Origin of the sequence: Frigoribacterium sp. PhB116 (assembly GCF_004364285.1) — a bacterium.
Classification (GTDB): Bacteria; Actinomycetota; Actinomycetes; order Actinomycetales; family Microbacteriaceae; genus Frigoribacterium.
This window is the reverse complement of sequence record NZ_SOBE01000001.1, coordinates 115344-229520: the sequence shown is the minus strand read 5'-3', so window position 1 is coordinate 229520 and position 114177 is coordinate 115344. Positions and strand designations below refer to the sequence as shown.

At 73.1% G+C, this 114177-nt stretch carries 105 protein-coding genes (2 of these 105 running past the window's edge); 31 read left to right on the top strand and 74 right to left on the bottom strand.

Annotated elements, in window-relative coordinates; genetic code table 11:
• From ctaD to EDF20_RS00975, 4 genes are all read right to left on the bottom strand, one after another.
• Positions 1-275 carry the 5' portion of a cytochrome c oxidase subunit I gene (gene ctaD / locus EDF20_RS00990; RefSeq protein ID WP_123545600.1) on the bottom strand. 1468 nt of this gene lie to the left of the window's left edge, so only the first 275 of its 1743 coding nucleotides appear in the window; it begins with the start codon at positions 273-275; its stop codon lies off the left edge, out of view.
• Between the two features lie 13 nt (positions 276-288).
• On the bottom strand, positions 289-1176 hold the full coding sequence (gene coxB, locus EDF20_RS00985; RefSeq protein ID WP_233568925.1) for a cytochrome c oxidase subunit II: 888 nt from the start codon (positions 1174-1176) through the stop codon (positions 289-291).
• A gap of 207 nt (positions 1177-1383) precedes the next feature.
• Positions 1384-1764 carry an iron-sulfur cluster insertion protein ErpA gene (erpA, locus tag EDF20_RS00980; protein WP_133737448.1) on the bottom strand — a complete coding sequence of 127 codons (381 nt, stop codon included), beginning with the start codon at positions 1762-1764 and terminating at the stop codon, positions 1384-1386.
• 131 nt (positions 1765-1895) lie between these two features.
• Positions 1896-3311, bottom strand: coding sequence for a dipeptidase (locus EDF20_RS00975; protein ID WP_133737447.1), 1416 nt, complete (start codon positions 3309-3311; stop codon positions 1896-1898).
• Positions 3312-3353: 42 nt separating this feature from the next.
• Here EDF20_RS00975 and EDF20_RS00970 point away from each other — a divergent pair, with 42 nt between their 5' ends.
• On the top strand, positions 3354-3929 hold the full coding sequence (locus EDF20_RS00970) for a DUF3043 domain-containing protein (RefSeq protein ID WP_133737446.1): 576 nt from the start codon (positions 3354-3356) through the stop codon (positions 3927-3929).
• Positions 3930-4011: 82 nt separating this feature from the next.
• Here the strand turns inward: EDF20_RS00970 and EDF20_RS00965 are convergent, their stop codons facing one another.
• The 3 genes from EDF20_RS00965 to hisD form a co-directional block, all read right to left on the bottom strand.
• A complete protein-coding gene (locus EDF20_RS00965; RefSeq protein ID WP_279586162.1) occupies positions 4012-5055 on the bottom strand; it encodes a quinone-dependent dihydroorotate dehydrogenase in 1044 nt (347 codons plus the stop codon).
• Positions 5052-5534: a transcriptional regulator NrdR gene (gene nrdR / locus EDF20_RS00960; RefSeq protein WP_133737445.1), complete on the bottom strand. Its 483-nt coding sequence runs from the start codon at positions 5532-5534 to the stop codon at positions 5052-5054. The genes EDF20_RS00965 and nrdR overlap by 4 nt, the downstream gene beginning before the upstream one ends.
• Before the next feature lie 99 nt (positions 5535-5633).
• Positions 5634-6944 (bottom strand): histidinol dehydrogenase, encoded by a 1311-nt coding sequence (gene hisD / locus EDF20_RS00955; protein WP_133737444.1) that lies wholly within the window; start codon positions 6942-6944, stop codon positions 5634-5636.
• Between the two features lie 101 nt (positions 6945-7045).
• Here hisD and EDF20_RS00950 point away from each other — a divergent pair, with 101 nt between their 5' ends.
• A complete protein-coding gene (locus tag EDF20_RS00950) occupies positions 7046-7576 on the top strand; it encodes a flavin reductase family protein (RefSeq protein ID WP_133737443.1) in 531 nt (176 codons plus the stop codon).
• 80 nt (positions 7577-7656) lie between these two features.
• Here the strand turns inward: EDF20_RS00950 and dnaE are convergent, their stop codons facing one another.
• The 21 genes from dnaE to EDF20_RS00845 form a co-directional block, all read right to left on the bottom strand.
• Positions 7657-11172, bottom strand: a complete 3516-nt coding sequence (dnaE, locus tag EDF20_RS00945) for a DNA polymerase III subunit alpha (RefSeq protein ID WP_123545589.1) — start codon at positions 11170-11172, stop codon at positions 7657-7659.
• An 84-nt stretch (positions 11173-11256) separates the two neighbouring features.
• Positions 11257-12180 carry an RluA family pseudouridine synthase gene (locus tag EDF20_RS00940; RefSeq protein WP_123545587.1) on the bottom strand — a complete coding sequence of 308 codons (924 nt, stop codon included), beginning with the start codon at positions 12178-12180 and terminating at the stop codon, positions 11257-11259.
• Positions 12177-12812, bottom strand: a complete 636-nt coding sequence (gene lspA / locus EDF20_RS00935) for a signal peptidase II (RefSeq protein WP_243833324.1) — start codon at positions 12810-12812, stop codon at positions 12177-12179. Before lspA ends, EDF20_RS00940 begins: the two co-directional genes overlap by 4 nt.
• A 4-nt stretch (positions 12813-12816) precedes the next feature.
• On the bottom strand, positions 12817-13650 hold the full coding sequence (locus EDF20_RS00930) for a DivIVA domain-containing protein (RefSeq protein WP_133737442.1): 834 nt from the start codon (positions 13648-13650) through the stop codon (positions 12817-12819).
• A 159-nt stretch (positions 13651-13809) separates the two neighbouring features.
• A complete protein-coding gene (locus EDF20_RS00925) occupies positions 13810-14106 on the bottom strand; it encodes a YggT family protein (RefSeq protein WP_123545583.1) in 297 nt (98 codons plus the stop codon).
• A gap of 74 nt (positions 14107-14180) precedes the next feature.
• Positions 14181-14735 (bottom strand): cell division protein SepF, encoded by a 555-nt coding sequence (gene sepF, locus EDF20_RS00920; RefSeq protein ID WP_123545581.1) that lies wholly within the window; start codon positions 14733-14735, stop codon positions 14181-14183.
• Between the two features lie 37 nt (positions 14736-14772).
• Positions 14773-15471, bottom strand: coding sequence for a YggS family pyridoxal phosphate-dependent enzyme (locus EDF20_RS00915; RefSeq protein WP_133737441.1), 699 nt, complete (start codon positions 15469-15471; stop codon positions 14773-14775).
• A gap of 3 nt (positions 15472-15474) precedes the next feature.
• Complete coding sequence (gene ftsZ, locus EDF20_RS00910) at positions 15475-16641, bottom strand: cell division protein FtsZ (protein WP_123545577.1); 1167 nt, start codon at positions 16639-16641, stop codon at positions 15475-15477.
• Between the two features lie 140 nt (positions 16642-16781).
• Positions 16782-17942, bottom strand: coding sequence for an FtsQ-type POTRA domain-containing protein (locus EDF20_RS00905; RefSeq protein WP_243833323.1), 1161 nt, complete (start codon positions 17940-17942; stop codon positions 16782-16784).
• A gap of 37 nt (positions 17943-17979) precedes the next feature.
• Positions 17980-19410, bottom strand: a complete 1431-nt coding sequence (gene murC / locus EDF20_RS00900) for a UDP-N-acetylmuramate--L-alanine ligase (RefSeq protein ID WP_133737440.1) — start codon at positions 19408-19410, stop codon at positions 17980-17982.
• Positions 19407-20603: a UDP-N-acetylglucosamine--N-acetylmuramyl-(pentapeptide) pyrophosphoryl-undecaprenol N-acetylglucosamine transferase gene (locus EDF20_RS00895; RefSeq protein WP_133737439.1), complete on the bottom strand. Its 1197-nt coding sequence runs from the start codon at positions 20601-20603 to the stop codon at positions 19407-19409. Before EDF20_RS00895 ends, murC begins: the two co-directional genes overlap by 4 nt.
• A complete protein-coding gene (gene ftsW / locus EDF20_RS00890; RefSeq protein WP_133737438.1) occupies positions 20600-21889 on the bottom strand; it encodes a putative lipid II flippase FtsW in 1290 nt (429 codons plus the stop codon). Before ftsW ends, EDF20_RS00895 begins: the two co-directional genes overlap by 4 nt.
• On the bottom strand, positions 21846-23414 hold the full coding sequence (murD, locus tag EDF20_RS00885) for a UDP-N-acetylmuramoyl-L-alanine--D-glutamate ligase (RefSeq protein ID WP_133737437.1): 1569 nt from the start codon (positions 23412-23414) through the stop codon (positions 21846-21848). Before murD ends, ftsW begins: the two co-directional genes overlap by 44 nt.
• Positions 23411-24514 (bottom strand): phospho-N-acetylmuramoyl-pentapeptide-transferase, encoded by a 1104-nt coding sequence (gene mraY, locus EDF20_RS00880; protein WP_123545568.1) that lies wholly within the window; start codon positions 24512-24514, stop codon positions 23411-23413. The genes murD and mraY overlap by 4 nt, the downstream gene beginning before the upstream one ends.
• Entirely contained in the window at positions 24511-25920 is a 1410-nt protein-coding gene (murF, locus tag EDF20_RS00875) for a UDP-N-acetylmuramoyl-tripeptide--D-alanyl-D-alanine ligase (RefSeq protein ID WP_123547188.1), read from the bottom strand. The genes mraY and murF overlap by 4 nt, the downstream gene beginning before the upstream one ends.
• Positions 25917-27467, bottom strand: a complete 1551-nt coding sequence (locus tag EDF20_RS00870; RefSeq protein WP_123545566.1) for a UDP-N-acetylmuramoyl-L-alanyl-D-glutamate--2,6-diaminopimelate ligase — start codon at positions 27465-27467, stop codon at positions 25917-25919. The genes murF and EDF20_RS00870 overlap by 4 nt, the downstream gene beginning before the upstream one ends.
• A 14-nt stretch (positions 27468-27481) precedes the next feature.
• Positions 27482-29272 carry a penicillin-binding protein 2 gene (locus EDF20_RS00865; RefSeq protein WP_233568921.1) on the bottom strand — a complete coding sequence of 597 codons (1791 nt, stop codon included), beginning with the start codon at positions 29270-29272 and terminating at the stop codon, positions 27482-27484.
• Positions 29273-29347: 75 nt separating this feature from the next.
• Positions 29348-29986, bottom strand: coding sequence for a hypothetical protein (locus EDF20_RS00860; RefSeq protein ID WP_133737436.1), 639 nt, complete (start codon positions 29984-29986; stop codon positions 29348-29350).
• Positions 29983-30933, bottom strand: a complete 951-nt coding sequence (gene rsmH / locus EDF20_RS00855; RefSeq protein WP_133737435.1) for a 16S rRNA (cytosine(1402)-N(4))-methyltransferase RsmH — start codon at positions 30931-30933, stop codon at positions 29983-29985. The genes EDF20_RS00860 and rsmH overlap by 4 nt, the downstream gene beginning before the upstream one ends.
• A 102-nt stretch (positions 30934-31035) precedes the next feature.
• Complete coding sequence (gene mraZ / locus EDF20_RS00850) at positions 31036-31467, bottom strand: division/cell wall cluster transcriptional repressor MraZ (protein WP_123545558.1); 432 nt, start codon at positions 31465-31467, stop codon at positions 31036-31038.
• Between the two features lie 307 nt (positions 31468-31774).
• Positions 31775-32188, bottom strand: coding sequence for a DUF3040 domain-containing protein (locus EDF20_RS00845; protein ID WP_133737434.1), 414 nt, complete (start codon positions 32186-32188; stop codon positions 31775-31777).
• Between the two features lie 98 nt (positions 32189-32286).
• Here EDF20_RS00845 and EDF20_RS00840 point away from each other — a divergent pair, with 98 nt between their 5' ends.
• On the top strand, positions 32287-33408 hold the full coding sequence (locus EDF20_RS00840; RefSeq protein ID WP_133737433.1) for a polyprenyl synthetase family protein: 1122 nt from the start codon (positions 32287-32289) through the stop codon (positions 33406-33408).
• A gap of 48 nt (positions 33409-33456) precedes the next feature.
• On the opposite strand, the gene EDF20_RS00835 is transcribed toward EDF20_RS00840, so the two are convergent.
• On the bottom strand, positions 33457-33813 hold the full coding sequence (locus tag EDF20_RS00835) for an Rv2175c family DNA-binding protein (RefSeq protein ID WP_347876479.1): 357 nt from the start codon (positions 33811-33813) through the stop codon (positions 33457-33459).
• 235 nt (positions 33814-34048) lie between these two features.
• Between EDF20_RS00835 and EDF20_RS00830 the strand changes: the two genes are divergently transcribed.
• Together EDF20_RS00830 and pknB are read left to right on the top strand one after the other, a co-directional pair.
• Positions 34049-35428 (top strand): LysM peptidoglycan-binding domain-containing protein, encoded by a 1380-nt coding sequence (locus EDF20_RS00830; RefSeq protein ID WP_233568920.1) that lies wholly within the window; start codon positions 34049-34051, stop codon positions 35426-35428.
• 102 nt (positions 35429-35530) lie between these two features.
• Positions 35531-37489 carry a Stk1 family PASTA domain-containing Ser/Thr kinase gene (gene pknB / locus EDF20_RS00825; RefSeq protein ID WP_133737432.1) on the top strand — a complete coding sequence of 653 codons (1959 nt, stop codon included), beginning with the start codon at positions 35531-35533 and terminating at the stop codon, positions 37487-37489.
• A 106-nt stretch (positions 37490-37595) separates the two neighbouring features.
• On the opposite strand, the gene EDF20_RS00820 is transcribed toward pknB, so the two are convergent.
• The 3 genes from EDF20_RS00820 to EDF20_RS00810 all read right to left on the bottom strand — a co-directional run bounded on the left by EDF20_RS00820 (position 37596) and on the right by EDF20_RS00810 (position 40706).
• Positions 37596-38924, bottom strand: a complete 1329-nt coding sequence (locus tag EDF20_RS00820) for a 3-deoxy-7-phosphoheptulonate synthase class II (RefSeq protein WP_123547185.1) — start codon at positions 38922-38924, stop codon at positions 37596-37598.
• Positions 38925-39035: 111 nt separating this feature from the next.
• A complete protein-coding gene (locus EDF20_RS00815; RefSeq protein ID WP_123545549.1) occupies positions 39036-39725 on the bottom strand; it encodes a lysophospholipid acyltransferase family protein in 690 nt (229 codons plus the stop codon).
• Between the two features lie 30 nt (positions 39726-39755).
• Entirely contained in the window at positions 39756-40706 is a 951-nt protein-coding gene (locus EDF20_RS00810) for an ROK family glucokinase (protein WP_133737431.1), read from the bottom strand.
• Between the two features lie 121 nt (positions 40707-40827).
• Between EDF20_RS00810 and EDF20_RS00805 the strand changes: the two genes are divergently transcribed.
• A complete protein-coding gene (locus tag EDF20_RS00805) occupies positions 40828-42681 on the top strand; it encodes an AMP-dependent synthetase/ligase (RefSeq protein ID WP_123545545.1) in 1854 nt (617 codons plus the stop codon).
• A 54-nt stretch (positions 42682-42735) separates the two neighbouring features.
• On the opposite strand, the gene def is transcribed toward EDF20_RS00805, so the two are convergent.
• Positions 42736-43233 carry a peptide deformylase gene (def, locus tag EDF20_RS00800; protein ID WP_133737430.1) on the bottom strand — a complete coding sequence of 166 codons (498 nt, stop codon included), beginning with the start codon at positions 43231-43233 and terminating at the stop codon, positions 42736-42738.
• Positions 43234-43364: 131 nt separating this feature from the next.
• Here def and EDF20_RS00795 point away from each other — a divergent pair, with 131 nt between their 5' ends.
• A complete protein-coding gene (locus EDF20_RS00795) occupies positions 43365-44177 on the top strand; it encodes a ParA family protein (RefSeq protein WP_123545543.1) in 813 nt (270 codons plus the stop codon).
• A gap of 218 nt (positions 44178-44395) precedes the next feature.
• On the opposite strand, the gene EDF20_RS00790 is transcribed toward EDF20_RS00795, so the two are convergent.
• The 3 genes from EDF20_RS00790 to EDF20_RS00780 form a co-directional block, all read right to left on the bottom strand.
• A complete protein-coding gene (locus EDF20_RS00790; RefSeq protein ID WP_123545541.1) occupies positions 44396-44944 on the bottom strand; it encodes a MerR family transcriptional regulator in 549 nt (182 codons plus the stop codon).
• Between the two features lie 154 nt (positions 44945-45098).
• On the bottom strand, positions 45099-45797 hold the full coding sequence (locus EDF20_RS00785; protein WP_133737429.1) for a MerR family transcriptional regulator: 699 nt from the start codon (positions 45795-45797) through the stop codon (positions 45099-45101).
• Positions 45797-46333 carry an FHA domain-containing protein gene (locus tag EDF20_RS00780; RefSeq protein ID WP_123545537.1) on the bottom strand — a complete coding sequence of 179 codons (537 nt, stop codon included), beginning with the start codon at positions 46331-46333 and terminating at the stop codon, positions 45797-45799. The genes EDF20_RS00785 and EDF20_RS00780 overlap by 1 nt, the downstream gene beginning before the upstream one ends.
• A 235-nt stretch (positions 46334-46568) precedes the next feature.
• Here EDF20_RS00780 and EDF20_RS00775 point away from each other — a divergent pair, with 235 nt between their 5' ends.
• Entirely contained in the window at positions 46569-48044 is a 1476-nt protein-coding gene (locus EDF20_RS00775; protein ID WP_123545535.1) for a trypsin-like peptidase domain-containing protein, read from the top strand.
• Between the two features lie 55 nt (positions 48045-48099).
• On the opposite strand, the gene EDF20_RS00770 is transcribed toward EDF20_RS00775, so the two are convergent.
• The 4 genes from EDF20_RS00770 to EDF20_RS00755 all read right to left on the bottom strand — a co-directional run bounded on the left by EDF20_RS00770 (position 48100) and on the right by EDF20_RS00755 (position 50836).
• Complete coding sequence (locus EDF20_RS00770; protein ID WP_123545533.1) at positions 48100-48996, bottom strand: NUDIX domain-containing protein; 897 nt, start codon at positions 48994-48996, stop codon at positions 48100-48102.
• Entirely contained in the window at positions 48993-49280 is a 288-nt protein-coding gene (locus EDF20_RS00765; RefSeq protein WP_123545531.1) for a hypothetical protein, read from the bottom strand. The genes EDF20_RS00770 and EDF20_RS00765 overlap by 4 nt, the downstream gene beginning before the upstream one ends.
• A gap of 171 nt (positions 49281-49451) precedes the next feature.
• Positions 49452-49799, bottom strand: coding sequence for a VOC family protein (locus EDF20_RS00760; protein WP_133737428.1), 348 nt, complete (start codon positions 49797-49799; stop codon positions 49452-49454).
• Positions 49800-49879: 80 nt separating this feature from the next.
• Positions 49880-50836, bottom strand: a complete 957-nt coding sequence (locus tag EDF20_RS00755; RefSeq protein WP_123545527.1) for a DnaJ domain-containing protein — start codon at positions 50834-50836, stop codon at positions 49880-49882.
• 126 nt (positions 50837-50962) lie between these two features.
• Here EDF20_RS00755 and EDF20_RS00750 point away from each other — a divergent pair, with 126 nt between their 5' ends.
• Positions 50963-52108, top strand: coding sequence for a glycerol dehydrogenase (locus EDF20_RS00750; RefSeq protein ID WP_133737427.1), 1146 nt, complete (start codon positions 50963-50965; stop codon positions 52106-52108).
• A 71-nt stretch (positions 52109-52179) separates the two neighbouring features.
• Here EDF20_RS00750 and EDF20_RS00745 read toward each other — a convergent pair whose 3' ends face one another.
• Positions 52180-52587, bottom strand: a complete 408-nt coding sequence (locus EDF20_RS00745) for a PGPGW domain-containing protein (RefSeq protein ID WP_123545524.1) — start codon at positions 52585-52587, stop codon at positions 52180-52182.
• A gap of 176 nt (positions 52588-52763) precedes the next feature.
• Between EDF20_RS00745 and EDF20_RS00740 the strand changes: the two genes are divergently transcribed.
• The gene (locus EDF20_RS00740) at positions 52764-53639 is read left to right on the top strand and encodes an aldo/keto reductase (RefSeq protein WP_133737426.1); all 876 of its coding nucleotides are present in this window, start codon (positions 52764-52766) and stop codon (positions 53637-53639) included.
• 45 nt (positions 53640-53684) lie between these two features.
• On the opposite strand, the gene EDF20_RS00735 is transcribed toward EDF20_RS00740, so the two are convergent.
• Positions 53685-54191 carry a hypothetical protein gene (locus EDF20_RS00735; RefSeq protein WP_123545520.1) on the bottom strand — a complete coding sequence of 169 codons (507 nt, stop codon included), beginning with the start codon at positions 54189-54191 and terminating at the stop codon, positions 53685-53687.
• A gap of 153 nt (positions 54192-54344) precedes the next feature.
• Here EDF20_RS00735 and EDF20_RS00730 point away from each other — a divergent pair, with 153 nt between their 5' ends.
• From EDF20_RS00730 to manD, 3 genes are read left to right on the top strand one after another with little or no spacing between them, the layout of a single operon-like run.
• Entirely contained in the window at positions 54345-55199 is an 855-nt protein-coding gene (locus tag EDF20_RS00730) for an aldo/keto reductase (RefSeq protein ID WP_133737425.1), read from the top strand.
• A gap of 1 nt (position 55200) precedes the next feature.
• Complete coding sequence (locus EDF20_RS00725) at positions 55201-56067, top strand: EI24 domain-containing protein (RefSeq protein ID WP_208292565.1); 867 nt, start codon at positions 55201-55203, stop codon at positions 56065-56067.
• Positions 56027-57265 (top strand): D-mannonate dehydratase ManD, encoded by a 1239-nt coding sequence (manD, locus tag EDF20_RS00720; protein WP_123545516.1) that lies wholly within the window; start codon positions 56027-56029, stop codon positions 57263-57265. The genes EDF20_RS00725 and manD overlap by 41 nt, the downstream gene beginning before the upstream one ends.
• A gap of 84 nt (positions 57266-57349) precedes the next feature.
• On the opposite strand, the gene EDF20_RS00715 is transcribed toward manD, so the two are convergent.
• The 7 genes from EDF20_RS00715 to EDF20_RS00685 form a co-directional block, all read right to left on the bottom strand.
• A complete protein-coding gene (locus EDF20_RS00715) occupies positions 57350-57832 on the bottom strand; it encodes a VOC family protein (protein WP_123545514.1) in 483 nt (160 codons plus the stop codon).
• Between the two features lie 85 nt (positions 57833-57917).
• A complete protein-coding gene (locus EDF20_RS00710) occupies positions 57918-59384 on the bottom strand; it encodes an NCS2 family permease (protein WP_123545512.1) in 1467 nt (488 codons plus the stop codon).
• A 59-nt stretch (positions 59385-59443) separates the two neighbouring features.
• A complete protein-coding gene (locus EDF20_RS00705; protein WP_166644731.1) occupies positions 59444-61060 on the bottom strand; it encodes a biotin carboxylase N-terminal domain-containing protein in 1617 nt (538 codons plus the stop codon).
• Positions 61057-62841 (bottom strand): 5-oxoprolinase subunit PxpB, encoded by a 1785-nt coding sequence (gene pxpB / locus EDF20_RS00700; RefSeq protein ID WP_133737423.1) that lies wholly within the window; start codon positions 62839-62841, stop codon positions 61057-61059. Before pxpB ends, EDF20_RS00705 begins: the two co-directional genes overlap by 4 nt.
• Entirely contained in the window at positions 62838-63686 is an 849-nt protein-coding gene (locus EDF20_RS00695; protein WP_133737422.1) for a 5-oxoprolinase subunit PxpA, read from the bottom strand. Before EDF20_RS00695 ends, pxpB begins: the two co-directional genes overlap by 4 nt.
• 154 nt (positions 63687-63840) lie before the next feature.
• Positions 63841-64248 (bottom strand): hypothetical protein, encoded by a 408-nt coding sequence (locus EDF20_RS00690; protein ID WP_166644730.1) that lies wholly within the window; start codon positions 64246-64248, stop codon positions 63841-63843.
• A 57-nt stretch (positions 64249-64305) separates the two neighbouring features.
• Entirely contained in the window at positions 64306-65163 is an 858-nt protein-coding gene (locus tag EDF20_RS00685; RefSeq protein WP_123545504.1) for a LysR substrate-binding domain-containing protein, read from the bottom strand.
• Between the two features lie 188 nt (positions 65164-65351).
• On the opposite strand from EDF20_RS00685, the gene EDF20_RS00680 reads away from it, so the two are divergent.
• Complete coding sequence (locus tag EDF20_RS00680) at positions 65352-66710, top strand: MFS transporter (RefSeq protein ID WP_123545502.1); 1359 nt, start codon at positions 65352-65354, stop codon at positions 66708-66710.
• Positions 66711-66723: 13 nt separating this feature from the next.
• On the opposite strand, the gene EDF20_RS00675 is transcribed toward EDF20_RS00680, so the two are convergent.
• Positions 66724-67125 (bottom strand): hypothetical protein, encoded by a 402-nt coding sequence (locus EDF20_RS00675; protein ID WP_123545499.1) that lies wholly within the window; start codon positions 67123-67125, stop codon positions 66724-66726.
• A gap of 225 nt (positions 67126-67350) precedes the next feature.
• Between EDF20_RS00675 and EDF20_RS00670 the strand changes: the two genes are divergently transcribed.
• Together EDF20_RS00670 and EDF20_RS00665 are read left to right on the top strand one after the other, a co-directional pair.
• Positions 67351-68403 carry an LLM class flavin-dependent oxidoreductase gene (locus EDF20_RS00670; RefSeq protein WP_133737420.1) on the top strand — a complete coding sequence of 351 codons (1053 nt, stop codon included), beginning with the start codon at positions 67351-67353 and terminating at the stop codon, positions 68401-68403.
• 55 nt (positions 68404-68458) lie between these two features.
• On the top strand, positions 68459-69433 hold the full coding sequence (locus EDF20_RS00665) for an acetylxylan esterase (RefSeq protein WP_133737419.1): 975 nt from the start codon (positions 68459-68461) through the stop codon (positions 69431-69433).
• A 40-nt stretch (positions 69434-69473) separates the two neighbouring features.
• Here EDF20_RS00665 and EDF20_RS00660 read toward each other — a convergent pair whose 3' ends face one another.
• From EDF20_RS00660 to EDF20_RS00640, 5 genes are all read right to left on the bottom strand, one after another.
• A complete protein-coding gene (locus EDF20_RS00660; protein WP_133737418.1) occupies positions 69474-70109 on the bottom strand; it encodes a DUF4166 domain-containing protein in 636 nt (211 codons plus the stop codon).
• Between the two features lie 115 nt (positions 70110-70224).
• Complete coding sequence (locus EDF20_RS00655; protein WP_133737417.1) at positions 70225-70869, bottom strand: SRPBCC family protein; 645 nt, start codon at positions 70867-70869, stop codon at positions 70225-70227.
• Positions 70870-70991: 122 nt separating this feature from the next.
• Entirely contained in the window at positions 70992-71864 is an 873-nt protein-coding gene (locus tag EDF20_RS00650; RefSeq protein ID WP_133737416.1) for a hypothetical protein, read from the bottom strand.
• A 91-nt stretch (positions 71865-71955) separates the two neighbouring features.
• Positions 71956-72621, bottom strand: a complete 666-nt coding sequence (locus tag EDF20_RS00645) for a response regulator transcription factor (protein ID WP_133737415.1) — start codon at positions 72619-72621, stop codon at positions 71956-71958.
• Positions 72618-74057: an ATP-binding protein gene (locus EDF20_RS00640; RefSeq protein ID WP_133737414.1), complete on the bottom strand. Its 1440-nt coding sequence runs from the start codon at positions 74055-74057 to the stop codon at positions 72618-72620. Before EDF20_RS00640 ends, EDF20_RS00645 begins: the two co-directional genes overlap by 4 nt.
• Positions 74058-74123: 66 nt before the next feature.
• Here EDF20_RS00640 and EDF20_RS00635 point away from each other — a divergent pair, with 66 nt between their 5' ends.
• The 3 genes from EDF20_RS00635 to EDF20_RS00625 all read left to right on the top strand — a co-directional run bounded on the left by EDF20_RS00635 (position 74124) and on the right by EDF20_RS00625 (position 77510).
• Positions 74124-75152: an NADPH:quinone reductase gene (locus tag EDF20_RS00635; protein WP_133737413.1), complete on the top strand. Its 1029-nt coding sequence runs from the start codon at positions 74124-74126 to the stop codon at positions 75150-75152.
• A gap of 33 nt (positions 75153-75185) precedes the next feature.
• A complete protein-coding gene (locus EDF20_RS00630; RefSeq protein ID WP_133737412.1) occupies positions 75186-76256 on the top strand; it encodes an MBL fold metallo-hydrolase in 1071 nt (356 codons plus the stop codon).
• Between the two features lie 156 nt (positions 76257-76412).
• Positions 76413-77510: an ATP-dependent DNA ligase gene (locus EDF20_RS00625; protein ID WP_255416164.1), complete on the top strand. Its 1098-nt coding sequence runs from the start codon at positions 76413-76415 to the stop codon at positions 77508-77510.
• 99 nt (positions 77511-77609) lie between these two features.
• On the opposite strand, the gene ligD is transcribed toward EDF20_RS00625, so the two are convergent.
• On the bottom strand, positions 77610-78620 hold the full coding sequence (gene ligD, locus EDF20_RS00620) for a non-homologous end-joining DNA ligase (RefSeq protein ID WP_133737411.1): 1011 nt from the start codon (positions 78618-78620) through the stop codon (positions 77610-77612).
• Positions 78621-78683: 63 nt separating this feature from the next.
• Here ligD and EDF20_RS00615 point away from each other — a divergent pair, with 63 nt between their 5' ends.
• From EDF20_RS00615 to EDF20_RS00595, 5 genes are all read left to right on the top strand, one after another.
• Positions 78684-79904 (top strand): glycosyltransferase, encoded by a 1221-nt coding sequence (locus tag EDF20_RS00615; protein ID WP_243833321.1) that lies wholly within the window; start codon positions 78684-78686, stop codon positions 79902-79904.
• Positions 79905-80013: 109 nt separating this feature from the next.
• Positions 80014-80493, top strand: coding sequence for a heme-degrading domain-containing protein (locus EDF20_RS00610; RefSeq protein WP_133737410.1), 480 nt, complete (start codon positions 80014-80016; stop codon positions 80491-80493).
• A 72-nt stretch (positions 80494-80565) separates the two neighbouring features.
• Positions 80566-81072: a hypothetical protein gene (locus tag EDF20_RS00605; protein ID WP_133737409.1), complete on the top strand. Its 507-nt coding sequence runs from the start codon at positions 80566-80568 to the stop codon at positions 81070-81072.
• A 306-nt stretch (positions 81073-81378) separates the two neighbouring features.
• Positions 81379-82821 (top strand): APC family permease, encoded by a 1443-nt coding sequence (locus EDF20_RS00600; RefSeq protein WP_243833394.1) that lies wholly within the window; start codon positions 81379-81381, stop codon positions 82819-82821.
• Positions 82822-82923: 102 nt separating this feature from the next.
• Positions 82924-83520, top strand: coding sequence for a hypothetical protein (locus EDF20_RS00595; protein ID WP_123545474.1), 597 nt, complete (start codon positions 82924-82926; stop codon positions 83518-83520).
• 91 nt (positions 83521-83611) lie between these two features.
• Here the strand turns inward: EDF20_RS00595 and EDF20_RS00590 are convergent, their stop codons facing one another.
• Positions 83612-84106, bottom strand: a complete 495-nt coding sequence (locus EDF20_RS00590; protein WP_133737407.1) for a DUF427 domain-containing protein — start codon at positions 84104-84106, stop codon at positions 83612-83614.
• A 121-nt stretch (positions 84107-84227) separates the two neighbouring features.
• Here EDF20_RS00590 and EDF20_RS00585 point away from each other — a divergent pair, with 121 nt between their 5' ends.
• Complete coding sequence (locus EDF20_RS00585) at positions 84228-84695, top strand: DIP1984 family protein (RefSeq protein ID WP_133737406.1); 468 nt, start codon at positions 84228-84230, stop codon at positions 84693-84695.
• Between the two features lie 406 nt (positions 84696-85101).
• Here EDF20_RS00585 and EDF20_RS00580 read toward each other — a convergent pair whose 3' ends face one another.
• From EDF20_RS00580 to EDF20_RS00570, 3 genes are all read right to left on the bottom strand, one after another.
• Positions 85102-86874 carry a hypothetical protein gene (locus EDF20_RS00580; RefSeq protein ID WP_133737405.1) on the bottom strand — a complete coding sequence of 591 codons (1773 nt, stop codon included), beginning with the start codon at positions 86872-86874 and terminating at the stop codon, positions 85102-85104.
• A complete protein-coding gene (locus EDF20_RS00575) occupies positions 86871-88073 on the bottom strand; it encodes an OmpA family protein (RefSeq protein WP_133737404.1) in 1203 nt (400 codons plus the stop codon). Before EDF20_RS00575 ends, EDF20_RS00580 begins: the two co-directional genes overlap by 4 nt.
• A 313-nt stretch (positions 88074-88386) precedes the next feature.
• Entirely contained in the window at positions 88387-89049 is a 663-nt protein-coding gene (locus tag EDF20_RS00570; protein WP_123545465.1) for a helix-turn-helix domain-containing protein, read from the bottom strand.
• A gap of 81 nt (positions 89050-89130) precedes the next feature.
• Here EDF20_RS00570 and EDF20_RS00565 point away from each other — a divergent pair, with 81 nt between their 5' ends.
• Entirely contained in the window at positions 89131-90288 is a 1158-nt protein-coding gene (locus EDF20_RS00565) for an NAD(P)/FAD-dependent oxidoreductase (RefSeq protein WP_133737403.1), read from the top strand.
• Complete coding sequence (locus EDF20_RS00560) at positions 90285-91004, top strand: class I SAM-dependent methyltransferase (protein ID WP_133737402.1); 720 nt, start codon at positions 90285-90287, stop codon at positions 91002-91004. Before EDF20_RS00565 ends, EDF20_RS00560 begins: the two co-directional genes overlap by 4 nt.
• Before the next feature lie 155 nt (positions 91005-91159).
• Here the strand turns inward: EDF20_RS00560 and EDF20_RS00555 are convergent, their stop codons facing one another.
• From EDF20_RS00555 to EDF20_RS00535, 5 genes are all read right to left on the bottom strand, one after another.
• Positions 91160-91609 carry a MauE/DoxX family redox-associated membrane protein gene (locus tag EDF20_RS00555; protein ID WP_123545459.1) on the bottom strand — a complete coding sequence of 150 codons (450 nt, stop codon included), beginning with the start codon at positions 91607-91609 and terminating at the stop codon, positions 91160-91162.
• A gap of 111 nt (positions 91610-91720) precedes the next feature.
• A complete protein-coding gene (locus EDF20_RS00550) occupies positions 91721-94978 on the bottom strand; it encodes a glycoside hydrolase family 2 TIM barrel-domain containing protein (protein WP_347876478.1) in 3258 nt (1085 codons plus the stop codon).
• Positions 94975-95970, bottom strand: coding sequence for a carbohydrate ABC transporter permease (locus EDF20_RS00545; RefSeq protein WP_133737401.1), 996 nt, complete (start codon positions 95968-95970; stop codon positions 94975-94977). The genes EDF20_RS00550 and EDF20_RS00545 overlap by 4 nt, the downstream gene beginning before the upstream one ends.
• The gene (locus EDF20_RS00540) at positions 95967-96959 is read right to left on the bottom strand and encodes a sugar ABC transporter permease (RefSeq protein ID WP_243833320.1); all 993 of its coding nucleotides are present in this window, start codon (positions 96957-96959) and stop codon (positions 95967-95969) included. Before EDF20_RS00540 ends, EDF20_RS00545 begins: the two co-directional genes overlap by 4 nt.
• A complete protein-coding gene (locus EDF20_RS00535; RefSeq protein WP_123545453.1) occupies positions 96956-98293 on the bottom strand; it encodes an extracellular solute-binding protein in 1338 nt (445 codons plus the stop codon). Before EDF20_RS00535 ends, EDF20_RS00540 begins: the two co-directional genes overlap by 4 nt.
• A gap of 120 nt (positions 98294-98413) precedes the next feature.
• Between EDF20_RS00535 and EDF20_RS00530 the strand changes: the two genes are divergently transcribed.
• Entirely contained in the window at positions 98414-99091 is a 678-nt protein-coding gene (locus tag EDF20_RS00530; protein WP_133737400.1) for a TetR/AcrR family transcriptional regulator, read from the top strand.
• 28 nt (positions 99092-99119) lie between these two features.
• On the opposite strand, the gene EDF20_RS00525 is transcribed toward EDF20_RS00530, so the two are convergent.
• The 6 genes from EDF20_RS00525 to gabT all read right to left on the bottom strand — a co-directional run bounded on the left by EDF20_RS00525 (position 99120) and on the right by gabT (position 107541).
• The gene (locus EDF20_RS00525) at positions 99120-100673 is read right to left on the bottom strand and encodes an APC family permease (RefSeq protein ID WP_133737399.1); all 1554 of its coding nucleotides are present in this window, start codon (positions 100671-100673) and stop codon (positions 99120-99122) included.
• Positions 100670-101614: a universal stress protein gene (locus EDF20_RS00520; protein ID WP_133737398.1), complete on the bottom strand. Its 945-nt coding sequence runs from the start codon at positions 101612-101614 to the stop codon at positions 100670-100672. Before EDF20_RS00520 ends, EDF20_RS00525 begins: the two co-directional genes overlap by 4 nt.
• Positions 101611-103044, bottom strand: coding sequence for an NAD(P)/FAD-dependent oxidoreductase (locus EDF20_RS00515; protein WP_133737397.1), 1434 nt, complete (start codon positions 103042-103044; stop codon positions 101611-101613). The genes EDF20_RS00520 and EDF20_RS00515 overlap by 4 nt, the downstream gene beginning before the upstream one ends.
• A 73-nt stretch (positions 103045-103117) precedes the next feature.
• Entirely contained in the window at positions 103118-104563 is a 1446-nt protein-coding gene (locus tag EDF20_RS00510; protein ID WP_243833392.1) for an aminobutyraldehyde dehydrogenase, read from the bottom strand.
• Positions 104564-104668: 105 nt separating this feature from the next.
• Positions 104669-106186, bottom strand: a complete 1518-nt coding sequence (locus EDF20_RS00505) for an NAD-dependent succinate-semialdehyde dehydrogenase (protein ID WP_133737395.1) — start codon at positions 106184-106186, stop codon at positions 104669-104671.
• On the bottom strand, positions 106186-107541 hold the full coding sequence (gabT, locus tag EDF20_RS00500; protein ID WP_123545439.1) for a 4-aminobutyrate--2-oxoglutarate transaminase: 1356 nt from the start codon (positions 107539-107541) through the stop codon (positions 106186-106188). The genes EDF20_RS00505 and gabT overlap by 1 nt, the downstream gene beginning before the upstream one ends.
• A gap of 121 nt (positions 107542-107662) precedes the next feature.
• On the opposite strand from gabT, the gene EDF20_RS00495 reads away from it, so the two are divergent.
• Positions 107663-109171: a PucR family transcriptional regulator ligand-binding domain-containing protein gene (locus EDF20_RS00495; protein WP_133737394.1), complete on the top strand. Its 1509-nt coding sequence runs from the start codon at positions 107663-107665 to the stop codon at positions 109169-109171.
• Positions 109172-109196: 25 nt separating this feature from the next.
• Positions 109197-111335, top strand: coding sequence for a RecQ family ATP-dependent DNA helicase (locus EDF20_RS00490; RefSeq protein WP_133737393.1), 2139 nt, complete (start codon positions 109197-109199; stop codon positions 111333-111335).
• Between the two features lie 70 nt (positions 111336-111405).
• Here the strand turns inward: EDF20_RS00490 and EDF20_RS00485 are convergent, their stop codons facing one another.
• Together EDF20_RS00485 and EDF20_RS00480 are read right to left on the bottom strand one after the other, a co-directional pair.
• On the bottom strand, positions 111406-113025 hold the full coding sequence (locus tag EDF20_RS00485; RefSeq protein WP_133737392.1) for a molybdopterin-dependent oxidoreductase: 1620 nt from the start codon (positions 113023-113025) through the stop codon (positions 111406-111408).
• Between the two features lie 108 nt (positions 113026-113133).
• Positions 113134-113418 carry a hypothetical protein gene (locus EDF20_RS00480; protein ID WP_123545431.1) on the bottom strand — a complete coding sequence of 95 codons (285 nt, stop codon included), beginning with the start codon at positions 113416-113418 and terminating at the stop codon, positions 113134-113136.
• Between the two features lie 48 nt (positions 113419-113466).
• Between EDF20_RS00480 and EDF20_RS00475 the strand changes: the two genes are divergently transcribed.
• Entirely contained in the window at positions 113467-113823 is a 357-nt protein-coding gene (locus EDF20_RS00475) for a hypothetical protein (protein WP_123545430.1), read from the top strand.
• 97 nt (positions 113824-113920) lie between these two features.
• Here the strand turns inward: EDF20_RS00475 and EDF20_RS00470 are convergent, their stop codons facing one another.
• On the bottom strand, positions 113921-114177 hold the end of the coding sequence (locus EDF20_RS00470; protein ID WP_133737391.1) for a glycosyl hydrolase family 65 protein. The gene runs 2251 nt beyond the window's last position; the window shows 257 of its 2508 coding nt (coding positions 2252-2508); its start codon lies beyond the right edge, outside the window — the gene reads right to left on this strand; it ends in the stop codon at positions 113921-113923.

Here is a 114177-nt window from a genome sequence, read left to right as displayed (position 1 = left end):
GTGCCGTGCATGGTGAAGAGCTGGTTGTACTGCTCTTTCGTCTGCACGATCTCGAGCCCGGGGGCGAAGAGCTGCGCGCGGATCAACAGCGCCATCACCCCGCCGAGGCAGAAGAAGAGGAACGACGCGATCAGGTACATGTACCCGATGGTCTTGTGGTCGGTCGACGTCAGCCAGGTGACGACGACGTTGCCCTTGCGCCCCACCTTGGAGGCGCCGAAGTTCTGACCTGAGGACGTACCGCCCGTGGAGGGGCGGGTGGCGGTGGCTGTCATCGAACCCGTGCCTTTACTTCTCGTCCGAACCGGCGGCGACGGGCGCCTCGTTGTTCGGCTGGTTGGTGTTGGTGTTGTACTGGTCGCCCAGGAGGCCGGTGTTGCCCTCGTCGGCGAGCGTGTCGAGGTAGTCCTCGTACTCGCCCTCGGAGACGACCTTGACGTTGAACAGCATCAGGGAGTGGTACTCGCCGCAGAGCTCGGCGCACTTGCCCGTGAACGTGCCCTCTTTCTCGGGCGTGAAGTACATGTAGTTGGTCTTGCCGGGGATCGTGTCCTTCTTGTAGAGGAAGTCGACGATCCAGAAGGAGTGGGCGACGTCGCGCGACTTGAGGTCGATCTGCACGGTCTTGCCCACGGGGAGGTACAGCACGGGGAGCTGGTCCTGGTCGACCTCGCCGCTCGGCAGCTCCTGGGCCTGGATGCCCTGGTAGTAGACGCTGTCGTCTTCCTGCTGCTGGTCGATGTAGTTGAAGTCCCAGGCCCAGCGCTTCGCGTAGACGTCGATCTTCACGTCGGGGTTCGCGGTCGGCTCCTCGATGGCGGCCTGGTCACGGGCGGTGAAGGCGAAGAAGCCCAGCACGAGGATGAGCGGCACGACCGTGTAGAAGATCTCGATCGGCATGTTGTAGCGCAGCTGCACGGGGAGACCGGTCTGGCCCTTGCGACGCCGGTAGGCGATGCAGGTCCAGATGATGAGGCCCCAGACGATGAGGCCGACGATCAGCAGGACGATCCACGACGTGACCCACAGGCCGATGATGCTGTCGACGTGGTTGGTGGTGCCCGCGGTGGTGGGGAGCCAGCCCTGGAGCTGCTCGGGCGTACATCCCGCGAGGACGAGGGCCATGACGGCGGCCACGGGGATGGCGGCCCAACGAAGACGGCGGTTAGAACGCACTGTTACCTCTCGGATGACACGACAGCTTGGGGTCTTCCCAGTCTAGGACGGGACTTCCCTAGCCTACTCGCAGGTTGACCGGGCCTCTGCACGCGGCCCCGCCGAGTCGTTCGAGCACGAGCCACCTGGACGCACGAGAGGGACCGCCTCTCGGCGGTCCCTCTCGTGTGGTGACCGTTCAGCATCGCCCGGGAGGCGCCTCCTGCGTCAGTGGAAGCTGTCGCCGCAGGCGCAGCTGCCCTGGGCGTTCGGGTTGTCGATGGTGAAGCCCTGCTTCTGGATCGTGTCCTCGAAGTCGATGGCAGCGCCGTCGAGGTAGGGGACGCTCATCGCGTCGACGACGACCTCGACGCCGTCGAAGTCGACCGTGGCGTCGTTCTCGAGGAGGCGCTCGTCGAAGTAGAGCTGGTAGATGAGGCCGGAGCAGCCACCGGGCTGGACGGCCACGCGGAGGCGGAGGTCGTCACGTCCCTCCTGCGTCAGGAGGCTCTTCACCTTGTCGGCGGCGGTCGCGGTGATCGTGACGCCGTGGGCGGTCGTCGTGTCGCCGGCGGCCGTCTCGACGGCGGGGGTCGCGGTGTCGGTCATGGAGCCTCCTCGGGTCGGTGCGCAGGGGCACTCGTCGTTGACCAGTGTAAGCAGCCCGTGCCGGGATTTGTTCCCGGCGACCAGGGCCGACGAGGCCGACGGTGCACGGGCACCGTCGACCCCGTCGTGCCTCAGCTCCGTGCGTCGAGGCGGGCGATCAGCACGGCCTCGCTGAGCACGGCACGGTGCAGCACGCCGAGGTGCTGCGACTCGTTCGGGCTGTGCGCGCGCGTGTCGGGGTCCTCCACGCCCGTGACGAGGATCTGGGCCTCGGGGAACGTCCGGACCAGGTCCGCGATGAACGGGATCGAGCCGCCGATGCCGATCTGCAGGGGCGCCTCCCCCCAGGCCTCCGTCATGGCCGCCGTGGCCTCGGCGAGGGCCCAGCCGCTGGTGTCGACGAGGAACGGGTCGCCCTGGTCGACGTCGTCGATCTCGACGTGCGCGCCGAAGGGGGCGTGCTCGCGGAGGTGCGCCTCGATGGCCGCGTAGGCCTCGGACGCGGCCTGCCCGGGAGCGATGCGCGCGCTGATCCGGACGGACACCTCGGGCGACAGCGTGTTCGACGCGTTCGCGACGCTCGGCGCGTCGATGCCCGTCACCGTGATCGACGGCTGCGACCACACGCGGCTGAGCAGCGGACCGGTGCCGATCGGCGTCACGCCCTCGAGCAGCCCGGCCTCCTCGCGCAGCTGCTGCTCGCTCTGCTCGGGGTGCTCGGCCTCGCGGCTGTGCAGCCCGGCGACGGCGACGCTCCCCGCGTCGTCGTGCAGCGTGGCGAGCAGCTTCACCATCGCGAGCATCGCGTCCGGGACCGCGCCGCCGACCATCCCCGAGTGGGACGCGTGCGCCAGGGTGCGGACGGTCAGCCGGAACGTCACGTTGCCGCGGAGCCCCACGGTGATGGCGGGGACGGTCGTGCTCCAGTTGCCCGAGTCGGCGACGACGATGACGTCGGCCGCGAGGTCGTCCCGGTGCTGGCGCAGGAAGTCGGCGAACGAGCGGGAGCCGAACTCCTCCTCCCCCTCGATGAACACCGCGACGCCGACGCCCAGGTCGTCGCCGAGCACCTCGCGGACGGCCCGCAGCGCCGCCACGTGGGTCATCACGCCGGCCTTGTCGTCGGAGGCGCCCCGCCCGTAGAGGCGATCGCCCTTGACGGTGGGCTCGAACGGAGGCGAGTCCCAGTCGGCGTCGTCGCCCTGGGGCTGCACGTCGTGGTGGGCGTAGAGGAGCACCGTCGGCTTTCCGTCGCGCGCGGGGCGCCGGGCGAGCACGGCCGGCTGGCCGAGGGCGCCGGTGTCGCCGATCGGCGCACGGCTCACCTGCACGGTCTCGAAGAGGCCCGTGCCCCGCACGAGCTCGGCGACGGCCTCGGCGCTGGCGGCCACGTGCGCGGGGTCGAAGGCGTCCCACGAGACGGACGGGATGCGGACCAGGCCGCCGAGGTCGGCGACTGCGGCGGGGAAGCCGCCCTGCACCGCCTCCGCGAGTTCGCTGACAGTACGAGGATCGGTCGGGGTCACGGGGTGCTGCGAGTCGGTCATGCAGGTAATCTTAGGAACTCGTTCAACCCCCGAGGACTCTCCGTGGCCAAGGCACCTGACAAGACCATCACGACGACCGTCGACGAGACCGAGTCGCCGACGACCGGCAAGGGACGGCCGACGCCGACCCGTCGCGAACGCGAGGCCGCCAACCAGCGCCCGCTCGTGGCCACCGGCAAGGAGGCGCAGAAGGCCCAGCGCGCCCGTCTCGCCGAGCAGCGCGAGCGCCAGCGCGTCGGACTCGCGAACGGCGAGGAGAAGTTCCTCCCCGAGCGCGACAAGGGCGTGCAGCGCAAGTTCATCCGCGACTACGTCGACGCTCGCTACAGCGTCGGCGAGGCGATGATCCCGGTCATGGTGCTCGTCATCGTCATGAGCATCGTCCAGAACGTCGCGGTCCAGACGACGACGCTGTTCGTCCTGTGGGGCTTCTTCATCCTCGCCGTCGCCGACTGCCTGCTCGCCGGCCAGCGGGTCTCGTCGCAGCTGCGCGCGAGGTTCGGCGACGACGGCCTCCAGAAGGGCAACCGCTGGTACACCGCGATGCGCGCCATGCAGATGAAGCCGATGCGGCTGCCGAAGCCGCAGGTCAAGCGCCGCGAGTTCCCCACGCTGTAGCCAGGCCGCACGGAGGAGCCCCCGACCACATGGTCGGGGGCTCCTTCGTGTCGGGCGCGCCTCTCGGGGCTGCCGAGACCGGTCACGCCGCTCGGCGGAGGGCGCGCAGCCCCCGGTTGACCTTCCGGGCCCAGAGCGGCCCCTCGTAGAGGAAGGCCGTATAGCCCTGCACGAGCGTCGCCCCGGCGTCGAGGCGCGACTGCACGTCGGCCGCGCTCGTCACGCCCCCGACGGACACGACGCACGTCTCGTCGGGCAGCACCGAGCGCAGCACCCGGAGGACCTCGAGCGACCGGGCCGCGAGCGGGGCGCCGGAGAGACCACCGGCCCCCGCGGACTCCACGACCGCGGGCGACGTCTGCAGCCCCGAACGGGACAGGGTCGTGTTCGTCGCGATCACTCCCCCGAGGCCGATCTCGGTGACGAGCTCGGCGATGTGGCGGATGCCGTCGTCGTCGAGGTCGGGGGCGATCTTGACGAGCACGGGGGTGTCGCCCGCGGCCGCGTGGACCGCGCGGAGCAGCGGCGACAGCTTGTCGAGCTCCTGCAGGCCGCGGAGACCGGGCGTGTTGGGCGAGCTGACGTTGACGGCCAGGTAGTCGGCCAGCGGGGCGAGCAGGCGCGTGCTCACGAGGTAGTCGTCGACCGCGTCGTCGACCTCGACCACACGGCTCTTGCCGATGTTGACCCCGATGACCGGTCGGACGGAGGCCCGCCGTGCGCGGGTGAGCTCGCCGGCTGCCTGCGCCGCGCCTCCGTTGTTGAAGCCCATGCGGTTGACGACCGCCAGGTCGGGCACCAGACGGAACAGCCTCGGTCGCTCGTTGCCCGGCTGGGCCCTGGCCGTGACGGTGCCGACCTCGACGTGGCCGAAGCCGAGGGCCCCGAGACCGGCGATGCCTGTCGCGTCCTTGTCGAAGCCCGCGGCGACGCCGAACGGCGAGTCGAAACGGAGGCCCAGGGCCTCGACGGCGAGTGAAGGGTGCGGCTCCGTGAACCGGCGCACGAGCGGCGCCAGGCCGATCCGAGGGACTGCCCGGATCACCCGGGACGCGAGGTGGTGCGCGTCTTCGGGGTCCATCTTCGAGAGCACCACGTCGAACAGGACCCGGTAGGGGGTCCTCACTCGTCGACCGATCGAGGCGTGCGCACGCGGTCACGGTGCTCGTCGCGGAGCTGCGTGATCGACGACTCGAAGTCCTCGAGGGAGTCGAAGGCCTGGTAGACGCTCGCGAAGCGCAGGTAGGCGACCTCGTCGAGCTCGCGCAGGGGCGGCAGGATCGCGAGGCCGATGTCGTTCGCCTCGATCTGCGACGTGCCCGACGCACGCACCGCCTCCTCGACCTTCTGCGCCAGGACGGCCAGGTCGCCGTCGGTGACGGGACGGCCCTGGCAGGCCTTGCGGACGCCGGAGATGATCTTCTCCCGGCTGAAGGGCTCGAGCACGCCGTTGCGCTTGACGACGTTCAGGCTGGCCGTCTCGGTCGTGCTGAAGCGACGACCGCAGTTCGGGCACTGGCGCCGCCGACGGATCGAGGTGCCGTCGTCGCTCGTGCGGGAGTCGACGACGCGGGAATCGGGGTGGCGACAGAAAGGACAGAACATGGTGCCCTCAGCGTACTGGGGCCCCGCACCCCGCCCCCTCGACGCCCCGGGCGGGACACGCTCGGCCGCGCCCCGCACGGACGCCGCCGGGACGACCGGTCAGGGCTTGTGGAGACGCGCCGCGACGGCCTCGCCGTGGGCGGGCAGCAGCTCCGCGCGCGACAGGGCGACCAACCTGTCGGCGACCTCGGCCAGGGCGTCGTGGTCGTAGCGCACGATCTGCTGCGGCCGGAGGAACGTGTACGCGCCGAGTCCCGACGAGAACCGCGACTGGCCGCCCGTGGGCAGGACGTGGTTCGAGCCGGCGAGGTAGTCGCCCAGGCTCACGGGGGTGCTCGGGCCCACGAAGACCGCACCGGCGCTCGTGACGCCCGCGAGGACCCCCTCGTCGTCGCGCGTCTGGATCTCGAGGTGCTCGGGCCCGTAGGCGTTGCTGAAGTCGACGGCGGCCGCCAGGTCGTCGACGAGCACGAGGGCCGACTGGCGGCCGTCGAGGGCGGTCTGCACGCGGGTCGCGCTCAGCGTCCGCGGGACGAGCCGCACGAGCTCGTCGCGGACCCGGTCGGCGAGCTCCGCCGAGGTGGTCACGAGGACGGCAGCGGCCTCCTCGTCGTGCTCGGCCTGGCTGATCAGGTCGACGGCGACGAGCGTGGGGTCGGCCGAGTCGTCGGCGATGACGAGGATCTCGGTGGCGCCCGCCACGGCGTCGATGCCGACGCGTCCGCGGACGAGCTGCTTCGCGGCGGCCACGTAGTTGTTGCCGGGGCCGGTGATGACCTGGACCGGCTCGAGCCCGATCTCGGGCACTCCGTAGGCGAGGGCCGCGATGGCGCCCGCCCCGCCCATGACGTAGACCTCGTCGATGCCGAGGAGCCCCGCCGCGCCGAGGATGACGGGGTGGACGGCGCCGCCGAAGTCGCGCTGCCCGGGTGAGACGAGCGCGACCGAGCCGACCCCGGCGACGAGGGCCGGCACGACGTTCATGACGACGCTCGACGGGTAGACGGCCTTGCCGCCGGGGACGTAGACGCCCGCCCGGGCGACCGGCTGCCAGCGCTGCTCGATGAGCGCCCCGGGGGCCGGGACGGTCACGGAGCCCTCGGGCACCTGGGCCCTGCTGGCCTCGGTGACGCGGGCGATCGACTCGATCAGCGCCTCCTTCACCAGGGGGTCGAGCTCGTCGACGGCTCGGGCGATGGCCGCCGCCTCGACGCGGAACACGTCGGTGCGGACGCCGTCGAAGCGCTCCGCCTGGTCGCGCAGGGCGTCCGCGCCGCGCTCGCGCACGGCCTGGACTATCTGGGCCGCGGAACCTGAGGCGGCGGCGACGTCGACGTGCGACCGGGGCACGAGGCCCAGCAGGTCGGCGTGGGTAGGCTTGAGGCCCCGGAGGTCTGTGGTCTGGATCATGGCCCGTCGAGCCTAGCCCGAGCGGGCCCCGCGCGAGCCGTCACGGTGCGGACGCGCCCGCCACTCCCCCGGCAGCAGAGCACAGGAGGCGCCCACCCGTCATGCCCGACACCACCGCACCAGCAGCCGCGGCTGCCCAGCCCGACCCCGCCGACCTCGCCGCGTTCAAGGCCGGCTTCCGCCGCCACGCCGCGGGCGTCGCCATCGTCACCGCCCGGGACTCGGGCGGCCGACCCGTCGGCTTCACCGCGACCTCGCTGGCCTCGCTCGCCGCCGTCCCGCCGCTCGCCACCTTCAACATGGCGCGCACCGCCAGCTCGTGGCGGGCCATCGAGGAGACCGAACACGTGGTGATCCACCTGCTCGGCCTCCGCAACCAGGGCCTCGCGCGCCGCATGGCCGGCCCGGCCGCCGAGCGGTTCGAGGGCGACCACTGGAGCGAGGGGCCGCACGGCCTCCCGTTGCTGCACGACGTCACCGCCTGGATGACCGGCCGCATCGTCGAGCGGCTGCACGTGCACGGCAACGCCGTCGTCGTCGTGCAGGTCGAGGACGGCGGCACGGGAGCCGACGACGACGCGTTGCTGTACCACGACCGCCGCTGGCTCCGGCCCGTGCACCTCGAGGCGTAGACGAAGCGGACGTCCACATGCCGAGGGCCCCGTGGACTCGAGTCCGCGGGGCCCTCGTGCGTCACCGGGACGCTCGGACGTCAGACGAGGCAGCCGGGCCCGAGGAGGCTCTTGAGCTCGCCGTACAGGTCGGCGGTCACGTCGACCGGCATCGGGATCTCGAACGAGCGGGCGACGTCGCCCTTGACGAGCCGGAGCCGCACCTCGGTGCCGCCGGTGTGCCGGCCGAGCACCGCGGCCAACTCGGTGACGGTGTCGGTCGTGGCGCGGTGCTCGGGGATCTGCAGCACCAACGGGCCCTGCGACGCACCGACGCCGAGGTCGGGCATGAACATGCTCGCGGCGTGCATGTTCATGCCGTCGTCGCGGACGCTGACGCGCCCCTTCAGCACGATGATCGAGTCGCCGACGAGGGACGGCCCGAACTCCTGGTAGGTCTTGCCCAGGAACATCGCCGAGATCTCGCCGCCGAAGTCCTCGACCGTGACGATGCCGTACGGGTTGCCCGAGTTGCGGGCTACCCGGTGCTGGACGCTCGTGATGAGGCCGGCGATCGTGACCGTCTCGCCGTCGATCGCGGTGGGCTCGCTCGACAGGATGTCGGTCACCGTCGTGCTCGCGTGCTTCGCGAGCGGCAGCTCGAGCCCGGCCAGCGGGTGGTCGCTGACGTAGAGGCCCAGCATGTCGCGCTCGAACGCCAGCTTGTCCCGCTTCGACCACTCGGGTCGCTCGGGCACGTGCTGGACGTCCTGTGGCTCGTCCCAGAGGGAGTCGAAGTCGAAGCCGACCTGGCCGTTGGCCTCGGCGCGCTTCTCGTTGACGGCGGCCTCGACCGCGGACTCGTGGATCTCGACCAGGGCCCGGCGGGTCGAGCCCAGGCTGTCGAACGCCCCGGCCTTCACCAGCGACTCGACCGTGCGCTTGTTCGCGACGGGGAGCGGGACCTTGCGCAGGAAGTCGTGGAAGGAGGCGAAGGCCCCCTCTTTCTGGCGGGCGGCGATCACGTGGTCGACGACGTTGAACCCCACGTTCCGGACCGCGCCCATGCCGAAGCGGATGTCGTCGCCGACGGCCGCGAAGAAGCCGATCGACTCGTTCACGTCCGGCGGGAGGACCGTGATGCCCATGCGTCGGCACTCGTTGAGGTAGAGCCCGAGCTTGTCCCGCGAGTCGCCGGTGCTCGTGAGCAACGCGGCCATGTACTCGGCCGGGTAGTGGGCCTTGAGGTAGGCGGTCCAGTAGGACACGACGCCGTAGGCGGCGGAGTGCGCCTTGTTGAACGCGTAGTCGGAGAAGGGCAGCAGGATGTCCCAGAGCATCTTGACGGCGTCCGGTGAGAAGCCGTTGTCGAACATGCCCTGCTCGAAGCCCGCGTACTGCTTGTCGAGCTCGGACTTCTTCTTCTTGCCCATGGCACGACGGAGGATGTCGGCCTGGCCGAGCGAGAACCCGGCGACCTTCTGCGCGATCGCCATCACCTGCTCCTGGTAGATGATCAGGCCGTAGCTCGTCGACAGGATCTCCTTCAGGGGCTCCTCGAGCTCGGGGTGGATCGGCGTGATCTCCTGGATGCCGTTCTTCCGCAGCGCGTAGTTCGTGTGGGAGTTCGCGCCCATGGGCCCGGGGCGGTACAGCGCGATGACGGCCGAGATGTCCTCGAAGTTGTCGGGCTTCATCAGCCGCAGGAGCCCGCGCATGGGCCCGCCGTCGAGCTGGAAGACGCCGAGCGTGTCACCGCGGCCTAGCAGCTCGTAGGCTGCCCGGTCGTCGAGCTCGAGGTCTTCGAGGACGAGGTCGAAGCCGCGGTTGGTGCGGATGTTGTCGAGGGCGTCGTTGATGATCGTCAGGTTGCGGAGACCCAGGAAGTCCATCTTGATCAGCCCGAGCGACTCGCAAGCGGGGTAGTCGAACTGCGTGACGATCTGGCCGTCCTGCTCGCGCTTCATGATCGGGATGATGTCGATCAGGGGGTCGCTCGACATGATGACGCCGGCCGCGTGCACGCCCCACTGGCGCTTGAGGCCCTCCAGGCCGAGGGCAGTGTCGAAGACCGTCCTCGCCTCGGGATCGGTCTCGACGACCGTCCGGATGTCGCCCGCCTCCTTGTAGCGCTCGTGGGCCTTGTCGAAGATGCCCGTGAGCGGGATGTCCTTGCCCATGACCGCGGGCGGCATGGCCTTCGTGAGCTTCTCGCCCATCCCGAAGGGGAAGCCGAGCACGCGCGAGCTGTCCTTCAGGGCCTGCTTGGCCTTGATGGTGCCGTAGGTGACGATCTGGGCGACGCGCTCGTCGCCGTACTTCTCGGTCACGTACTGGATGACCTCGCCGCGGCGACGGTCGTCGAAGTCGACGTCGAAGTCGGGCATCGAGACACGGTCGGGGTTGAGGAAGCGCTCGAAGATGAGGCCGTGGCGGAGCGGGTCGAGGTCGGTGATGCGCATCGCGTAGGCGGCCATGGACCCGGCGCCCGAGCCGCGTCCCGGACCGACGCGGATGCCGTTCTCCTTCGACCAGTTGATGAAGTCCGCGACGACGAGGAAGTAGCCGGGGAAGCCCATGCCGGTGATGACGCCGATCTCGTACTCGGCCTGCTTGCGGACGTCGGAGGGGATGCCGTCCGGGTACCGGTAGACCAGGCCCTTCTCCACCTCCTTGATGAACCAGGTCTCTTCCGTCTCGCCCTCGGGCACGGGGTAGCGCGGCATGTAGTTGGCCGAGGTGTTGAACTGGACGTCGCAGCGCTCGGCGATGAGCAGGGTGTTGTCGCAGGCCTCGGGGTGGTCGCGGAAGAGGTGCCGCATCTGCTGGGCGGACTTCAGGTAGAACTCGTCGGCGTCGAACTTGAACCGGTTCGGGTCGTTGAGGGTCGAGCCCGACTGGACGCAGAGCAGCGCCGCGTGGCTCGTGGCGTCGTGCTCGTGCGTGTAGTGCAGGTCGTTGGTGGCGACGAGGGGCAGACCGAGGTCTTTCGCGAGGCGGAGGAGGTCGCCCATGATCTGGCGCTCGATGCCGAGGCCGTGGTCCATGATCTCGGCGAAGTAGTTCTCGGCGCCGAAGATGTCGCGGAAGTCCGCCGCGGCCTTGACCGCCTCGTCGTACTGGCCCAGTCGGAGGCGCGTCTGCACCTCGCCGGACGGGCAGCCCGTCGTGGCGATGAGGCCGTCGGAGTACTGCGACAGCAGCTCGCGGTCCATGCGCGGCTTGAAGTAGTAGCCCTCGAGGGACGCGCGCGACGACAGCCGGAAGAGGTTGTGCATGCCCGCCGTGCTCTGCGAGAGCAACGTCATGTGCGTGTACGCACCGGCGCCGGAGACGTCGTCGCGGCCGCCGTCGCCCCAGCGGATGCGGGTCTTGTCGCCCCGGTGCGTGCCCGGCGTGATGTAGGCCTCGGTGCCGATGATGGGCTTGACCCCGGCGTCGGTCGCCGTCTTCCAGAAATCGTAGGCGCCGAACACGTTGCCGTGGTCGGTGACCGCGACGGCGGGCATGCCCTGGGCGGCGGCCTCCGCGATCAGCGGCTTGACCCGGGCCGCACCGTCGAGCATCGAGTACTCGCTGTGGACGTGCAGGTGGACGAAGGAATCTTTCGAGGCCACGCGGCTCCTCGTCTGTGGTTCGACGGTTCTGTGGTGGATCTGCAGTTCTGTGGTGGTGCGCCGGTTCAGCGGCAGGTGGACAGCCTAAGCCGCACGGAGGACATCGAGCGCGTGCTGCAGGTCGTCCGGGTAGGTCGACCGGTAGACGACCGGCTCGCCCGTCCCCGGGTGGCGGAAGCCGAGCTGGACGGCGTGCAGCCACTGCCGGCCGAGGCCGAGGGCCGCGGACAGGGTCGGGTCGGCCCCGTAGGTCGCGTCGCCCACGCAGGGGTGGCGCTGGGCGGCCATGTGGACGCGGATCTGGTGCGTGCGACCGGTCTCGAGGTGGATCTCGAGCAGCGAGGCCGAGCGGAACGCCTCGACGGTCTCGTAGTGCGTCACCGAGGGCTTGCCGTCCACGACCACGGCGAACTTCCAGTCCGACGACGGGTGACGGCCGATCGGGGCGTCGATCGTGCCGGTGAGCGGGTCGGGGTGGCCCTGCACGACCGCGTTGTAGATCTTCTCGACCGTCCGCTCGCGGAAGGCGTCCTTGAGCTGTGCGTAGGCACGCTCGGACTTCGCCACGACCATGAGGCCGCTGGTGCCGACGTCGAGGCGGTGCACGATGCCCGCGCGCTCGGCCGCCCCCGACGTGGCGACCTGGAACCCGGCCGCCGCGAGGCCGCCGAGCACCGTGGGCCCGGTCCAGCCGACCGAGGGGTGGGCGGCGACGCCGACGGGCTTGTCGACGACGACGATCTCGTCGTCGTCGTGCACGATGCCCAGGCCGGGGACGTCGAGCGGCACGACGGTCGGGGCTTCGCGCGGCGCCCAGGTGACCTCGAGCCAGGCGCCGGCCTCGAGTCGGTCGGACTTGCCCACGGGGCGACCGTCGACGGCCACTCCCCCGGAGGTCGCCACCTCGGCGGCGAAGGTGCGGCTGAAGCCGAGCAGCTTGGCCAACGCGGCGTCGACCCGCTCGCCGGCGAGTCCGTCGGGCACGGGCAGCTGGCGGGACTCGGTCACGGGCGCTCCGACGGTCGGGCCGCAGGAGGTGCGGCGTCGGCGTCCGTCACGGACCCCGCAGCGGTCGTCTCGTCGGCGGCCTGGTCGGTCGCCGCGTCCCGCGCCGCGCTCGCCTTCGTGGTCCGGGTGCCGTCGAGATTGACGCCGAGCAGGGTCAGCAGCAGCAGCAGCCCCATGCTCGACACGATGAAGATGTCGGCCACGTTGAAGATCGCCGGCAGCAGCGAGGGGAAGTAGAGGAAGTCCACGACGTGCCCCTGCCCGAAGGAGGGCTCACGGGTGAGACGGTCGGTCAGGTTCCCGAGCGTGCCGCCCAGGAGCATGCCCAGCATGACCGCCCAGGCCCGGGACCGGATGCGCCGGGCGAAGACGACGATGGCGACCACGACGGCCGAGGCGGCGATCGAGAAGACCCAGGTCGTGCCGCTGGCCAGGGAGAAGGCCGCACCGGGGTTCCGCACGAAGTGCAGCTGGAAGAACTCGCCCACGACGTCGACGCTCTCGCCCTCGACCAGACGGGTGGTCACGAGGTGCTTCGACACCTGGTCGAGCACATAGGCCGTGACAGCGACGAAGGCCAGCGCCGCGATGATGCGGACGCTGACCTTCGTCGGAGGAGTGCTCTGCGTCAAGACCTTAGTTGGAGCCGAAGCCCTGGGCGCTGGCGGGAGCGAAGCCGCTGGCGGGCTGCTGCTCGCCGGACTCGGCCTCGAGGTCGCGGAGCTGGCCCTCGATGTAGCCCTTGAGCTTCTGGCGGTAGTCGCGCTCGAACGTGCGCAGGTCGTCGATGCGACGCTCCAGGCCGGTGCGCTCGGTCGCGAGCTGCTCGAGCACCTCGCGGCGCTTGGTCTCGGCCTCGGCCACGACCTCGCGGGAGCGAGCCTCGGCCTCGGTGACGACGTCGCGCTGCTTGGCCTCGGCCTCGGCCACGAGACGAGCCGACGTCGACTGCCCCTCGGCGATCAGGGCGTCGCGCTTCTCGACGCCCTCGCGGACGTGCTCCTCGTGCAGGCGACGAGCGAGCTGCAGGAGGCTGTTGGTGCTCTCCGTGTCGTCCTGGCTGGGCCCGGCGTAGGCCGGCACCGGGGCGACCGCCGCGGCGGCGACCGGCTCGGGTGCTGCCTCAGGCTCGGGCGCGACCTCGACGGGAGCCGGGACCGACGCGGGCGCCGGCTCGGAGACCGGGGCGGGCTCGGACTCGGGTGCCGGGGCGGACGCCGGGGCCTGCGCCGAGGCAGGAGCCTGAGCCGATGCCGGGGCGCTGGCGGCGACCGGGGCGGGGACGGCGGAGCCGCCCGCCGACTCGGCGGAGGACAGCCGCTGACGCAGCTCGTCGTTCTCCTGGCCGAGTCGTCGCAGCTCTGCGACGACCTCGTCGAGGAAGTCGTCGACCTCGTCCTGGTCGTAGCCCTCGCGGAACTTCGTCGGCTGGAACCGCTTGTTGACTACGTCTTCAGGCGTCAAAGCCATTGCCGTCACCTCGTGCATCTGTGGGATCACGTGATCGTGATCGTGGTCTGTGTCGTTCGACTACACCGTAGCGAACACTGGCCCCGGAGGGCAGCGGGGGCGCGGTTGCCCTCGTAGCAGCCTACCCTCTCGCCGTGCGGAGAGAGGCCAGGCCGGACGTCATGCGAAGCGGAGCCCGCTGGCGACGCCCATGAGGATGACGACGGCGAGCATGATGATGCTCCACCCGAAGTCGAGGGCCACCGACCCCAGCCGCACGGGCGGGAGGACGCGCCGGATGGCCTTGATGGGCGGGTCGGTCACCGTGTAGGCGATCTCGGCCAGCACCAGGACGGGGCCCCGGGGACGCCACCCCCTGCTGAAGGACTGCGCCAGGTCGAGGACGAAGCGCCCCCACATCAGCAGGAAGAACAGGAGGAGCGCGTAGTACGCGATCGAGGCGATCAGGAACGTCATCGGGGTGTCATCAGCTCACACTGGTCGGCGTGGTCGAGCCACGGAGAGGAGTCGGGGCGTCGGGACGCCGCGGCTCAGGACTGCGCGAAGAAGGACGCCTCGATGTCGGACTCTACCTCGGCCTGCTCGCCGCTCACCGCGATGTGGGCCGGGGACAGGAGGAAGACCTTGTTCGTGACGCGCTCGATCTTGCCGAAGAGGCCCTGCGACAGGCCGCTGGCGAAGTCGACGAGGCGACGGGCGTCGGCCTCCGTCATCTGCGACAGGTTGATGATGACGGGGATGCCGTCCCGGAAGCTCTCGGCGATCGCCTGGGCGTCCTTGTACTCGCGGGGGTGGACGGTGAGGATCTCGTTCATGTCGTGGGGCACCGTGTTCTTCGAGGTGGAGGAGGTCGAGCTGCGACGCAGGGGCGTCACGGGGGCGCGTGTCGCGACGGGGGCAGGTGCCGGCGCGGGGACGGGGGCGACCGGGGAGGCGTGTGCCGCCGCGGAGGACTGACGAGCGGCCGGCTGAGCGGCCGGGGCAGGCTGCTGGCGCTGTTCCTGCCGCTGCTCCTGCTCGTCGTACTCGAGTTCTTCGTCGGCGAGGCCCAGGTAGACCATCGTCTTTCGCAGGGGGTTGGCCATGGGGTGTCCTCCGGGTCGTGGGGCGTTGTGTCCGAGGTTAACGAGCTTCGGGCCTCGAACCCGTGATTGCGGTGCCGATGCGGAGGTGTGTCGCTCCCTCGGCGATCGCGTCGGCGAAGTCGTGCGACATGCCGGCGGAGATCGCGTCGGCGCCGGGAGCTGTCCGACGGACCTCCTCGGAGACCCGGCGGAGGCGCGCGAACGCCGGCCGGGCCGGCTCGCCCAGCGGCGCCACGGCCATCACTCCCCTGAGGCGGACGCCGGGCAGGTGCAGCAGCCGCTCGACCAGGCGCTCGACCTCGGACGCGGGGACGCCGCCCCGCCCCTCCTGGCCGTCGAGGGACACCTGCACGAAGCCGTCGACGACGTGGCCGTCGTCGACCCCGAGGGCGTCCACGACGCTGTCCCGGTCGAGCGAGTGCACGGCCGAGACGTAGCGCCGCGCCTGCCGTGCCTTCTTCGACTGGAGCTGGCCCACGAAGTGCCACCGGAGGCCCTCGAGGTCGGCGGTGTCGGCCGACTTGGCCTGCGCCTCCTGGTGTCGGTTCTCCGCGACGTCGCGCACGCCCAGGGCGTGCAGCTCACGGACCAGCGACGCCGGGTGGAACTTCGTGACGACGATGGTCGTCACCTCGTCGGCCTGGCGTCCGGCGGCCCTGACCGCGTCGTCGACGCCGGAGGCGACCCGGGCGAGACGCTCGCCGAGGTCGCCTCCGAGGTCGAGACCGTCGGTCACGCGCTACTTGAGGAAGTCGGGCACGTCGAGGTCGTCGTCGCCGCCGTCGAAGGCAGGGTCGACGGCCTGCGTGGCCGCGTGGTCGTCGGGCCGGCGCCACGACGGGGTGTCGTGCGACGCACCGCTGTCGGCGATGGCCGAGACGCCCGGCGTCGACGCCGCGGCCGGGGCCGCGTCGGACTCGACGAAGCTCGAGCGCCGGTCCTTGGTCTTGGCCGTGGGCTCGCCGCCGTCGAAGCCGGCGGCGATGACGGTCACCCGCACCTCGTCGCCGAGGGTGTCGTCGATCACCGCGCCGAAGATGATGTTGGCCTCGGAGTGGACGGCCTCCTGCACCAGGCGCGCGGCGTCGTTGATCTCGAAGATGCCGAGGTTCGAGCCGCCCTGGATGGAGAGGAGGACGCCGTGGGCGCCGTCGATGCTCGCCTCGAGCAGCGGCGACGCGACGGCGAGCTCCGCGGCCTTGATGGCCCGGTCGGCGCCTCGCGACGAGCCGATCCCCATCAGGGCCGAGCCCGCGCCCTGCATGACCGACTTGACGTCGGCGAAGTCGAGGTTGATGAGGCCGGGGGTCGTGATCAGGTCGGTGATGCCCTGGACGCCGGCGAGGAGCACCTGGTCGGCGGTGCCGAAGGCCTCGACCATCGAGATGCCGCGCTCGGAGATCTCGAGGAGGCGGTCGTTGGGGACCACGATGAGGGTGTCGACCTCGTCCTTGAGCTGGGCCACGCCCGCCTCTGCCTGGGCCTGGCGGCGCTTGCCCTCGAAGCCGAAGGGCTTCGTGACGACGCCGATGGTCAGCGCGCCGATCGACTTCGCGATGCGGGCCACCACCGGCGCCCCGCCCGTGCCCGTGCCGCCGCCCTCGCCGGCGGTGACGAAGACCATGTCGGCGCCGGCCAGCGCCTCCTCGATCTCCTCCGCGTGGTCCTCGGCGGCGCGGCGGCCGACCTCGGGGTCGGCCCCGGCGCCGAGGCCGCGCGTCAGCTCACGGCCGACGTCGAGCTTGACGTCGGCGTCGCTGAGGAGCAGTGCCTGAGCGTCGGTGTTGATGGCGATGAACTCGACTCCGCGGAGACCGAGCTCGATCATGCGGTTGACGGCGTTGACGCCACCGCCGCCGACACCGACGACCTTGATCACGGCTAGGTAGTTATGGTTCGTTGTCACGTCCGGGCCTCCGCTGAAACCTTAACTCGGAAGTTGAAGGTTAAGGTTGTACATGGTATGTAAGTGCTGCAGTCACAAGGTAGGTGCCGCCGCGAGACGCACGGTCCAGCCGGGCAGGCGTGTCGCGAACGAACGGCGTGTCACCGGGTCCGGATGATGCCGTTGTCCGGTGCGGACACGTCGAACTCGACGGACGCGGCCGGGTCCCGCCTCGCCTGGTCGGCGACGAGCCCCGAGAGCACCTGTGCCTTCTCGGCCGAGTGGTCGGCGCTGCCCCAGACGACGCGCTCGCCCGTGGTGAGCGACAGCGTGACGTCGTCCGCGGTCGAGGCGGTCGCGGAGTCCACGGTCGCCCGGAGCGCCTGAGGGAGCGCGAGCAGGACCTCGGCGGTCGACCGGAAGGCCGTGTCGTCCAACGGGGCGCCGCCCACGTCGACGAGCGGGACGCCCTCCTGGCGAGCGTCGAGGTGCTGCACGACGATGCCGGCGGGGTCGACGAGGTCGAAGCCGTCGCCGGAGGGCACCGTCGCGATCGGCTGACGCTCGGTCACCCGGATCACGAGGGTGTGCGGCGGAGCCGTCTCGGTGACGTAGCTCGCGATGAGGGGGAACTGCTCGAGCTCGGTCGTGATCCGCGAGAAATCGATCCGGGCGAGGGGGGTGCCGAGCTGGCCCGAGACGGCGGCCTGCACCGACGCGGCGTCGACCCGGTCCGTCCCCTCGACCTCGATCTGCTCGAGCGAGAGGAGCGGTGAGAAGACGGCGATCCCCACCGAGGCCGCGAGCGAGAGGGCGACGGCCGCGGCGGTCACCCACGCGGCTCGGCGGTGGCGTGACCGCCTCGTGAACCGCCGGACCTCGGTCCGCTCCGTGCGCCGCCGCTCCCCCGACGCACGCCGTGCGGCACGGCGCGCCTCGGCGGCACGCCGACGAGCCTCGTCCGCGCCCCCCTCGGGCTCGATGCGCGGGGTCACGGCGCGCGGCGCCTCCTCGGTGTCCGGCGCGGACACGGCCCCCTCGGGCTGACCGGTCGACGACGCTCGCCGACGGGACACGACGTCCGACAGGCTCGACGCGAGGCGGGAGGCGACGCCGGACACGGGGCCCGGTCCCGTCGGCAGGGCCACCGGTCCCGTGGACGTGTCGTCCGGGGTCTCGGCCGCTCCGTCGGGCTCGGAGCGAGTCCGACGAGGCCGTGCCGCGGACAGCCGGTCGCGCAGGGACGACGGGCGTGCCGCCTCCTCGGGCTCGGACGCGCCGTCGGAGCCCTCGGACGGGTCGAAGCCCTCGGGCCGCCTCACGGGCGCCGCCCGCGGGCCGACGCGGGTCGACGCGTGGTCACTCTCCGGACTCCTCCGCGGTCGACGCGTCCGGCGCCGACGCGGCGTCGAGCGAGCCGAGCAGCTGGGGGACGATGCGGTAGACGTCACCGCAGCCGAGGGTGATCACGAAGTCGCCGTCGCGGGCGAGGGCCGCCGTGCGGTCGGCGGCGGCCTGCCAGTCCGCGACGAAGTCGACGCGCGACGCGTCGGCGAAGCGCTCGGACACGAGAGCGCCGGTGACCCCGGGCTCCGGGTCCTCGCGGGCGCCGTAGACGTCGAGCACGATGGTGTGGTCGGCGAGGCGCTCGTAGGTCTCGGCGAACTCCCCCGCCATCATCCGGGTCCGGCTGTAGAGGTGGGGCTGGTGCACCGCGATGAGGCGTCCGTCGCCGACGACGGACCGGGCGGCCTGCAGGGCGGCCGCGACCTCGGTGGGGTGGTGGGCGTAGTCGTCGTAGACGCTCACGCCGCGGACCGTGCCGTGCAGCTCGAACCGGCGCTCCGTCCCGCCGAAGGTCTCGAGGCCGGCGATCGCCGCCTCGGGCTCCACGCCGAGGCCGACGAGCACGGCGAAGGCGCCCGCGGCGTTGACGGCGTTGTGGTGCCCGGGCACGCGGAGCTGGACGGCCCAGCTCGAGCCCTCGTGGTGCAGGGTGAACGACACGGGGCCCGAGGAGGCGACGTCGGTCAGGCGGACGTCCGCGGACTCGTCCTCTCCGAACGTCACCACGAGCGGGTGCGTGAGCGCCTCCGTGACCCGGCGCGCGCCGGCGTCGTCGGACGACACCACGACGAGCTCGCGGGCCGCGGAGGCGAACTCGACGAAGGCGGCGTCGAAGGCCTCGTGCGAGCCGTAGTGGTCGAGGTGGTCGGCGTCGACGTTCGTGATGAGCGCGACCGACGTGTCGTAGAGCAGGAACGAGCCGTCCGACTCGTCCGCCTCGACGACGAACAGGTCGTCGGAGCCGCCCTGCGCGCTCACGCCGAGCGACTGGATGACGCCGCCGTTGACGAAGCTCGGGTCGTGGCCCGCCGCGAGCAGCGCGGTCACCAGCATGCCTGTCGAGGTCGTCTTGCCGTGGGCGCCGGCGACCGAGACGAGGCGGTGCTGCCCGATCAGCCAGGCCAGCGCCTGCGACCGGTGCAGCACGGGGAGGCCCCGCTCGAGGGCGAGCCGGTACTCGGGGTTGTCCTGCCAGAGGGCGCCCGTGACGACGAGCGTGTCGGCGTCGCCGACGTTCGCCGCGTCGTGGCCGATGGCGATCTCGGCGCCGAGCTCGCGGAGGGCGGCCACCCCGGCCGTCTCGCGGATGTCGGAGCCCGACACGATGTGGCCCGCGGCGAGGAACACGCGGGCGATGCCGCTCATCCCGGAGCCGCCGATGCCGACGAAGTGGACCCGGCCGAGCTCGGCGGGGATCTGCTGCTGGAGGTCGGGCTTGATCATGGGCGCTCGGGGCTCGCCTTCTCGGTCTGGGCGTCGGTGCGGTCGGTGCGGTCGGTGCGGCGGTCGCTGACGGTCCGGGACGAGGCGTGCCGCTGCGTGCGGGGCGGCGCGTCGCGATCGGCACGGGCGGGAGCCTCCCGGACCAGCTCGACCGTGCGGTCGGTCCCGTCCAGCACGCCGACGGTGCCGGCCCGGACGGCCATCTCGGCGATGGCCGCGCGGTCCTGCAGGAGGCCCACGAGCGTGGAGCGCACCCAGTCCGGCGTGAAGTCGGCGTCCGCGACGAGCAACGCTCCGCCGGCGGCCACGACGTCGGTGGCGTTGTGCCGCTGCTCGCCGTTGCCGACGGGGTAGGGCACGAGCACGGAGGGCAGGCCGAGGGCCGTCAGCTCGCTGACCGTCGCCGAGCCGGCGCGGGAGACGACGAGGTCGGCCGCGGAGAGCGCCAGGTCCATCCGGTCGCAGTAGGGCAGGAGGTGGTGGTCGGCGAGGTCGGTCGAGCGCAGCTCGGACTTCTGCCCCGTCACGTGCAGGATCTGCCAGCCGGCGCCGAGCACGCTCGTCGCGGACCGGGCGATGGTCTCGTTCAGGCGCCGGGCGCCCGACGAGCCCCCGGTGACCAGCAACGTCGGCTTGCGGGGGTCGAGGCCGAACTCGACCAGCGCCTCCTGCCGGCTCTCGCGGCGGTCGAGCTGCTCGATCTCGCGGCGGAGGGGCATGCCGACCTGACGGCCGTGCCGGAGCCGTGTCGACCGGTGGACCACGCCGACGTGCCGCGTGAACCACGAGCCCAGCACGTTAGCGATGCCGGGCTTGGCGTTCGCCTCGTGGACGACCAGCGGGACGTGCGAGCGCCAGGCCGCCACGTAGGCGGGCGCCGACGCGTAGCCGCCGAAGCCCACGACGACGTCGACGTCGTGCCGGGCGAGCAGCTCGCGGACGCCGGCGACGGCTCCGCGGAGTGCCGAGGGGAACCGGAGCGCGGCGCGGGAGGGGCGGCGCGGGAACGGCAGGCGGGGCACGGTGAGCAGCTCGTAGCCGCGCAGCGGGACGAGCCGGGCCTCGAGGCCCTCGGCCGTGCCGAGGACCAGGACGGTCGCGTCGGGCTCGGTCTCGCGGATCCGGTCGGCCACCGCGAGCAGGGGGTTCACGTGCCCGGCGGTGCCGCCGCCGGCGAGGAGGTACGTCGTCACCGGAGAGACCCTACCCGCTGGCGCGGTGCACCTCGGCCGCCCAGGGGCTCCTCCGGCTGACGGGCGAACGAGAGCACGACGCCGATCGCCACGAGGGTCACGATGAGAGCCGAGCCGCCCGCGGAGATCAGCGGCAGCGGCACCCCGAGCACCGGGAGCAGCCCGAGGACGACGGCGACGTTGATCAGCGCTTGACCGATGATCCAGGCGGTGACGGCACCGGTGACGACCCGGACGAACGGGTCGTTCGTGCGTCGGATGATCTTGACGAAGCCGACGGCGAGCACGACGAAGAGCGCCAGCACGACGATCGCGCCGATCAGCCCCAGCTCCTCGCCGATGATCGCGAAGATGAAGTCGTTGTCGGCCTCGGGCAGCCAGGACCACTTCGACTTGGAGTTGCCGAGGCCGACCCCGAAGAGGCCGCCGGAGGCGAGCGCCCAGGTGCCGTGCAGCGTCTGCCAGCAGGCGGCCTGGTAGTCGCTCGAGTCGGTGCAACCCGACATCCACGCCGCGATGCGCTCGTTGCGCGAGGCCGAGCCGGACGCGATCAGCGGGATGGCCGCGGCCAGGAAGAGGACGGGGACCGCGAGGTAGCGGAGGCGGACGCCCGCGAACCAGACGGCCGCGAAGACGAGAAGGAGCATCACCATCGTGGTGCCCAGGTCGCCGCCCAGCACGACGAGGCCCACGGCGACGCCGACGACGGGGACGAGCGGGATGGCGAGGTGCTTCCAGTCGTCGAGCAGGTCGCGCTTGACGCTGAGGATCATGCCCAACCAGATCGCCAGGGCGAGCTTCACCGCCTCGGAGGGCTGCGCGGTGAAGGACCCGAGGTCGATCCAGTTGCGGTTGCCGCCGATCTCGTAGCCGAGGGGGGTGAACACCAGCAGCTGGAGCACGACCGTGACGAGCAGGATCTGCCAGGCCCAGCGCTTCCAGAACGAGACGGGCACGCGGGAGGCGATCAGCATCAGCGGGACCCCGATGGCCGCGTAGATGCCCTGTCGCGCGAAGGCGCCGAAGAAGGACGTGTGCCGCGAGGCGATGTACTGCTCGACGGACGACGACGACAGGACCATCACGAGCCCCAGCACGACCATGAACAGCGTCGTGCCGAGGATCAAGAAGAACGAGCCTGTCTCGGCGGCGAAGAGCTTCTTGACCGCCACCACGGCCGCGGCCTGCCTGCCGTCGTGCGACGTGGCACGGGCGCCGTCGTCGTCCCGCGGGCGGGTCGACTCAGTCGGCCGGCGACGCGGGAGGCTGGTGGGCTTCGTGGCCATCAGCGTCACCTCCCAGGTGGTGTGCGACCGCGGCGGCGAATGCCCTGCCGCGCGCGGTGTAGTCGGTGAACTGGTCGAAGGACGCCGCCGCGGGGGCGAGGAGGACGGTGTCGCCCGGCCTCGCCGCGGCCGCCGCCAGGCGGACCGCCGTCGGCATCACCCGCTCAGTGTCGGTCTCGTCGACCTCGAAGACGGGCAGCTCGGGGGCGTGTCGCCGGAAGGCCTCCCGCAGGCCCTCCCGGTCGACGCCGATCAGCACGGCGGCGGCGAGGCCCTCGGCCGCGTCGCGGACGAGGGGCTCGGGGTCGACGCCCTTGAACGTGCCGCCCACGATCCACACGACGGAGGGGAACGAGCCGAGCGACGCGTGTGCCGCGTGGGGGTTCGTGGCCTTCGAGTCGTCGACCCAGACGACGCCGCCCGACTCGGCCACCACCTCCGTGCGGTGGTGGTCGACCCGGAACGCGAGGAGGGCCTCACGGACCGCGGCCGGTTCGACGTCGACGGCCCGGACCAGCGCGGCGGCGGCCAGCACGTCCTCGACGAGGTGGTCGGCCGCGAGGCCGGCCGTCTCGAGCTCGGCCGTCGTCGCCAGCTCGAGGGCACGGTGGCGCCGCTCGGCGAGGAAGGCCCGGTCGACGAGCACGCCGCCGTCCTCGCCGCTCACGACCCCGAAGTCGCTCGGGCCGGGCGCGGAGAGCCCGAAGCCGACGGCACGGCAGCCCTCGGCCACGTCGGCCTGCTCGACCATGTGGAGGGTGGCCGCGTCGGCCTTGTTGTACACGCACGCGGTGACGGTGTTCTCGTACACGCGGGCCTTGGCGTCGCGGTAGGCCTCGACCGAGCCGTGCCACTCGAGGTGGTCGGACTGCAGGTTGAGGCAGACGGATGCCCGGGGCCGGAGGGCGCCGGGGCCCTCGACGGGCAGCCAGTGCAGCTGGTGGCTGGAGAGCTCGACCACGAGCACGTCCAGCCCCTCGGGATCGCGGACGGCGTCGAGGACCGGCACGCCGATGTTGCCGACGGCCGCGGCACGCCGACCGCCGGCCAGGGCCATGGCCGTCGCGAGCTGCGTCGTCGTCGTCTTGCCGTTCGTGCCGGTGACGAGCAGCCACTCGGCGACCGTCGCCGTCTTGTCGCGGAGGCGCCAGGCCAGCTCGACGTCCCCCCAGACGGCGGCGGTCGACTCGACCGCGTGCACGGCGAGGGGGTGGTGGGGCGCGAAGCCCGGCGACAGGACGACGAGCTCGGGATCGAACTCGACGACGCTCGGCGGGAGGTCGGCCATCGCGGGGTCGAGGACGAGCTCGGCGCCGATCAGGCCCAGCAGCTCGGCCCGGTCGTCGTCGACGCTCGGGGCGAGCACGACGACCCGGGCGCCCAGCTCGGTCAGGGTGTCGGCGACGGAGAACCCCGTGACGCCGAGGCCGAGGACCAGCACGCGGAGGCCCGACCAGTCGGCGTGCCAACTCGTGAGGCCGTCGAGCCGCGCCGCGAGGACGGGGTCGGAGGCGGAGTACGTCATGAGGTGCGCGAGATCCACTCGAGGTAGAACACGCCGACGCCCGCGGCCACGAAGAGCCCCGCGATGATCCAGAACCGGACGACGACCGTCACCTCGGCCCAGCCCTTGAGCTCGAAGTGGTGGTGCAGTGGGCTCATCAGGAAGATCCGCTTGCCGTGGGTGATCTTGAAGTACGCCCGTTGCAGGATGACCGAGCCGGTGACGACGATGAACAGGCCGCCGATGAGGACGAGGAGCAGCTCGGTGCGGCTGAGGATCGCGAGTGCCGCGAGTGCGCCGCCGAGGCCGAGCGAGCCCGTGTCGCCGAGGAAGATCTGCGCCGGCGAGGTGTTCCACCAGAGGAACCCGATCAGGCCGCCGCAGATGGCCGCGGCCACCACGGCCAGGTCGAGCGGGTTGGCGACCGTGTAGCAGGCAGCCCGGGTCGACTCGTCGAGCCGCGTGCTGAAGCAGGACTGGTTGAACTGCCAGAACCCGATGAAGATGTAGGAGGCGATGGCCAGGATGGACGCCCCGGTCGCGAGGCCGTCCAGTCCGTCGGCCACGTTCACGCCGTTCGACGTGCTGACCGTGATGAGGACGACCCAGATCAGGAAGAGCCCGCCGCCCGCGATCGTGCCGAAGAACATGAAGTCGAGCCACGAGATGTCGCGCACGCCGCTGATCATGGTCGAGGCGGGCGTGAGGCCGTTCTCGTTGGGGAACGACAGCGCGAGGACGGCGAACACCGCGCCGACCACCACCTGCCCCGCGATCTTGGCCCAGCCGCCGAGCCCGAGGCTCCGCTGGTTGCGCACCTTGAGGAAGTCGTCGAGGAACCCGACGGCGCCGAGCCCGACCATCATGAAGAGGACGAGCAGGCCGCTGTTGGTGATCGCGTCGGGAGCGACGATGTGGCCGACGAAGTAGCCGAGCACCGTGCCGATGATCAGGACGATGCCGCCCATGGTCGCGGTGCCCCGCTTGGTGTGGTGCGACTGCGGCCCGTCGTCGCGGATGAACTGCCCCCAGCCGAGGCGGTGGAACAGCCGGATGAAGAGCGGCGTCATCAGGAGCGTGAAGACGAGCGAGACGGCGCCCGCGATGAGGAGCGCGATCACGAGGACACCCCCGCGAGGCGGTCGCCGAGGTGGCGGAGACCGGCCGACTTCGACGACTTCACGAGCACGACGTCGCCGTCGCGCAGCGTCCGACGGAGCAGGTCGTAGGCCTCGTCGACGGTGTCGACGAGGACGGACTCGCCGTCCCACGAGCCCTCGAGCCCGGCGGCGACGTGGATGTGCCGGGCCTCGTGGCCGACGACCACCAGCTGGCCGACGTTGAGCCGGACGACGAGGCGTCCGACGCGGTCGTGCTCCTCGCGGGCGAGGTCGCCGAGCTCGGCCATCTCGCCGAGGACGGCGATCGACCGACCACCGGGGGGCACGATCTGCGCCAGGGTCTTCAGGGCCGCGGCGACGGAGTCGGGGCTCGCGTTGTACGCGTCGTTGACGACGGTGACGCCGTCGCCTCCGTCGAGCACCTCCATGCGCCAGCGCTCGGCGCGGGCGACGCCCTCGAGCACGGTGACGGCGCGGTCGAGGTCGAGGCCCCACTCCCCCGCCACCGTCAGGGCGGCGAGGGCGTTCATCACGTGGTGCTCGCCCAGGATGCGCAGCCGGACGGGCCGTGAGACGCCGTCGTGCTCGAGCACGAAGGAGGTGCCCTCACGGGTGACCTCGAGGTCGGACGCCCGGTAGGCGGCCGAGCCGGTCAGGCCGAAGCCGACGACGCGGGCGGCCGTGTCGGCCGCCATGCCGGCGACGCGGTCGTCGTCGACGTTGAGCACGGCGGTCGCCGTCGGGGGCAGGTCGGTCACCATCTCGGCCTTGGCCGCGCGGGTGCCCTCGATGCCGCCGAACCCGCCGGCGTGCGCGAGGCCCACCTTGAGGACGACGCCGGTGTCGGGTCGGGCGATCGCGACCAGGCGGGCGATCTCGCCCGGGCCGGAGGCGCCCATCTCGACGACGAGGAACTCGGTGTCGAGGTCGACGCGCAGCATCGAGATCGGTGCCCCGACGTGGTTGTTGAACGAGCCCTCGGGCGCGACGGTCGGCCCGACGTCGGACAGCACGGCCCGGAGCATGTTCTTCGTGCTCGTCTTGCCGTTCGAGCCGGTCACGCCGACGACGCGCAGCCGCCCGCCGCGACGGACGCGCTCGACGACCCCCGCCGCGAGGCGGGACAGGGCGGCCACGCCGTCGTCGACGACGACCACGGGGACGGCGAGGTCGAGAGGACGCTCGGCGACGACGACCGCGGCACCGGAGGCGACGGCCGCGTCGGCGAAGAGGTGCCCGTCGGTCTCGTCGCCGCGGAGGGCGAAGAAGACGGAGCCGGGTGTCACGAGCCGGGAGTCGGTCTCGACCGACCCGTCGACGACCTGGTCGACGTCGGGACCGGCCTCGGGGAGGTGCAGGGCACCTCCGGCGATCTCGGCCAGCTCGGCCAGCGTGAGGGCGATCACTCCGCCCACCCGGCCTCTCGCAGCGCGGCACGCGCCTCGTCACGAGCGGAGTAAGGGGTCCGCTCGCCGCGGATGTCGCGGTAGTCCTGGTGGCCGGGGCCGGCCCAGAGGATGGAGTCGCCCTCGCCGGCCAGGCCGACGGCGGTGCGGATGGCCGCCTCTGGTGGGCTGACCTCGTGGATCTCGTGCTCCGGGTACGCCTCGCGGGCCGCGCCGACGAGGGTCGCGCGGATCTCGGCAGGGTCCTCGAAGCGGGGGTGGTGGTCGGTGACGACGAGGATGTCGGAGCCCTCGGCGGCCACGCGGGCCATGTCGCCGCGCTTGGTCTTGTCGCGGTCGCCGTCGGCGCCGAACAACATGATGACCTTGCCGGGGGTGAAGCGCCGGACGGCCGCGAGGGTCGTGAGGAAGGCGTCCGGGCTGTGCCCGAAGTCGACGTAGACGCTCGGGCCGCGGTCGCCCGAGACGCGCTCGGTGCGGCCCGGCAGGTAGGCGACGATGCCGCCCTCGGCCTCGAGGGCCTGCGAGATCGCGCCGAGCTCGAAGCCGGCCTCGACCAGCATCACGATCGCCAGGGCGGCGTTCGCGACCATGTGCCACCCGATGAGCGGCACCCGGGTGACGAGCTCGCGGTTCTCCGGGCCGGTGAGCCGGAACTCGGTCCAGGCAGCCTGCTCGTCGAGGATCTCGACGCGCCAGTCGGCCTCGACGTCGGGGAGGATCGTGATCGTCGTCAGGGGCACGCGGGCGTTGTCGACGACGCGGTGCCCGTACGGCGAGTCGAGCGAGATGACCGCGCGCTTCGCCCGGTCGGGCTGGAACAGCGGCAGCTTCGCCTGGAAGTACTCTTCCATGTCGGCGTAGTCGTCGAGGTGGTCGTGGCTGAGGTTGGTGAACGCCGCGACGTCGAAGACGAGGCCGTCGACGCGGTTGCGGCTGAGCGCCTGTGCGCTGACCTCGACGGCCACCGCTCGCACCTCGCTCTCGCGCATGCGGGCCAGCAGGGCGTGCATCTCGCTCGCCTCGGGCGTGGTCAGGCGGCTGACGACGGTGAGGTCGCCGATGTGGCGCTCGGCCGTGCTGCTGAGGCCGGTCACGAGCCCGAGCTGGCGGAGGACGCCCTCGAGCAGGTAGGAGGTGCTGGTCTTGCCGTTCGTGCCGGTGACGGCGAACAGGAGGGGCGAGTCGTCGCCGCCGGTGCGGTAGATCCACGCCGAGACGTCGCCGAGGGCCGCGCGGGGCGAGTCGACGAGCACCACGGGCAGCCCGCTCTCGCGGGCGATCTCGAGGCCCGCGGCGTCGGTGAGCAGCGCGACGGCGCCGCCCTCCCGTGCCTGCGCGGCGAACTCGGCACCGTGCCGGTGCTCGCCGGGGACGCCGACGTACAGGTCGCCGGGGTGGAGGTCCGCCGTGCTCAGCGTGACTCCGGTGACCTCGACGCCGTCGAGGGAACCCTCGTGCTCGAGACCGAACTCGCTGACCAGCTGGGCGAGTGACCTCGCCGACGGATGTTCCGGTCGAAGGACCGGGGGGATCCGGGCGCTCAATGAATCCTCTTCTCTCACCAGGTCTGGGGGATGGCCGGTGCGGGCTCCGTCGACGGAGGGACGCGGTACATCTCGAGGACCTGGGACATGATCTTGTTGAAGGTCGGCGCCGCGGCGGCCGACGTCTTCATGGTACTGGGCTTGGTGAAGCTCACGACGACGACGTACTTCGGGTCCTCGGCCGGGGCGATGCCCGCGACGGACACCACGCGGTCGGAACCGTAGCCGGTGCCGTCGGCGCGGGCCATCTCGGCGGTGCCGGTCTTGGCGGCGACGCGGTAGCCCGGGATGGTCAGCGCGTCCTTCTGCTCGCCGGCCGAGACGACGCTCTCGAGCATGTTCACCGTGGTGTCGGCGGCCCACGGCGACACCACGGTCGTGCCCTCGACGGCGGGGGCCGGCGTCACCGTCCCGTCGGCGGCCGTGCAGCCCTCGACGAGCTGGGACGGGAGCCTGACGCCGTGGTTGCCGAGGGTCTGGAAGATGCTCGCCACGTGCAGCGCCGTCGTCGAGACGCCCTGGCCGAACATCGTGTTGATGCTCGTCTGCTGGTCCCACGAGCTCGCGGCCCGGACGCCCTGCGTCGGCTCGCCGAGGAACCCGACGGCCGTGGGCTCGTTCAGGCCGAACTTGACCATGTAGTCGTACCGCGCCTGCGCGCTGAGGTTCTGGCCCAGCAGCGAGATGCCGACGTTGGAGGAGTCGCGCAGGATGCCGGTCAGCGTGAGCCGCTCGGTCGGGTGGAAGCTCGCGTCGTGGATCTCGCCGCCCCAGGGGAACGAGCGGGAGTACGGAACGGTCGCCTGGCTCGTCGGCGTGGCCTTGCCGGAGTCGAGCAGCATGGCCGCGGTCATCGCCTTGAAGGTCGAGCCCGGCTCGTAGGAGGCGGTGAAGGCCTTCGAGCCGAGGTCGCCGACGTCCTTCGTCAGGTTCACGTCGTTGGGGTCGACGGTGGGCCAGTCGGCCACGGCGAGCAGCTTGCCGGTCGCCACCTCCTGGACCACGGCGGTGGCCGACTCGGCCCCGATGGCCTGGCCCTGCTCGGCGATCGCCTGCTGCGTCATGTACTGCAGGTCCTTGTCGACGGTGAGCTGCAGGGTGCCGCCGGCCACCGCCTCCTTCGTGGTCACGGTGCTGCCCGGGAGCTGCACGCCGTCGGCGCCGCGCTCGTAGGTCTCGCTGCCGTTCGTGCCGGCGAGGCAGGAATCGGCCGTGCGCTCGAGCCCCGCCTGCGGCCCGTCCGTGCCGACGAAGCCCGTGAGGTTGCCGGCCACCGAGCCGTTCGGGTAGGTGCGGGCGGACTGGCGCTCGAAGTAGAGCCAGGACACTCCGCTGTTCTTGAGGTCGCGGACGGCGCGGAAGGCGTCGACGTCTACGCCCTTGACGAGGAACGCGAAGTTGGCCTCGGGGTCGCGGGTGAGCGCCTCCTGCATGGTCTCCGCCGACCCGCCGGTGATCTCAGCCACCTCGGCCAGCACCTGGTCGACCGACATCGCGACCTTGGTCTTCTCGCCGTCTGCGTCCGTCCCCGTCACGGTGACGTCGGCGGCGAAGGCCGGTGCGGCGGTGATGTTGTACCGCGTGACGCTGCCGGCGAGGACCGTGCCGTCGTTCGCGGTGATGTCGCCCCGGTCGCCGTACGTCACCTGCTGGATCTCGCGCTTGTTCTGCGACTGCGCGTTGAGCTCGGCGGCCTGGACGAGCTGGATGTCGGCCAGGCGGACGACGAACACGCCCACCAGCGCGATCACGACGGCCATGGCCAGCGTCGCCCGGAGCCGGCGGCTGCGAGGGGCTGTGTTCACGAAGGTGTCCTCACCGCGGCAGGTCGTGTGGCACCGGCCGCTGTCGTCGTCAGGTGCGCCACGGAGGGCGCACCGCTAGCGGGTCTGGGGAGCCGCGAGCTGGTCAGGGTCAGACGCTACCGACGGGGTGCCGGATCCCGCGGTCGCCGCGCCCGTCATGGCGGAGTCGGTCGGAGGCGTGCCCTGCGCGGCCGTGTCGCTCGACGCCGCCGCCGGGTCCGCCGTGTCGGTGGTCGCCGCGTCGGGTGCGACCGTCGCGAGGGGGACGCCGTCGAGCAGGGTGTTCGGGATCAGGTTGTCCGTGCCGTCCGCCGTGCCGTCGGCCGGGGCAGGGTCGCCGTGCACCGCGCCGGTCGTCGGGTCGAGGTAGACCGGGTTCGAGTTGCGGACCATGCCGAGCTGTTCGGCGTTGTTGGCCAGGTTCTGCGGCGACGAGAGGACGTCGAGCTGCTCGGAGTACTTCTGCTGGTCGCGCGTCAGCTCGGTCTTCTCGGCCTGCAGGTCGGAGATCGTGTACGCCCCGTCGCTGAGGGCGATGCTGATCGCCAGCTGCGTCAGGAGCAGGACGAACAAGGAGGCGGTCGCCACGAGCGCGTACGCGATCCGGGGCCGCGCGCGACGCTGTGCCCTGCTCGTGACGATCTCGACCGGTGCCCGGCGAGGCTCGTGCGAGGGGCGGCGCTGCGGTATCGGGTCGATTGCGGCGTTGCTCATGCTGTTCTCCGGATTCGTTCGGCTGCACGCAGTCGCACGGGCTTGGCTCGGGGGTTCAGGTCGATCTCGTCGGCGGTGGCGAGCTCGGCGCCGCGCACGAGGAGGCGGTAGCCGGGCCGGTGCTCGGGCAGCTCGACCGGGAGACCCTGGGGCGCCGTCGAGGTGGTCCGGGCCGCGAGTTCGCGCTTGACGAAGCGGTCCTCGAGCGACTGGTACGAGAGCACGACGACGCGACCCTCGACGGCGATGCGGTCGAGGGCGGCGGGGACGGCCGCCTCGAGCGAGGCCAGCTCGCCGTTCACCTCGATGCGCAGCGCCTGGAAGACGCGCTTGGCAGGGTGGCCCGCCCGCTGCAGGGCCATCGGCGTGGCGGCGATGAGGAGGTCGACGAGTTCTCCGCTGCGACGGAGCGGCGCCTCGGCGCGGTGCTCGACGATGCGGCGAGCGTACCGGGGGCTGAGCTTCTCCTCGCCGTACTGGTAGAAGATGCGTCGCAGCTCGGACTCGGGGTACTCGGCCAGGATCGTCTCGGCCGTGACAGGGGAGGTCGGGTCCATGCGCATGTCGAGCGGTGCGTCCTTGGAGTAGGAGAACCCCCGCTCGACCCGGTCGAGCTGGAGGGACGAGACGCCGAGGTCGAAGAGCACGCCCTGCACCTCGTCGATGCCCAGCTCGTCGAGGGCGTCGGCCACGCCGTCGTAGCGCGTGTGCACCAGTCGGGCACGCTCGCCGAACGGTCGTAGACGCTCGCCGGCGATCGCGAGCGCCTCGGTGTCGCGGTCGAGGCCGACCACGGTGAGGTCGGGGAACCGCTCGAGCATCGCGGCCGCGTGGCCGCCCATGCCGAGCGTGGCGTCGACCGCGACGGCGCCGGGGCGCGAGATCGCCGGGGCGAGGAGCTCGAGCGTGCGCTCGAGGAGGACGGGGGTGTGGATCTGATCTGCCATGGCTGACCTGGGCCTGGATCCCGGGCCCTGATCCCCATCCATCTCGACCTGGCACCGGGGAAGGTGCGCCAGGGCGGACGGCTGGGAGTCAGGGCCGAGGAGCTAGAAGAGCCCGGGGATCACCTCCTCCGTGGTGTTCGCGAACGCGGCCTCCTGGGCCTCGTAGTAGGTGTTCCACGCGTCCGTGGCCCAGATCTCGGCACGGTTGCCCGCGCCGATGACCGTGAGGTCGCGACCCAGGCCCGCGTAGTCCCGCAGCTGGGACGGGATCGTGACGCGGTTCTGCTTGTCGGGGACGTCGTCGCTGGCGCCGGAGAGGAACAGGCGCATGTAGTCGCGCCCCTCCTTGCTCGTGATCGGCGCCTGCCGGATGCGCGTGTGCATGTCCTCGAACTCGGCCTGGCTGAACACGTAGACGCAGCGCTCTTGACCGCGGGTCATGACGAGGCCGGAGGCCAGCTCGTCACGGAACTTCGCGGGGAGGATGATCCGGCCCTTCTCGTCGAGCTTGGGCGAGTAGGTGCCGAGGAACATGCGCCTCGCCCCCCTTCGCCCCGCACCCCGTTCGTGGCACGTGCCTCCACTTTACTCCACAATCCCCCACCCGGATAGGCGAGATGGGGTCGAAGTCGTGCTGGCCCCTCCCGGATCCGCTCCAGTTCGGGGGTCACGGCGGTGGAGGAGAAGGGAAGGACGAGGGGGCGACAGACCATGAGCCGGGCCGAGGACACGTGCGGGCACCGGCAAGGAACCCCGGGTGGAGGCGCGAGGAGGCCCCGGGCGCACGAGAAAGGGGCCGGCCCGGAGGCCGACCCCTGAGGTCGTGGTGCGAAGTGGAGGACTAGGAGCGGTCGCCGTCCTGGCGGCGCTCCCAGCGGTCGTTGAGCCGGTCCATCATGCTGCCGCTGCGCGCGGGGCGTGAGGCTGACGGACGAGCGGAGCCGGGAGCGGACGACGCGGCGGAGGGACGAGCCTGCGAGCCACGACGAGGAGGCGCCATCGCGAAGACGGCACCGGCCACGAGGAGCACGAAGCCAGCCACGCCGACGAGGGGGCCCACCGGAGGAGTCCGGATGATGACGCCGGTGACGATGACCGCGATGCCGACGAGAGCCGCGAGCACGCCGATGACGACCATCGTGTAGTTCGGGCGCCCACGGCGCCCGCCGACCGTCGCCACGAAGTCGGAGTCGTTGCTGTAGAGGCTCCGCTCCATCTCTTCGAGGAGTCGTTGCTCCTGTTCGGAAAGTGGCATCTCTTTGTTCCCTTCGAGCACAGGCCCCGCGGCCTCGGGATCACCGCGTGTGGATACGGGCGAGTGTATGCCCGGGCGCTGTGGCTAGGCTAGGCAGCGTGGCTGAGAGTACGCGGTTAGTGGACGTCGTTCAAGAGCGCATCGATCGGTTCCTCGACGACCGCCGACCGGCCCTCCGGGGCATCGCCGACGACCTCTCCCCCTTCGCCGGTTTCTCCAGCGACCTGCTCCGCGGCGGCAAGCGCTTCCGGGCCCTGTTCTGCTACTGGGGCTGGCAGTCCGTCGCCGGCCGTGACGCCGGGTTCGACCCGCTCGGGACGACCGTCGACCAGCGCTCCCTCGACGCCGTGATGACCGCCTCCGTCGGGCTCGAGTTCTTCCACGCGGCCGCGCTCGTGCACGACGACATCATGGACAACTCCGACACCCGTCGCGGGCGTCCCGCCGCGCACCGCCGGTTCGAGGCCCTGCACCGCGAGGGCGGGTGGCTCGGCTCCGCGTCCGGCTTCGGCACGTCGGCGGCCTTGCTCATGGGCGACCTCCTCCTCGCGTGGAGCGACGAGCAGATCAGCGAGGCCCTCGACGCCCTCGAGTCCCGGGGCGCCGCCCTCTCGGCTCGGCGCGAGTTCAACCGCATGCGCACCGAGGTCACCGTGGGCCAGTACCTCGACATCCTCGAGGAGAACGCCTGGCGCAGCGTGCCCGACGTCGACCTGCTGCCCCGGGCCCAGAGGGTCATCGTCTACAAGTCCGCGAAGTACAGCGTCGAGGCACCGCTCACCATCGGGGCGGCCATGGCCGGCGGCTCCGAGTCCGAGCTCGAGTCGCTGCGGCGCTTCGGGCTCCCCCTCGGCATCGCCTACCAGCTCCGCGACGACCTGCTGGGCGTCTTCGGCGACCCCGAGGTGACCGGCAAGCCCGCCGGCGACGACCTCCGCGAGGGCAAGCGCACCGTCCTCGTGGCGACGGCCCGCCGGGCGCTGCCGCCGAGCTCCGTCCGCCTGCTCGACGAGCTGCTGGGCGATCCCGACCTCGACGACGACCAGATCGGCGTGCTGCAGGCGACGCTGAGGGAGTCGGGGGCCGTGGAAGCGGTCGAGCAGTCGATCACCGACCAGGTCGAGCGCGCCGTGACCGCCCTCGACGGGGCGGATCTCGCACCCTCGGCCCGGGCCCAGCTCACGCGGCTCGCCGACACGGTGACGAAGCGCACCTACTAGCCCCGGGGCCACCGTCCTCCGGCTGCCCCCGAACTGACGGGAGTCGGCTCAGAGGAGGCTCTGCGCCACCCGACGGACCTCGGCCTTGCGCCCCGCGCGCAGAGCCTCGACCGGAGAGACGCCGAGGCTGTCCTCGACCGAGAGCATCCAGTCGAGCGCCTCGTCGTCGGTGAACCCGTTGTCCGAGAGGACGGTGGCGGTGCCCCGGAGCTCGTGCATGGGCTCGCCGTCGACCAGGAACACCGCCGGGGTGACGACGACGCCGTCCACCCGCGTGGAGATCAGGACGTGGTCCTCGAAGAGCCGGTGGACACGGCTGACGCTGAGGCCGAGCATCTCGACGAGGTCGGGCACCGCCAACCACTCGGTGTCGTCGAACCAGGGCTGCTGAGAGAGATCGGTCACGGGTCCACCTTGCCACGGCCGAACGCCGATCCGTGTCCTGCCTCGTTGCCCGCGTCACTCTCGTCACACGAGCCACAAGAGCCCCGCGTGTCACAGCAACCACATGGACCTCACTCGTAGCACTGGCCACTGTGATTGACACGGGTCTCCACCTGTGCCAACTTGGCACCACGAGACACGCCGTCGCGGATCAGGTTGTCGACGTGTCGGACGCCACGACCCGAGGATCACCTCCATGAACGACAGCAGCTCGGACCGCGCCCTCGACCTCGACGGGACCCCCGACGCACCCCGCGCCACACGGCTGCCCGGTGCCGCCTTCGGCCGCGGGGCCCTCGACGCCGACGGACGGGGGGCTCGTTCACGTGCCGCTCGTTCCATGCTCCAGACGGTGCCCATCATGCTCGTCGGCTCGATGGCGCTCAGCCTCGGCATGACCGGCCCCGTCGCGTCGGTCGCCCACGACCAGCAGCCCACGAAGAAGCCGCACGCCGCCCCGCGCCCGATCGCGCTGCCGCCGACGGCAGCCGCTCCGGCCCCGGAGTCGACTGCCGCGACGGTCGACGTCGCCGCAGCGTCGAGCACGGTCCTGGCCCCGTCGACCTACACCGTCGCCTCGGGCGACACGGTCGCCAGCATCGCCGCGTCATTCGGGCTCAGCACCGCCTCCGTGCTCGCGCTCAACGGGCTCAGCTGGAAGTCGACCATCTTCCCCGGCCAGACGCTCAGCCTCGTCGCGTCCTCGCCCGCTCCCGCCGCGCCGACCAGCGCGCCCCGGGCCGCCGCGGCCGGCAGCTACACCATCGCGCGCGGCGACACGCTCAGCTCGATCGCCGGCGCGCACGGGGTGAGCACCGCCTCCCTGCTCGGGGCGAACGGCCTCAGCTGGTCGAGCATCATCTACCCGGGCCAGGTGCTCTCCCTGCCCGGCGGGGCATCCCAGGCCGCGGCGCCGGCCTCGCAGAGGGCCGCCGCGCCGACCCCCGCGGCGACCGCCGGCCACGTCATCAGGAGCGGCGAGACCATCGCCTCCATCGCGAGGCAGACCGGCACGACGGTCCAGGCGCTCCTCGCGGCCAACGGGCTGAGCATGACGAGCACGATCTACGCGGGGCGCACCCTCGTCGTCCCCGGCGCCTCGTCGCCTGCCGCCGCGCCCACGACGGTCGCGGCCACCACCTCCGTGGCCCCGCTGACGACGGGCACCACGCTCACCGCCGAGCAGCAGGAGAACGCTCGCGTGATCATCCGCGTCGGGCGCGAGCTGGGCGTGGGAGACCAGGCCATCGTCGTGGCCCTGGCCGCGGCGGCACAGGAGTCGAGCCTGAGGAACATCCACCACGGCGACCGCGACTCGCTCGGCCTGTTCCAGCAGCGCCCGAGCACGGGCTGGGGCACCCCCGCGCAGCTCACGGACGCCGCGCACGCGACGAAGCTCTTCTTCGGGGGACGGACGAACCCGAACGTCGGCAAGACCCGCGGCCTGCTCGACGTCCGGGGCTGGTCCTCGATGTCGCTGACGGACGCCGCCCAGGCGGTCCAGCTCTCGGCCCACCCCACGGCCTACGCCAAGTGGGAGGCACCGGCACGCACGTGGCTCAGCACCCTGGGCTGAGCCGTCCGTGCCACCACCGCGGCGACGTCGGCGGCACCCTCGTTCGACACTCGCCGGTGAGCCGCGTCGGCCACCGGCGCGCCGACTCGTAAGATCGCCTCGATGAGCGCGAACCAGACTGACCCGATGATCGGCCGGCTCATCGACGACCGGTACCAGGTCCGCTCGCGCATCGCCCGGGGCGGCATGGCCACCGTGTACCTGGCCACCGACCTCCGGCTCGAACGCCGGGTCGCGATCAAGATCATGCACGGCCACCTGGCGGACGACGCCTCCTTCAAGGAGCGCTTCATCCAGGAGGCGCGCTCGGCAGCGAGGCTCGCCCACCCCAACGTCGTCAACGTCTTCGACCAGGGCCAGGACGACGACAGCGCCTACCTCGTCATGGAGTACCTGCCCGGCATCACGCTGCGCGAGCTGCTGCAGGACCACAAGGTCCTCACGAGCGAGCAGGCCATGGACATCCTGGAGGCGGTGCTCGCCGGCCTCGCCGCCGCCCACCGCGCCGGCATCGTCCACCGCGACCTCAAGCCCGAGAACGTCCTGCTCGCCGACGACGGCCGGATCAAGATCGGCGACTTCGGCCTCGCCCGCGCCGCGACCGCGAACACCGCGACCGGCGCTGCCCTGCTCGGCACGATCGCCTACCTCTCCCCCGAGCTCGTCACCCGTGGCGTGGCCGACACCCGCAGCGACATCTACGCGCTCGGCATCATGCTCTACGAGATGCTCACCGGCGAGCAGCCCTACAAGGGCGAGCAGCCGATGCAGATCGCGTACCAGCACGCGAACGACACGGTCCCCGCGCCCAGCTCGGCGAATCCGTCGGTCCCCGCCGAGCTCGACGAGCTCGTCCTGTGGGCCACGGCACGCGACCCGGAGCACCGCCCCCGCGACGCCCGGGCGATGCTCGACCAGCTCATCGACGTCCAGCGCGTCCTCGCCGACCCGTCCGGCGCTCCCCTCGGCCGCACCATGGTCCTCCCCCCGGCCTCCGCGACGATGGTCCTCCCGCGAGGCGGCACCGGCGAGACGCAGGCGCTCCCCAAGGCACGCCACCGGACCGGACCGGTAGGACCGGCGGCCGTCGACACGGTCGCCGAGCTCAGCGACGTGGCCCGGAGACGACGGCGACGGGGCTTCGTGTGGATCGCTCTCGTCCTCGTGCTCGCCGTGGTCGGCGGCGGCGCGGGCTGGTGGTTCGGCGCGGGCCCGGGCAGCCAGGTGGCCGTCCCCGACGTGGCCGGCCAAGACCCCGCCGCCGCCTCGTCCGTCCTCGAGGCGGCCGAGTTCGTCGTCGCCGAGCAGAACGCAGCCGACTTCTCGGTCGAGGTGCCCACCGGACAGGTGATCGGGACGGACCCCGGTCCGTCCTCACGCCTCCAGAAGGGCTCGACCGTCACGCTGGTCGTCTCGCAGGGTCCGCAGCCGCTCGACCTGCCCGCCGTCGTGGGACAGACCGAGGACTCGGCCCGCGCCTCCTTGTCGTCCTTCGCCGTCCAGGACAGCACGACGCAGTTCGACGCCGCCGACCCCGGCACCGTGCTCGCCGTCTCGGGGGTCGACTCCGCGGGCACGGCCGTCGACCTGGCCGGCGCGGCCCAGTACGGCGAGCAGCAGCCCGTCACGCTGACCGTCTCCCTCGGCCCCGTCCCGGACGTGGTCGGCCAGTCGGTCGAGGACGCCCAGGCGACGCTCCAGGACGTGGGCCTCACGGGCGTCGAGGCCGGAACGGAGTTCAGCGACGACGTCGACGAGGGCGCCGTGATCCGTGCCGACCAGCAGCAGGACGGCCCGATCCGGCCCGGCGCCTCCCTCGACCTCGTCGTCTCGGGGGGGCCTCCGCCCGTCACCGTGCCCGACGTCACCGGCAAGACCATCGACCAGGCCACGGCCCAGCTGCAGGCCCTCGGCCTGCGGGTCAGCTACGACCGGTGCACGAACTTCACCTGCGCGTTCTTCGACTGGGAGGCGAGCCTCACCGTCGTCTCGACGGACCCCGTCCCGGGAGCCACCGCGCCCCGGGGATCGACGGTCAGGCTCTCCTACCGCGTCGAGTGACCACCGCGCGCCCGCCCTGGGCCGCGCCCCGTCACGACGACGGGCCCGCCTCCTGTGGGAGGCGGGCCCGGCGACGTGGCCGTTCGGCGAGACGAGGAGGCGCGGCCTAGTTCGCCGCCAGTTCCTCCGCGACGAGGAACGCGAGCTCGAGCGACTGCATGTGGTTCAGCCGCGGGTCGCAGAGCGACTCGTACCGCGTCGCGAGCGTGGCCTCGTCGATGTGCTCGGAGCCGCCCAGGCACTCGGTCACGTCGTCGCCGGTCAGCTCGATGTGGATGCCGCCGGGGTGGGTGCCCGCGGCGCGGTGCGCCTCGAAGAAGCCCTTGACCTCGTCCATGATCTCCTCGAAGCGGCGGGTCTTGTAGCCCGTCGGCGTCGTGAGGCCGTTGCCGTGCATCGGGTCGCTGACCCAGAGCGGAGTCGCGTCGGCGCCCTTGATGGCCTCGAGCAGAGGCGGCAACGACTCGCGGATCTTGCCGGCGCCCATGCGCGTGATGAACGTCAGACGGCCGGGCTCGCGGTCGGGGTCGAGCACGTCGATGAGGCGGAGCATGTCGTCCGGCGTGGTCGACGGGCCGAGCTTGACGCCGATGGGGTTGCGGACCCGCGAGAGGAAGTCGACGTGGGCGCCGTCGAGGTCACGGGTGCGCTCCCCGATCCAGACGAAGTGCGACGACAGGACGTAGGGGTCGCCCGTGCGCGAGTCGATCCGCGTCATCGGCCGCTCGTAGTCCATCAGCAGGCCCTCGTGGCTGGTGTAGAACTCGACGCGCTTGAGCTCGTCGAAGTCCGCGCCGGCCGCCTCCATGAAGCGGATGGCCTTGTCGATCTCCTTCGCGAGGTGCTCGTAGGCGGCGTTGGCCGGGTTCGAGGCGAAGCCGCGGTTCCAGCTGTGCACCTGGCGGAGGTCGGCGAAGCCGCCCTGCGTGAACGCGCGGATCAGGTTGATCGTCGACGCGGAGGTGTGGTACCCCTTCACGAGCCGGGCAGGGTCGGCCCGTCGGGACTCGGGCGTGAAGTCGTAGCCGTTGACGATGTCGCCCCGGTAGGCGGGGAGGGTCACGCCGTCACGGGTCTCGGAGTCGCTCGAGCGGGGCTTGGCGAACTGGCCCGCCATGCGGCCCATCTTGATGACCGGCACGGAGGCGCCGTACGTGAGCACCACGGCCATCTGCAGGATGGTCTTGACGCGGTCGCGGATCTGGTCGGCGGTGGCGCCGGCGAACGTCTCGGCACAGTCGCCGCCCTGCAGCAGGAACGCGTCGCCGCGGGCCGCCGCGGCCAGCCGCTCGCGGAGGGTGTCGACCTCGCCCGCGAAGACGAGGGGCGGCAGCGCGGCGATCTCGGCCGACGCGGCCTGGACCGCGGAGGGATCGGGCCACGCGGGCTGCTGCTTGATCGGGAGCGTGCGCCAGTAGTCGAGTCCGTCGATCACGTCGGTGGTGGAGGCGTCGGTGACGACGCCCGCGGACGGTTCGGCGATGGGGACCACGGTCTTCCTTGCAGCTAGGACGGGCCAGGGACCGATCGATCCCGGCGGTCGAGCCTACCGCGCGGAGGCGACGCGCTTCTCCTTGACCGACGAGGCGTAGACGTCGGCGTACTCCTGGCCGCTCAGGGCGCCGAGCTCGTACATGATCTCGTCGGTGATGGACCGGAGGATGAACCGGTCGCCCTCCATCCCCTCGAACCGGCTGAAGTCGAGGGGCTCGCCGAAGACGATGCCGACCCGGCGGATCTTCGGGATCTTCGTGCCGGTCTTCATGACCTTCTCGGTGTCGATCATGGCGACCGGCACGACGGGGACGTGCCCCTCGAGGATCATGCGCGCGACGCCCGTGCGGCCGCGGTAGAGCTTGCCGTCGGGGCTGCGGGTGCCCTCGGGGTAGATGCCGAGCTGCTCACCGCGGCCCAGGACCGACAGGCCCGTCGCGAGCGACGCCTCCGAGGCCTTGCCGCCCGATCGGTCGATGGACAGCTGACCGGTGGCGGTGAAGAAGAGGCGCATGGCCCAGCCCTTGAGGCCCGACCCCGTGAAGTAGTCGCTCTTGGCCAGGAACGAGATGCGGCGCTCGAGCGCGAGCGGCAGGAAGATCGAGTCGACGAACGACAGGTGGTTGCTGGCGAAGATGACGGCCCCGGACGCCGGGACGTTCTCGAGCCCGCGGACCCACGGACGGAACACCGTGAGCATGAGGGGGCTCGCCACCATCGTCTTCAAGAACCAGTAGAGCATCGGGGCCCCTCCCTCGTCGGCGGTCGGAGTCTAGCGAGTGGACGCGTGCAGCCGGGCGAGGTCGGCGGCGCCGACGACGCCGGCGTCGTTGACCAACTCGGCTATGACGAAGTCGGGCTCCGGGTGGAACCCGCGGGCCGGCAGGTGCTCGTGGAACGCCTTGCGGACGGGGGCGAGGAGGAGCTCGCCCGACTGCGCGACTCCCCCGCCGAAGACGAAGACCTGCGGGTCGAGGATGGCGGCGAGCGAGGCCGCGGCCTGGCCGAGCCAGGTGCCCAGCTGACGGAGCGCCTCGAGGGCACCGGCGTCGCCCGCCTGCATCAGCGCGGCCACGTCGTGTCCCGTGAGCTCGCCCTTCTCGGCACGCACCGCCGCCAGCGCCGACCCGACGCCGCCGAGGTCGGCCACCTCGCCCGCCATGCGCAGCAGGGCACGTCCCGAGCCGTACTGCTCGATGCAGCCGCGGGCACCGCAGCCACAGGGCAGGCCGCCGGGGACTATGCGCATGTGGCCGAGCTCGCCGCCGGTGCCGAAGCCGCCGCGGAGCAGGCGGTCCTGGGCGACGACGGCGCCGCCGACGCCCGTGCCGATGGTGAGCATGGTCATGTCGCTCGCGAGGCGGCCGGCGCCGAACCGGAACTCGGCCCAGCCCGCGGCGTTCGCGTCGTTGTCGATCGTGATGTGCAGGTCGAGCTGCTCGGACAGCCGTGCCCTGAGCGGCTCGTTCCGCCACGGGATGTTCGGCGTGTAGTACACGACCGACTGCGAGGCGTCGATGAAGCCGGGGGCCGCGACCCCTGCCGCCACGACGTCGGGATGCCGCGCCTGGAGGCCCTTCACCATCGCGACGACGGCGTCGACGATCGCGCCGGCGTCGCCGGCGGGGGTCGGGACTCGCTCTTCGGCGACGATCTCGCCCAGCTCGGTGACGACCCCGCCTGCGATCTTCGTCCCGCCGATGTCAATGCCTATTGCCTGCACGAGCGACGAGTCTATCCTCGGGCCGTCTCCTGTCGTTCCACGACGCCCGCAGGTCGTCCCGGGACGGACGCAGGGGCCCCCGCTAAGCTCGTCGGACCCTGCCGGTGCCGAAGGAGCTGCCGTGAACGAACACACCGTCCCCCTCGTGGTCCCTGCCGACCCGACCGCCAACGCGACAGACCTGCTCGTGGAGCGGGCGGCGACGACGCCGAACGAGCCGTTGTTCTCCGTGCCCGACGGCACGGGAGGCTGGACCGACGTCACCGCCGCCGAGTTCGCCGCCCGGGTGCGCGAGGTCGCCAAGGGCCTCATCGCCGCCGGCATCCAGCCCGGCGACGTGGTGGGCCTGATGAGCCGCACCCGCTACGAGTGGACGCTCGTCGACTTCGCGGTCTGGTTCGCCGGCGCGCTGCTCGTGCCCGTCTACGAGACGTCGTCGCCGAGCCAGGTGCACTGGAACCTCAGCGACTCAGGCGCCGTGGCCGTGATCGTCGAGACGCCGGACCACTTCGCACGGTTCGACGAGGTGCACCCCGAGCTGCCGGACGTCGCCCACGTCTGGCAGATCGACCTCGGCGACCTCGAGAAGCTGGCGCGCTCCGGGCGGGGCGTGTCGGACGACGAGCTCGAGCGCCGCCGCACGCTGGCGAACGGGGACGACCTCGCCACCATCATCTACACGTCGGGCACCACGGGCCGCCCCAAGGGCTGCATGCTGACGCACGCCAACTTCGTCGAGACCAGCCGCAACGCCGCGGTGGCCATGGGCGACGTCGTGGCGCCGGGCTCGTCGACCCTGCTGTTCATCACGACGGCCCACGTCTTCGCCCGTTTCATCGCGGTGATGTCGGTGCACGCGGGGGTCAAGGTGGGCCACCAGGCCGACACCAAGCAGCTCCTGCCGTCGCTCGCCTCCTTCCGCCCCTCGTTCCTGCTCGCGGTGCCGCGGGTGTTCGAGAAGGTCTACAACTCCGCTGAGCAGAAGGCCGAGGCCTCGGGCAAGGGCGGCATCTTCCGTCAGGCCGTCGCGGTGGCCATCGCGCACTCCAAGGCCCTCGACGAGGGGACGGTGCCCGTCGGCCTGCGCCTGCGCTTCGCCCTCTTCGACCGGCTCGTGTACCGCAAGCTGAAGAAGGCGATGGGCGGGAACATCCGCTACGCCGTCTCGGGCTCGGCCCCGCTCGGCACCCGCCTCGGCCATTTCTTCCGCAGCCTCGACATCCGCATCCTCGAGGGCTACGGCCTGACCGAGACCACGGCGCCGGCCTCGGTGAACCTCGTGTCGCGGTTCAAGATCGGCACCGTCGGGCCGGCGCTCCCGGGCGTCTCGCTGCGGATCGACGACGACGGCGAGGTGCTGGTCAAGGGCGAGAACGTCTTCGCGGGCTACTGGAGGAACGAGGAGGAGACGGCCGCGGTCATGCAGGACGGCTGGTTCCGCACCGGCGACCTCGGCAGCCTCGACTCCGACGGCTACCTCACCATCACGGGTCGGAAGAAGGAGATCATCGTCACCGCCGGGGGCAAGAACGTCGCCCCCGCCGTGCTCGAGGACCCGATCCGCGCGAACCCCCTCGTCGCCCAGGTCGTCGTGGTGGGCGACCAGCGTCCGTTCATCTCGGCGCTCGTCACCCTCGACACCGAGATGCTGCCGGTCTGGCTCAACAACGCGGGCGAGGCCGCGGACATGCCGCTCGCGGAGGCTGCCGAGCACCCCGCCGTGCTGGCCGAGGTGCAGAGGGCGGTCGACCTCGCGAACGAGGCGGTCTCCCGGGCGGAGTCGATCCGCAAGTTCGTCGTGCTGCCGATCGAGCTGACCGAGGCCAGCGGGCACCTGACGCCGAAGATGAGCGTCAAGCGCGCCGTCGTCGTCGAGGACTTCGCCGGACAGATCGCCGACCTCTATTCCGTCTACCCCAACACGGAGTCGGTCAGGACCGTCTCGTCCGCGGACAAGCCGGGGCCGACCGCCTGACCGTGCCCGGCCCCGGTACCGGCGGCGCCCAGGGCGCCGCCGGTCGAGGTCCGGTCAGGCCCGCCACCAGTCGCTGGCCCGGATCTGCCGCAGGGCGTCGCGGCGGGTCTCGGTCTCGAGGGTCATGACGTAGAGGGTGCCGGCGAGGTGGTCCGTCTCGTGCTGGAGCGCCTGCGCCATGAGCCCGTCCCCCTCGAGCACGACCGGCTCGCCGTCGAGGTCGATGCCCTCGACGCGGGCCCGGGACCATCGCGGGGTCGGGAACCAGAAGCCCGGCACGGAGAGGCAGCCCTCCTCCACCAGCTCCTTCTCGCCCGAGAGCTCGGTGATCTCGGGGTTCAGGACGTAGCCGACCTCGCCGTCGACGTTGTAGCTGAAGGCCCTCAGGCCGACACCGATCTGGGGAGCGGCCACGCCAGCGCGACCGGGCTCGCGCACGGTGTCGAGGAGGTCGTCGACGAGCGAAGCCAGTCGGGCGTCGCCCACGCGGACGGGGTCGGAGGGCGACCGGAGAACCGGGTCGCCGAAGAGTCGGATGGGGCGGACGCTCACGACGAGCACCTCCTGGGGAAGGAACGGGGACGGGGCTCGGAGCCACCGGAGACGAGGGAGCCTGCCGGGATCGCCCGTCGGGCGACGTGGCGTGCAGGTGCTTCAAGAATAGTGACGGTATCGTCGTCGTCGTGCATGTACTCAGCGTCAGTTCTCTCAAAGGCGGCGTCGGCAAGACGACCGTGACGCTCGGACTCACGTCGGCGGCCTTCGCCAAGGGCCTCAGGACCCTGGTGGTCGACCTCGACCCGCAGTCCGACGTCTCGACCGGCCTCGACATCACCGTCGCGGGGCACCTCAACGTCGCCGACGTCCTGGCGTCGCCGAAGGAGAAGACGGTCCGGGCCGCGATCGCCCCCAGCGGCTGGACCAAGGGACGCACGGGAAAGATCGACGTCATGATCGGCAGCCCCTCGGCCATCAACTTCGACGGCCCGCACCCGTCGATCCGCGACATCTGGAAGCTCGAGGAGGCGCTCGCCAACGTCGAGGCCGACTACGACCTCGTCCTCATCGACTGCGCCCCGTCCCTGAACGCCCTGACGCGCACCGCCTGGGCCGCCTCCGACCGCGTCACCGTGGTCACCGAGCCCGGTCTCTTCAGCGTCGCCGCGGCGGACCGAGCCCTGCGGGCGATCGAGGAGATCCGCCGCGGCCTCTCCCCTCGGCTGCAGCCGCTGGGCATCATCGTCAACCGTGCCCGCGTCCAGTCGATCGAGCACCAGTTCCGCATCAAGGAGCTCCGGGACATGTTCGGGCCCCTCGTGCTGAGCCCGCAGCTGCCCGAGCGCACGTCGCTGCAGCAGGCGCAGGGCGCCGCGAAGCCCCTGCACGTGTGGCCGGGCGAGAGCGCACAGGAGATGGCGCGCAACTTCGACCAGCTGCTCGAGCGCATCATGCGCACCGCGAAGATCGGCGACTACGCCGAACCTGCCGCGCGCTGAGGTCAGTCCCCCCTCCACACGCCAGCTGACGCACGCCCGCTGGCGTGCGCTCCTGACGCGTGTCTGCCGGTCCCGTAGCCACGTGCACCGCTGCCGCGGTCAGGATGGGCCCGCAGGCGGATCACAGGATGCGGGTGCCCTCGGGCGCTGTGTCGTTCACGCGGGGGTGCCTCCCGAGTCGCGCGGACCGCGCTCCCGTGGAGGCTGACCGTGGCGGGTCAGCTGGCGCGGTCGCCTCGGCGGGCCGCCAGCTCGTCGGAGGGATCGGCCGCAGGGGTGCTGTCGAGCTCGACGAGGCTCGTCTCGACCTCGCGGAGGACCTTGCCGACGGCGATGCCGAAGACGCCCTGACCGCGGCTCACGAGGTCGATGACCTCGTCGTCGGACGTGCAGAGGTAGACGCTGGCGCCGTCGCTCATGAGCGTGGTCTGTGCCAGGTCGCTGACCCCCGCCTCCCTCAGCTGGTTCACGGCCGTGCGGATCTGCTGGAGGGAGATGCCGGTGTCGAGCAGCCGCTTCACGAGCTTGAGCACGAGGATGTCGCGGAAGCCGTAGAGCCGCTGCGAGCCCGAGCCGGCGGCGCTGCGGATGGTGGGCTCGACGAGGCCGGTCCGGGCCCAGTAGTCGAGCTGGCGGTAGCTGATGCCAGCGGCGCGGGCGGCGACGGTGCCTCGGTAGCCGCTGTCGGCGTCGAGCTCGGGCATGCCGTCCGTGAAGAGCAGGCCCCGCTCGTAGCGGGATCCCTCAGGGGAACCTGACTCGTTCATGCAGTTGCCTTCCACGTCGCGATCTGACCCGAAACATTCAACACCGGGTTGATGGTTCGACCTGGTCCCACGGTACCCACATCGAGGTCTCGTCGAGGCGACATCCGCGTCGAGGAGTCGGCGTGTCGAGGATATTCGTCGCCGGCCCCGCCGTCTACGTGTCGAGGCGGTCGAGGGCCGAGCGGATGAGCGAGGTGCGGACGACCTCGAGCTGCCCGGCCAGCTCTCGCGAGAGCTCGGCGACCCGTGCCCGACCGGCCGGGTCACGACGACGCGCGACCGAGGCGAGCGCGCTCTCGATGAGGCTGAGCTCGCGCTCGGCGGCCGCTCGGAAGCTGCGCAGGTGACGGGGCTCGATGCCCGAGCGGCCGAGCTCGACCAGGGCGGCCAGCACGGCCAGGGGCTCGTCGCCGTAGGTCTCGGACGGCGAGATCAGCGACGACGCGATCGCGTCGTCGAGCAGGGCCGAGGAGGCGCCCGTCTCGCGGAGCAGGTCGGCACGGGAGAACCGGCGCACGGTCGAGAGCATCGACACCGGAGCCGAACCGGTCGGGAGGGTGGACGGCCGTCCGGCGTCGAGGTCGTCGAGGTGCTGACGGATGACCTTGAGGGGCAGGTAGTGGTCGCGCTGAAGGCCGAGGATGAAGCGCAGGCGCTCGACGTCGGCGGACGAGAACTTCCGGTAGCCCGACGCGGTGCGCACGGGCGTGACCAGCTGACGTTCTTCGAGGAAGCGCAGCTTGCTGTTGCTCAGGTCGGGGAACTCGGGCTTGAGACGCGCCAGGACCTGCCCGATCGTCAACAGGTCGGCCGACCCGGTCGGCGACGACCGGGCGGCGGCGGAGCCGGGCACTACTGGAGGGCCAGGGTGGCCAGGTCGACGCGCGACGCGTAGAAGGTGAGGCGGAACTTGCCGACCTGCACCTCGGCGCCGTCGCTGAGCAGGGCCTCGTCGATGCGGACGCCGTCGAAGTACGTGCCGTTGAGCGACCCGAGGTCGTTGACCGTGAAGGTCGTGCCTGACCGCCGGAACTCGGCGTGCTTGCGGCTGACCGTGACGTCGTCGAGGAAGATGCCCGCGTCGGGGTGCCGGCCGGCCACCGTGACGTCGGAGTCGAGGAGGAACCGGGCGCCGATGTTCGGGCCCCGTCGGACGACGAGGAGGGCGGAACCGGACGGGAGCGCGGCGACCGCCTCGCCCTCGTCGGACGTGGCACCGCCCTGGAGCGCAGCGAGCTGGGCCTGGTACTCCTCGTTGAAGCTGAGGGTGGTGTCGACCTCGCGAGAGGACCCGGGGACGCCCTGCGCGGGGGTGTGCGCCGTGTGTGCGCCGGGGCTGCCCTGGTCGGGGCGGTGCTCGTCGGGCACGTGGTGAACGGGCTCTGCCATCGTGGACCTCCTTCGGGTGACCAGCGTATCGGATCGGCGGCACCGGACGGCAACGCTTTTCGGGGCGGGCCGCCCGGGGACGGACGATCGTCCGCCGAAGGGAGGACACGGCCCGCGGCTGTCGGCGGTCCCTCCGAGAACTCACGACCACCTCCTCGGCGGTTCATAGGGAATCGATCGGCGGACCTCGTTCCATGGTCCTCATCACCTCGACCACCGCCTCAGGAGGCACCCCATGAACGACCGCGAGAGCGACGCCGACCGCACCGCTGACCAGCCGACGCCCGCGACGACGCCGACGCCGACGCCCAGCCCGACCCCGAGCGCGACGCCGACCCCGAGCTCGACGGACCGGGATCCGGCAGAGGCCCGCACGCTCCCCCACGTGACGGGCTCCTCGGACGCACGCTTCGTGTCCGCCGCCGCGGAGGACCCGGCCGCGACGCAGGGCGGCACGGCCGCGTCCGCCCCTTCCCTCCCCTCGGCCTTCGGTCCCCGCCCCCCTCGTCGTCGCCGCCCCGCCCGCTGGGCCCTCGTGACCGGCGCCGCCGCCGTCCTCGTGCTCGGCGTCGGCGGGGCGAGCGTGGGCGCCTGGTCGCTCGGCCACTCCGTCGGCCTCGCCGCCGCGGAGGCACGCCAGCAGACCTACCAGCTCTCGCCCCAGCAGCTGCCCTCGCAGGGCTCGCCGTTCGGCAGCTCGGACGGGTCGTCCTCGGGGGGCCAGCTGCTCCCCGGCCAGGCGCAGGGCGGCACGGGCAGCACCGGCGGCACGGGCGCCTCCGAGTCGTCCGCCACGGCAGCGACCGCGGACGAGACGAAGGGCGTCGTGACGATCGTCAGCACCCTGGACTACGACTCGTCGCACGAGTCGGCCGGCACCGGGATGGTCATGACGGCGGACGGGCTGGTGCTCACGAACAACCACGTGGTGCAGGGCGCGACGAGCATCGAGGTCACCGACGAGACGACCGGGCAGGCCTACACCGCGAAGGTCGTCGGCACCGACGCCACGAACGACGTCGCCGTGCTGCAGCTCGAGGACGCGAGCGGGCTGACGCCCGTGGACTTCGACGCCTCGGGCGACGTGGCCACCGGCGACGCCGTGCACTCGACGGGCAACGCCGGCGGCACCGGGGACCTGGTGACGGCCGAGGGCACGGTGCTCGCGACCGACCAGGCGATCTCCGTCGCCAGCGAGACGGGCAGCGGCACGGAGTCGCTGTCGGGCCTGATCGAGCTGCAGTCGGACGTCGTCTCGGGCGACTCCGGCGGGCCGCTGCGCGACGCCGACGGCGAGGTCGTCGGGATCGTGACCGCCGCCTCCTCGGGCGCCGCTCCGATCACCGGCTACGCCATCCCGATCTCGCACGCGCTGTCGATCGCGAAGCAGATCGTCGCGGGTCAGGGCAGCTCGACGATCCAGATCGGGCTCCCCGCGTTCCTCGGTGCCCAGATCTCGAGCACGGCGACCGGCACCGGGGCAGGCGTCGCGATCGCCGGCACCGTCGAGGGCAGCGCCGCGGAGTCGGCCGGCCTCGTCGCGGGCGACACCGTCACCGCGCTCGACGGCACCGCCGTGGCGGACGCCTCGGCCCTGACCGCGGCCGTCCAGGCGCACGACGCCGGCGACCAGGTGCAGCTGACCTGGACCGACGCGACCGGCACGAGCCACACCGCGACGGTGACCCTCGGCGAGGGCCCCGCGGCCTGACCCCCACGCGTGCGAAGGCCCTTCCTCCCGGTCCGGAGGAAGGGCCTCCGTGCCGTCAGCCGAGCAGGTCGAGGAGGCGCCGGGGACCGACGACGGCGCCGCCCGCGGCCCGCACACGGTCGGCAAGGCCACGATCGGCCGTCACCACGACGACCCGGGGCGTCGCGCCGGCGCCGACGGCAGCGGCCACGCGCTGCTCGACCTCGACGACGATCGCGTCGTCGCCCTCGCCCGGGGCGCGTCGCACCGTGAGCCCGTCGACGTCGGGGGCTCGCCGGGCCTCGCCCTCGAGCACGACCGTCGTCGTCGGCCACCAGGACGTCGCGGCGCCGGGTCCCTCGGGCGGGGCGTCCGACAGGAGCCGGGCGGGGAGGCCGACCGCGAGCGCGTCGGCCAGGGACCCGAGGAGGCGGGCGGCGCCTCCTGCGCGGTCCCGCCACCAGCCGTCGGGCCGCGACCCGACCACGTTCGCCGCGTCGACGACCAGGTGCACGTCGTCGTCCAGCTGGGCGCGGAGGCCGGGCCACGACGCCGCCAGCCCCGGGTGCAGCGGCAGGACGTCGAGCTCGGCCCTCGGCACCCAGCGGAGCTCGAGGCTCTCGGCGTCGGAGATGACCGGCTCGAAGGCGCGCGTGACGGCCGCGACGACGGTCGTGTACGACCAGAAGCCGAGGTCGAGGACCGACTCGGAGCGCAGACGGAGCGCGCCGGCGGGGACGGCGGCCTCCTCGCCTGCCTCGCGGAGAGCTCCCGCCACGGCCGTCTCGTCGAAGTCGCGGGCACCGCCCGGCAGGCCCCAGGTGCCGCCGAAGTGGCTCCACTCGACGCGGTGCTGCAGCAGCACGCGGTCGTCGGCGTCGACCGCCAGCAGGCCCGCGGCGCCCGCGCGGCCCCAGAAGCGACGCCCGTCCGGGCCCTCGACCCAGCCGTCGGCGGGTCCGTGGACTGTCACGACTGCTGCGACAGGACGACGAGCCCCGCCACGGTGCCGAGCACGGCCAGGGCGCCGAGCACGAGGCCGACGATCGCGAGGACGAGCCCCGAGCGCAGCGGGCCGCGAGAGCGCAGCGCACGACTGCGTCGGAGGCCGAGCACGCCGTAGACGAGGGCGCCGAGGGAGAAGACCACGTTGAGGGCCGGGACGGGCACCGCGAAGGCCAGGACGCCCGCCGCGACGGACAGGAACGCCGCGATCGGGCGGTCGGAGGCGGGGCGGGGTTCGGCGTCGCGCGTCATCGCTGGTGCTCCTCGGGTCGGTGCGCCCAGGTTACCGGCCGCCGCTCCGAGGACGACGTGACACCCAACCGGCAGGCCGGGGACTCCGAACGAGGACAGGGGGCTGGCCCGGAACCCGATGTCGGGCCAGCCCTCCGCTCGTGCTGCTGCCGCCTCGGCCCGCGCCTGCCGTCACTGCTGCTGGACGGAGAAGACGTTCCCTGCGGGGTCGTGGAACCAGGCGATGTCGGGGCCGTGGCCCGAGGCGCGCCCGCGGACGACCTGGTCCTCGCCCGCCCAGGGCCCGCCCGGGTCGGGCCTGAGCCCGCGCTCGGCGAGACCGGCCAGGGCGACGTCGACGTCGTCGACGACGAGGTTGAGGACGAGGACCCTCGCGGCGCTGCCGGGCAGCTTGACCTGCAGCATCGTGCCGTCCATGAGGGGCGTGACGGCCAGTCCGAGCACCTCGCCCCAGAACTCGGCCGCCGCCGGGACGTCGTCGACGCTGAAGCCGCTGTAGGCGCTGACGGGCTCGAACACGGGGACCTCCTCGATCAGGACACCAGTGTGCGCCTCGGGACGTGCCCCGGGGAAGGGCGCGCCCCGAGGCGGTTCCCGGTTCACACGAAGCGGACGGCCTGCTGGAGGCGTTCTCGGATCTCGAAGACGTCGGAGAGCGCCGTCCGGTCGCCCAGCTCGGGACCGTGGCGGAGCACCTGGGCGAGGAGCGAGCGACGGAGGACCCACGTGCTGCCCCGTCGCCCGCGCCCGACCTGCTCGAGCGCCGTGGGCAGGTCGTCGTCGGGCACGACGATCAGCTGGTGGGTGAACGACACCCGGGTCTCGCGGCGGACGGCGCGGGCCTGCCTCGTCACGTCGCGGACCGGCTGCTCGTCGAGGGGGATGCCCGGGCCGACGAGGTCGCCCTTGGACACGGTGACCTCGCTCCCCCAGTCGGACGACTGCACGGCGAACAGGCCGGAGGGGCCGAGCACGATGTGGTCCAGCTTGCCGTCGGGGCCGGCGTCGACGTCGCTCCAGATGGTGAAGCCGATGCCGAGCCCGGTGACGATCGCGACCGTCGCCTCCTCGGCCAGGGCGTCGGCGAGCACGTGCCGGATCTCCGGGGGCGCGCTCCGCACGAGGGCCTCGTCGTAGGGGTCGTCGAGGGGGACGCCGCGGCCGACCCACTCGCGCATCAGCGACAGGTAGCGCTCACGGTTGGCACCGCCGGGATGGCCGTGCACCCGGGCCCTCGGCCGGGAGTCGGTGCGCTGGGGATCACGGGGCGGCGGGGCCCAGCCGGGCGTCGGGGCACCGGAGGGAGACGACGCGGAGCCCGAGCGGCCGGACGCCGACGACGACGGGCGTCGACGGTCGTACGCGGCTCGCGCCTCCGGCGTCCCGACCGCCTCCCACGCCAGCTGCAGGTCGCGGAAGGCCGAGGCGCTGCCGCCGAGGTCGGGGTGCGTCTCGCGGGCGAGGCGGCGGTAGGCACGTCGCAGGTCGTCGTCGGAGGCCGTGGAGGGGACGCCGAGCACCTCGTAGGCGGTCGCAGAGGCAGGACTGGGCGTCACCCCGCAACGATATCGGGCCGCGGCTGGGCAGGGCGTCGGCGTCGGTGTCGGCGTCGGCGTCCACGGGACACGGAGCCGCCCCGCCTACCGTGCACGGCACACGTCCCCCACGAGAGGAAGCACCGCATGCCCGTTCCCGTCCGCACCGTCATGAGCCCCGCCCGCTACGTCCAGGGCAAGGACGCGATCACCCGCCTCGGCGAGTTCGTCGCGCCGATCGGGAGCCGCCCCCTCGTCGTCTCGGACGACGTCGTCTGGGGCCTCGTCGAGGAGGCGGTGGGCACGAGCTTCGCCGCCGAGTCGCTGCGGGTCGAGCGCGTCCCGTTCGGCAGGTTCGCGACGCCGGCCGCGATCGACGAGCTGGCCGAGTCGATCCGGTCGTCGGATGCCGACGTCGTCGTCGCGATCGGCGGCGGCAGCGCCATCGACGCGGCCAAGGCCGCCGGCCACGCCACCGGCATCCGCTGGGTGAGCGTGCCGACCGTCGCCTCGACCGACGCGCCCACCTCGGCCCTGGCCGTCGTCTACACGGACGAGGGCGAGTTCATCGAGTACCGGTTCTTCCCGCGGAACCCCGACCTCGTGCTGATCGACACGCAGCTCGTCGCGAACGCCCCCGTGCAGTTCCTGGTGGCGGGGATCGGCGACGCGCTCGCCACCTGGATCGAGGCCCGCGCGTCGGCGAAGGCCGCCGCGACCACGATGGCCGGCGGACTCGCGACCCAGGCGGGCACCGCCCTGGCCGAGCTGTCGTGGCGCATCATCCACGAGAACGCCTTCTCCGCCCTGGACGCGGTGCGCGACGGGATCGTCACGCCGGCGCTCGAGTCGCTCGTCGAGGCGAACACGCTGCTCTCCGGCCTCGGCTTCGAGTCGGGCGGCCTCGCCGCCGCGCACGCGATCCACAACGGCCTGACCGCCGCCCCGCAGACGCACGGCCTGACCCACGGCCAGAAGGTCAACATCGGCTCGCTGACCCAGCTCGTGCTCGAGGGGGCGCCCCGTGCCGAGATCGAGGACTTCGTCGAGTTCACGACCCGGGTGGGCCTGCCGAACACGCTCACCGAGATCGGCCTGAGCACGGACGACACCGAGGAGCTCGAGGCGGTGGCCGCGGCCGCCACCGTCGAGTCGGAGACCATCCACTCGATGCCGTTCCCGGTGACCGCCGCCGACGTGGTCGCGGCCCTCACCTCGATCGAGCGCCTCTCGCGGTCGATCCGTGCCGACAAGGGCCTGCCCGAGCCGGTGAAGTACGAGGCCGCGCACTAGCGGCACCTCCGGCACCGACACCGCAGAGGGCCCGTCCACGATCGTGGACGGGCCCTCTGCGGTGCGGGTGGTCAGGCGCGCGCGGCGGCCCGGTTCGCTCTCCAAGCGCGCCAGCGCAGCCGGAGACGGTGGGCGAGCCGTCGGACGGCCTGCGTGACGCGGTGTGCCGCCGGGAACTCCGTGCCGAGGACGGCGACCCCGACGAAGACGATCAACCAGCCGGGACCGGGCAGCGGGACGAGCACCAGGCCGACGGCGATCACGACCACGCCCGCCAGGGCCACGCCCACCTTGTAGGCCACGCGGAGGCGGGGGTAGCCGTCGAGCTTCGCTCGCCCGGCACGCCAGCGAGCTCGCGCCCGGGCGGTCCGGCCGAGGCCCTCCTCGGGGGCGCCCGGAGTCGTCGCACCGTGGGGAGCGCCGTCGTCGTGCGGGCCGGCGGCGGGCCGGGACGGGGCCACGGCGGTCTCGGAGGTCATGCGGAGAACCTAGGCGGCTCCCCTGGCAGACCGCGCCGTGGCGCCTGCCAGGCACCTGGGCGCCGGTCGTTCCTGGGAGCGGGGAGGCCGGGCGGGCGTACCCAGGACGCAGGGTCCCCGCCTGCGGGGACCGTCACGATCACGAGCGCCGCACCGCTGCGGCACGAGGAGGACCCATGAAGACGAGGACCATCGGAGACGTCACCGTGAGCGCGATCGGCCTGGGCGGCATGCCCTTGTCGATCGAGGGACGGCCGGACGAGAAGCAGGCGATCGCCACGATCCACGCCGCTCTCGAGCAGGGCATCACCCTGATCGACACCGCCGACGCGTACCACCAGCCCGGCACCCACGAGATCGGGCACAACGAGTCGTTGATCGCCCGGGCGCTCGAGAGCTTCCACGGCGACACCTCGGACGTGCTCGTCGCGACGAAGGGCGGCCACCTCCGCCCGGATGCGGGAGCCTGGGCACAGAACGGCGACCCGGCCTACCTGAAGGAGGCGGCGCGCGCGTCCGCGCAGCGCCTCGGCGTCGAGACCATCGGCCTCTACCAGTTCCACCGCCCCGACCCGGCCGTGCCGTACGCCGACTCGGTGGGCGCCCTGGCGGAGCTGCTGGACGAGGGAGTCATCAGGATGGCTGGCATCTCGAACGCCACCGTCGACCAGATCCGCGAGGCGAACGACGTCCTCGACGGGCGCCTGGTCTCCGTGCAGAACCAGTACTCCCCCGCGTTCCGCTCGAGCACCGAGGAGCTCGTGCTGTGCGACGAGATGGGCATCGCCTTCCTGCCGTGGAGCCCGCTGGGCGGCATCACGAACGCCGCCGACCTCGGCACGAAGCACGCCGTCTTCGCCGAGATCGCCAACGCGCGCCGGATCTCGCCCCAGGTGCTGACCCTCGCGTGGGAGCTGCACGCGTCCGAGCTGGTCATCCCCATCCCCGGGTCGACTCGTCCGCAGACGATCATGAACTCGGCCACCGCCGCGACGATCAAGCTGTCCGCCGACGAGGTGCAGAGGCTCGACGCAGCCGCCGACGCCGCGTGACTTGACGGGCACCTCCGGGCGACGGCACGGGCGGACGGGCGACGGTCAGTGGTACGGATTCCGCATCGGGATCAGCTGCGGGCCCTCGCCCGGCACGTCGAACCCCTCGGGAAGGTCGGTCGCCGTGACCTGTCCCGGCAGCCGCGGGGCCGGGTCGAACCCGCCCGGCGTGCGGCGCACCTGGCCGCGGAGGCTCAGCGGGCCGCGTCGGAGCCTCTCGTCGAGGCCCCGCGACCAGGTGGCCACGGCCAGGTCGTCGAGGGGCGTCTCGCCCTCGCGCTGCCACACGAGCACGACCGAGCGGGCCCGCACGTCGCTCGCCTGGTCGCGGACGACGCGCTCGAGGGAGGCGACGTCGCGGCCGTAGGGCAGCCGGGGCAGCCCCCTCAACCGGATCAGGTTCGCGCAGGGGTACTCGCCGCGGTCGAAGAACGCGACGTAGACGAGGTCCTCGTCGCAGGGCTCGTCGCAGACGACGCTCGCCCACTGCGCGAGGGCGGACTCGGAGGAGCTGGCGGGCAGGGGCGGGACGGTGCGCTCTGAGGTGGTCATGGGGACCACCGTGCCGGAGCGGGCGTCCCGGCTCGACCCGCGCCTCCTCGACTGTGGACGGTGCCAAGCCCCCTCGGCGCTGGGGAGGGATCACGCCCCCTGCGGCTTGGGGAGGACGGGCCGTGAGCACGGTCTCCCGGGCACACTGGGGCGATGGCTGCTCACGAGAACCAGACCGTCACGTTCCCCGACGGACGCACCGCCCCCGCCCTGGGGCTCGGCACCTGGGAGCTCGGCGACGATCCCCGTCGACGCGACGCCGAGCTGGCGGCCCTCCGCGAGGGGCTCGACCTCGGCATGACCCTCGTCGACACGGCGGAGATGTACGGGCGCGGCGCCTCCGAGCGACTCGTCGCCCAGGCGATAGCGGGTCGGCGTGACGAGGTGTTCCTCGTGAGCAAGGTGCTTCCCTCGAACGCGAGCCGTCGGGGAACGATCGAGGCGTGCCACGCCAGCCTCGCCCGCCTCGGCACCGACCGGCTCGACCTCTACCTGCTGCACTGGCGCGGCGGCCACCCGCTCGAGGACACGGTGGAGGCGATGGAGGCGCTGGTCGCCGAGGGCGCGATCGGCGGCTGGGGCGTCAGCAACTTCGACGTCGACGACCTCGACGACCTCGCCCGGGCCACCGGCGGCTCGTCCTCGCCCCAGACCGACCAGGTGCTCTACAACCTCGCGCGCCGGGGGCCGGAGCACGACCTGCTGCCGCGCCTGCGCGAGTCGGGGACGCCGCTGATGGCGTACTCGCCCGTCGACCACGGCGAGCTCCTCGACCACCCGGTCGTCGCCTCCGTCGCTGCCGACCTCGGCGTGACGCCGGCCCAGCTCGCGATCGCCTGGGTGCTGCGGCTCGCGCCCGACGTGCTGCTCGCCGTGAAGGCCGGCAGCGTCGAGCACGTGCGCGAGGACGCCGCAGCCCTCGCCGTCGACATCGACGACCAGGCGTTCGTGCAGCTCGAGCGCGCGTTCCCGGCCCCGACCGGGCCCGTGCCGCTCGAGGTGCGCTGAGGTGTCGGCGCTCCGCGAGTTCGGGTCGGGCGTCGCGGTCCTCGGCCGGGGGCTCCGCCTCTGGGGCACGTCGCCGCGGCTGATGCTGCTCGGGGCCGTGCCCGCCCTGATCGTCGGCGCCGTCTTCGTCGCCCTGCTCGTGCTGGTGAACGGGCAGGCGGACGACCTGGCCGTCCTGGCGACCCCGTTCGCCGACCGGTGGCCGGAGTGGGGCCGCGTGCTCGTCCGCGTCGGCATCGGCGTCGCGGTCGCCCTGCTGGCCGTGCTGCTCGCCGTGGTGACCTTCACCGCCGTGACGTTGCTCGTCGGCGATCCCTTCTACGAGCGCATCTGGCGGCACGTCGAGCAGCGCGAGGGCGACGCACCGGCCGACGTCGACCACGGCTTCTGGCGCGGGGTGCTGCGGAGCGTCGGCGACTCCGTCCGCCTGCTGCTCGCCACCGCGGCGGTCGGCGTCTGCCTGTTCGTCGGCGGCTTCGTCCCGGTCGTCGGGCAGACCCTCGTGCCCGTGCTCGGCGCGCTGACCGGCGGCTGGTTCCTGGCCGTCGAGCTGACCGGGTTCGCCCTCGACGCCCGCGGGCGGTCGCTGCGGCAACGGCGGGCGGCCCTGGCGGCGAACCGCTGGCGGACCCTCGGCTTCGGCACGGCCATCTGGCTGTCGTTCTTCGTCCCCCTCGGGGCCGTCGTCGTGATGCCCGCCGCGGTCGCCGGCGCGACCCTGCTGGCGCGCGACGCCGCGGGCGCGCAGGACGCCCTGGCGCGTGACGCCCAGGTGCGACAGGGTGGTGAGGAGGCGCTGCCGCCACCATCCAGTCGAAGGAGACCGAATGAAGATCGACAAGGCCGAGGTCATCGTCACCAGCCCTGACCGCAACTTCGTCACGCTGAAGCTGACCACCGACGAGGGGGTCACCGGGCTCGGCGACGCCACCCTGAACGGTCGCGAGCTCGCGGTCGTCGCCTACCTCAGCGAGCACGTCGTGCCGCTCCTGATCGGCCGGGACCCCGGTCGCGTCGAGGACACCTGGCAGTTCCTCTACCGCAGCGCCTACTGGCGCCGCGGCCCCGTCACGATGGCCGCCATCGCCGCCGTCGACGTCGCCCTCTGGGACATCAAGGCGAAGGTCGCCGGCATGCCGCTCTACCAGCTGCTCGGCGGTGCCTCCCGCACCGGCCTGCTCACCTACGGCCACGCCTCCGGCAAGGACCTGGACGAGCTCTTCGACAGCGTGCGCGACCACCAGGAGCAGGGGTACAAGGCGATCCGCGTGCAGACCGGCGTGCCCGGGCTGAAGTCGATCTACGGCATCGCCTCGAACGCGACCTTCGACGCCAACACCGGCGTGCGCTACGACCACGAGCCCGCCCAGCGCGGCGCCCTGCCGAACGAGGAGGACTGGGACACCCGCTCGTACCTGCGGCACGTGCCGACAGTCTTCGAGGCCGTGCGGAACGAGTTCGGGCCCGAGATCCCGCTGCTGCACGACGGCCACCACCGCATGACGCCCATCCAGGCGGCCTCGCTCGGCAAGAGCCTGGAGCCCTACGACCTGTTCTGGCTCGAGGACGTCACCCCGGCCGAGAACCCCGAGGCTCTGCGGCTCGTCCGTCAGCACACGACGACGCCCCTGGCGATCGGCGAGATCTTCAACACGGTCTGGGACTACCAGCAGATCATCCGCGAGCAGCTGATCGACTACGTGCGGAGCGCCGTCACCCACACCGGCGGGATCACGCACCTGCGCAAGGTGCTCGACTACGCGGCGCAGTACCAGATCAAGTCGGGCATGCACGGGCCGACCGACATCTCGCCCGTCGGCATGGCGGCCGCGATGCACCTCGGCCTCGCGATCCACAACTTCGGCATCCAGGAGTACATGAAGCACGGCGAGAAGACCGACTCGGTCTTCGAGCAGAGCTTCACCTTCACGGACGGCATGCTGCACCCCGGCGAGGAGCCGGGCATCGGGGTCGAGCTGAACGTCGACGAGGCCGGGAAGTACCCGTACGAGCAGGCCTACCTGCCCTACAACCGGCTCGCGGACGGGACCGTGCACGACTGGTGAGCTGAGGAGGCGCTCGAGAGGCCTCGGATCGACCTCGCGCCACGGCTGCGGGTCGATCTGGGGCCTCTCGTCGCGGCGGGCAGGTCAATCGCCGCGGTAGGCGGCCTCGAGGTCGGCGACGACCAGGCGGCTCATGCCCATCATCGCCTCCATCGCGCGGGAGGCGCCGGCCGGGTCGGACCCGCCGACGGTCCGCTGCACGGCGCTCGGCACGACCTGCCACCAGAAGCCCCAGCGGTCGCGGACCCAGCCGCACCGCCCCTCCTGGCCGCCGTCGGAGGCGAGGGCGTCCCAGATCCGGTCGAGCTCCTCCTGGTCGTCGACCGGCACCGAGAGCGAGACGGCCTCGTTGGGGACGAACCCGGGGCCGCCGTTCAGGCCCTGGAAGCCCTGGCCGTCGAGGTCGAACTCGACGACGAGCGCCTGGCCGGCCAGGGCCGGGTCGGGGAAGTCGTCCGGGTACCGGGACACGTGCGAGATGTGGGAGACCGGGAACAGCGAGACGTAGAACGTCGCGGCCGCCTCGGCCTCGCCGTCGAACCACAGGACTGGGGTGATGCGGGGCACGGGGCGCCTCCTCGGCTCGGTCGCGCCGACGACGGTGTCGGCGCGTTCGGCAGACGCTACCGCGCCCACCCCCCGGCCGCGAGGGTCAGCCGATCAGGGTCTCGATCGGACCGCGGACGAAGTAGACCAGGAACCCGACTGCGACGATCCACAGCAGGGGGCTGATCTCGCGTGCCTTGCCCGAGAACGCGCGGACGATCACCCACGTGACGAAGCCGACGCCGATGCCGTTGGCGATCGAGTAGGTCAGCGGCATGACGATGATCGTCAGGAACACGGGCAGGGCGACGCTGAAGTCGGTCCAGTCGATGTCCTTGATCTGCGAGACCATCAGCGCGCCGACGATGACGAGCGCCGCGGCGGCGACCTCGAGCGGCACGACCTGGGTCAGCGGCGTGAAGAACATGGCGAGGATGAAGAGCAGCCCGGTGACGACCGAGGCGAAGCCGGTGCGGGCGCCCTCGCCGATGCCGGAGGCCGACTCGACGAAGACGGTGTTCGACGACGAGCTCGTCGCGCCGCCGGCGACCGCGCCGATGCCCTCGACGACGAGCGCCGACTTCAGGCGGGGGAACGTGCCGTCGGGTGCAGCGACGTCGGCGGCCTTCGCGAGTCCGGTCATCGTGCCCATGGCGTCGAAGAAGTTCGTGAAGACGAGGGTGAAGACGAGCATCACGGCCGACAGCCAGCCGATGCGCGCGAAGGCGCCGAGGCTGACGTCGCCGATCAGCGACAGGTCGGGCAGCGCGACGATCTGCGTCGGCAGCACCGGCGCGTTGAGGTTCCAGTCGTCGAGGTTCTGGCCGTTCGAGGTGGGCACCTGGAAGATCGCCTGCAGGACGATCGCGATGACCGTCGAGGCGACGATCCCGATGAAGATCGCACCGCGGACGCGACGGGCCATGAGCACGCCGATGACGACGAGGCCGATGACGAAGGTGATGGTCGGCAGGGTGCTGATCGACCCGCCGTCGCCGAGCTGCACCGGGGGCGACGCGGCGCCGCTCGTGCGGACGAAGCCCGAGTCGACGAGGCCGATGAACGCGATGAAGAGGCCGATGCCGACCGTGATCGCGGTCTTGAGCGCCGCGGGCACCGCGCTGAAGATCATGCTGCGGAGACCCGTGACGGCGAGGATCGTGATGACGAGGCCGTTGATGACGACGAGGCCCATCGCCTCGGGCCAGGTCACGTCCTGCACGACCGTGACCGCCAGGAACGAGTTGATGCCGAGGCCCGCCGCGAAGGCGAACGGGAGGCGCGCGACGGTGCCGAAGAGGATGGTCATGACACCGGCGGTGAGAGCCGTGACCGCGCCGACCTGGCTGTTCTGCAGCCAGCCGCCGAGGACGTCCTTCGCGGCCTGGTCCTCGCTGAAGCCGCCGAGGATCAGCGGGTTGAGGATCACGATGTAGGCCATCGTCACGAAGGTGACGACGCCGCCTCGGATCTCGCGGGCCCAGCTCGAGCCGCGGCCGGTGATCTCGAAGTAGCGGTCGAGGGCACCGGCCACGCCGGGGCGGCGAGAGTCGGTGGACACGGGGGTGGTCATGGTGGCTCCCGAGGAGTAGGGCGGCGAGGAGGGCGCGCGACTCTGGGCGCACTCTCAGCTTACGACGCCGAAGAGCCCCGCCCGGCCTGCCCGGGCACATCGACCTCGATCGTCGCGGCGGCGATGCCGGCGACGAGGGCGTCGGCCCCGAGCGCGCCGTCGGACGAGCCGACGACGTCGGCGAGCGGCAGCACGAGGGGCACGCGACGCCCGTCGACGACGACCCACGTGCGGAGGGACCCCGGGCCGGCCGCCGCCTCCGGCGTCGCGGTCGCCAGCTCGTCGAGCCACTCGCACTCGGTCTCGATCCAGCGGGTGTGCACGGACGGCTCGGCGCCGTCCGCTCCCCCGCCGTCCGTCCCCGTCTCGGTGTCGGCGACGACGCCCGTGAAGGCCGGGTCGTCGACGAGGAGGCGGTGGAAGCGCGCGGTCGTCGCGGGCCCCTCGACGACGAGGCCGTCCAGGGCGCGGCGTGCGCGGCTCAGGGCCGCCGCACGGTCCCGGCCCGTCACGACGACCGTGAGGAGGAGCGGGTCGCGGCCCGCCGGGACGACCGAGCCCACGACGACGCCCGAGTCGACCCGCACGCCCGGTCCGCCCGGCAGCTCGAGGCGGGCCACCGGGGCCGGTGCCGGCAGGAACCCGCGACCGGCGTCCTCCGCCGTGACGCGGAACGAGATCGTGTGGCCACGGCTCTCGGGCACGTCGGCGAGGTCGAGCCCGAGCCCGCCCGCCACCAGCAGCTGCTGCCGCACCAGGTCGACGCCCGTGGCCTGCTCGGTGGCGACGTGCTCGAGCGGCAGGGCGGTGCCCACCTCGAGGAACGAGACCTGGCCTGCACGCGACACGAGGAACTCGACGGTGCCGGCGCCGCGGTACGAGACCGCCGAGCCCAGGGCGACGGACGTGGAGGTGACGACTTCGAGCTGCTCGTCGGTCAGGTACGGAGCCGGTGCCTCGCCGACGAGCTCCTGGTGCCGGCGCTGCACCGAGCACTCGCGGGTGCCGACCACCACGACCCGTCCCTCCCCGTCGCCCAGCAGCTGGGCCTCGACGTGGCGCGGCCGGTCGAGGTACTGCTCGACGAAGACCTCTCCGCGGCCGAAGACGGCGGCCGACTCGCGCACGGCGGAGTCGAGCAGGTCGGCGACCTCGTCGAGCCGGCGAGCGATCCGCAGCCCCAGCCCGCCGCCTCCGTGGGCCGCCTTGAGCGCGATCGGCAGCCCGTGCCGCTGGGCGAACGCGACCGCCTCGTCCGCCGAGGCGATCGGCTCGGAGGTGCCGACGACGAGGGGCGCGCCGACGGAGTCCGCGAGGGCCCGCGCCGAGACCTTGTCGCCGAGCAGCTCCATCGTCTCGGGGTCGGGCCCGACCCAGGTGAGGCCTGCGGCGAGCACCCGACGCGCGAACTCGGCGTTCTCGCTGAGCGGGCCGCAGCCGGGGTGCACCGCGTCGGCGCCGCTCCGATCGGCGACGTCGAGCAGCGCCTGCATGTCGCGGTACGCGTCGGTGCCGGGCAGCTCGTCGAGGGCCCAGGCCTCATCGGCGGCACGCACGTGCAGGGCGTCGACGTCGTCGGGGGCGAACACCGCGACGGAGGGCAGGTCGAGGTCGGCGGCGGCCCTCGCGACGCGCACCGCCACGAGCCCCCGCTCGGCGATCAGGAGCTTCCTCACTGCTCGACGCCCCGTTCGTCTGCGGCACGCTCGTCGACCCGTGCGTCGCGCCGGCCGCCGCGTCGACCCGCGCCGAGGTCGGGCCCGGGGACGACGCGGAACCGCACGCTCGCCCCGACGGGCACCTGCGCGGCACGGTCGAGCTGGTCTCCGACGACGCACGCGACCACCGGGTAGCCGCCCGTGACGGGGTGGTCGGCCATGAAGAGCACGGGCTGGCCGTCGGGCGGGACCTGCAGGGCACCCGAGACGGTCGCCTCGCTCGGCAGCTCGTGCTCGACCGCACGCTCGAGGGGGTGCTCGCCCGCCAGGCGGAGCCCGATCCGGTTCGACTGCGCCGTGACCGTGAACCGTTGGCCCGTGAGGCGCTCGAGCGCCTCGGGGGTGAACCAGTCGTCGCGCGGTCCGAGCACGACGTCGAGCAGGGTGACCTCGTCCGGGGCGGAGACCGAGCGCTGGGCGTCGTGGGCCGAGGCCGCGACGCTCTCGGACCAGGCACGTCCGACGCCGAGCTCGTCGCCGGCGGCCAGCCGGCCGGGGCCGATGCGCGCCAGGACGTCGCCCGACGCGCTGTCGAGCACGCTCTCGGCCTCCCAGCCGCCGCGGACGGCGAGGTACGAGTAGACGCCCCGAGGAGGCGCCCCCACGACGAGCACCTCGCCGTCGTCGACCGCGAACGCGGCCCCGGGGACCGCGTGGCGGACGCCGCTCGCGCCGTGCACCGTCAACGGGACGGGCGCGCCCGCCACGGCGAGCACGAGGTCTCCGCGCGCCGTCGCCTCCAGCCCGCCGTAGGCCAGCTCGAGCGCGGCCGAGCCCGTCGCCGCGCCGACCAGGCGGTTGGCCTCGCGGAGCGCACGGTGGTCCATGGCGCCCGAGCGCGAGACGCCGAGGCCGGAGCGGCCGGGCCGCCCGAGGTCCTCCAGGATGCTGAACGGGCCCGGGGTCGTGACGACGAGCGCACGGTCGGGGCGGGGGCGGGGGCGGGCAGCGGGTCCGGGTCCGGGTCCGGGTCCGGCGGACTGGTGCTCGTGCTCGTGCTCGTGGCCGTGCTCGTGAGCGCGCCCGTGCGGGGACGCGACGGTCCCGTGCTCCGGGTAGGCCGCCTCCTCGGGACTGGCTCTGCGCTCCGTGACGTCGACGAAGCGGACGCGCATCCCCGGCTGCAGCAGCGCCGGGACGCGCTCGGCGAGGTCCCAGAGGGCGACGTCGGTGTGCCCGAGCAGCTGCCACCCGCCGGGGCTCTCGCGCGGGTAGACCCCGGTGAACTCCCCCGCCATGGCGACCGCCCCGGCGGGCACCGAGGTGCGGGGCGTCGCGCGCCGAGGGACGGCGAGGGACGGGTCGCCGCCCGTGAGGTACGCGAAGCCCGGCGCGAAGCCCGTGAAGGCGACGGTGTAGGTGGCACCGGCGTGCCGGTCGACGACCTCGTCGATGCTGAGCCCGCTCAGCCGGGCGACCTCGGCCAGGTCCTCGCCGTCGTACTCGACGGGGATCTCCACGAGCCGGCCCTGCGTCGCCGCGTCGCGCGACGTCGGCAGCGACCGGAGCACGCTCATCAGGGAGGCGATGGGCAGCAGCGTGGGCAGGAACCGCACCGCGACGCTCCGTGCGGCCGGCACGACGTCGAGGATGCCAGCCACGGGCTGGGCGAGCAGGGCGCCGAAGAGGGCGAGCGACTCGTCGAGTCCGTCGGTCTCGATCAGCACGCCGTCCGTGCCGAGCGGCAGCACCCGGAGGTGCCGGAGCGCGGCCCCGAGATCGACCTCGTGGCCGGTCACCGGGTGGTCGTCCCGGGGTCGAGCGGCGTCGACGACAACGAGGGCGTCGCGGGGGTGCCGGCCGCCTGCGGGACCGTCACGAACGGGCGGAGGACGACCCCTGCCTCCTCGAGGGCGCTGCGCACCCCGACGGCGATCGCGACGGCGTCCGGGCTGTCGCCGTGCACGCAGACCGTGTCGGCCCGCAGCTCGACGACGGTGCCGTCGACGGCGCGCACCGTGCCGGTCTCGACCAGCTGGAGGACGCGGTCGCGGACCTCGCCGGCGTCGTGCAGCACGGCCCCGGGTCGGCTGCGGGGCACGAGCGCGCCGGTCGCGTCGTAGGCGCGGTCGGCGAAGGCCTCGGCGACGACGTGGAGGCCCTCCTGCCCGGCACGACGGAGGAACGCGGAGCCGGCGAGCCCGACGACGGGCAGGGCCGGGTCGATCCGCAGGATGCCCTCGATCACGGCGCCGGCGTGGACGGCGCCCCGGCCGTCGGCGTCCGCGACGACCGAGTAGAGCGCGCCGTGCGGTTTGACGTAGCGGACGGCCCCGCCGACAGCCCGGGAGAGGCCCGTCAGCGCGCCGATCTGCCAGACGACGTCTGCGACGAGCTCGTCGTGCGACGCCTCGACGTAGCGGCGGCCGAAACCGACGAGGTCGCGGTACGAGACGTGCGCCCCGACGACGGCCCCGCGACGGTGGGCCGCGTCGACGACGCGCAGCAGGCCGGCCGGGTCGCCCGCGTGGAACCCGCAGGCGACGTTCGCGCTCGTCACGACGTCGAGCAGGGCGTCGTCGTCGCCGAGCGTCCATCGGCCGAAGCCCTCGCCGAGGTCGGCGTTGAGGTCGATCGTGGTCATGCGGCGCCTCCCCTCGGCGGTCGTCGTGCGGCTGTCGTGCGGTGGTCGGCTCGTGGGCCGATCGTCCACGGTACCGGGCCGGGGCGGGGAGGACGCCGGGCGGGAGGCGCAGCGGCGACCCCGAGGACGTGCGGCCGCCGTGCGGCCGGGTCGGTTAGGAGGCCCGGCGCACGGCGAGCGCGCTCGCCACGAGCGGCACCTGGAGCGGCAGGCGGACGACGGTGACGACCCGTCGGGCCGTCCCGGCGCGGCTGCTCCGGAGCGCCCGCAGGGCCATCGACACGTTCGCCGGGAACACGGCGACGAAGAGCGCGGCCGCGAGGGCGCCGCCCGCCCGTCGCGTCGTCGTCGAGAGCAGGGCGCCGGCGACGACGACCTCCGCGACGCCCGAGCTCGTGGTCCACAGGCGGGCCGGGCCGGGCATGCTGCGCGGCACGACGGCGTCGTAGGCGCTCGGGCGCACGAGGTGCAGGACGCCGGAGACGCCGCAGGCGGCCGCGAGGAGGAGCGCCGTGCGGCGGACGGAGGCGGTGCGGGCGTGGCGGGTGCGTCGGGTGCTCATGCGGTCCATCCTGCTCGCCCGCGCCTCCTCGGCGGGTCCGACCCGGCCGAGGGGAGGTCAGACGGCGCGGCGGACGCCCCGGCTCATGATCGCCGAGGTGAGCGCCTCGACCGGCTCGCGCGGTGCGGCGGGGTTCGCCACGAGCACGTAGTCGACGTCGCCGAGGGCGGGCAGCGAGAAGCGGTCGCTGACCTTGACGAGGTCGGTGGGGATGAGCGAGAAGGGGAACACAGCGACGCCCATGCCCGCCCGCACCGCCGCGAGCACCCCGTTCACGTCGCGCGTGTTGCAGGTGATGCGCCAGGTGCGCCCGCTCGCCTCGAGGGCACCGATCGCGAGCTGACGACTGAGGCTCGGCGCCTGGTAGGCGATCAGGGGCACTGGCCTACCCGCCTCGACCTGCAGCTTCTCCTGCCCGATCCAGACCATCGTGTCGCCGGCGACCCGGCGACCCTCGTCGGACTCGCCCGCCGTCTGCTTCACGAAGATCAGGTCGAGGTGGCCGGAGGCGAGCCGGCGTCGCAGGGGACCGCTCTGGTTCACCGTCAGCTCGAGGTCGACGTCGGGGTGCAGCTGCCGGAAGTGCCGGAGGATGCGCGGCAGCTGCGTGATGGCGAGGTCGTCCGCGGCGCCGAAGCGCAGGCGGCCGCGCATGGCCGAGCCGCTGAACCAGCTCTCGGCCGCGGAGTGCGCCGCGAGGATCGTGCGGGCGAAGCCGGCCATCGCGTCGCCGTTGTCGGTGAGGCGCACGTCACGGGTGTCCCGCACCACGAGGGTGCGGCCCGCCGCCTTCTCGAGCCGGCCGACGTGCTGGCTGACCGTCGGCTGGCTGATGCCGAGACGGAGGCCCGCGGCCGTGAAGCTGCGCGTCTCCGCGACGGCGAGGAACGTCGTGAGCAGGGCAGGGTCGAACACGATGGGGCCTCCTCCCGTCGGGTCATTCGATGATCGCATGACAGTGATTCACACCATAGGGGGTCCGAATGATGCCGACGGCCTTACCGTCGAGGGACGAGGAGGCGCGGCTCACCACCGCGAGGCCCCTCGCCCCCTCCCCCGGCGGCCGCGACCGCCCCGGGCCGCCCACCAGCGCAGGAACGCCGATGTCCTCACCGTCCACCGCCAGCACTCCCGTCGTCGACCCCGCCGCCTCCTTCCCCGCCACCGCCCCGCTGCCCGTCGCGACGCAGCGCCCGCCGTGGCGACACACCTTCATCGCGCTGAGCGTGCCGAACTTCCGGCTCTGGACGGTCGGCAACTTCGTGGCCATGACCGCCGGCTGGATGCAGCGCATCGCCCAGGACTGGCTCGTTCTCGAGCTGACCGGCAGCGCGACGGCCGTCGGCGTCACGGTGGCGATGCAGTTCGCGCCGATGCTCTTCTTCGGCCTGCTCGGCGGCGTGCTCGTCGACCGGTTCTCGAAGCGGGCGCTGATGGTCGTCACCCAGAGCGTCTTCGCGGTGCTGAGCATCGGGCTCGCCGTGCTGACCCTGACCGGCGTCGTCGAGGCCTGGCACGTGTTCGCCATCGCCTTCGCGACCGGCCTGGTGACCGTGGTCGACAACCCGGCCCGCCAGGTGATCGTGAGCGAGCTCGTCGGCCAGCGCCACCTCCGCAACGCCATCAGCGTCAACTCGAGCGTGTTCCAGCTCGGCGGCATGATCGGCCCCGCCGTCAGCGGCGTGCTGCTGCTCGCGGTCGGAGCCGGGTGGGCCTTCGCCGTGAACGGCGTCGCCTGCCTGCTCGTGGTCGGCATGCTCGGCCTGCTCCGCACCTCCCAGATGACCCGCACCGCACCGGCTCCCCGGTCGCGCGGCCAGCTGCGCGAGGGCCTCGCGTACGCCCGGGCGAAACCGACCATCCTCGTGCCGGTCGTGCTCGTCGCCTCCTACGCCGTGTTCGGCCTGACGATGCCCGTGCTGCTCGCGTCGTACGCCGACGAGGTCTTCGACGTGGGCGCCGGCGGCTACGGGCTCTTCAACTCGATGATCGCGGTGGGAGCCCTGACGGGGGCTCTGCTCTCGACCCGGCGTGCCACGATACGGTTGCGCACGCTCGTCGTGGGCCTGCTCGTCACCGGCCTGCTGCAGGCGGGCGCCGGGGTCGTCGGCGGTGCCGCCGGCGTCGTGCCGTTCGCCCTCGTGCTCGTCTCGGTCGGGTTGGCGTCGCTGCTGTTCCTCACATCGGCGAACCAGCTGGTGCAGCTGTCGAGCAACATCGGCATCCGAGGCCGGGTGATGTCGCTCTACGTGCTCGTGCTGCTCGGCGGCCAGGCCGTCGGCGGCCCGCTGATGGGCGGGATCGTCGAGCTGCTCGGCACGCCGACGGCCATGGTGATCTCCGGCGGCGTGCCGGCGGTCGTCGCCGGCGTCACGGCCCTCGTGCTCGCGCGGCGGGGACAGCTCACGCTGCAGATGCGCGTGCGGCGGCACCTGCCCGTGGTCGAGATCGCGGCGCGCTAGGCGCAGTCGCGGCTCAGACGGCCGCGCTGCGACCGGGCGAGCCGAACCGGATCGACACGTCCACCCGCCACGCCTTGGGCTCCCCCGCCACGTGGGTGGTGCCCACGAAGCGCAGCCGTTCCCCCGCCGCGAGGCTGAGCTGGCCGTGCACGTCGAGCGACTCGCCGAGCCAGAACGAGATGTCGTGCTCGTCGAGAAGGTCGTCGTCGACCGTGACGCCGAAGCTGGCTCCGTCGAACTTGAGGGGCACGTCGCGGAACTCGAGCCGCGGGGCGTCGTCCGACCAGTCGGCCACCTCGGGCACCCGGGCCGCGACGATGGTCGCGTCGACCACCCCGTCCGAGCCCATGGTCACCGAGGAGGCGCGCAGGTCGATCCCGAGGTCGTCGCCGTCGATACGGAAGCGGTTCTCCACGGGACCCACGCTAGCGGCGCCTCCTCGTCCCGTCACCTGCGATCTCTGCGGCAGCGGCTGCTGCGGCTGCGGCTGCGGCTGCGGCTGCGGCTGCGTTCGGTCGAGGGCGGGTGATCCGGGTCGAGGGCGGGTCCGCGGCGACCCGCCCTCGACCCGGAATGCCCGCCCTCGGCGATCTGGAGTGCGGCCGGAATGCGGGAGGCGGTGCATGCGTTGACATCGAACATGACGAAGCGCATCGGGTTCCTCTCGTTCGGCCACTACCAGGACGTGCCCGGCTCCCGGACGCCCACCGCCCGGGAGGCGCTGGTCCAGTCGATCGAGCTGGCGGTCGCCGCCGAGGAGATCGGCATCGACAGCGCCTCCGTGCGCGTGCACCACTTCGCGAAGCAGCTGGCCAGCCCGTTCCCGCTGCTGGCCGCCATGGCCGCGCGCACGAGCCGCATCGAGCTCGGCACCGGCATCATCGACATGCGCTACGAGAACCCGCTCTCGATGGCCGAGCAGGCCGCGGCCGCCGACCTGATCAGCGCCGGGCGGCTGCAGCTCGGCGTGAGCCGGGGATCACCCGAGACCTCGCTGCGCGGCTGGGAGGCGTTCGGCCACGTGCCCGAGGACGGCGAGACCGACGCCGACATGGCCCGCCGTCACACCGACCTGTTCCGCCGGGCGATCGACGGCGACGCGGTCGCCCAGAGCGACCCGCGCATGACCGGCTGGTCGAGCCCGCTCGCGATCGAGCCGCGGTCGCCGGGACTCGGCGAGCGCATCTGGTGGGGCTCCGGCACCCGGGCGACCGCGCACTGGACGGGCGAGCAGGGCATGAACCTAATGAGCAGCACCCTGCTCACCGAGGACACCGGCGTGCCGTTCGACGAGCTGCAGGCGGAGCAGATCGCAGTGTTCCGGGCGGCGTGGGCTGCAGCCGGGCACGCCCGCGAGCCGCGCGTCGCCGTCAGCCGCAGCGTCATCCCGATCACGACGGACGAGGACGTCCGGTACTTCGGCGTCCGGGCGCAGGCCGACTCGCAGGACCAGGTCGGCATGCTCGACGGCGTCCAGTCGCGCTTCGGCAAGAGCTACGTCGGCGAGCCCGACGTCATCGCCCGCCAGCTGGCCGACGACGCGGCCGTGCAGGCGGCCGACACCGTGCACCTCACCGTGCCGAACCAGCTCGGCGTCGACTACAACGCGCGCCTGCTGCGCACCGTGGCCGAGCACGTCGCCCCGGCGATCGGGTGGGTGCCGGCGTTCGGTCGGGCGACCAGCGCCTCCTGAGGCGAGCCGCGCCTCCTCGTGCCGTCGCCGCCTCGCGGCCTGTAGACATGTCTGCATGAACACGGACCTCGACGAGGCGGCCCTCCGCGCGTACCGCAGCACCCAGACCGAGCCCGACGACTTCGACGACTTCTGGCGTCGGACCCTCGCCGAGGCACGCGAGCACGACCTCGACGTCCAGGCGGAGACGGTCGACACCGGCCTCACCACGGTCGACGTGCTCGACGTGTCGTTCCGCGGGGCCGACGGTCAGCGCGTGCGCGCCTGGCTGCGGGTGCCTGCCGGCGCCGCCGCCTCCGGCGAGCTCTTGCCCACCGTCGTCGAGTTCGTCGGCTACGGGGGCGGCCGAGGCCACGCCCAGCAGAACCTGTTCTGGGCCTCCGCCGGCTTCGCGCACCTGCAGATGGACACGCGCGGCCAGGGCTCGCTCTGGAGCACGGGCGACACGGCCGACTCCGGGGGCTCGGGCCCCGCCGCCGACGGCGTCATGACCCGCGGGATCGACAGCGCCGAGAGCTACTACTACCGCCGCGTGTACACGGACGGGGTGCGCGCCGTCGAGGCCGCTCGGTCGCTCGACGTCGTCGATGCCGACCGCGTCGCCGTGCTCGGCACCAGCCAGGGAGGCGGCATCACGCTGGCCGTCGCCGGTCTCGTCGAGGGGCTGGTCGCCGCGGTGCCGCGGGTGCCGTTCCTCTGCGACTTCCGCCGCGCCTCCGTCATCACCGACAGCGACCCCTACAAGCAGATCGGGCGCTACCTCGCGGTGCACCGCCACCGCGCCGAGCAGGTGCACGAGGTGCTGTCGTACTTCGACGGGGTCAACTTCGCCAAGCGGGCCACGGCGCCCGCGCTCTTCTCGACGGCGCTGATGGACGCGACCTGCCCGCCGTCGACGGTGTTCGGCGCGTTCCACGCGTACGGCGGCGAGGCGGACATCACCGTCTGGCCGTACAACGGGCACGAGGGCGGCGGGGTCGAGGACGACCTCGAGGCGCTCGCGATGCTGCGTGGGGCGTTCGGGCTCTAGCTGCACCGGGCCGCGTCCGGGGGTGCGGATCGCACCGGGCCTAGAGGCGTTCCTCGTGGCGCAGGGGCCTCACGTGGTCGGGAGCATCGGACGCGGGCGGGTACTCGGCGGTGAACCAGCCCTCGTAGCCGAACAGGAAACCGAACAGCCGGTTGTGCACCTCGAGCGAGATGCGGAACACGCCGGCGTCGTCGTCCCACCGCTCGCGGAGCGACGCCGTGCCCGAGGCGAGCATCGGGAACCGGAACGCCGCCCGCCCCTCGTAGAAGCGCTGCGCGTGCGAGGTGAGGTGCAGCGAGCCGTCGTCCTCGACGCGGAGGTCGAGGTCGACCGCGAGGTGCTGGTGCGTGCCGAGGTAGTCGACGACGGTGCCGCGCCCCGGGTCGAGCACCATGGTCGCGTCGAAGCGGCTCACCGCCCGGCGCCTCGGCGCGCGATATTCGCGCACGAAAGTCACCGTCTCGCGTCCGAACGGGTCGACGTACGGCCAGTTCTCGATGCGGAACGGCACGTCGCGGCCGACGTCGGCGATGAGGATGTTCCGCAGGCGGCCGATCTGCAGGAAGGGCACCGTCCACCAGGGGCCGCGCCGCACCTCCGTCATGACGCCCGTGCCCACGCAGCCGCGGCCGTCCGCGACGGAGACCCCGAAGCGCTCCTGGAGGCGCGGGTGCAGCCGGTCGAAGTCGTCGCCGAGCGCGGCGCGGAAGACCGAGCCGGTCGTCGGCCCGCCGGTGCGCGAGAGCGGCGTCCGACGCGGGCGCGGGCGCGGGCGCGGGCGAACGAGGCGGTCACGGTGCCTCCAGGGTCGAGAGTGTCGTCGGGGCGTCGGCGAGGGCTCCCCGGCGCGGGGCGGTCGTGCCGCAGCGGGACGCCCGCGGACGGTCCGCGCGCCAGAACGCCAGCACCGACGCGAGCGGCCACGCCTCGGGCGGCGTGCCCTTCTCGGCCCAGATCCGCAGCCGGTAGAACGACCACGCCGTCATCCACAGCACGACGGGCCGCAGGAGGCGGTCGGCGGCTCGCCCGAGACCGGGCTCGTAGTCGTAGCCGGTGACGAACCGCACGCCGCCGCCGACCGGGACGTAGCGCCAGTAGCCGCGGCCCCCACGGAGCGGCGACAGGCGGTCGGCGGTGTCGAACCGCAGGGCGGAGGTGCGGGTGCCGTCCGGTCGCTCTCGCTCGCCGAGCGAGGTGCCGGTCCCGGTGATCACGTGGCCGGGCATCGACCGCTCGTAGCGGAAGCGCCAGCCGCCGCCCGGCAGGTCGGCCACGCGCACGATGCGGCTGAAGCGGAGGTCCCAGCGGACGTGCTCCTCCGGGGTCTGCGTGAGCTCCCAGACGCGCTCCAGGGGGGCGCGGATCGTCGTCTCGACCCAGAGGGGCGCACCGGCCCGGCCGCGGGGCGGCCGCGCGGGCCGGTCTCGTCTGCTCACGGCCCGAGTCTGGCGCGGACGACGGCGACGGACCAGCCCCCGAGGAGGGCTGGCCCGCAGTGACGCGCACGAGGGCCGAGCAGCACGCGGCTGCTCGGCTCCCGAGGTGCGACGGACCCGGGTCAGCCGATCGGCGTCGGGTCGGTCGGCAGCGGCGGCACCGGCAGCGAGCCGCGGATCTGGTTCTGCGCCTGGCACTGGCTCGTGCAGTTCGTGGCGCCGGCGCTCAGCTCGATCGCGTCCTCGCCGAGCACTCCCCCGAGGCGGCCGCCCGACTGGACGACCCACTTCGTGACGGTGCCGGTCTGCAGGGTCTTCGTCGCGACCTGGGGGCTGTCCTTGCCGAGCAGCATCTGGTGCGCTCCGGCACCCGAGGTGACGGGGTCGACGCCGTCGCCGAAATTGACCTTGCCCGTGTACTGGTTGGCGAAGTAGAACAGGCCGGCGCCGAGGGTGTGCGTGAACTCGACGGGTGCGCCGAACTCGGACTCCATCTGGAAGATGCCGCCCTGGGCGCCGTCCTTCGCCTGGATCTTGAAGGTCCCGCCCGCGGAGCTGAAGAGCACGACGAGGGTGTCGTCCTTGACCTCGAGCCTCGTGATCGTCGCCCCGGCGAGCTGAGCCGCCGTGAGGGTCGGCACCTTCGAGGCGAACACGACGGTCGGCTTGGTGACCATGCGCTGCGTGTCCGGCGCGCCGGTCAGCGTGTAGTCGTAGACGCCCAGGGTCGCGACGTCGATGTCGAAGCCGTTGTTGACGCCCCGCACCGCGATGCGGCCGGAGGGGACGATCCCGCTGACCTTGACGCTCTTGCCGGGCGCCGGGTCGTAGGTCGTGCTGCCGATCGTGACGCGGTAGTCGCCGCCCGCGCTGGTCTTGCCGGAGGCGCTGGCCGGGCCGGCCGAGAGGGCCAGCGACCCGGCGACGACAGCCGCGACGAGGACCGCCGAGCGGAGCTGACGGGCCGTGCGGCCGAGAGATGTGGTGGTGGTCATGGCGGGCTCCTCGTGGAGGGTGGACGGCCCGTCCCCCGGGCCTGCGACCACTTTCGCCGCGGGCGTCCCGGCACACCATCGGACCTTGGTACTAGTACCCGTGGTCGCGCGCCCAGAGCGCGGCGCTCGTCCGGTCGGCGACGCCGATCCGGCGGAAGACGCTGCCGACGTGCGCCTTGACCGTGCGCTCGCTGATGCCGAGCTCGGTCCCGATCTGCTTGTTCGCGAGGCCGCGGGCGACGAGGCGCAGCACCTCGGCCTCGCGACCGGAGACGAGCGGGGCCGGATCGGGATCGGGGGCCGGTGCGGACGTCGCCGGCGTGCGCGTCGGGCCGTCCGGCGTCGACCTGTCCGGCAGCAGGGCCCTGGCCGCGCGCGGGTCGAGGGGCGCGCCGCCCGCCGCCGCCGCCCGGACGCCGGCCACGACGCTCGTGGGCTCGGCGTCCTTGAGCAGGTAGCCGACGGCCCCGGCGGCCAGCGCCTCCCGGACCGAGGAGGCGTCGGGCACGGACGTCAGGACCACGACGTGCACGCTCGGGTCGGCCGCCACGACGCGGCGGGTCGCCTCCACGCCGCCGATGCCGGGCATGGAGAGGTCCATGAGCACGACGTCCGGCCGGTGCAGGGCGGCCGCGGCGACTCCTCGCTCGCCGTCCGCCGCCTCCTCGACCACCACGATCCCCTCGGCCTGGTCGACGAGCGACCGGAGCCCCTGTCGGACCAGCGGGTGGTCGTCGACCACGAGGACGCGGATCACGACCGGCTCCCGGGGACGCCCGCGGCGGCCGCGCTCGCCACGGCGGACGCCGGCAGGGTGAGGCGCCACCGCGAGCCCCGGCCGGGCGCGGTCCGCAGGTCGAGGCCCGCGCCTCCTGCGCTCGCGACGTCGGCGAGCACCCGCAGGCCGAAGTGGTCGGGCTCGGGGCGGGTCAGCAGCTCGGGGTCGAACCCCGCGCCGTCGTCGGCGATCGTGACGACGACGCCGCCCTCGTCAGGCTGCTCTGCAGTGACCGACACGACGGAGGCGCGGGCGTGGGCCACGACGTTGGCCAGGCACTCCTGCACCACCCGGAACACCAGCCGCTGGCCCTCGTCGTCCAGCGCCGAGGCCGCGTCGGCCTCGAGCACGACGGCGACCCCGCGCGACCGCACGCCCGCCGCGAGGTCGTCGAGCGCCGGGCCGATGCCCGCTCTCGCGAGGTTCGGCGGGTAGATGTCGACGAGCAGCGAGCGCAGGCCCCCGACGCTGCCGCGCAGCGCGCCGGCCACCCGGTCGAGCCCGTCGGCCGTGGTGACGTCGCCGCGCGCCCGGGCCGAGCCGGACTCGGCCGAGACCGCGAGCGAGGCGCCCACGAGGTCCTGCACCACGCCGTCGTGCAGCGCCCCCGCGATGCGGCGTCGCTCGGCGGCGCTCGCGTCGAGCGCGCGCTCGAGCAACGCCTCGCGCTGGATCCTGGCCCGGTCGAGCGCCCGCAGCAGCTGCCGCAGCACCGGCAGCAACAGCAGCACGACGAGCACGATGCTGCCGATCGTGATGCCCGCGAACCCGGCGAACAGCTGGCCGCTGCGCTGCAGCACCTCGTCGTAGCGGAAGTACACCTCGAACAGCAGCGTCTGCCCGCCCGGCGTCTCGACGGCCCGGTAGGCCTCGAGCAGCTTGCCGCGGTCGCGCTCGTACTCGTTCTCGGGGGCGGTGAGGTCGCTGACCTCGGCCTCGACGCCCGCCGCCCCTCCGGCGAGCGCCTCGAGGTCGTCCTCGTCGAGGGTGAACCGGCGGTCGTTCAGCGCGGGCTCGTCGGACCAGACGACGCGGCCGGTGTCGTCCCAGATCTTGACGCGGACGATGCTCGAGCTGAGCACGTGGTCGCGGACCTCGTCGTCCATGGCGCGACGCGCCTCCTCGTCCCCGTCGACCAGCGCGTCGGTGAGGGCAGGCTCGACGATCGCGTCGGCGATGCGGTCCGCCCGGTCCGCGGCGTCGCGGACCGACTCGGCCTCGGCGAGGCCGCGGGCGGCGAAGAGGGCGGCGACCGCGACCGCGACGATGACGAGCACCGAGACGACGGCGACCCAGGCGACGACCCCGGAGGGGCGGGGGTCCGCGGCGGAGGCGGGCGTGCGGTCGACGGGCCGGGCGACGGTCGTCCAGTGCGGGACGGCACCGCTGCCGCCCTCCCCCCGAGGTGTGCTCATGTGCACATCCTCGCCGATGTCGGCCCCGACGGAACACGCACGGAGCCCGCGTCGTTGACTGGGGGCATGAAGTCGATCACCTACACCGAGACCGGTCCGTCGTCCGTCCTGCACCTCGTCGAGCGCGAGGTGCCCGAGCCGGGGGCCGGCGAGGTGCGCGTGCGCGTCGTCGCGTCGGGCGTGAACCCGACCGACTGGAAGTCGCGCACGGGCGAGACGAGCGGGGGCGACGTGCCGTTCCCCGTGATCGTGCCGAACCAGGACGGCTCGGGCGTCGTGGACGCCGTCGGCGAGGGCGTGGACGACCTCGCGGTCGGCGACCGGGTCTGGTCGTTCATCTCGGCGAACGGGCACGCGACCGGCACCGCCCAGGAGTACACGGTGCTGCCGCGGTCGCGCGTCGTCCCGCTGCCCGAGGGCGCCTCGTTCGACCTGGGCGCGAGCCTCGGCGTGCCGGCCATGACCGCGCACCGAGCCCTCACCGTGCACGAGGACGGGCCGTCACGGCTGTCGCCCGGCGCGCTCGACGGCGTGACCGTGCTCGTCTCGGGCGGCGCGGGAGCCGTCGGCCACGCCGCGATCCAGCTCGCAGCCTGGGCGGGTGCCACCGTCGTCACGACGATCTCGAGCGAGGAGAAGGCCGCGCTCGCCCGGGCGGCCGGCGCCCACCACGTCGTGAACTACAAGGAGCAGGACGCCGCCGCCGAGATCCGCCGCATCGCGCCCGACGGCGTGCAGATCGTCGTCGAGGTGTCGATCCGGCAGAACGCGGAGCTGGTCGCGGCCGTCGTCTCGACCCGCGCCTCGGTCGCGATCTACGCCAACGACGGCGGCGACACGGTCGAGCTGCCGCTCCGCGCGAACATGGGCACCAACACGCGCTACCAGTTCGTGCTGCTCTACACGGTGGGCGAGGAAGCGCTGCAGGCGGCTGCCGAGGACGTCACCGCGGCCGTCCGCGACGGCGCCCTGCCGGTCGGCGAGGAGGCAGGACTGCCGCTGCACCGCTACTCGCTCGAGCAGACGGCCGCGGCCCACGACGCCGTCGAGGGCGGGGTCACCGGCAAGGTGCTGATCGACGTCGCCCAGGGCTGAGGTCGGGCGGAGGGGGCGGGCTAGGCTCGGCGGATGCCTGCCCCTGCTCCGCTCAGCCCCGTGCAGGCCGAGGCCCTGCGTACGGGCACGGTCCCTCCGCTCGAGGAGGTGCGGCACGGCGTCTGGTCGCTGACCTCGCCGGCCACCTCCTCCGTCGCCGACTTCTCGTACAGCTACCTCGTCGAGGGCTCCGACGGGCGGCTGACGCTGATCGACCCGGGCTGGCCCTCCCCCGACGCCGTCGACCGGCTCGACGCCGCCCTGCACGAGATCGACCACCGGCTGGACGACGTCGACCTGATCGTGGCCACCCACCTGCACGTCGACCACCTCGGGGCGGCCGACGCCGTCCGACGCGCCACGGGCGCCCGCCTCGCGATGCACCCCGCCGAGCAGCGCGCGCTCGCCAGCCGGGCCGACGACGCGGTCGCGGCCGACGCGGACCTCGTGCGCTGGCAGGTGCCGGCCGAGGCGCAGGAGGCGCTGGTCGCCTCGTGGGGCTCAGGCCGCCTCCTCGTCGACGTCGTCCCCGACCTGCTGCTCGACGACGGCGACGAGCTGCCGGTCGCGGGGCGTCGTCTTCGCGCGGTGCACACGCCCGGCCACACGTCGGGGCACCTCTGCCTGGTCGAGCCCGAGCAGCGGCTGATCTTCACGGGCGACCACGTGCTGCCGACGATCAACCCGGGGATCGGCCTCGGCGGCCGCACCGCCGCCGACCCGCTCGACGACGTGCTCGCCTCGCTTGCTCGCGTCGTCGAGCTCGACCGGCCGGGCGCCGACGCACTCGAGGTCTGCCCCGGCCACGAGTACCGGTTCGTCGGGCTCACGGAGCGGGCGGAGGCGCTCGTCGCGCACCGCGAGGAGCGCACCCGAGACGCCCTGGGCGCCCTCGACGGGCTGCTCGGCGGTGCCGACGGCGCCGACGGCCACGCAGCCCGCCGCGGCTCGAGCGCGGCACCGTCGGTCTGGCAGGTCGCCGAGGCCATGACGGGCTGGCGCGGCGGGCTCCGGTCGATGAGCGGCCTGCCGCTCGCGTCGGCCCTGGCGCAGACCGAGTGGCACCTGCGCGCGGCGGGCCGCGCCGGCGACCTCGCGAGCTGACCGCCGCCGCGCGGCCCGGCGGCGGCGCGATCCGGCCGCCGTGCCACCCTGCACGACATCGCACCGGGTTCCGTACACTGCACCACGTCTAGACCCGGTGCAGTGTACGGAACCCGGTGCAGTGCGCAGCCTCGCGCCTGCGAGCAGACTCGAGCGATGACGCCGTCCTCCGACACGAGCCCGTCCGCCGCTGCAGGCGTCCCCACCGCCGCCGACCCGGTCGCGCCGATGCTCGCTAAGGCGGTCACGAGCGTGCCCGACGCCGACAGCGTCGGGGGCGGCCTGTCGTACGAGCCGAAGTGGGACGGCTTCCGCGGCCTCGTCTACTGGGACGGCGAGCAGCTCGAGATCGGCAGCCGCGGCTCGAAGCCGCTGACGCGGTACTTCCCCGAGCTCGTCGAGGCCCTCGGCGAGCGCCTGCCCGGGCCCTGCGTGCTCGACGGCGAGATCGTCCTGCGCCGCGGCGACCACGGCGGCGAACGCCTCGACTGGGACGCCCTGTCGCAGCGGATCCACCCGGCGGCCTCGCGTGTGGCCAAGCTCTCGGTCGAGACCCCCGCCTCCTTCGTGGCCTTCGACCTGCTCGCGGAGGGCGAGGAGAGCCTGCTCGACCGGCCCTTCGGCGAGCGCCGTGCCGCGCTCGAGCGCTTGCTCGACGGGGCGGCCGCTCCCCTGCACCTCAGCCGGACGACGACCGACGCCGACGTCGCCCGTCGGTGGCTCGTCGAGTTCGAGGGGGCAGGGCTCGACGGCGTCGTGGCCAAGCCGCTCGCCGCCTCCTACCTGCCCGGGAAGCGGACGATGCTCAAGGTCAAGCACCACCGCACGGCCGACTGCGTGGTGCTCGGCTACCGGGTGCACAAGAGCGGTCGGGGCGTGGGGTCGCTGCTGCTGGGGCTGCACGACTCCGCGGGCGAGCTGCGGAACGTGGGAGGCGCCTCCGCGTTCTCGGACGCCCGTCGCCTCGAGCTCGTCGACGAGCTCGCCGACCTGGTGCGGCGCGACGACGACGGAGGCGTCGCGCACGCCGAGACGGACCGCAGCCGCTTCTCGTCGGGGAAGGACGTCTCGTACGTGCCGCTGAGACCCGAGCGCGTCGTGGAGGTGCGCTACGACCAGATGGAGGGCGCGAGGTTCCGGCACACGGTGCAGGTCGAGCGCTGGCGCGACGACCGCGAGGCCGCGTCGTGCGGCTTCGACCAGCTCGAGGTGCCGGCGGCGTACGACCTCGGCGAGGTGCTCGTCCGGCCCTGACCACGCCGAGGGCGGGTCGCCTGCGTCGAGGGCGGGTCGCAGCGGACCCGCCCTCGACGACGACGACCCGCCCTCGAGGTGCCAGCCTCGCGGCGCCTCCTACGGCTGCTTCCTGGCCCTGCTGGGCTGCACGCGGGGCGGCTCCCCCGGCATCTTCGGGAAGTCGGGCGGGAACGGCAGCTCGCCGAGTCCCGCCTCGACGTCGCGCTCCCACCACGAGAGCAGCTCGTCCACGGTGCCGGGCTCGTCGTGCATCCGCTCCCACGGGTCGCCGGTCGCGGCGAGGCGGTCCGGCACGGTGAGGACGGTGAACGCCGACGGGTCGACGCCGTCGAGCTCGCTCCAGTCGAGGGGCGTGGACACGGAGGCGGCGGCCAGCGCCCGGGGAGACCAGGCGCCCGCCATGGTGCGGTCGCGGTTCGCCTGGTTGTAGTCGACGAAGATCCGCTGCCCGCGCTCCTCCTTCCACCAGTTCGTGGTGACCGTCTCGGGGAGGCGTCGTTCGAGCTCGCGCGCGGCCGCGATGACGGCGTGCCGCACGTCGAGGAACTCGCGGGTCGGCTCGATCGTGGCGAAGACGTGCAGGCCGCGGTTGCCGCTCGTCTTGACGAACGCGGCGAGGCCCGCGTCGGCGAGCACCCGGCGGAGCTCGTGCGCGACCGGCACCGCGTCGTCGACGTCGGTGCCCGGCTGGGGGTCGAGGTCGATGCGGAGCTGGTCGGGCAGGTCGCTGGCGTCGGCCCGGGACGCCCAGGGGTGGAACACCACCGTGTTCATCTGCGCGGCCCAGACCGCGGCGGCGGGCTCGTCGATCACGAGCTGGGGGTGCGAGCGGCCGCTGGGGTAGGTCACCTCGACGCTGCGGACGAACTCGGGGGCTCCCTTCGGCGGGTTCTTCGAGAAGTAGTCGTCTCCGTCGACCCCGGCGGGGAACCGCTGCAGCGACACGGGTCGGCCGCCGTTCGCCCGGACGAACGCGTCGCCCACGGTCGCGAGGTACCGGGCGAGGTCGAGCTTCGTGATCCCCAGGTCGGGCCAGAGCACCCGCCCCGGGCTCGAAATCCGGACCTCGCGGTCGCCCACCTGCAGCATCGTCGCCTCGCTCGCCATGCCTCACCGTATGCCCGGGGGCGGCGGGCGGGCCGTGCGGGCCACGGCGAGTACGCTCGGGCAGTGACCTCACCCCTCCGCATCGCGCTCGTCTCGCTCCACACCTCGCCGGGGGCCGAGCCGGGATCGGGCGACGTCGGGGGCATGAACGTCGTCGTGCGCAACCAGGCGGAGGCGCTCGGCGCGGCGGGCCACGAGGTAGAGATCCTGACGCGACGGTCCTCCCCCGACGAGCCCGAGGCCGTCGAGCTGGCGCCGGGCGTCGTGCTCCGGTTCCTCACCGCAGGGCCGGTCGAGGCCGTGCCGAAGGGCCGGCACGAGGAGTTCGTCGACGAGTTCCGCGACCGTCTCGCCGAGCTCGGCCCCTGGGACGTGATCCACTCCCACCACTGGTTCAGCGGAGTCGCCGCGCTGCCGATCGCACGGCAGCGCGGGATCCCCCACGTGCAGAGCTTCCACTCGATCGCGGCGGCGGACAGCACTCCCCTCTCGCACGGCGAGCGCGCCGAGTCGCCCGGCCGGCTCGCCGGCGAGGCGATGCTCGCCCGGGAGTCCGACGCCGTGGTGGCCATCAGCCACGCCGAGGCCGAGACCGTCACGAGCCGACTCGGCGGCGACCCGGCCCGGGTCGCGATCGTGCTGCCGGGCGTGGACGCCGAGCTGTTCCGCCCTCTCGCCGCGGGCGAGACGGCCTCGCACCCCACCGTCGTCGTCGCCGGTCGGCTGGAGCCGCTCAAGGGCCCGGACCTCGCCATCGAGGCCGTGGCCGCGGTGCCTGCCGAGCTGCGACCCGAGCTCGTGATCGCAGGGGGCGCCTCCACGGAGTTCGCCGGCTACGAGCGCGACCTGGCCGCGCTCGCCGACCAGTCGGGGCTCGACGTCCGGTTCCTCGGCCCGCAGACCCGCCCCGGCCTCGCGAGCCTGCTCCGCGAGGCCCGCCTCGTGCTCGTGCCGTCGCACTCCGAGACGTACGGGCTGATCGCCCTCGAGGCCGCGGCCAGCGGCGTCCCCGTGGTCGCCGCCTCCTCGGGGGGCCTCCGCGAGTCGGTCGTCGACGGCGTGACCGGCGTCGTGCTCGACTCCCGCGACCCCGTCGTGTGGGGCGAGACGGTGACCCGGCTGCTCGGGGACGGCGAGCTGTGGGAGCGACTGGCACGCGCCTCCCGCGAGCGTGCTCTCGAGCACCCGTGGTCGCTGTCGGCAGCCGAGCTGTCCGACGTGTACTGCCGGCTCGTCGGCAGCGACCCCTGCCGCGCGCTCGCCGCCGCGGGCGGGCGTCGCTGACCCTCGGGAACGAGACGGGCCGGCGGCCGCGCCGATCTCGTCCCCAGCGCCCGCGTCTAGGCTCGGCCGGGGCGACGACGCCCGCTCGACCTGACACACCGGAGGCACCATGACCGACGACACGCTGCTGCGCACCCTCGCCGAGCAGGAGGAGCGCCTCACCTTCCGCAGGTTCACCACGGACACGGCACTCGACCTCGGCGCCCACGTGCTCGCCGGTGCTCGCCGTCGCGGCCTGCCCGTCACGATCGCGGTCCTCAAGGGCCGTCAGCGGGTGTTCCACGCGGCGCTGCCCGGCACCTCCCTCGACAACGACGAGTGGCTCGACCGCAAGGCCCGCGTCGTCGAGCGCTACGGGAAGAGCTCCTGGCGGGTCGGCGAGCAGTTCCGCGTGGACGGCTCGACCTTCGACGAGAAGTCACGGCTCGACACCGCGCTCTACGCGGCGCACGGAGGGGTGTTCCCCGTGATCGTCCGCGGGGTCGGGATGGTCGGCTCCGTCGGCGTCTCGGGCCTGCCCCAGGCCGACGACCACGCGCTCGTGGTCGAGCTCGTCGAGGACTTCCTCGACCACGGCTACGACAGCTGACCCGCCGGGCCAGCCAGCGACCCACAGCACCCCCCGACACAGCAGCACCCGACACACCCCCGAGGAGGCGCGGTGACCGACGACGAGGCCGTCACGGCTGCCGACTCCCTCGCGCGCCTCCTCCGCGAGACCGCCGCCGAGCTCGACGCCCGGCACGCCCGCGACGAGGCGCTGGCCGCCGTGAAGGCCTCGCGGAAGCTGCTGCTCGTGCACACCTCGGCGTCGATGCAGCCCGCCGGGCGGGCCTGGCGGCTCGGGGTCCTGCTGCTCGGCCGCGACGGCGAGGTCTGGGCCACCGGTCGGATCACCCGCGCCACCGAGCCGAAGAAGGAGCAGGGCCTCTCGGCCTCGGTCGAGGAGCGCCGCGACGCCCGCCGGGCCGCCTCCAAGAGATTCACCGAGGGCGAGGTCGTCAACTTCGAGCACGTCCGGCTGCCGCTCGACGCCGAGTCGCTGCGGAGCGGGGCGTCCGACCCGCTCCTGCTCCGCGACGGGGTCGTGCACGTGCGCTGGGGCCGCGGCCCCGACGAGGTGCGCGAGCTGCGGGCCTACCTGGCCGACCGGTCCGAGTTCGTCTAGGCCGCCTCCTCGGAGGTCCCCTCAGGGAAGTGACGCGTCGAGGGTGTCCTGCACCCGTCGATGCCCCCGGCGCGTCACATGGTCGATCGGACTCCGCGAGCGCGCGGGCGAACGGTGCACGCTCTGCAAAGTCGGTCGCAGCACGTGACCCGGGCCGCGGGGCGGAGCAGGATGGGCCGTCAACCGGACCCGTGCAGCACCGATGCGCCCCAGGAGGCCCTCGTGTCGACGACCACCACCCCTCCCGACCAGCCGACCGCCGCCTCCGCCTCCGGGGCAGCCCCTGACGGGGAGGAGAGGACCGAGCTGAAGCGGGTCATCGGGCCGAAGCTGCTGCTGCTCTTCATCGTCGGCGACATCCTCGGCACGGGCGTCTACGCGCTGACCGGCCAGGTCGCCGCCGAGGTCGGCGGGGCCGCCTGGCTGCCGTTCCTCATCGCCTTCGGGGTCGCGCTCGTGACGGCCTTCTCGTACCTCGAGCTGGTGACGAAGTACCCGCAGACCGCCGGCGCGGCCCTCTACGTGCACAAGGCGTTCGGGGTGCACTTCGTGACGTTCCTCGTCTGCTTCGTGGTGATGTGCTCGGGGATCACCAGCGCTTCCACCGCCTCCCGGGCGTTCGCCGCGAACCTCGCGGTCGGCGTCGGGCTCGAGCTGCCGGACATCGCCGTGATGGGCATCGCGATGGGCTTCATGCTGCTGGTGATGCTCGTGAACTTCCGCGGCGTCAGCGAGAGCGTCAAGGCGAACGTCGTGCTGACCCTGGTCGAGCTGTCCGGCCTCGTGATGGTCATCATGATCGGCTTCTGGGCCATCGCGGGCGGGAACGCCGACCTGTCGCGCGTCACGATCTTCGAGACCCCCGGCGACAAGTCGTTGCTGCTGAGCGTGAGCACGGCGACCTCGCTCGCCTTCTTCGCGATGGTCGGCTTCGAGGACAGCGTCAACATGGCCGAGGAGACCAAGGACCCGAGCCGGATCTTCCCGCGCACGATGCTCACCGGCCTCGGCATCACCGCCGTCGTCTACGTGCTCGTCTCGATCTGCGCCGTCGCCGTCGTGCCGATCGGCGAGCTCGCCGACAACGAGACGCCGCTCGTCACGGTCGTGAACACGGCCGCCCCCGGGTTCCCGATCGGGCAGCCGCTGCCGTTCATCTCGATGTTCGCCGTCGCCAACAGCGCGCTGATCAACATGATGATGGCGAGCCGCCTGCTCTACGGCATGAGCAAGCAGGGCGTGCTGCCCGGGTTCCTGTCGAGGGTGCACCGCACCCGCCAGACGCCCTGGGCGTCGATCGTCTTCACCACCGCACTCTCGCTGCTGCTGATCGGCTACGTGTCGCTCAGCCCGGAGTCGCCCGTCGTCGCCGTGCTCGGCGGCACGACGTCGCTGCTGCTGCTCGTCGTCTTCGCGATCGTCAACGTGACGGTGCTCGTGCTGCGTCGGGACGACGTCGGCAGGCACCACTTCAGGGCCGGGCGCGTGCTGCCCGTCGTCGGCGTCGTGGCCTGCCTCTGGCTGGTGCTGCCGTTCTCGTCGGGCCGCGGAGTCGAGCAGTACCAGATCGCCGGCATCCTGCTGGCGATCGGGGTCGTGCTCTGTGGCGTCACGATGATCTCGCGTCGCGGACGCGACGGCGGAGGAGGCGTCGACCGGGGAGCCGGCGGCCGCGCCCGAGCCGAGGAGGCGCGGGTCGCGTCGACCGGCGACGCGGGTGACCCCGAGGCGGTGCCGCCCGCCCGCTGACCGAGGTGACGCGCAGGGTGCCTGTCGGGATCGCCCAGGACAGGGCCCTATATTCGGTCGGGTCCACCCCGTCCGCCCTCGTCACCGCCCCGGGAGCCCGCCGTGCGCCGTCTCGTGATCGCCGCCTCCGTCGTGTTCTGCGGCGGGGTCGTCGCCCTCGTCGTGGCGCTCGTGATGGTCGTGGCGTCGCTGGCCGGCACGCCGGACGAGCCGTCCGAGCCGGCCGCCGTGGGCGTCACCTGCCCCGACGTCGAGCCCGTCGTGGTCGGCACTATCAGCGTGCCCGCCGGGCCGATCGCGGGCTACTGCCAGGACCGGCTGGTCAACGCCGCCTGGATCATGGAGGCGGCGAAGGCCCAGGGCATCGGCACCCACACCCAGGCGATCGGGGTGATGACCGCGATGGGCGAGTCGAGCCTCCGCAACATCGACCACGGCGACGAGGTCGGGCCCGACAGCCGCGGGCTCTTCCAGCAGCGCGACAACGGCCAGTGGGGCACCTACGAGCAGCGCATGGACCCGTACACGGCCGCGACGAGCTTCTTCACGAAGCTGGTGCGGATGCCCGGCTGGAAGGAGCTGACGCCGACCCAGGCCGCGCACGCGGTGCAGGTGAACGCCGACCCCGACCACTACACGAAGTGGTTCGACGACGCCGAGACGGTCGTGGCGGCCCTGACGGCCAGCCCCGCGCCGTAGGTCGACGAACTCGAAGTCGGCGGGTCGATGTCGTCCCCGGCGGGTCAGCGCGGACCGGCCGGGGACGACGGCGACCCGCCGCACCTGGACCTCACCAGCCGAGGGTGCCGGGGGCTCCCTTGAACGGACCGACGACGCGCGACGTGATCCAGCCGCCGTAGAAGTCGCCGTCCTGTGCCTCGACGACCTCGCCGTCGACCTCGCACGAGTCGAACCGGCTCGGGTACAGCGCGACGTGGTCGGCGAGCATCTCGTAGCCGGGCCAGGGGCTCGGGTAGGTCCAGCCGGCCGAGGAGGCGGTGGTCCCGCCGCCCCAGACGTCCAGGTAGCGGGCCGTCCCCTTGAACTCGCACATGCTGCGGCCCTGGCCCGCCGACAGGGCGCCGTCGACGAACGCCTCGCGGGGCAGGTACCAGACCGGCGGGTGGCTCGTCTCGAGCACGCGGTAGGCGTTCGTGGTGTCGGCGACGACCTCTCCGCCGAGCCGGACGACAACGCGCTCGCGGCGCGCCTCGACGCGGGGCGGCCTCGGGTAGTCCCAGACGGATTCCTGGCCGGGCCCGGGCTCGATGCGCTTCGCTCTCATGGCGCCATCCTGCTCCCGGCGGCTGGGCGACCGGCCGTGCCGCCGCCTCCGGCGCTCTGCCGATCGGCCGAGGGCGCAGCGGCAGCGGCAGGGTGACGGCGGTGCCTGGCAGGATGGCGGCATGAAGCTCGCCGAGGCCCTCATGACCCGTGCCGACCTGCAGCGACGGATCGCGCAGGCACAGGAGCGGATCCGCCAGAACGCCCGCTACCAGGAGGGCGAGGAGCCCGCCGAGGACGCGGCGGGCCTCGTCGACGAGGTGTCGCGGTCGCTCGACCGCCTCGAGGAGCTGGTCGTCGCGGTCAACCTGACGAACGCCTCCGTGCTGCTCGCCGACGGTCGCAGCATGACCGCCGCCCTGGCCCGCCGCGAGACGCTGCGGGCGCGGCACAGCCTGCTGTCGAGCGCGGCCGACGCGGCCCAGGGCGGAGGCGGCGGCGGGTTCCGTCAGCTGCGCAGCGAGCTGCGACAGTTCGCGGCGCTGCCCGTCGCCGAGCTGCGCCGTCGGGCAGACGACACGGCCCGCGAGCTGCGCGAGCTCGACGTCGAGATCCAGCGCACCAACTGGGAGGCGGACCTTACGACCTGAGACGAGGCACCACCGCACGCGGAGAGTCGGTAGACGCCTCCCGGAGCGAGCACGAGCCGTGGCCGGCGGTCATCCCGGCCCCTGTCGGCGCGAGGGCAGCGCCATCCCCGCATGATGCAGCCCTGCACGCCGCACAGGTGACGTCTCACCGACGACGTCTCATCACCGTGTGCTGGCCGGGCGACGTCGAGGGCGGGATCGGGGACCTCTCCGCGCGGCGTCATCCGTGTGCGGTCAGGCGTCTCCTCGCGGGGGCGCCGCCGCACTACGACAGCGTCGTGCACGGAATGGGACGTCGTGCGGCGGGGCCCCCGTCTGCAACGTCCCTTTCCCGTCCTCACCTGCGTCGGAGGCCGCCTCGCGGGCGCGGGCGCGGGCAGGCGCGGGCGGGCGGGGCGGGCGCGGGTCAATCGGTGAGGTCGGTGACGCGCGGCGCCCGGATCTGGCCGAGGGCCTCGTCGAGGCCGCCCCGGGCCGGGCGGACGACCGGCAGGGCCGCCCCGACGTGCACCATGCCGGCGAGCGACCGCGTGTACCGCAGGGTGCGGGTACTCGGGCCGCGGTTCGCCCGGCGGTCGCCGGTCTGCTCTATCCGGGCGGCGGCGCGCTCCGCACGGGCCGAGACGACCGCGACGCGTCGCTCGAGCCGGTCGAGCTCGAGGTGCAGCTTCCGGTCGCGCCGGTGGGCCTTCCGCAGGTGCCGCCCGAGGTGCAGGAGGCGGTCGGTCGCGCTCGTGCCGTCGCGCAGCTCCGTGCGGTAGATCAGGTGCCCGATGCCGGCCATGACCACGCCGATCGCGACGCCCAGCAGCAACGCCAGGGGCAGGGGCGCTCCGGAGACCAGGGCGTCGTCGACGATCCGCACGCCGATCAGCACGCCGGGCAGCACCGTCAGGACGTGCACGTAGACGAGCTGCAGCCGGAGCTGCACCGCGCCGTCGGGCACGACCACCTCGCCGGAGTCGTCCTTGTGCACCCGGTGCGCGTGCCCGAAGTGGTGCAGCGCGTAGGCGACGCCGAGGGTGAAGAGCAGCGCGAACACGATCGACGTCGTGAAGGCGATCGGGTCGGTCGCCGGCATGAACACGTCGACGTTGAGCACGCGGGACATGAAGTAGGCGAACAGCGCGAAGTCGGCGAGCACGAAGAACAGCAGGAGGCGCTTGCGGGCCCGCGACTCGGTACGGTGCTTCTCCGAGCCCGAGTCGAGCGACGCCTCGATCGCCACGGACAGCCGGTCGGCGGTCGCCCGGGCCTCGTCCCGGGTCACGGTGCGGCCCGTCGTGTCGACGAGGGGCTCGTCGCCCGAGCGGTCGAGGCGTCGGAGCACCTCGCGGTGCCGCGAGCTGAGCGCGGTGAGGCGGCGCGCCGCCGGGTCGAGCACCTGCCGCGTGCGACGGGCCAGCCACCTCTCGGCCGCGACCTCGGTGCGGAGCCGGAGCGCCGCCTCCAGCGGAGTGTGGTCGTCCACGCCCTCGGGCAGGTCGGCGCGCAGGCGCTCGTCGTGCAGTCGCGGGGCCGTGGCGACGTGCCGTGCCGGGATCGGACCGACGCCGACGAGCGAGAGGACGAGGTCGCCGGCGGGGATCGCCTCGACGGCGCGGGCCCGCGGGACCGTACCGGCCGGGCGGGGCGCCGGGAACGGGGCGGGGGCAGTCGCCGCGGGCGAGGCGGGAGAGCTCGGGGCGACGGCAGTCGGGACTGAGGCTGGCGGCGCGGCAGCGGTCGGGACTTCAGCAGTCGGGACCACAGCGGTCGGGGCTGAGGCTGCCGGCGCGGCAGCAGGCGGGACGACAGCGGCCGGGACGGCAGCGGCCGCCTCGGGCACCGTCGGCGCAGCGGAGGTCGTGGGGACGGCTCGTGTCGGCGTGGCGCTCCGCCCGGTCGGGTCGTGGTCGGGCCGACCGGTGAGGCGGTCCCGCACGCGGGCCTCCCGCCAGGCGTCCAGCCGGTCCGTCGGCCGGGACGCCGTCCGGCCGGGCAGGGGCTCGGTGACCTGCCCGTCGGGCCAGCCGTCGAGTCGTTCGGTGACGTGCGCGTCGGGCCGGCCGTCGAGGCGCTCAGTCACCTGAGCATCGGGCCAGCCGTGGAGGCGCTCCGTGGCCTGCGCGTCCGGCCAGCTGTCGAGGCGCGCGGTCACCTGGTCGTCGGGACGGGACTCGGGGCGGATGTCGGTCATGACGCGGTGTCCTCACTGCGGAAGGTGATCTCGACGCGGCGGTTCTGCGCCGCGAGCTGGTCGTCGAAGACGCCGCCGGGCAGGTCGTCGACCACGGGGTCGGCGTCGCCACGGCCGACGACGTCGCCGAGCGTGCCGGCGGGGGCGCCGAGGCGCACGAGGGCGTCGTGGACGGCCTGGGCCCGGTCGAGGCTGAGCTGCTCGCCGTCGACGACTCCGGCGCGGGTGTCGGCCGCGTGGCCGACGACGTCGGCGGCGACACCGGACGGGCAACGACCGAGCTCGTCGGCGACGCCCTGCAGGGCCGTGTCGGCGGTCGATCCGAGGGCCGCGGAGTCGCCGCCGAAGAGGACGGCGGCCGAGAGCACGAGCGGAGCGGTGCACGGCGTCGCGTCGCTCGTCACGGGCACGACGGGCACCGCCGAGGAGGCGACGGGCGCCTCCTGGGACGCGCCCGCTCCCCCGTCGGTGCAGCTCGTCGCCCCGGCGGCGTCGCAGATCGCGAGCCAGAGCTGGGACAGGCGACTCGTGGACGAGATCGACGGCGCGGGCTGCGAGCCGGCCGTGCGGCCGAGACCGACGAAGGTGACGGCGTGCCCGCCCAGGTCGGGCAGGGCGCCCTGGTCGGCGAGCGTCGAGGCGACCGTCGCCGGGTCGAACGACCAGCCGAGCTGCCGGAGGTCGAGGGGGTCCGCGGTCTGCACGCCGCTCGACACGACGACGATCGAGCCGCCGTCGTGCAGGGCCGCGGCGGAGGCGAGCACCGAGAGGAGGTCGAGTCCCTCGTCGCCGGCGGTGAGGCCGGCCACGTCCGAGCCGAGCTCGCCCAGGGCGTCGGCGACCGCCGCCTCCCTCTTGTCGGGGACCTGCTGCACGCGGTCGGCAGTCAGCATCGGGGTCAGGTCGTGGGCCGACGCGGACGACGTGCCCTGCACGACGACGTCGACGCTGCCCTCGGCGGGCTGGTGCGCCGCGAGGGCGTGGGCGGAGATGGCGTCGGCCGCCCCGGCCCCGAGCGAGGGCAGCGGCTCGGCGGACGTGGCCGTGAAGCCGAGGACGAGCGGCTCGGGCGACTCGAGGGTGCAGCCGGCGAGGGCCGTGAGCGCGAGGGCTGCGGCGGCCGTGGCGGCGACGGCGCGCAGGGCGGGTCGGCGGGGACGGCTCGCGGGTCGCGGGGACGCGGAGGGTCGTGGGGTCATGGAAGGTCCTCTGGATCGCGCGGGCAGGCCCGCTCGGGGACGACGAGCGTCCGGACCTCGAGCGTAGGAACGGGTCGCGCTCCGCCGCAGCCTGCCCAGGGATGACCGGGCCCCTCCTCCGGGATGAACTGCGCTCCTCCTCAGGTCGCGACGGCCGGCGCCGTCGAGGTGCCCCGAACGGCTGCCCGCAGGGCCGCCGACCGACCATCGGGGGCAAGTCGTCGCGAGCCTGCCGTCTCGGCGACGGGACGCGACGGGACGCGACGGGACGCGACGGGACGGTGGGCGGAGGTCGGAGGGGCGGCGGGCCGGGTCAGGCGCCGAGACGGCCGGGCGGCGCCGCCCGCACGTGCATGCGCTCGCCCTGGCGGCCGAACAGGCTGAGGAACTCGACGGCTCCGGGCCCGACCCGGCCGAACCAGTGCGGGGTGCGCGTGTCGAACTCCGCCGCCTCCCCCGCGGGCAGCACCAGGTCGTGCTCGCCGAGCACCAGCCGCAGGCGTCCGCGCAGCACGTACAGCCACTCGTAGCCCTCGTGCACGCGGGGATCCGGCTCGCCCGGAGGCACGTCGGCCTCGATGAGGTGCTTGAACGCCTGCAGCCCTCCCCCGCCGCGGGACAGCGGGACGATCGTCTGGCCGTGCATCGTCACGGGCCGGAGGTGGATGCGCGGATCGCCGGTCTCGGGCGCGCCGACGAGCTCGTCGAGCGGCACGCCGTGGGCGCGGGCGAGCGGCAGCAGCAGCTCGAGCGCCGGACGCCGCTGGCCCGACTCGAGCCGAGACAGGGTGCTGACCGAGATCCCGGTCGTCTCGGCGAGTTGCGCGAGCGTGCGACCGCTCGTCGCCCGCAGCGCACGCAGCCGGGGGCCGACCGCCGCGAGCACGTCGTCGGTCGAGGCCTCGGCACCAGCGTCGGCACCGGTGCCGGAGGACGCCGCCGAAGGGCCGTGAGGACGGGAACGATCGTGTGCCATACCGCGATCTTGCCACATCGGCAACGGAGCTTGCAGGACGAGGAGGTGCGGGTCGAGCATGATCTGAGGAGGTCACCCACCATGACGAACACCCCGCAGTCCCCGCTCGATGCAGCCGCCGCCGCTCTCGCCACCACGACCGCGACCACCTACGACGTGGTCGTCGTCGGCGGCGGCGCCGCCGGCCTCAGCGCCGGCCTCACTCTCGCCCGTGCCCGTCGTCGCGTGCTCGTCGTCGACGCCGGCGAGCCGCGCAACGCCCCCGCCGAGGGCGTGCACGGCTTCCTCACCCGGGACGGCATCGCCCCGCGCGAGCTCACCCGGCTCGGCCGCGCCGAGGTGGGGCAGGTCGGCGGCGAGGTCGTCGACGGGACCGTGACGCGGCTGGAGCGCAGCGGTGGCGAGCCCGGCGACGCCTCCGTCGCCGAGGCGTCGGCCACGGGGGCGGACGCAGGAGGCGCCTCCTCGTTCACCGTCTCGCTCACGACGCAGGACGGCGACGAGCGCGTCGTCCGGGCCCGACGCGTCGTCGTGACGACCGGCCTCACCGATGAGCTGCCGGACGTGGACGGGCTCGCCGAGCGCTGGGGTCGCGACGTCGTGCACTGCCCGTACTGCCACGGCTGGGAGATCCGCGACCAGGTGATCGGCGTGCTCGGCACGACCCCGTTCGCCGTGCACCAGGCGATGATGTTCCGGCAGTGGAGCGACCGCGTGACGCTCTTCGTGCACGAGGCGCCCGAGCCGTCCGACGACGAGTGGGAGCGGCTCGCCGCCCGCGGCGTCCAGGTCGTGACGGGCCGCGTCCGGTCGCTGCGGGTCGAGGGCGACGCGCTGACCGGCGTCGTCGTCGACGGGGCACCGGTCGTGCCCGTCGACGCGCTCGCCGTCGCCGCGGCGGTGCGCCCGAACGGCGACCTGCTCGAGCCGCTCGGCCTGGTGCACGAGCCGCACCCGATGGGGCTGGGGACCGTGATCGCGTCCGACCCGCTGACCGGGGCCACGACCGTGCCCGGGTTGTACCTGGCCGGCAACGTCGCCGACGCGCGGATGCAGGTGGTCACGGCCGCCGCCTCCGGCGTGGGGGTCGCGGTCTCGGTCAACATGGACCTCATCACCGAGGACACCGACCTCGCCGTGGCGGAGCGACGCCGGCCGTTCAGCGTCCGCGCCGAGGTGGAGAACACGACCAGGGTGCTCGGCGACCGCCGGCACGGACTCGAGGGAACACGACGATGACGCAGACGACCGGGCAGCACCCGCACGACGAGGACCAGCCGGAGCACGGCCACGGGCACGGAGGGGACCAGCACGGGCAGCACGCCTCGGAGGAGTGGGGCCGCGACTACTGGGAGGACCGCTACTCGGCCCCCGGCCTGCAGTGGAGCGGGCGCCCGAACCCCGTCCTCGTCGACGAGGCGAGCGGGCTCGAGCCGGGTCGCGTGCTCGACGTCGGCAGCGGCGAGGGCGGCGACGCGATCTGGCTCGCCGGCCGCGGCTGGCAGGTGACCGCGATCGACATCGCGCAGGCCGCGCTCGACAAGGCGGCGGCCCGGGCGGCCGAGGTCGACGAGGCGGCGGCGGCCCGGATCACCTGGGAGCAGCACGACCTCGCCGTCTGGGCTCCCGCACCGGGGTCGGTGGACCTCGTGTCGTCGCAGTTCATGCACCTCGCCGACCCGGTGCGCGCCGCGCTGTTCCGGTCGCTGGCGGAGGCGGTGGCCCCCGGCGGGACCCTGCTCGTCGTCGGCCACGACCTGTCCGACCTGGCCGCGGGGGCCGGTCGGCACGGCAAGGAGGAGCTGATGTTCACGATCGAGGACGTGCTCGCGGCCGTCCCCGACGACGGCTGGACCGTCGAGGTGGCCGAGTCGCGTGCGCGGCAGGTCCTCGCGACGGATGGCGGGACCACCACGGTGCGCGACGTGGTCGTGAAGGCGACCCGCGCCTCCTAGTCCGCTCGCTCCGGCCCTGCTGGGCCGCACATGCCGACCGGAAGCCCGCTCCGGGCTCCACAACACCCGGATCTCCCACTATTGCGGGTCTCGAGGTCGGCATGTGCGGGACAGGAGCGGCAGAGGGGCGGCGGAGGGACGGGAGACGCCCGGGGTCAGCGGCGGCGGCGCAGGCGGTCGAGCACGATGCGGCGGTCGCGCCAGGCGCCCGTCGACCACAGCGCGACGAACACGAGCAGCGGCTGGAACGGGAGGCGCAGCCAGCGCTTGGCGTCGGTGTCGAGGCCGAAGGCGCTCGTCTTGGTGACGAGCTGCGAGATGTTGCCCGGGAAGATCGCGACGAAGAACGCCGCCGCCACGAGTCCGACGGCCACGCGCCACCGGCCGAGCGCGATCAGCGAGCTGCCGAGCGCGATCTCGACGACGCCCGACGCGAGCACGACCGCGTCGTCGTCGATCGGGAGCCACTCGGGCACCTGCGCCTGGAAGTCGTCCCGCGCGAAGCTGAGGTGGCTGGCACCCGCGAACACGAGGACGGCCCCGAGCAGGAGGCGGGCGACGGTCCTCGGGACGGACGTGGGACGGGCTGTGGTGCGCTTCGACATCGGGCCAGTCTGCTCCTGCCGGGGACGCCGAGTGGTCCGTTCCGGTCGTTCCGTGCTGCACGGATGACCAGAACTGACCACTCGACATGCGTGGGCTGAAGCCCAGGCCCGCTAGCCGAGCGCGGTCAGCCGCAGCCGCATCGACCGAGCCGACGGCCGCAGCACGTGCGGCGCCGACACGTCGGGCCCGCAGGCCCGCGAGCCGAGCCCGTTCTGCGCCGCGTCGAGCCACAGGTAGGTGTGGTCGGGCTCGGGCAGCTCGTGCGGGTGGCGGGCGGCGTCGACCTGCTGCGCGGTGTGGCGGCGCAGCGTGAAGCCGGGCAGGCGGCCGAGCTCGTCGCCGACGGCGTCGACCCGCAGCCAGTCGCGGCCGTCGGCGCCGCTCAGGTCGAGGCTCCGCAGGTCGCTGCGGTGGCCGCTCTCCTGCGGGCGGGCGTAGTCGACGACGAGGTCGTCGATCGACGACGTGTACCGGCCGACGACCGCGGCGTGCCTGCTGTCCGGGTACGACTCGTGCGGCCCCGTGCCGAACCACGACGCCGTGGCGACGTCGGTCGGCAGGTCGAGGCGCACGCCGACGCGCGGCCAGGAGGTGTCCCAGCCGGCCGTCGGCACCAGGTCGAGCGCCAGCCAGAGCTCGCCGCCCTCGAGCGACCAGCGCTCGTCGACGGTCACGGCCTGGCGGGCGTCGGCCGCGGCCCAGCGGGTGCGGACGTGCACCTGCGAGTCCGTCGCCGTGACCTGCTCGACGCGCGGCGTCATGCGGTCGAGCCCGAGGCGCAGCCAGGTCGTCTCGGCGCTCGGCAGCTCCGCCAGCAGGTACTGGTCGGCGCGGTGCCGGTCGCGCATCACGTCGACGTCGCGGTCGCGCGGCACCCAGCCGCGCCCCTGGTCGTTGTCGGTCGGCGCACGCCAGAGCTCGAGCCGCGGCCCGTCGACGGGTCGGCCGGCCAGAGAGACCAGACGTCCGTCGACGAACGACGCCGGACCGAGGTCGAGCCGGCCCGAGGAGGCGCCCGCCAGCCGGTCGCCGGCCGAGCCGGGCACGCCGGGTCGCAGCGTCGACGGCGCACGCCGGACCGCCGCGGCAGGCGTGAGGTCGAGCTGCGCGGTCGCGACCACGTGTCCGGCGGGCGCCCACTCGGCGTCGGCGGCGGTCACGACCCGCACCGTCGCCCAGGTCTCGCCCGAGGACGAGACCGGCAGGCCGGGGACGGCCAGGACGACCGTCTCCCCCGCGGCGAGGGCGTCGTCGCCGACGCCGGCCACGGGGAGGTCGGCGACCAGCGCCTCCTCGCCGTCGTGCTCGACCGTGAGCCGGACCACGACGTCGGAGGCGTCGGCCGAGTGCCGCAGGTTCGCCACGGTCACCAGCGCCTCGGCACCCTCGGCGTCGGTGTCGGTCCGGCCGAGGTCCTCGCCCACGGCCAGCGACACGCGGATCGGCGCGACGACCTGCGCCCACTCGTACAGGCCGGGCGACGGGGTGTCGTCGCTGAGGACCATCCCGTCCATCACGAAGTTGGAGTCGTGCACGACCTCGCCGAAGTCGCCGCCGTAGGCGAAGAACTCGGTGCCGTCGGCGGTGCGGTGCCGCAGGCCGTGGTCGCGCCACTCCCAGACGAAGCCGCCGTGCAGCCGCGGGAACTCGTCGACCAGCGCCTCGTACTCGTCGATCGCGCCCGGGCCGTTGCCCATGGCGTGCACGTACTCGCAGAGCAGGAACGGCTTCGACCGCTGGCGCGCCGCCTCGGCGGGCGTGCAGCCGAGCAGCTGCACCGACTCGTCGCCGCTGCCGATCGCGCGCGTCTCGTCGACGAACGAGTACATCCGCGAGTAGACGTCGGTGTAGGCGCCGGTGTAGTCGCCCTCGTAGTGCACGGGGCGACCGGTGTCGCGGGCGTGCGTCCACGCGGCCATGGCCGCGAGGTTGCGGCCCGTCCCGGCCTCGTTGCCGAGCGACCACATCACGATCGACGGGTGGTTCTTGTCGCGCTCGACGGTGCGCACCATCCGGTCGACGTACGCGTCGTGCCAGGCGGCGTCGTCGCTGGGGTTCTCGGTCCAGGCGTCGCGCTCGAAGCCGTGCGTCTCGAGGTCGCACTCGAGCACGACCCAGAAGCCGAGCTCGTCCGCGAGGTCGAGGAGGCGCGGGTGCGGCGGGTAGTGCGACGTGCGGATCGCGTTCACGTTGAACCGCTTCATCTGCAGCAGGTCGCGGCGCGCCCACTCCTCGTCGAAGACGCGGCCGCGGTCGGGGTGGGTCTCGTGCCGGTTGACCCCGTGGAACACGACGCGGCGGCCGTTGACGGTGAACAGGTCGCCGTCGATCCGCACGGTGCGGAAGCCGAGCCGGAGGCTGACGACCTCGGCGCCGAGCGCGCTCGACACGGTGGCGTCGTAGAGGCGGGGCGTCTCGGCCGACCAGGGCTCGACGCCCTCGGGCAGCTCGACGGGCGCCACGTCGGCGGCCGTGGCCCAGGTCACGTCGACGCCGAGCTCGGGCACCGCGAGGGTGACCGGGAACGCGTCGGGGCCGGCCGTGACCTCGGGGACGATCGTCGCGCCTCCTGCGGTCTCGCCCGCCGTGCCGTGCCACGAGGTGCGCAGCCAGACGTCGTCGAGGCCGCCGACCGGGCGGGCCTGCAGCGTGACGCTGCGGAAGATGCCGGGCAGCCACCACTGGTCCTGGTCCTCGACGTAGCTCGAGGCCGACCACTGGTGCACACGCACGGCGATGACGTTCTCGCCGGGGCGGACGGCGTCGGTGACGTCGAACTCCTGCGCGAGGCGGCTGCCGACGCCGACTCCGACGTGCACGCCGTTGACCCAGACCGCCCAGCGCGACTCGACGCCGTCGAACCGGAGCAGCACACGCTCGGCGCCGTCGAACGAGGCCGGCAGGTCGAAGCGGCGGCGGTGGTCGCCGGTCGGGTTCGCGTCGGGCACGAAGGGCGGCTCGGTCGGGAACGGGAACTGCACGTTCGTGTAGATCGGCGCGCCCCGCTCGCCGTCGCCGGTCAGCACCCAGTGCGACGGCACGGCGATGGACTGCCACGACGAGTCGTCGAGGTCGGGGTCGCCCACGCCGTCGACGGCCTCGCCCTCGGGCAGCACGCCGCGGCCCCCGGGGGTGCCGGGCGCGCCGGGCAGCAGACGGAACGCCCACTCTCCGTCGAGCGACAGGGTCGGCGCGTCGGTGTGCAGCCACGACCGGGCGGGGCTGCGACGGCCCGTGCCGGGACCGGTGTCGGCGAGGTAGTCGACGGGCGCCGGTGCCGCCGGGATCGGGGACACGGAGGTCTCCGAGCTGGGGGCCGAGGAGCCGAGGGTCGAGGAGGCGGCGGACGAGGAGGCGGGGGTCGTCACTTGACGGATCCTTCCGTGAGGCCGCCGCGCCAGAAGCGCTGGAGGACGACCATGGCGATGACCAGCGGGATGATCGACAGCAGCACGCCGCCGGTCGTCAGCTGGTAGAACTCGGGCAGCCGGTCGGTCTGGCTGAGCCAGTTGTTGAGGCCGAGCGTGACGGGGAACTTGTCGACGTCGCTCAGCATCACGAGGGGCAGGAAGTAGTTGTTCCAGATGCCGACGAGCTGGAACAGGAACACCGTCACCAGCGCAGGCGTGAGGATGCGCAGCCCGAGGGTGTGGAAGATGCGCAGCTCGCTCGCGCCGTCGAGGCGGGCGGCCTCCATCAGCGACGTGTCGACGGTGGCCTGCGCGTAGATCCGGCAGAGGAAGAGGCCGAACGGCGACACCAGCGACGGCAGCAGGACGCTCCAGTAGGTGTTGGCGAGGCCCATCTGGCTGAACAGCAGGAACAGCGGCAGCGCCGTCGCGGTGCCGGGCACCAGAACGCCGCCGAGGATCGTGCCGAAGACGGCGTTGCGCCCGCGGAACTCGTACTTGGCGAGGGCGTAGCCGCCGGCCGCGGCGAAGTAGGTCGCGATCAGGGCGCCGACCCCGGCGTAGAGCACCGAGTTGCCGAGCCAGCGCAGGAAGATCCCGTCGCCGTAGGTGAGCACCTGACCGAGGTTGTCCCAGAGCGCGAAGGTCGGGGCGAACCAGAAGCCGAAGGTGCCGAAGAGGTCGCCCGTGGTCTTCGTCGCGGCGACCACGACCCAGTAGACCGGGATGAGGAAGTACAGCGCGACGACGACCAGCACAGCTGTGACGATGATGGTGGAGGCGCGGCTGCGGCCCGCGGACCTGTCCGGCCCGCTGTTCGCCGAGCGGCGGGCGGCGGCACGGCCCTCGCCGCGCCTCCTGCCCTGGCCGGCCGTGACGATGGACTCGGTGTCGGTGGCGTGCTCCGCGCTCGGGGCGCTCGTCGCAGCAGCCGAGGTGCGGGGGCTCATGCGGACTTCCTGTTCGTGATGGTGAGGAACACGATCGACAGCGTGAACGCGACGAGCGCGATCAGCACGGACTGCGCCGCGGCGACGTTGTAGTCGTTGTAGGCGAACGCCGTCGTGTAGGCGCTGAGGTTCGGCGTGTACTGGCTGTCGATGGCCGGTGCGACGCGCTGCAGCACCTGTGCCTCGGCGAAGAGCTGCAGGGTGCCGATGATCGAGAACACGGCGGTGAGCAGCAGGGCCGGGCGGATCAGCGGCAGCTGGATGCTCGTCGCGACCCGGAGGGCCGACGCCCCGTCGACCTTGGCGGCCTCGTACAGCTCGACCGGGATCGACTTCAGCTGGGCGATGATGATCAGCATGTTGTAGCCGGTGTAGCTCCACGTGACGATGTTGGCGATCGACCAGAGCACGGTGTTCGCGCCGAGGAAGTCGGGCGAGACGCCGAAGACCTCGGCCACGTCGATGATCGGGCTGAGGCCCGGCACGTAGAGGAACGACCAGAGGATGGTCGCGATGACGCCGGGCACGCCGTACGGCAGGAAGTACGCGGCGCGGAAGACGCCCGGCCACTTGGCCGAGGCCGACTCGAGCAGCAGCGCGAGCACCGTGCAGAGGATCAGCATGACCGGCACCTGGACGATGCCGAACAGGAACATCCGGCCGATCGAGGCGACGAAGTTCGGGTCGCCGATCACCTGGGCGTAGTTGTCGAAGCCGGCGAACTGGGTGACGACGCCGGCCTCGCCGAAGAGACCGCCGCGCGTCACCTTCGTGAAGCTCGACACGAGCGCCATGAGGATCGGGACGATGAAGGTCAGCAGGAACAGGGCGAGGAACGGGAAGAGCAGCACCCACGGGGCGCGCTTGACGGCGCCGGACGACGCGCCCTTCCTGCGGGTGGCATCGCCGCCTCCGTCGCGACCCCGGCCGGGCGCCGTGGCGTCCGTCGCCGCTGCTGTCTCGGGCCGCGTCTCCATCCCGGCGCTCACGCGTTCGCCTTGCGGATCGAGAGGCCCTTGGCCTGCATCACCGAGATGATGTCCTTCTCGGCCTGCGCGACGGCGTCGACGAGCGTGCCGCCCGAGGCCTTGCCGCGGAAGCCGTCGCTGAGGATGTTGAAGGACTGCTGCGTGACGGGCCACCAGCTCCAGTCCTGGTTCTGGCTGGACTCCTTCGTGGCGGGCACGAACACCTCCTGGTTGTAGTTCTGGCCGCTGAAGAAGGCGCTCGGCTTCTCGCGGAGCGTGCCGACCACGTCCACGGCCGGCGACCAGCCGATGCCGCAGAACTCGATCAGGGCGTTGACGCCCTCGGGGGTGGTGGTCATCCAGACGGCGAACTCGAGCGCCTCCTGCGGGTGCTGGCTGTTCGCGAGGATCGCGGCGGTCGAGCCGCCGAGGAAGCTCGAGGCGTAGCCCGAGTCCCAGGTCGGCAAGGGCGCGACCTTCCACTTGCCCTCGGCGCCGCTGACGCCCTCGATCAGGGCGTCGCCCCACGAGCCGGTCGCGACGGAGGCGATCTTCCCGTCCGCCGCGGCCGAGAACCAGGCCGGCGTGTAGGCGCCGTAGGCGGTGGTGACGATGCCGTCGTCGATCGCCTTGTCGAAGAAGGCGGCCACCTCGAGGGTCGCCTCGTCGGTCATGTCGATGACCCAGCCGTCCTCCTCCGCGGTGAACCAGGAGGCGCCGGCCTGCGTCGCGTACGCGGCGAACGGCGAGGCGTCGGCGAGCGGGAACGAGTCCATCAGCACGCCCGCGCCCTTGAGCTCGGCACCGACGGCCGCCCACTCGTCCCAGGTGGCGGGCACGGCCGCGCCGACCTGGTCGAAGACGGCGGGCTGGTAGAACATGCCCATCGGGCCGCTGTCCTGCGGCACGGCGTAGATGCCGCCCGTGTAGCTGACCTGGTTCCAGAGCGTGGGGTCGTAGAGCTCCTCGTACTTCTCGGCGCCGTAGCGCTTGAGGTCGACGACGCCGTTGGCGAGCAGGAACTCGGGCAGCGAGCGCAGCTCGACCTGGGCGATGTCGGGCCCGGCCCCCGCGGCGAGCGCGGAGTAGAGCTTCTGGTATCCGCCCGCGTTGCCGCCGGGGATGAAGACGGTCTCGACCTGGACGCGGTCCTGGCTCTTGTTGTAGAGGTCGGTCACCTGGTCGAGGCCCTTGAGCCAGGCCCAGTACTCGAGCCGGACCTTGCCGGCGGCCGGCGGGATGGTCGGCAGGGTGTTGACCGAGGTCGTGCCGGGCGTGGCGCAGCCGGCGAGGACGGCGGCGGCGGACGCGCCGAGGCCGAGGCTCAGCAGCTGCCGACGACTGAGAGGACTCATCAGGACTCACTTCGTTGTGGACGGGACGAGAGCGACCGTAACACGGCTTTTCGAGTGGTCGCTCGAAATTGACACTCAGGTCGACACCGTGGAGGCGCGGGGCGTCGTAGGCTCCCGGTCATGACCGAAGGCGCTCCCGTGACGACCCGTGGCCGCGGTGCCCGCGGCGGCCGTGGCGGCCCTCGCGGCCCCTACGCCAAGTCCGCCGAGCGCCGCTCCGCGATCGTCGAGGCGGCGTTCGAGGTCTTCACGGCCCACGGGTACCAGGGCGGGTCGCTGCAGCGCGTCGCCGACGTGGTGGGCATGAGCCAGACGAGCCTGCTGCACTACTTCCCGTCGAAGAGCGACCTGCTGCTCGAGGTGCTGCGGCGTCGCGACCAGATGTCGAGCGGCGAATTCGTGCGCGGCGCCGGCGTGCAGCTCGCCGGCGACGTCGAGCGGCAGGCACGGTACAACGAGGGCGTGCCCGGGCTCATCGGGCTCTACACGGTCCTGTCGGGCGAGGCGGTGACCGAGGGCAACCCCGGGCGCGCCTACGTCACGGAGCGGCTCGCCGTCCTGCGACGGGACTACGCCGCGGACTTCCGCGCGCTGGCCGAGGTCGGCCGGCTGCGCGAGGGCGTGGACCCCGACCGCGCGGCCGCCGGGCTCGTCGGGCTGTGGGACGGGGTGCAGCTGCAGTGGCTGCTCGCCCCGGACGAGGTCGACGTGCCGCGGCTGCTGCGCGACTACCTCGACCTCGTGATCCTGCCTGCCGCGACCGGCGACGGGGCCGAGCCCGCGCCTCCTTCGCCCTGACCGACCTGACGGTCTCGACGATCCGGAGTCACTCGGGGAGAACGGCCTGCCCCTCGCGCTCGTCGCCGGCGACGCCGGCCCGGAGCCCCTCGCCGCGGAAGAACGCGGGCCGCAGCCGGGCGTTGACCAGCATCACCACGACGCCGCCCACGAGGATCGTGACGCCGAGCAGGAACACCAGGCCGACCCCGCCGATCTGTGAGCCGCTGCCGTAGTCGGAGTCCATGCTGTCGACCAGCGTGGTGACGAAGAGCACGGCGAGGATGAGCCCGCCGACGCCCGGAGCGACGATCTGGAAGAACAGGTTGCGTGCCCCGGTGCGCCACTGGTGCCGGAAGTACCAGACGCAGGCGAACGCCGTGAGCCCGTAGTAGAAGCAGATCATCATGCCGAGGGTCGTGATCGTGTCCCAGAGCACGTCCTCGCTGATGAAGCGCATCACCGCGTAGAAGACGCTCGCGACGACGGCGGAGGCGAGGGTCGCGTACCCGGGGGTGAAGAACCGCGGCGAGACGCGGGCGAACTTCGGCGACAGCGCGCCGTAGTGCCCCATGGCGAGCAGGGTGCGCGCCGGCGACACGAAGGTCGACTGGAGGGAGGCGGCGGAGCTGCTCAGCACCGCCATTGACATGAGGATCGCGAGCGGCCCGAGCACCGGCCCGGCGAGCGCCGAGAACGCGTTGCCCTGGATGTCGGGGTTGCCGAGCCCGACCCCCTCGTCGCCGAGGCCGGCGAACGTCATGGAGGCGAGCGAGACGAGCAGGTAGACCAGCACGATGATGACGACGGTGAGGGTGGCGGCGCGGCCGGGGGTCGTCCGCGAGCCGCTCGTCTCCTCGGACATCGTCAGCGTGACGTCCCAGCCCCAGAAGATGAAGATCGACAGCGAGAGCCCGGCAGCGAACGCCGAGAAGGTCGGCACCGTCAACGGGTTGAACCAGTCGAGCGAGATCGCGGTGGCGTCGAACGCCGATCCGCCGCCGACCCGGACGAACGCCACGATCGCGAAGCCGACCAGCACGAGCAGCTGGAACCCGACGAGCCAGTACTGCACCTTCTGGGTGGTCTGCATGTCGCGGTACGAGATGACGGTCGCCCCGGCCATGAAGGCCAGACAGGTGACGACGTTGATCAGCGGGTTCGCCGCCAGGTCGGCGATCGACGGATCCGAGAAGACCTGCCCGAGCAGCAGGTAGAAGAAGTCCACCGCGATTCCCGCGAGGTTGCTCAGCACCACGATGGTCGCCACCACCAGGCCCCAACCGGCCATCCACCCGACCCACGGGCCGAAGGCGCGGACGCCCCAGGTGAACGAGGTGCCGCTGTCGGGCATCGCGCTGTTCAGCTCGCGATAGCCGAACGCGACGAGGAGCATCGGGATGAACCCGACCAGGAAGATCGCGGGCAGGTGCGTGCCGACCTGCGCGATGGTCGGGCCGAGGGCGCCGGTCAGCGTGTAGGCGGGCGCGATGCACGAGATGCCGATGACGACGGCGCCGATCAGGCCGACGCTGCCGGCGCTCAGCCCCTTCGACGACAGGGTCTGGTCGGCGGCGACGCCGGACTTCTTGAGGATGCTCACGGGGTGGTCCCTTCGGGGTGGGCGCCGCCCGGGGCGACGCCGGTCCAGGTCGTGCGGGCATCGTGGTCACGAGGAACCACCACGAGGGGGACGGGGACGCCGCGCACGATCTTCGCGGCGACGCTCCCGAGGAACAGCCGACGGGGCTGGGCCAGACGACTCGAACCGACGAGGGCGAGCTCGTCGTCGCTCCAGGTGAGGGCGTCGATCGCGTCGGCGATCCTCGGGCCCGGGGCGATCTCGACCGTGACGTCGAGGTCGGCGGGGACGCCGTCCAGGGCGATGTCGCGCATCCGCTCCGCGTGCTCGCGCGCCTCGTCGTGCAGGGCGCGCTCGCGCTCGTCGCGGTCGCGGCGCTCGCCGTCGCCGACGGAGTCGAGCGTCACCAGCGAGACGAGCCGCAACGGGATGCGGGCGGCGGCGGCCGTGGCGACCGCCGTGTCGACGACCGCCCGGGCGCCGGCCCGGGTGCCGACCGCCGCCGTCACGCTGCCGAAGCTGCGGACGCCGCGCTCGGCGAAGCCGGCGGGAGCGATCGCGACGGGCACCGGGGCCGAGTGCACGAGGACTCCCCCGACGCTGCCGAGGTGCAGCCGGCCGAACGTGCCCTCCTTGCCGGCGCCGATCACGATCGCGTCGGCCCCGAGGTCGGCGGCGGCCGCGACCAGGCCCTCCGCGAACGTCTCGGCCCTGACCAGGTGAATCGTGGACGTGACGCCGGCCGGGACCTCGGCCGCCGCCTCCTGCAGCCAGCCCTCGGCGAGGTCGTCGAGGTGCCGCTCGTAGCTGGGCGCGGTGGGGACGAGGGAGGCACGGCCCTGGTCGTGCAGGACCATCACGAGGTCGAGGCGCACGCCGAGCGTGTGCGCGAGGGCCGTGCCGAGGGCCAGGGCGTCGTGCCCCGCGGGGGTGTCAAGGTACCCGACGACCACGCTCCTCACGAGACGGCCGCTCCGGCATCGGCGTGCTCGGGCTGGCCTGCGGACGCGGGCGGCGCAGATGCGCCGGCGTGTGCGTCCCGCTCGGCGAGGATCTCGGCGGCCACGTCGTGCCCGACGCGGATCGCGCCGTCGACGTGCTGGAACCCCTCCGCCGCGATGTCGCTCGACGAGAAGCGGATCGGCCCGACGGGCACCCGCTGGTCGTGGCCCCAGCGCGAGAGGCCGCCGAGGTCGAAGCTCGTCGCGTACGCGCCGCCCGTCCACTCGTCGCTCGCCCAGTCGCTCTCGAAGTAGACGACCGGCTCGGTCGCCTGCTCGCCGTAGTACGACGCCAGCGACGCGAGGATCGCCGCGCGTCGCTCGTCGGCGGGCAGGGCGAGGAGGCGGTCGGCCTTCTCGTCGCTGACGAAGCCGACCAGGGTGCCCCGCGGGTCGTCGTGGTTCGAGTTGTCGTACGCCTCGTGCACCACCTGGTAGGGGCTGAACGCCGTGCCCGAGAGACCGGCGTCGCGCCAGAACGGCGTCTCGTAGACGGCGTGCACCTTGATCACGAGGCCGAGCGAGACGTGCTGGTGCCACTGCTGGCGCAAGGCGGGCAGAGCGGGCAGGTACTCGATGCGCGAGTAGAGGTTGGGCGGCACGGCGACGACGGCCCAGCGGGCCGCCACGCGCAGCTCGGGCGTCGACGCGACGACCCCGTCGGCCGACCACTCGAGCGTCTCGACCGGCTGGCCGAGGCGCACGGCGTCGCCGAGCTTCTCCGCGAGCGTCAGCGGGACCCGCTGCAGGCCGCCCACGACGCGCTTGTCGAGGATGAAGTCCGCGTCGACGAGGTTGCTGAAGCTGCCGGCGCTCGACGCCATCTGCAGTGCCTGGAGCAGCGAGAACGAGTGGGCCGGCTTCGTGAGCATCGCGTCGGCGATGAAGAGCGCGATGTTGGCCCGCGCCTCCGCGTCGTCGCTCTGCTGCTCGAGCCAGGCCGAGAACGACACGTGGTCGAGCTCGGCGGCCCGCGGGTGCTCCCAGGGGGCCGCGACGTCCGTCTCGGCGACGAGCTCGTCCATCAGGACGATGAGCCGCTCGATCTCGGCCTGCGTGTGCTCGGAGGCAGGGAAGATGTCGCCCGTGAAGCGCGACGCCGTGCCGTCGGCGGAGACGTAGACGCTCTCGCCCTCGCGCCACCGGGAGTACGTCTCGAGGCCGAGCTCGCCGAGTGTGGCGATCAGGGCCGTCTGGTCGGGCGACACCCACTGGCCGCCGAGCTCGAGCATCGCCCCGTCGATCGTCTCGGTGCGCAGCCGGCCGCCGACGCGGTCACGTGCCTCGAGCACGACCACGTCGAGGCCCGCCGCTCGCAGGTCGGCGGCCGCGGTCAGGCCGCTGGCCCCCGCGCCGATGACGACGACGTCGCAGGTGGTGGTGTCGGTCATGGGGTGGTCTCCGTCGCTGGTGCGGGCACCGGGTGGTGCCGAGTGAGTGTGGGGGTCGGCTCGGCCGGGGCGGTCAGGACGAGGCGCGCGGCGAGGCGTGCGCGCTCATCACGTGCTTGACCCGGGTGTAGTCCTCGAGGCCGTAGGCGCTGAGGTCCTTGCCGTAGCCGGAGCGCTTGAACCCGCCGTGCGGCATCTCGGCCGCGAGCGGGATGTGCGTGTTGATCCAGACGCAGCCGAAGTCGAGGTCGCGGGCGAAGCGCTCGGCCGTGGTGTGGCTGTCGGTCCAGACGCTCGAGGCCAGGGCGTAGGGCACGCCGTTGGCCAGCGCGAGCGCCTCGTCGGCCGTGCCGAACGACTGCACGGTGAGCACCGGGCCGAACACCTCGGCCTGCACGACGTCGTCGTCCTGCCGCACGCCCGTCACGATCGTCGGCGCGAAGTGGAACCCCGTCCCGCCGACGCGGTGCCCGCCCGTCACCACGGTCGCGTGCGCGGGCAGCGAGTCGACGACGGCCTGGACCGCGGCGAAGTGCCGCGCGTTGTTGAGGGGCCCGTAGGAGGCGCCCTCCCCGGCGTCGGGACCGGTCGTCGTCGCCTCCGCGGCACGCACCAGGGCGGCGACCAGGTCGTCGTGGACCGACTCGTGCACGATGACGCGGGTCACCGCGGTGCAGTCCTGGCCGGCGTTGAAGAAGGCCGCCTCCGCGATCTGGGGGGCGACCACGTCGACGTCGACGTCGGGGAACACGACGGCGGGCGCCTTGCCTCCGAGCTCGAGGTGCACCCGGGCCACGCGGTCGGCGGCGGAGGTCGCGACGGCCACGCCGGCGCGCACCGAGCCCGTGATGGCGACCAGCCCGGGCACGGGGTGCTCGACGAGGGCCTGGCCCGTGCTCGCGTCGCCGAGGACGACGTTGAAGACGCCGTCGGGCAGGACGCCCTTCGTCAGGGAGGCGAGCACGAGGGTCGACTCCGGCGTCGTGTCGCTCGGCTTCAGCACGATCGTGTTGCCCGCGGCGAGCGCCGGGGCGATCTTCCAGATCGCCATCATCAGGGGGTAGTTCCAGGGCGTGACCTGGGCGACGACGCCGATGGGCTCGCGGCGCACCGACGAGGTGAGCCCGTCGAGGTACTCCCCCGAGGCGATGCCGTCGAGCCGGCGGGCGGCCCCGGCGAAGAAGCGCACCTGGTCGGCGCCGACGGCGACCTCCTCGGCAGCGATGATCGCCTTCGGCTGCCCCGTGTCCCGGTGCTGCGCCTCGACGAGCTCGTCGCTGTGCGCGTCGAGGGCGTCGGCGAGCGCGAGCAGCGCGGCCTGGCGCACCGACGGCGTGCTGCGGCTCCAGCCGGGGAACGCCCGGGCCGCGGCCTGCACCGCCGCGTCGACGTCGGCCGCGTCGCTCACGGGCGAGACCGCCACGACCTGCTCGGTGATCGGCGAGACCACGTCGATCGTCGCGGTGCCGTGGGCGTCGACGTACCGGCCGTCGACGAAGTTCTGCAGGGTCGCCATGATGTCCTCTCGGTGGTGCTGGTGCCGTGGTGCTCGGGGCCGTGCTGGTCGGGGCCGTGCTGGTCGGTTCGGTTCGGTTCGGTCGGGTCGGTGCTCGTCGGCTCGGGATCAGCCGTCGGGCTGCAGTGCGTAGGTCGTGTCGAGGTACTCGTGGATTCCCTCGCTGCCGCCCTCACGCCCCAGGCCCGAGTGCCCGACCCCGCCGAACGGGGCCGCGGCGTTCGAGACCAGGCCGGTGTTGACGCCCAGCATGCCGGTGCGGAGCCGACCGAGCATCCGTCGTCCACAGGCCAGGTCGGTCGTGAAGAGGTAGGCGACGAGGCCGTAGGGAGTGTCGTTGGCGAGCCGGACGGCGTCGTCCTCGTCGCGGAACGTCGTGACGGCGGCGACCGGGCCGAAGATCTCCTGGTGCATCAGGTCGGCGTCGCGGGGCACGTCGGCGAGCACGGTCGGCGCGAAGAACGAGCCGGGGCCGCCCGGCGCCGAGCCGCCCGTGACGACGCGGGCGCCCCGGGCCACGGCGTCGGCGACGAGCCGCTCGCAGGTCGCGACGGCGCGGTCGTCGATCAGCGGGCCGAGGGTCGTCCCGTCGGCCGTGCCGGGCCCGACGACGATCGCCTCGACGCGCTCGGCGAGGCGGCGCGTGAACTCGTCGGCGACCCGCTCGTGCACGAGCAGGCGGTTCGCGGCCGTGCAGGCCTGCCCGCCGTTGCGGAACTTCGCGAGCATCGCGCCGTCGACGGCGGCGTCGAGGTCGGCGTCGGCCATCACGACGAAGGGGGCGTTGCCGCCGAGCTCCATCGAGGTGCGGAGCACGTTCTCGGCCGCCTGCGCGATCAGCACCCGGCCGACCGCGGTCGAGCCGGTGAACGAGAGCTTCCGGAGGCGCGGGTCGGCGAGCAGGGGCCCGGTCACCCCGGCCGCGTCCGTCGTGGTCAGCACGGTGACGACGCCGTCGGGGACGCCGGCCTCGCGCAGCAGCTCGGCGAACGCGATGGTCGTGAGCGGCGTGAGCTCGGCCGGCTTGACGACGACCGTGCAGCCGGCCGCCAGGGCAGGCGCGATCTTGCGGGTCGCCATGGCGAGCGGGAAGTTCCACGGGGTGACGAGGTAGCTCGGCCCGACCGGCCGGTGGGTGACGATCATGGTGCCGGTGCCCTCGGGGACGGGACCGTACCGGCCCTGGACGCGCACCGCCTCCTCGGAGAACCAGCGGAGGAACTCGCCGCCGTAGGCGACCTCGCCCCGCGCCTCGGCGAGGGGCTTGCCCATCTCGAGCGACATCAACAGGGCGAACGACTCCCGACGCTCGACGAGGAGGTCGAAGGCCCGGCGCAGGGTCTCGCCGCGGACGCGCGGCGGCGTGGCGGCCCACTCGTCGGCGGCCGCCACCGCCCGGTCGAGGGCGCGGATCGCGTCCGCGGGGCGCTGGTCGGCGACGAGCGCGAGGACCTCGCCCGTGGCCGGGTCCCGCACCGGGAAGGTGGGGACGCCGTCGAGGGCGGAGGTCGCTTGCTCATCGCCCGCGAGTGCGACGACGCGCGCGGGGAACGCGGGCAGGGCCGCGACGCCGGGCGGCACGGCGTCGACCCCCGACGTGCGCGCGACCGTCGACACGTCGGTCATCAGGCCGACCCGAGCGCGGCGGCGACGACGTCGAGGCCGTCGTGCAGCAGCGCGTCGTCGATGGCGAGCGGCGGCAGGAACCGGATCACGTTGCCGAAGGTGCCGCAGGTGAGGACGATGACGCCCTCGGCGTGGCAGGCGGCGGCGACCCGGCCGGTGAGCGCGGCGTCGGGCTCCCCGGTGAGCGGGTCCACGAGCTCGATCGCGATCATCGCACCGCGGCCCCGGACGTCGCCGATGCGCGGGTCGCCCTGCTGCAGGTCGTGCAGGCGGCCGAGCAGCAGGTCGCCGATGGCGGTCGCGCGCTCGAGCAGGCCGTCGTGCTCGAACGACTCGATGGCCGCGAGGGCCGCGGCGCACGCGATCGGGTTGCCGCCGTAGGTGCCGCCGAGGCCGCCGACGTGCGGCGCGTCCATGATCGCGGCCCGTCCGGTGACGGCCGAGAGCGGCAGCCCGCCCGCGATGCCCTTCGCCGTGACGACCAGGTCGGGCACGATGCCCTCGTGCTCGCTGGCGAACATGCGACCGGTTCGGGCGAAGCCGGTCTGCACCTCGTCGGCGATGAACACGACGTCGTTCTCGCGGCACCAGGCGACGATCGCGGGGAGGAACCCGGGCGCCGGCACGATGAAGCCGCCCTCGCCCTGGATCGGCTCGATGACGACTGCGGCGAGGTTCGCGGCGCCGACCTGCTTCTCGATCTGCGAGATCGCGCGAGCCGCGGCCTGCGGCCCGTCGAGCCCCGCGTCCCGGTACGGGTACGACAGCGGGGCGCGGTAGATCTCCGGGGCGAACGGCCCGAAGCCGCTCTTGTAGGGCATCGACTTGGCGGTGAGCGCCATCGTCAGGTTCGTGCGGCCGTGGTAGGCGTGGTCGAAGGCCACGACGGCGGACTTCCGCGTGTACGACCGCGCGATCTTGACGGCGTTCTCGACCGCCTCCGCGCCGGTGTTGAACAGCGCCGAGCGCTTGTCGTGGTCGCCGGGCGTGAGCCGGTTGAGGGCTTCGCAGACCTCGACGTAGCCGTCGTAGGCCGTGATCATGAAGCAGGAGTGCGTGAAGCGCTGCACCTGCTCGACGACCGCCTCCACGACGCCGGGGGCCGAGTTGCCGACGCCCGTCACCGCGATGCCCGAGCCGAGGTCGATCAGGGTGTTGCCGTCGACGTCGACGAGCACTCCCCCGCCGGCCGCCTCCGTGAAGACGGGCAGCGAGACGCCGACGCCCGCGGCGACCGCGCCGCGCTTGCGCTCCATCAGCTCGCGGCTCCGCGGGCCGGGCACCTCGGTGACGAGACGGCGGCGCTGCTCGAGGCCAGGGCCTCCGCGCGGGGTGGTGACTGTGGTGCTCGACATGCAGGCGCTCCTTCGACGTTGCGGCGACTCTAGGGAGCCGGGGCGCACCTCCTCGACCGACATTTCGTCGCATGTTTGCCTCCGGCCTGCCAGATCGGCAGGCCGGTGCTAGGTTCGGCGCGTGCGCCCCACCGTCCGAGCCCTCGTCCGCCAGGCTCCCCTCGGCCTGCGCCTCCTCGACCCGACGACGCGCACCGACGAGCCGCTCTCGTGGGTGCACAGCTCGGACCTGGTCGACCCGTCGCCCTTCGTCGCCGCCTCGACCATGCTGCTCACGACCGGCAGCCAGTTCCGGGCCGACGCGACGCAGGACGACTACGACGCCTGGGTCGAGCGGGTCGTCGGCGCCGGCGTGGTCGCCCTCGGGTTCGGCGCCGGCGTGCACCGGCCCGACACGCCCGTCGAGCTCGTGCTCGCCGCCTCCGCCCTCGGGGTGCCCGTCGTCGAGGTCCCCTGGCGCACCCCCTTCATCGCCGTCGCCCGCTGGGCGGCCGACCAGCTGGCCGAGGAGGCGCGCGACCGCGACCGCTGGACGCTGCGGGCCCAGCGCGCCGTCTCCGTCGCGGCCATCGGCGACGGCGGGCTCGACGCCGTGCTGCGGGTGCTCGGCGAGCAGCTCGGCGGGTCGGTGGTGCTGCACGGGACGGATGCCGCGGCCGACCACGGGCAGGTCGACCAGGGGCAGGTCGAGGCCGAGGTCGCACGGCTCCTGCGCCGCGGGGCCCGGGCCGGCAGCACCGTGACCGTCCCCGGGGCCGTGGTGTCGCTGCAGACCCTCGGCCGGCGGGACGGCCTCCGCGGCGTCCTCACCGTCCGCACCCCCGCCGAGCTCGACACGGCCGCCCGCGCCGTCCTCACCAGCGTGGTCGCCCTCGCTGAGGTCACCCTCGAGCGCGACGTCGCCCGGCTGCGCGGGCAGCGCGAGCTCTGGCGGCAGGTGTGGTCGCTGCTGGTGGCAGGGCAGGTCGAGGTGGCACGGTCCATCACGAGGTCGGTCGGGGTGGGCATCGCCGCGGGGCCGGTCGTCGTGGCCCTCGCCGCGCCTCCTCGGGACTCGCCCGACCACGCGACCGAGGCCGTCGAGCGACTCGCCGCCGGTCGGCCCGACGTCTTCGTCGCGCTCGTCGACGGGAGGATCGCCGTGCTCGCCGCCGAGAGCGCCGTCGATCTGCCAGCGCTCGCCGCCGCCCACGGCCTGCGGATCGGCGTCTCGGACGTCACCGACCTCGACCACCTCGCCGGTGCCGTGGCACAGGCCGAGCGCGCCCTCGCCGTCGCGACGTCGTCCGCCGAGGAGGCGGTGGTCACCTGGGCGAGCCTCGCGGCCGGCGGCCTCGTGGCCGCGCTCTGGTCGGAGGGGGCCGCCGAGCTCGCGTCGTCCCGCCTCGCCCCCGTGGCAGCCCTGCCCGACGGCGACGAGCTGCTGGCCTGCTGCCGGACGTGGCTCGAGCACAACGGCGTCTGGGACCCGGCCGCCCGCCGACTCGGCCTGCACCGCCACAGCCTCCGCGCACGAGTCGCCAAGGTCGAGTCCGTGCTGGGGCTGCCGCTCGATGGCTTCGCCGGGCGGGCCGAGCTGTGGGCCCTGCTGCAGGCCGTGGGCGCGGGAGTCGGCACCGGGCCTCGCTGACGGTGGCCCGTGACAGCATGGCCGGATGACGACGAGCAGCACGGCCAGCACCACGACCGACATCGACGCCGAGGCGCTCGAGCTGCTGCGGGCCCTGACGGGCCGCGACGACGCCGTGTTCCACGACGGCCAGCTCGAGGCGATCCGCGCGCTCGTCGCCGACCGTCGTCGCGCCCTCGTCGTGCAGCGCACCGGCTGGGGCAAGTCGGCCGTCTACTTCATCGCCACCCTGCTGCTGCGACGCCGAGGCGGCGGGCCGACCCTGCTGGTCTCGCCGCTCCTCGCCCTGATGCGCGACCAGGTGGCCGCGGCGAGTCGTGCGGGCGTGCGGGCGGTCGCGGTCAACTCGGCGAACGCGCACGAGTGGTCCGACGTGCAGCAGGCCCTCGCGGCCGACGAGGTCGACGTGCTGCTCGTCTCGCCCGAGCGCCTCAACAACCCGCGGTTCCGCGACGAGCAGCTGCCCGTGCTGGTGGCACGCCTCGGCATGCTCGTCGTCGACGAGGCGCACTGCATCAGCGATTGGGGCCACGACTTCCGGCCCGACTACCGGCGGCTCGCCGACCTGATCCGCACCCTGCCGACGACGGTGCCCGTGCTGGCCACGACGGCGACCGCGAACGAGCGGGTCGTCGCCGACGTCGAGGAACAGCTGACGGCGGGGCCGGACGACCAGGTGCTGACGATCCGCGGCTCGCTGGCCCGCGCCTCCCTGCGGCTCGGCGTGCTGACGCTGCCCACCTCGCGTGACCGGCTCGGCTGGCTGCTCAGCCACCTCGACGACCTGCCGGGCAGCGGCATCATCTACACGCTCACCGTCTCGGCGGCCGACGACACGGCCCGCCTGCTCCGTGAGGCCGGCCACGCGGTGCGCTCGTACTCGGGCCGCACCGACAACGAAGAACGCGAGGCGCTCGAGGGCCACCTCAAGCGCAACGAGCTCAAGGCGCTCGTCGCCACGAGCGCCCTCGGCATGGGCTTCGACAAGCCCGACCTCGGCTTCGTGGTGCACCTCGGGGCGCCGTCGTCGCCCGTCGCCTACTACCAGCAGATCGGCCGCGCGGGGCGCGCGACCGACAACGCCGACGTGCTGCTGCTGCCGGGCACGGAGGACGCCGAGATCTGGCAGTACTTCGCGACCGCCTCGATGCCGTCGGAGGCCCGCGCGTCGGCTGTCCTCGCCGAGCTCGGCGACACGCCCCTGTCGACGCCGGCCCTTGAGGCCCGGGTCGACGTCAAACGCTCGCCGCTCGAGCTGATGCTCAAGGTGCTCGACGTCGACGGCGCGGTGTCGCGGGTGCAGGGCGGCTGGGTCAGCACGGGTCGGCCCTGGGTCTATGACGCCGAGCGCTACGGGCGCATCGGCGAGGCACGGGTCGCCGAGCAGCAGTCGATGATCGCCTACGAGCGCGCGACGACCTGCCGGATGCAGATGCTCCAGCTCGACCTCGACGACCCGGCCGCGGCACCCTGCGGCCGGTGCGACATCTGCGCCGGCGCCTGGTACCCGAGAGAGATCGGCGGCGAGGCCGCTGCGTCGGCCTCGACCTCGCTCGACCGGGTGGGCGTCGAGATCGAGCCCCGGGCCCAGTGGCCGACGGGCGCCGACCGGGCCGGCGTGCCCGCGAAGGGCAAGATCGCCGAAGGCGAGCGCGTCGAGACCGGCCGCGCCCTGGCCCGCCTCACCGACCTCGGCTGGGGCACGACGCTGCGCCAGGTCTTCGCGGCCGGTGCCGAGGACGCACCGCTCACCAAGGCGCTGCTCGACGGGGTGGTCCGCGTGCTCAAGGAGTGGCCGTGGGCCGAGCGCCCGGTCGGCGTCGTGGCGATGCCGTCGACGGCACGGCCGCAGCTCGTCGGCTCACTCGTCGAGGCGATCAGCACCGTGGGGCGCCTTCCCCTGCTCGGCTCGCTCACCCCGACTCGACCGTCAGCCGGTCGAGGCAGCAGAGGAGGCGGCAACAGCGTCTACCGGCTCGCCGACGTCTGGCAGGCGGTCGAGGTCGGCCCCGAGCTGGCCGCCGCGCTGGCCGAGGTCTCCGGGCCCGTGCTGCTCGTCGACGACCTCGTCGACAGCCGCTGGACGATGACGACCGCCGGGCGCGAGCTGCGCCGGGCGGGGGCGTCGGCCGTGCTGCCGTTCTCGCTGGGCGTCGTGGGCTGAGACTCGCCCGTCGCGGGCCGTCGAGGGCCGGGTCCGGTCGGGGGCTGTCGAGGCCTGTCGGTCGGCGCGCTCAGCGCACCGACACCGCGTGCTCGTCCCAGCCCTCTGCGCCGTTGGGCGCGGGCGGCAGCTCCGTCTCGGACTGGACGGTCCCGTCGGCGCTCGTCGCCCGCACGCGCAGGGTGTGCCCGCCGGACGACGCCGACCAGCGGTAGACCCACTGCACCCAGGTGTCGGGCGAGATCGACTCCGCCAGCTCGGCCTCGTCCCACGCGCCTCCGTCGACCTGGACCTCGACGCGCGAGACGCCGGTGTGCGGGTGCCAGGCCACCCCGGCGACGGCGACCGTGCCGGCGTCGACGGTCGTCCCGGCGGCGGGCACGTCGATGCGGGACTCGAGCTTGACCGGGCCGAGGGCGTCCCAGCCGCGAGGGGTCCAGTAGCCCTCGGCGTCGGCGAAGCGCGTCACCTCGAGCTCGGTCACCCACTTCGTCGCCGAGACGTAGCCGAAGAGGCCGGGCACGACGAGGCGGGCGGGGAACCCGTGCTCCTGGGGCAGGGGCTGGCCGTTCATGCCGACCGCGAGCAACGCCTCCGTGTCATCGTCCTGCAGCACCTCGAGCGGCGTGCCCGCGGTGAAGCCGTCGATGCTGCGGGAGAGCACCATGTCGGCGCCGGCTTGCGGGCGGGCCCGTGCGAGCAGGTCGCGGAGCGGGTAGCCGAGCCAGAGCGCGGTGCCGATCAGCGTGCCGCCGACCTCGTTCGAGACGCAGCTGAGGGTGGCCGTGTGCTCGACGAGCGGCAGGGCGAGCACGTCGTCGAACGTGAGCACCACCTCCTCGTCGACCAGGCCGTGGATGCGCAGCGACCAGTCCGCCGGGTCGATCCCGGGCACGCGCAGGGCGGTGTCGATCCGGTAGAACTCGTCGTTCGGCGTGATGTACGACGTGAGGCCGTCGACGTCGAGCGAGGCGCCCGCGGGCACCGATTCCTCGACGTTCTCCGCGGCCGGCAGGCGCAGGGCCGCGCGCAGCTGCGTCACGTTCGCCCGCGTCGCGTTCCAGGCACGGGCACCGGTGCCGACGACGACCGAGGCCACGCCGGCGATGCCCGCGAGGAGCACGAAGCTGCGGCGCTCGAGGCCGGGGCCGCGGAGGGGCGGCGCGGGCACCGAGGCCTCGGACCAGCCGGTGCGGGTGGTCGCCTGCCAGCGGGAGAGCCTCCGGACGAGCGCCGTGAGGAGGAGCAGGGCGACGAGCGTGCCCACCGCGGTGGGCACCCCGTTGATGCTCGACGAGTCGGCTCGGGTGAGCACGGCGATCATCGCGAGCACTCCCCCGAGGCCGAAGACGACCTTGCCTGCCGGGGGCCGACGGAGCTCGGCGATGCCCGCGCCCGCCGTGATGACGGCGAGCAGCACGCCCATGAGGGTGAAGAGCGCGACCTTGTCGCCGGTGCCGAAGAGGGCGACCATCGTGTCCTTGGCCACGGGAGGTGCCAGGTCGATCACCGCGGAGCCGACCGCGTAGAGCGGGCTGCCGCTGGGGCCGGTCACGACGGCGGCGAGCTCGGCCGAGGCGAGGAAGGCCGCCGCCGAGACGACGCCGGCGACCGCGGCCCAGCCCGAGGAGGTGCGGGTCGTCATGCCCTCGCGGGTCGCTGCTGCGGGTGGGTCGAGGCGCACGGACATGCGGTCAGGCTAGGCGGCGGCGCTCGGGATCCGCTGGGGCCGGGCGCGCCTCACCGTGGTCTCGGCTCACTCGTCGTCCACGACTCGTCGTCGGTCACTCGTCGTCGGTCACTCGTCGTCGTCGACGAGGCTCTCCATCAGCTCGACGATGAACGCGACGGAGGACTCGGACCCGGCGGCCGGCTCGACGTCGTCGTCCGCGTCGACGACGAGCAACGGGATGCCGGGGCCGATCACCAGCTGCGCCATGTGGGCCACGCCGCCGAGACGTGCCGCGACCGGGACGCGGAACGTGCGGTCGTCGTCGCTGAACTCCATGGCGGCGGCGAGCAGCACCTCGGCCAGCTCGTCGGTCACGATCAGTTCCTGGCCTGCGTAGAACAGCGTCTTCATGCCAGCCACCCTACGGGCGCGGCGCGCACTTGCCGTAGCCTCGGGCGCATGGCAGAGAAGCGAGCACCCCAGGTCGAGACCGGCGACGCAGACGTGACCCGCGCCTCCTTGGAGCTCTCGTTGCCGGTGTCGCTGCTCGCGGGCGTCGTGCGCCGCGCCGTGCAGTCGACGCCCGCCTTCTCGTTCACGTCGGCCGACGAGCAGGGCGCACGGCTGATCCGCCGCTCGGCGACGGCGAGCGACGCCGACACCGTCCACCTCGTCTTCGAGGAGGCCGGCGCGGGCAGCCGCATCTCCGGCGAGGTGCACGCGCCGGCCGGGACCATCGGCGTCAGCGTCAAGAAGCGCGACGCCGACACGATCGCGCTGTTCGACGCCATCGCCTCGGCGGCCGGGCCCTTCTAGCCCTCGGCCTCGGCGCGCGCCCGGGTCACGACGACGGCCGGCCCCTCGGAGGAGGTGCCGGCCGCGTTCCCGAGGACGTCGAGCTCTGGGTCGTCGCCTAGGCCGACGCTTCGTCCTCGTCGTAGCGGTCGATGCTGATCGTCGGGATCGACGCCGTGATCACGGAGCCGTCGGCCCGGACCAGCCCGCGCAGGTCGCTCGTCGTCGGCACCTTCGTGGTGATGCGGGGGCCCTGGTCGTCGAGCGCGACGCGCACGGGCCGGTCCGTCGGCACCTCGACCGTCTCGCCGCGGACGCTGACCGTGAGGCCCTCGCCGTCCTCGATCGTGAAGACGATCTCGTCGACGGCCAGGT

What these genes read in the sequence shown, in the direction of transcription:
- EDF20_RS00505 (WP_133737395.1), bottom strand. Translation starts at nt 106,186, where the DNA reads ATGACCGACGTGTCGACGGTCGCGCGCACGTCGGGGGTCGACGCCGTG.
- hisD (WP_133737444.1), bottom strand. Translation starts at nt 6,944, where the DNA reads ATGATCCAGACCACAGACCTCCGGGGCCTCAAGCCTACCCACGCCGAC.
- ftsW (WP_133737438.1), bottom strand. Translation starts at nt 21,889, where the DNA reads ATGGCCACGAAGCCCACCAGCCTCCCGCGTCGCCGGCCGACTGAGTCG.
- EDF20_RS00730 (WP_133737425.1), top strand. Translation starts at nt 54,345, where the DNA reads ATGGCTGCTCACGAGAACCAGACCGTCACGTTCCCCGACGGACGCACC.
- EDF20_RS00480 (WP_123545431.1), bottom strand. Translation starts at nt 113,418, where the DNA reads ATGAAGACGCTGTTCTACGCAGGCCAGGAACTGATCGTGACCGACGAG.
- EDF20_RS00930 (WP_133737442.1), bottom strand. Translation starts at nt 13,650, where the DNA reads ATGGCTTTGACGCCTGAAGACGTAGTCAACAAGCGGTTCCAGCCGACG.
- pknB (WP_133737432.1), top strand. Translation starts at nt 35,531, where the DNA reads ATGAGCGCGAACCAGACTGACCCGATGATCGGCCGGCTCATCGACGAC.
- EDF20_RS00560 (WP_133737402.1), top strand. Translation starts at nt 90,285, where the DNA reads ATGACGCAGACGACCGGGCAGCACCCGCACGACGAGGACCAGCCGGAG.
- EDF20_RS00925 (WP_123545583.1), bottom strand. Translation starts at nt 14,106, where the DNA reads ATGACGTTCCTGATCGCCTCGATCGCGTACTACGCGCTCCTCCTGTTC.
- manD (WP_123545516.1), top strand. Translation starts at nt 56,027, where the DNA reads ATGAAGATCGACAAGGCCGAGGTCATCGTCACCAGCCCTGACCGCAAC.
- murC (WP_133737440.1), bottom strand. Translation starts at nt 19,410, where the DNA reads ATGATCAAGCCCGACCTCCAGCAGCAGATCCCCGCCGAGCTCGGCCGG.
- EDF20_RS00590 (WP_133737407.1), bottom strand. Translation starts at nt 84,106, where the DNA reads ATGAGAGCGAAGCGCATCGAGCCCGGGCCCGGCCAGGAATCCGTCTGG.
- EDF20_RS00650 (WP_133737416.1), bottom strand. Translation starts at nt 71,864, where the DNA reads ATGACCACCACCACATCTCTCGGCCGCACGGCCCGTCAGCTCCGCTCG.
- rsmH (WP_133737435.1), bottom strand. Translation starts at nt 30,933, where the DNA reads ATGGCAGATCAGATCCACACCCCCGTCCTCCTCGAGCGCACGCTCGAG.
- EDF20_RS00670 (WP_133737420.1), top strand. Translation starts at nt 67,351, where the DNA reads ATGACGAAGCGCATCGGGTTCCTCTCGTTCGGCCACTACCAGGACGTG.
- EDF20_RS00735 (WP_123545520.1), bottom strand. Translation starts at nt 54,191, where the DNA reads ATGACCACCTCAGAGCGCACCGTCCCGCCCCTGCCCGCCAGCTCCTCC.
- EDF20_RS00475 (WP_123545430.1), top strand. Translation starts at nt 113,467, where the DNA reads ATGGCAGAGAAGCGAGCACCCCAGGTCGAGACCGGCGACGCAGACGTG.
- EDF20_RS00765 (WP_123545531.1), bottom strand. Translation starts at nt 49,280, where the DNA reads ATGACGCGCGACGCCGAACCCCGCCCCGCCTCCGACCGCCCGATCGCG.
- EDF20_RS00530 (WP_133737400.1), top strand. Translation starts at nt 98,414, where the DNA reads ATGACCGAAGGCGCTCCCGTGACGACCCGTGGCCGCGGTGCCCGCGGC.
- EDF20_RS00535 (WP_123545453.1), bottom strand. Translation starts at nt 98,293, where the DNA reads ATGAGTCCTCTCAGTCGTCGGCAGCTGCTGAGCCTCGGCCTCGGCGCG.
- EDF20_RS00775 (WP_123545535.1), top strand. Translation starts at nt 46,569, where the DNA reads ATGAACGACCGCGAGAGCGACGCCGACCGCACCGCTGACCAGCCGACG.
- EDF20_RS00545 (WP_133737401.1), bottom strand. Translation starts at nt 95,970, where the DNA reads ATGAGCCCCCGCACCTCGGCTGCTGCGACGAGCGCCCCGAGCGCGGAG.
- EDF20_RS00950 (WP_133737443.1), top strand. Translation starts at nt 7,046, where the DNA reads ATGCCCGACACCACCGCACCAGCAGCCGCGGCTGCCCAGCCCGACCCC.
- EDF20_RS00565 (WP_133737403.1), top strand. Translation starts at nt 89,131, where the DNA reads ATGACGAACACCCCGCAGTCCCCGCTCGATGCAGCCGCCGCCGCTCTC.
- EDF20_RS00740 (WP_133737426.1), top strand. Translation starts at nt 52,764, where the DNA reads ATGAAGACGAGGACCATCGGAGACGTCACCGTGAGCGCGATCGGCCTG.
- EDF20_RS00780 (WP_123545537.1), bottom strand. Translation starts at nt 46,333, where the DNA reads ATGGCAGAGCCCGTTCACCACGTGCCCGACGAGCACCGCCCCGACCAG.
- EDF20_RS00695 (WP_133737422.1), bottom strand. Translation starts at nt 63,686, where the DNA reads ATGACCACGATCGACCTCAACGCCGACCTCGGCGAGGGCTTCGGCCGA.
- EDF20_RS00570 (WP_123545465.1), bottom strand. Translation starts at nt 89,049, where the DNA reads ATGGCACACGATCGTTCCCGTCCTCACGGCCCTTCGGCGGCGTCCTCC.
- EDF20_RS00815 (WP_123545549.1), bottom strand. Translation starts at nt 39,725, where the DNA reads ATGCTCTACTGGTTCTTGAAGACGATGGTGGCGAGCCCCCTCATGCTC.
- EDF20_RS00665 (WP_133737419.1), top strand. Translation starts at nt 68,459, where the DNA reads ATGAACACGGACCTCGACGAGGCGGCCCTCCGCGCGTACCGCAGCACC.
- EDF20_RS00710 (WP_123545512.1), bottom strand. Translation starts at nt 59,384, where the DNA reads ATGACCACCCCCGTGTCCACCGACTCTCGCCGCCCCGGCGTGGCCGGT.
- EDF20_RS00585 (WP_133737406.1), top strand. Translation starts at nt 84,228, where the DNA reads ATGAAGCTCGCCGAGGCCCTCATGACCCGTGCCGACCTGCAGCGACGG.
- EDF20_RS00750 (WP_133737427.1), top strand. Translation starts at nt 50,963, where the DNA reads ATGCCCGTTCCCGTCCGCACCGTCATGAGCCCCGCCCGCTACGTCCAG.
- EDF20_RS00975 (WP_133737447.1), bottom strand. Translation starts at nt 3,311, where the DNA reads ATGACCGACTCGCAGCACCCCGTGACCCCGACCGATCCTCGTACTGTC.
- nrdR (WP_133737445.1), bottom strand. Translation starts at nt 5,534, where the DNA reads ATGTTCTGTCCTTTCTGTCGCCACCCCGATTCCCGCGTCGTCGACTCC.
- EDF20_RS00555 (WP_123545459.1), bottom strand. Translation starts at nt 91,609, where the DNA reads ATGTCGAAGCGCACCACAGCCCGTCCCACGTCCGTCCCGAGGACCGTC.
- ligD (WP_133737411.1), bottom strand. Translation starts at nt 78,620, where the DNA reads ATGGCGAGCGAGGCGACGATGCTGCAGGTGGGCGACCGCGAGGTCCGG.
- erpA (WP_133737448.1), bottom strand. Translation starts at nt 1,764, where the DNA reads ATGACCGACACCGCGACCCCCGCCGTCGAGACGGCCGCCGGCGACACG.
- gabT (WP_123545439.1), bottom strand. Translation starts at nt 107,541, where the DNA reads ATGTCGAGCACCACAGTCACCACCCCGCGCGGAGGCCCTGGCCTCGAG.
- EDF20_RS00680 (WP_123545502.1), top strand. Translation starts at nt 65,352, where the DNA reads ATGTCCTCACCGTCCACCGCCAGCACTCCCGTCGTCGACCCCGCCGCC.
- EDF20_RS00625 (WP_255416164.1), top strand. Translation starts at nt 76,413, where the DNA reads ATGACGCCGTCCTCCGACACGAGCCCGTCCGCCGCTGCAGGCGTCCCC.
- mraZ (WP_123545558.1), bottom strand. Translation starts at nt 31,467, where the DNA reads ATGTTCCTCGGCACCTACTCGCCCAAGCTCGACGAGAAGGGCCGGATC.
- EDF20_RS00860 (WP_133737436.1), bottom strand. Translation starts at nt 29,986, where the DNA reads ATGAGCAACGCCGCAATCGACCCGATACCGCAGCGCCGCCCCTCGCAC.
- EDF20_RS00580 (WP_133737405.1), bottom strand. Translation starts at nt 86,874, where the DNA reads ATGACCGACATCCGCCCCGAGTCCCGTCCCGACGACCAGGTGACCGCG.
- sepF (WP_123545581.1), bottom strand. Translation starts at nt 14,735, where the DNA reads ATGGCCAACCCCCTGCGAAAGACGATGGTCTACCTGGGCCTCGCCGAC.
- EDF20_RS00790 (WP_123545541.1), bottom strand. Translation starts at nt 44,944, where the DNA reads ATGAACGAGTCAGGTTCCCCTGAGGGATCCCGCTACGAGCGGGGCCTG.
- EDF20_RS00575 (WP_133737404.1), bottom strand. Translation starts at nt 88,073, where the DNA reads ATGACCCCACGACCCTCCGCGTCCCCGCGACCCGCGAGCCGTCCCCGC.
- EDF20_RS00830 (WP_233568920.1), top strand. Translation starts at nt 34,049, where the DNA reads ATGAACGACAGCAGCTCGGACCGCGCCCTCGACCTCGACGGGACCCCC.
- EDF20_RS00485 (WP_133737392.1), bottom strand. Translation starts at nt 113,025, where the DNA reads ATGTCCGTGCGCCTCGACCCACCCGCAGCAGCGACCCGCGAGGGCATG.
- EDF20_RS00610 (WP_133737410.1), top strand. Translation starts at nt 80,014, where the DNA reads ATGACCGACGACACGCTGCTGCGCACCCTCGCCGAGCAGGAGGAGCGC.
- murD (WP_133737437.1), bottom strand. Translation starts at nt 23,414, where the DNA reads ATGACGTACTCCGCCTCCGACCCCGTCCTCGCGGCGCGGCTCGACGGC.
- EDF20_RS00640 (WP_133737414.1), bottom strand. Translation starts at nt 74,057, where the DNA reads ATGAGCACACCTCGGGGGGAGGGCGGCAGCGGTGCCGTCCCGCACTGG.
- EDF20_RS00690 (WP_166644730.1), bottom strand. Translation starts at nt 64,248, where the DNA reads ATGAGCACCCGACGCACCCGCCACGCCCGCACCGCCTCCGTCCGCCGC.
- EDF20_RS00745 (WP_123545524.1), bottom strand. Translation starts at nt 52,587, where the DNA reads ATGACCTCCGAGACCGCCGTGGCCCCGTCCCGGCCCGCCGCCGGCCCG.
- EDF20_RS00845 (WP_133737434.1), bottom strand. Translation starts at nt 32,188, where the DNA reads ATGCCACTTTCCGAACAGGAGCAACGACTCCTCGAAGAGATGGAGCGG.
- EDF20_RS00490 (WP_133737393.1), top strand. Translation starts at nt 109,197, where the DNA reads ATGACGACGAGCAGCACGGCCAGCACCACGACCGACATCGACGCCGAG.
- EDF20_RS00515 (WP_133737397.1), bottom strand. Translation starts at nt 103,044, where the DNA reads ATGACCGACACCACCACCTGCGACGTCGTCGTCATCGGCGCGGGGGCC.
- EDF20_RS00635 (WP_133737413.1), top strand. Translation starts at nt 74,124, where the DNA reads ATGAAGTCGATCACCTACACCGAGACCGGTCCGTCGTCCGTCCTGCAC.
- EDF20_RS00630 (WP_133737412.1), top strand. Translation starts at nt 75,186, where the DNA reads ATGCCTGCCCCTGCTCCGCTCAGCCCCGTGCAGGCCGAGGCCCTGCGT.